The organism is Marinospirillum insulare DSM 21763, from assembly GCF_000686905.1.
Classification (GTDB): domain Bacteria; phylum Pseudomonadota; class Gammaproteobacteria; order Pseudomonadales; family Halomonadaceae; genus Marinospirillum; species Marinospirillum insulare.
The window spans coordinates 90,606-191,234 of the sequence record NZ_KK366037.1 but is presented as its reverse complement, the minus strand read 5'-3'; the positions used below and the strand labels follow the sequence as shown (position 1 = coordinate 191,234).

Below are 100,629 nucleotides of genomic sequence, written 5' to 3'. Positions count from 1 at the left end.
TGAGCATCAAGCCATTGCAAAAGCACTGAATTGTGACTTTTACTTTGCAGACCCTTATGCTTCTTGGCAACGTGGATTGAATGAAAATACAAATGGCTTAATACGTCAATACTGCCCCAAAGGTTCATGCTTTAAGCACTTAGATGATGAGCATTTTGAATTCATTATGCATCGTTTAAATAACCGACCTAGGAAAACACTTGGAATGAAAACACCAAATGAAGTATTGTTTGAAGAATTACAGGCTGTTGCACTAGCAAGTTGAATCCAAGTAATTATATTCTCTTTCAGATAAATCATGTTTAATAATGTCTATTTCATCGCCAGTGTTGGTGAAATCAAATTTTTTATTTAGTAGGCTGGGTTGCTCTTTTGCTACTTCTGCTAAAATACGTTGAGTTTCAGAGACCATGTCTGCAGCAGAGGTTTCTTGTTTTTTATGAAAATCATGCCTGTCTTGAAGATCTTTTTCTAAGGCTAGCTGTTCATCAGCAGACAGTTGATTTGTTACTACTTTAATAGTTGCCGTGTTCTGCTGTGATGATGTCGCTACCATATTTTGGGGTGTAGAGGTGTTGCCGTGTGCTTTTGGTATGCTTGTATGCATATTATTAATATAACTCGCCCGTGCTGACGAGTTTGCTGTAATGGGTGTAGGCATGAATGTTGAAGCCATCATTTTCATATTTAACTCCTTGTAAAATTTATCTGATATTGCATATAAAGATTTTTAAGTCTGACGCTTACAGTCTATACTGTAAATATGTAAATAGTAGTAAAGAACAGTAAGCGGGATCAGAGCCAATTTAAAAAGCCTAAACTTGGATCTGCCCCCTAGCTAATCCTTAAAATCGGTAACTTCTGTTCAACAAAAAGATTTTCAGCTAACTGCTTGGGTGAATTTAGGTTAAATTCTTTACCTGCAATTGCATAGGCTTCTTCTTCTAATTCCATAATGCGCCGCGCCATTTCTTGGGAATGCAGCTGCAGAACATCAATTTTTACACCTTGGCGCTCAATGCTTTCAGCAGCAGGAGGGCACGCTTGCCGGTAAAGTCGCATCATTGAAACTGGTTTAGATCAACGAAAAATATTTACCCAAAAACTTGACGCAGGATATGTAGTCAACTACATTGCAGCTATCAGTCTTTTATAGTGGTGTAACAAATCATGTTTGAGCTTAAAGATTTACCCAGTTATGAGACCCTAGTGAGGCTCGGGGAAGAATACCAAAACCCTGATGTGGATGGATTGCACAGCTGGCTTATCTGGGCGTCTGCTACCAGTGAAATGTTGGCAGCATTTGAAGCTAACCTTGCACAAACATGCGGGCTATCACAAACCCAATTCTTTGTTATGATCCTACTTAAGCGTAACCCTCAGGGTTTAAGCATTGGTGCATTGGCTGATGGTGTGTCGGTAACTTCACAAACAATGACCCGTGCAATTGACCGTATGGAAGCTAGCGATTTTTGCCATCGTAAGCCTGATCCAGAAGATCGCCGTTCATGGCTGGTGTACCTGACTGCTAATGGCAACGAAACATTAGGTGAAGCCTTGCCTGCTCATTACGCTTGGGTGGCTAAACTTATGTATAACTTTGATAGTGATGAGCGAGCCATGCTTAACCGCTTAATGTTGAAGCTGAATCAAGCAGGTATGCTTTCCTAAGAGATAGTTTATTGAGGTATAAGAGGCTTAAAAGTCTAGGTTCTCTTGTTTATATATGTAGCTTTCTACATATCAGTTAAGAACATAGGTCTGTAAGGAATATTGTATGTCTTCATTTAACACTGCTCCACCCTCGTTGGCCTTGCGAATGTTAGTCGTGCTCTGTGCGTTGGCCGTGGTTTCTTTGCTCTACTTACCTATACCTGTACTGCACTTACTAGAAGAAAGTTATGGAGTGGGGGCGACAGGCATGATTAGTGCTTTTGGCTTTACCTATGCCACTGGTTTTTTAGTTTTTGGACCGTTATCAGATTGGCTTGGCAGGCGAAAAGTAATGGTCAGTGGATTGATTGCACTCACAGTTATTACAATTCTACTGGCGATAGCGGACACACAGTATCAATTAGTTATTGGACGTATTTTACAAGGACTAATAGCAGCATCTTTTCCCCCAGTGGCGATTGCCTTCTTGGCGGAACGAGGGACGGTACGTCAGCGAGCTTGGAGTATTGCTTGGATGAGTACTGCTTTCTTGTCAGCTGGTTTGTTAGGGCAAATTTATGGCGGCTTAATTACTCTTCGCTGGGGAATGGGAGCTGCATTTTTGCCTTTAAGTGGTATTTATGCACTGACTGCTTGGCAACTTTGGCGTACAGCTAAAGATAAGCCAGCACCAATGAAGTTACGAAGCTTTTTAGGAAGTTATCTATCATTAGGTCGCTTATTAATTGATTCAAGGTTACGTCGAGTATATGTACCTGCTTTCTTTCTATTGATGTGTTTTGTTGCTTTTTATATGGGGCTAGATATGCGCTTTTCTGCCGAGCTGGCTCATCATGGTATTTCACCTCTGATGTTTCGAACCTTGGCTGCTCCAGCTTTTATTATACCTTTGGCCGTTGCTGCAATTATTCCTCGTTTAGGTGCAGAACGTGTTGTTAGTGTCGGCTTGGTCTGTGCAGCTTCAGGGTTAGCACTGAGTGCTTTAGCGGGTAGTAGTCATATTTGGGGGTTGTTAGTGGCAAGCTTTTTGTTCGTTGCTGGTATTGGTATTAGTGTGCCTGGGCTAATTATTCGGGTAACCAGTGTTAGTGATGCCTCAGTACGTGGGATGGCAGTAGCACTTTACACTTTTGTGCTTTGGGTAGGCGCTAGTCTCGGTCCTTGGCTGGCACAGCAACTCGCAGGTATGAGCCTCGAAGGTATGTTGTTTTTATTGTCGAGTTTACTAGGTGGGTGTGCTCTTTATGTCATTACAGGTTTGAGGCGTAACAATGAAGCTATCACTCACTCATCTAGTTTGTAACGCCACATTCATTACTGGAGATCTAGGATGAAAAAACGATTTTCCCAAACCTTATTGCTGACGATGTTTAGCGTTTCAGCAACTATTTTATTACCAGCCTACACTCAGGCTGCCACTCATAAGATTAAGGAGTATTCGATGGAAAATTCAGTTATATCACAGCTTGTGCCCACAACTCATAAAGTAGCTTGGAGTCGAGAGGTGAGTGTCGATGGTGAAGCTGCTATCTTGTCGCGTTATGTACGCAGGGATGATCGTAACAGTAATATAGAAGGAGAGCATTTCAGCTCAGTGGTCGCCACTGACGGTACTATAAAAGGATTTGCCAATCTCTCTCTTGATCTGGTTGACGCTCCTCTACCAAGTCCTGAACGTAGTAAAGAAATAGCACACAATTTCTTAAAAGAATATGCGCCAGAGCTATTGCCTCGAATGAAGATAAGCTGGGTCAAACCGCACGACGAACCTATTATGATTGAACGTAATGGTCGTAATGAAACCGTAATACTCACAGGCATGAAGGTCAAAGCCCGTAACCTAGCTGACGGCTTATGGTTTTGGGTTATTGTTGGTGCAGATGAGCAGCCGTTGATCTTTGAGCGTGATATTACTTGGATTTCTTTCCCTGGTCATCGTAAAACCGAAAAATGGCTGCATGATAGCTGGCTCAAGGAACGGCTATAAACAATAATTAATTAAATTTTGTTCTAATAATATTAAAAAATAAAATATATGGAGATATTTGAAATGCGTCTTGTAGTAGGGAATCGTTTAAAGGTAAGTATTTCGGATTTGATTTAAGTGTAACGAAATCCATAGTCATAGGGGGCAGAGCCAATTTAAAAAGCCTAAATTTGGATCTGACCCCAGCTAATCCTTAATGCGCTTCATCCCAGTTTTTACCGCTAGCGGCTTCAACTAATAAAGGTACATCTAGCTTGGCTGCATTTTCCATGCAGGGTGTTATGCCTGCAATTAATGCTTCCACCTGATCTTCTTTCACCTCAAAAACCAGCTCATCGTGTACCTGCATAATAATGCGTGCATCTAGCTTAGACGCTTCAAGCCATTTATCAACGGCTAACATGGCGGCTTTCATAATATCGGCTGCTGTACCCTGCATAGGCGCGTTAATGGCGGTGCGTTCGGCACCTTGGCGCTGGTTAAAGTTACGTGAATTAATTTCTGGTAAATAAAGCCTACGCCCAAACAGGGTTTCTACATAACCTAATTCGGCTGCACTGCTGCGGGTTTCGTCCATATAACGACGTACACCTGGGTAGCGTTCAAAATATTTTTCGATATAAAGCTTAGCTTGGCCCGGATCAATGTGTAGTTGGCGTGATAAGCCATAAGCGCTCATGCCATAAATTAAACCGAAGTTAATTGCTTTTGCGCTGCGGCGCTGGTCATTGGTGACTTTATCTAGCTGTAAGCCAAATACTTCAGCTGCTGTAGCACGGTGAATATCTTTTCCTTCAGCAAAGGCAGTTAGTAAGCCCTTATCACCCGATAGGTGTGCCATGATTCTTAATTCAATTTGTGAATAGTCCGCAGCCACCAACAAATAGCCGGACTCAGCAATAAAAGCTTGGCGAATACGGCGGCCTTCTTCGTTACGAATGGGAATATTTTGTAAGTTAGGGTCGGAGCTAGATAAACGCCCTGTAGCAGTGACTGCTTGGTGGTAGCTAGTGTGTACCCGCCCAGTTCTTTGTTCAACTAGCTGGGGTAGTTTGTCGGTATAGGTGTTGCGTAATTTAGATAAGCCACGGTACTCCATAATTAATTTTGGTAGCGGGAAATCTAAGGCTAGTTCTTCTAAAATGGCTTCTGCTGTTGAAGGTGCGCCTTTGGGAGTTTTTTTAAGGATGGGCAGTTTTTGTTCTGTGAAGAGTATTTCTGCTAGTTGCTTGGGAGAGCTTAAATTAAAAGGCTTACCAGCAATTTCATGGGCTTCTTCTTCTAATTCTAAAATACGTCTTGCCATTTCTTGGGAGTGTAACTGTAGAAGAGGCACATCAATTTTTACCCCTTGACGCTCAATTTTTGAAAGCAGGCTAACAAGGGGAGTTTCCAGTTCATCCAAGACTTCCTGCAAACGACCGATAGCTTTTACTTGTGGGCTAAGGGCTTGGTGCAGCTGCAAGGTAATATCGGCATCTTCAGCGGCATAAAATCCTGCTGAGTCTATTTCTAGTTGATCGAAAGTTAATTGTTTAGCACCTTTACCGGCTAGTTCTTCAAAGCTAACTGTTGAACGACCTAGGTATTTAAGGGCTAAAGAATCCATATCGTGACGGGTGGCAGTGGAATTTAAAACATAAGATTCCAGCATAGTGTCGGCTGTAATACCTTTTAGGTGAATACCGTGATTCGCCAAAACACTCATATCGTACTTTAAGTTTTGGCCAATTTTGCCTAGCTTGGGATCTTCCAATAAAGGTTTTAGTTGGGCTAAGACTGCTTCACGGTTAAGCTGTTTGGGTGCATCTAAATAGTTATGGCTAAAAGGCACATAAGCGGCTTCACCAGCGGTTACTGCAAAAGAAATCCCCACAATTTCAGCCTGCATATAATTAAGGCTGGTGGTTTCAGTGTCTAAGGCAAAGCACTTGGCATCTTGAAGCTTTTTAACCCACTTATCTAAATCGTCCTGTTTAAAGATTATTTCATAATGAGTAGCAACGGTTTCTGGTACTGCTGCTTCTTTTGCTTCTTTTGCTTCTGGTTGTTTTTCTGTTGTAGATTGCTCTGATGAATCGCTGGTGTTTTTATCAAGCAGGTCACGCAGCCAAGCTTTAAATTCGAGTTCGTTATAAAGCTCGATTAAAGCGGCAGTATCAGGTTCGTTTAAGTGAAGTTCATGCCACTTTAAAGGCAGCTCGCAATCCAGCTTAATGGTGGCTAGCTGGTAAGACAGGTAAGCCTGATCACGGTTTTCTTCGAGCTTTTTAGCGGTTGTTTTAGAACCTCTAAATTTAAGATCAGCAATTTTTTCTAGGTTGGCATAAAGGTCATCCATACTGCCAATGCCTTGCAGTAAAGCTAAAGCCGTTTTTTCACCTACCCCAGGTACGCCTGGAATATTATCTGACTTATCACCCATTAAGGCTAGAAAGTCGATAATCAGCTCTGGGCCAATACCGTACTTTTCTTTAACCCCAGCAACATCCATAAAGGTGTTGGTCATGGTGTTGACTAACGAAACCTTATCGCAAACCAACTGCGCCATGTCTTTATCGCCAGTGGAAATAATCACCTTTTGACCTTGGGCGGCGGCTTGTCTGGCTAGCGTGCCAATCACATCATCCGCTTCAACCCCTTCAATGCACAATAAAGGTAAACCCAGAGCTTTAACGCTGGCGTGTAAGGGTTCAATTTGGCTACGTAAATCATCGGGCATGGGTGGGCGCTGTGCTTTGTATTCAGCATAAAGCTCATCACGAAAGGTGCCGCCCTTAGCATCAAACACCACTGCAATCGGGCTATTGGGGTAAGTTTTAATAAGGCTTCTAAGCATATTTAGAACACCTTTTATTGCCCCAGTTGGTTGCCCTTTACTGGTTTCTAAAGGAGGTAAAGCATGAAAAGCACGGTAAAGGTAAGATGAACCATCAACCAAAATAAGTGGCAGTTGTGCAGAGGCAGATTGCATGAGGCTGTTCCAAATGTAGGGTAAAAAGTTAGTTTGCGTTAGAATGTTAATATTAGCAGTGGTAGAAAGCATACTGAACTCTGCCAGACAACGCATCCCTTGGAGGGATTCTTATGAAAAAAATACGCTTGACCGCTTTGCTGGTATTTTTAATGGCTGTGCCTTTTACAAGCCTTGCCTTAGCAAATTCACCAGAACCCGAAATCACCATTCGCCAAGAAGCTGACCGAACCATTGAAGAGTATCGGGTGAATGGTCAGTTATATGCTATTAAAATTATTCCTAAAGTAGGCGAACCCTACTATCTAGTTGATTCTGAAGGCGATGGACAGTTAGATAAACGCCAAGAACGTGGTCGTTTATTAATTCCTAGCTGGATCTTGTTTAAGTGGTAAAAGTGAAACTTCGGTAAAAAGTAAATTAAAACGTGAAAAAAAGTAAACTCTCTAACCGTTTAAAAGCGGGTGTTATTACCAAAGGCTGGTGGTTGTTATCACTGCTACCCCTAGCATGGCTGCAAGCTTTAGCAGTACCTATTGGCAGCCTAGTGTGGCGCTTTGTTAAACGTGAAAGAAACATAGCTAAAGTTAATTTAAGCCTGTGCTTTCCTGAGTTATCACAAGAAGAACGTGATGTGTTAGGTAAACAGTCCATTATAGAAATTACCCGTACAATGCTAGAAATGGGGCGTATGTGGATGGCACCTAAAGAAAAAGTGCTAGCAGATTTTGTTTCTTTGCAGGGCATTGAAGCCGTTGAAGAAGCTAATAAAAACAAACAGCCGATTATTTTATTAGGCCCGCATATTGGCCAGTGGGAACTCATTGCCCAGCTGATGTCACATAAAACCAACTTCACCTTTATGTATTCTGAACCCAAGCTTGCGGAGTTAGATGCCACCATTCGTAAAGGGCGTTGCCGCATGGGTGGCAACCTAGTGCCTGCCAATATAAAAGGCGTGGCTGGGCTTTTAAAAGCGTTAAAGCGTGGCGAAATGATCGGCATTTTACCCGACCAAGTACCCGATAAAGGGCAAGGTGGCGAAATCGTTCCTTTTTATGGTCAGCCCGCTTTAACCGCAACCTTGTTACCCAAACTAGTACAAAAAACGGGTGCGAAAGTTTTTACCGCCCTTGCTAAACGCCTGCCCAAAGGAAGGGGTTTTGAGCTAATTCTAATACCCGCCGATGAACAGGTTTATTCAGACGATGAAGTAACCGCTGTAGCAGGTGTAAATGCCAGCGTAGAACAAATCATTGCCTATGCGCCTGAACAATACCAATGGGCGTATAAGCGCTTTAAAAGTGTGCCAGGGAAAAATGTGTATAAGAAATAAGCTGGCTTGCTAATAAAGGTTATTAGCCAAAAAGTATTGGTGAGAAATTGCATCTATTTACTCATGTAGCTACAATGTATCTACTTTGGTTCTGTGGAGGTGCTTATGTCTGTTTCAATTTCTAAGTGGGGCAATAGTGCTGCGCTTAGGTTACCCAAAAACATTTTAGATGCTTTGTCGCTGCAAGTTGGCGATCAAGTAAACCTTACTTTAAAAGAAGATACACTGGTAATAGAAGCAGCTAAACCTTCTTTAGAGGAATTGCTAGGCAAGATAACCACTGAGAATAGCCATATTGAACTAATGACTAGTTCAGTAGGGAATGAGCTGCTATGAGTTCTGTACCTGATGTGGGTGACATTGTTTTACTAGACTTTAATCCACAAGCAGGACACGAACAGGCAGGCAAACGCCCAGCATTAGTTTTAACTAATCAGTTATTTAATCAAAAAACTGGGTTTGCATGGCTTTGCCCTATTACAAATCAGGCTAAAGGCTATCCTTTTGAAGTGGCTGTGGAAGGCAGCAAAAAAACAACCGGCGTGATTTTGGTTGACCAATTAAAATCGTTAGATTGGAAAGCAAGAAATTTACGCACTGTGGATTCAGTCAATGCTTGTTGTTTAAAAAATGTTAAAGACTTAGCAGCAACTATTTTAAGTATTTAGCTGGAAATTAATGGTAGAACTTATGGCTATTTATATTACAGACACTCAATACTTGCAGCAGCCGGGCACACTTGCAGGTAAAACCGCACTTGTGGATAAATCTAATAGCGCTGATGCTTTTTCTAAAACCTTGCAGCAGGCACAAGCTAAAGCAGCAACAAAAACTGTAAGTGCTACGACTGCTGATATGAATACTGATGCATTTAAACAACCTGATGAAAGCAACACCAACGCTATTGATGAGTTTTTAGCTTGGATGCAAATGACTGACGCTGAAAAAGTGCGCGATCGTATTCTGAAAAGTATGGGGCTAACGGAAGAAGACCTAGAAAGTATGGAACACGATGAACGTGAGAAAATTGAAGCTATTATTGCACAGAAGATAAAAGAAGAAACTGAAGTGAAAATTGAAAAGCAGTTAGCGGGTGATACGGTAAAACAGGGTTAGAATTAAATTAGGAAGAGAGCAGAGTCAATTAAAAAAGCTAAATTGCGTCTGACCCTGCCCTGCTGCGTGGAAATAAATGCCTTATTAGGTGCTGCTATCATAGTTAGATATTTTAAGGTGAGGGTTTATGCTAGTATTTTGGTGTGCAAAAACTCAAGGTTGGCTTGGGGAGAAGAGGTAAACATGATTAATTTACTAGCAGCTGCAGGATTCTCTATGTGTGTTGCTGAGATAAAGCAAGATGCACACCAATTAATTAAAGCTGGTAATAGTGCCGTTGGGCTAAGTAGTAATGAACAAGCTAAAGTAGTTGAAACGCAACTAGCAAACAAGGTTTTGAATGAGAGTGAGGCGCTTAGAAACAAGCTATCTCAGTTTTCAACTAGAGTTATTGACCTTGTTGATATAGAGGCTGAGGAGCTTAATAAAGCATTGGGCTTTGTGGCAAGTACAATCTTGCAGTTTTCTGGGCAAGTTGAATTCATTCGTGCTGAAATAGATTTTAATGGTTTTTCAACTCATCATTCTTTAGATGAAAAAGTGCTTAATTCCATTATTAAAGTACGCAATGATTTTGAAAAACTATATTTAGTGCTAAAGCAGTTTGAAGAAGATGAGGTCTTAGAAACGGGTGCATTCTTTAAGAGCAAAAAAGAAGCCGTAGATGCTTCTACTAAAAGCTTAGTAGCATTAGGGTTTACTCCTAGTGAAGCCGTTGCATTGGTGCAATAGTTTTGGTCTACACTGCCAACCTCGCCCCCAGGATAGAGTTACATTCCTCTTTAATAGAGGCGTTGGGTGAAGAAAAATCTAAAGATCTTCAAGTAAGGTTTTTAGCTTATAAGGCAGGACGCAGACCTGAAGACTTTGGTAGAGATGTTCCTTTTGATTGGCCAGTGCAAGTTGCTCAGTCTGAACTTTGGCATATTCACCTGCTTTCAGACGAGCAAATAAAGCTCTATAAGCAACGTGGGATACGCCAGCAAATTAAGCAAACCAGCGATCAGTTTTTGGTATACGTACAACACTTTTCAGAACGCTATCGCTATTTATTAATAGCTCTTATTCCAGAGCCTGCCCATAAAATTTGCCGCAAACAGCAGACTAAACTACCTGGCTATGCAGATATTGCAGAAGAGTTTCATTCTTCCTGAGTTTAAACTAGTAATATTAGGCTATAGTCAATTTTAAAAGCTTAATTTGTATCTGATCGCTAGCGTTTTAATGGGGCTGGAGGCTTGCCTATAATTAGAGATCGCTAGTTTTAAATTCACTATAGCCTTCGTAGAAGTAGCTAACGTCTATCCCTTTCATGAAAAGTTCGCGGTTGTGTGTTTGGTTGGTTAAGGCGTTTTTGAGTAGCTTTTTAATATCGGTATCATCAACTGGGCTGCGCTGCATGGCATTAAGGTAGGTTTCTTTATTAACCAAGTTCCAGTCAATAACCTGTTGCAGTTCTTTTTTTAAGATAAGGTCTAGCCAAATGCGGGTAGCGCGACCATTACCTTCACGAAAAGGGTGGGCAACATTCATTTCAACGTATTTTTCAATGATTTGATTAAAGTTGCTTTGCGGCATTTTATCAATTTGCTTTAAAGCTGGCGCAAGGTAAATAACCGGTGCAAAACGAAAGTTACCTTTGGCAATATTGACTTCACGTAGTTTGCCTGCAAATTCATAAATTTCGTCAAACAAATAAGCATGAATATAAGATAAGCCAGCATAAGTGCCGATTTCAGCTTGTTCAATATCACCAGTATCAAAAAGCTGTTTGGCTTTTTGTTTGCTAATTTTTTCTTCGGCTTTTGCCAGTTCAATTTGGTGAGTGATATTGAGTTTGTTGTCTAAAATCATGATTCCGTCTTTTCTATCAAACAATAAAAAAATCCATCGTGCCCTTGGGCTTGTGGAAATAGCTGCCTACCTAGGCGTTGTTTTGTACCCCAGTCTGCTTGAATAACCACTTCTTTGGCATTGGGAGTTTGGTATAAAAAGTTGGCCAGTGGATGTTGGTTTTCTTCGGGCAGAATAGAGCAGGTGGCATAAAGTAATTTGCCGCCTACTTTAAGTAATGGCCATAACTTGCTTAACAATTCTTGTTGTAATTTTGCCAGTTCTGCAATGTCGGTTTCGCGCCTTAATAGTTTGATATCTGGGTGGCGGCGTATTACGCCTGTGGCGGAACAGGGTGCATCTAATAAAATGCGGTCGTATTGTTCACCATCCCACCAGTTTTGCACATCGCCAGCATCGGCACATTTTACTTCGGCTGTAACTTGTAGGCGGGCTAGGTTTTCATCAACACGTTTAAGGCGCTGGGCATCTATATCTAAAGCGGTTAGTTGTATAGCTGCTGTTTCGGCTAGGTGGGCTGTTTTGCCACCGGGTGCGCAGCAGGCATCTAATACCTTGTGTCCGTTTTGAATGGCTAACACTAAAGGTGCTAGCTGGGCGGCTTCGTCTTGTACGCTAAAAAAACCTTCGGCAAAGTTAGGTAAATTAGCAGGGTGTGTGGGCTGGGCGAGGGTAATGCCCCAAGGGCTAAAGGGTGTAGCGGTTGCTTCAATACCTTGTTCTTCTAACTGTTGCAGGTAGGCAGTACGGCTGGTTTGGCGTTGGTTCACCCTAAGCGTCATGGGTGGTTGTAAATTGTTCGCTGCACAAATAGCTTGCCAATCTTGGCGGTAAGCTTTTTTGATTTTTTTCAACAGCCATTGTGGGTGGGCTGTGGCAGCAATTTCTTTGCCTTCCATTAGTGTGGTTAAGTCGGTTTTTTCTCTTTGAAAGCGTCTAAGGCAGGCATTAATTAAGTTGCTTGCCCAAGGTTTTTTTAAGTGTTTGCTGGCTTCTACGCAGGTGTCTATGGCGGCATAGTCGGCAACTCGCTCTTCTTGTAATTGGTAAAGCCCAATTAGCAGTAATAAATGCACGTCTAAATCTTTACTTTTAAAGGGGCGTTCTAATAATTGTTCTGCTAAAAAATTAAGACGGGTATAAAAGCGGCAGACACCAAAAGCTAGAGCCTGGGTAAGTGAAGCATCTTCGCTGCTTAGCCTTTGTTGCGCTTTGGGTAGGCTGCTGGTTAAAGAGGCTTTTTGTTGCACCACTGGCATTAAGGCTTGAATGGCTTTTAAGCGTGCGTCTACACCTTCGCTCATTGGAATACCTGTTGCTGGTCTGTATTGGCAGTGAAGCGGTCTGGGTTGCCGTTGAGTAAATCGCTGACCTGCATTTGTGGTTTTCCGGGCAGTTGTAAGCGGGTGATTTTTAACCAGCCTTTACCACAAGCCACAATTAAACCGTCTTTAACCACAGCAGCTAAAGTGCCTGCTACTGCGTTTCTTGGTGTCTCTGTTTCAATGAGTGCTTCTGTTTCATGCACGACTTCAGCCTGCCAAACTCTTATTACTTCTTCGCCGTCTTTAAACCAAGCCACTGGCCAAGGATTAAAACCACGAACGGCACGGTCAATTGCTGTTGCAGGCAGCTGCCAGTTAATTTGCGCTTCTTCTTTACTTAATTTGGCGGCATAGGTGGCTTCGGCTTCGTTTTGTGGTTCAGCGGTAATTTCACCTTTTGCTAGCCGTGGCAGTAATTCCAATAAAGCGTCACCGCCTTGTTCGGCTAGCTTGTTGTGTAGGCTGGCGCTGGTGTCTGTGCTGGTAATCGGGCAATGGGTTTTTAACAGCATTGCGCCTGTGTCTAGGCCAACATCCATTTGCATAAGCGTAACGCCAGTGGCTTGGTCACCAGCTAACAAGGCACGTTGAATAGGCGCAGCACCACGCCAGCGAGGTAATAGAGAGGCGTGAACATTAATGCAGCCTAAACGCGGCATATCTAAAACCACTTGCGGCAGCAGCAAGCCATAGGCTACTACGATCATTAAATCGGCTTCTAGTGCATTTAATTCTTGTTGGGCAGCTGGGTCTTTAAGCGTTAAAGGCTGAAAGACGGGTAGGTTGTGCTCAAGCGCCAAGGCTTTAACTGGGCTGGGTTTTAGTTTGCGGCCTCGTCCAGCTGGGCGGTCTGGCTGGGTGTAAACAGCAATAATGTCATGCCCAGCATTCAGTAAGGCTTGTAAATTGGTTGCCGCAAATTCAGGTGTTCCAGCAAAAATAATACGCATCTAACATTAAGCCTTTTGAAGTTTTAAGTATTTTTTACGCAAACGGTCTTGTTTAAGGCGTGAAAGGTAATCGACAAAGACAATACCTTTTAGGTGGTCGCACTCATGCTGTACGCAATGGGCAAGCAAACCATCGCATTCAAATTCTTGCGGGTTGCCGTGACGGTCTAAGGAAGTTACCTTTATACGCAGGTAACGCTCAATTTCAGCTGTATATTCGGGTACTGAAAGGCAGCCTTCTTCCATGAGTTCGCAAGTGGCTTCTATTGGAGTAAATTTTGGGTTAATAAGTACCCAGGGCTGATTTTTTTCTTCAGATACATCAATAACAATCAGCTGTTTATGGAAATCTACCTGTGTCGCAGCTAAGCCGATACCTGGGGCTGCATACATGGTTTCAAACATATCATCAATTTGCTGCTGTAAAGCAGGGGTGAAGTCAGCGGCTTCTAGGGGTTTGGCTTGGGTGCGTAAACGCGAATCTGGGTATTCAAGAATGGTTAGCAGGCTCATGTCTCATCTCTATCTATTTTATACTTGCTGCCTTTCTAGCTTTAAGGCAAAGTGTAACTTAAAGTAAGTAAGCAAGGCTTAGACAGCTTTGCTTTCTAAGAGTTTTAGTTTCTATACGGATATAATTATGTTGCTTGCATTACTTCGTACTGGTTTTATTACTTTATTAACAGCAGCACTACTTTCTACACTGGCTGTTGCACAAACGGTTAGTTTAAAGGCTGATGCGCCGAAACGCTATGAAGTTCAGCGTGGCGATTCGCTTTGGACGATTGCATCTGAGTTTTTAGACGATCCTTGGATGTGGCCACAATTGTGGCAGGCTAACCCTCAAGTTGCTAATCCCCACCTACTTTACCCTGGCGATGTTATTGAGCTATTAGATGGCCGAGCGGGTATTCGCTTACAGCCTAGGTTAAGAATTTTAACCCTGCAAAAGCCAATTCCTTTTATGCCTTTAGATAAAGTCAGTATTTTTCTAAACCGAGATGTCATGATTGATCGCCCTGAGTTTGAAGATGCGCTTTATACAGTACATATTACTGGTGATCGTACCCTAGCTTCTAAGGGTGATAAGGTTGAGGTTCTAGGAGACTTAACTGAAGGGGTTACTCGTTACGGTATTTATCGTGAGCTAGATGCTATTCGTGACCCTTTAACACGAAAGCATTTGGGCTTTCGTGCCCGAGCTTTGGGTAGTGCGCGACTGGTCAATAAAGAAGGTCGCCTGCCTCAGCTAGAAATAACAGACAGCTTTGAAGAAATAAAGGTGGGTGATCGCTTATTGCCTTTTATAGACAATCCTTTTGGTGAAGGTTTTCAGCCAAGCGTACCCGACCTACCCTTACATGGCACTTTGCTGCAAGGCTTAGCAGGCCAAAAACTTATATCTCGTTATCAAGCGGTTATGTTAAATGTAGGAGAAGACCAAGTTCAGCCAGGTGCCTTGCTTGAAATTATAGCGCCAGGTCGCCGCTTACGTAACCACAATACAGGTGAAGTGGTGTTTGCTGCAGAAAATCGTAAAGGTACGGTCATGGTCTACCGAGTATTTGAAAATACCAGTTTTGCCTTAGTAATGAATTCTAAAGAGCCCATGCAATCGGGTGATATTTTCCGTCGTGCGGAGATGAACTAGTCTGGTAGGGAGGAGTTATGCCATTGCACAAGGAGAGTGAACAGCTTACACAAGAGCTGGCACTCTGGCTTATTCCCGGACACAATCAAAGAAGACTGGTTAAATACTACTTAGCCACTGCTGCTTCTCCAGACTTATCCAAGGTGACAGCAGTTGAGTTATTAGAGGTATTAGCTAAAAGCCCAGCTTTTAAAGACAAAACTCGCCAGCTTGCACGTTTAGCCTTACACAATCCTTGGCAGCTCCCCTTTGCTAACCTTATTAAAGCTCACCTGGTTTGGGCAGAAGAAGATAACCATTGGCTTCTTTCTTTAGCTGCCCTGCCCAGCTTGCTGCAAGAACTGGTTGACCCTCCTTTGCTATTAACTCTAGTAGGGCAGCCAGAGCAGTTAGAAGCACCCTCACTTGCCGTCGTTGGTAGTAGAAAATTAAGCCCCGAAGGTGAACATCATGCCGTGAACTGGTCACATCAACTTACTTGGCAAGGTTTAAATATAGTCAGTGGACTGGCCAGAGGAGTTGATGGTTTTGCTCACCAAGGTGCTTTACGAGCTATTAGCGAAGGTGCCTCTGGTTCTACTTGTGCAGTTTTAGCTCACGGGCTAGACAGTATTTATCCACCTGAGCATAAAATGATGGCTGCTAATATAAGTGAGGCAGGCGCATTAATTAGCGAATACCCTTTAGGAACACGACCTTTACCCCGTTATTTTCCTGCAAGAAATCGAATTGTTACTGGTTTGTCTTTAGGTGTTTTAGTCGTTGAAGCAACTCAGCGTAGTGGTTCTTTAGTCAGTGCTCGCCATGCTATGGAGCAGGGGCGTGAGGTAATGGCTATACCTGGCTCAGTTAGGCGGCGACAAAGCGAAGGCTGCCACCAGCTTATTCGACAAGGCGCTGCATTAGTTACCTGTCCAGAAGAAGTATTAATTGAAATAAGCACCCCGCTGAAAACCTTTTTGCCCACAGAAACCAACCAAGAAGTTAACCCAGAAGTACCAGAGCATTTGCAGCCCCTCTATTGTTTAATGCATGATGCGCCCCAATCTGTAGATGAGTTGCTAGGCAAATTAGGACTAGATGCTGAAGAAGGTTTAGTGCTTCTGCAGGAGCTAGAGCTTGAAGGGCTTATAGTGCAACAACCAGGTGGCTGGTGTAGAAGCGCCTAAGTTAATTGTCTTTTTATTTTGTTGAGTGAGAAAATGCCCAAAGAAACCTCAGTTACTTTCAATAGCTCATTAGAGCAAATTGATTCCAAAGCAGTGCAAGAAGCTGCTGCACTACTGAGACAGGGAGGTGTGTTAGCCTACCCAACCGAAGCAGTATGGGGGTTGGGTTGTGATCCTTTTAATAGCCGTGCTTTGCAGCGCTTACTACTGTTGAAAGAGCGAGATCCAAGTAAAGGGGTTATTCTTATTGCAGCTAGTATCGACCAATTTAAGCCTTGGCTAACCGATATAACCTCAGCAGAGCAAAAGGTTTTAGATAGCAGCTGGCCTGGGCCACAAACCTGGTTAGTTAAAGATAATGGTTATACCCCTGAGTTAATTCGTGGCAAGCACACCCGAGTAGCACTTAGAGTCAGCAACCACCCTTGTGTAGTTGCACTGTGTGAAGCCTTTGATAGTCCAATAGTTTCTACCTCAGCCAATACAGCAGGACACCCACCTTTGCTTAGTTATGAAGAAATAGAGCAACAGTTTGGTGGTGATGTGGATATGATTTTAAAAGGCAGTTTAGGTGGTTTAGATCGCCCCACAAGAATAACCGACTTAGCTACAGGCGAAGTGCTGCGCACTTAAAGATTCAATCTAGGAGAATACCTTGTCACAAGTAGACATAACAGCCGTTAAAAAATACTTATTAAATTTACAAGATTCTATTTGTAGCCAGTTAGAAGCCTTAGATGGTCACAGCTTTGTAGAAGATGAATGGGAGCGTGCAGGTGGTGGCGGTGGGCGAACCCGTGTCATGCAAGAAGGCAAGCTAATAGAAAAAGGTGGTGTGAATTTCTCGCATGTGTTTGGTAACCAATTACCGCCTTCAGCCACAGCAGCAAGACCAGAGCTAGCTGGTCGTAGTTTTCAAGCCATGGGTGTGTCTTTAGTTATTCATCCACGTAACCCCTATGTACCAACTTCCCATGCTAATGTGCGTTTTTTTGTAGCAGAAAAGCCAGGTGAAGAGCCAGTTTGGTGGTTTGGTGGTGGCTATGATTTAACACCCTACTATGGTTTTGAAGAAGATGTCATTGAGTGGCATCAGGTGGCTAAAGATGCCTGTGAACCCTTTGGTCCGCAAGTTTATCCACAGTATAAAAAATGGTGCGATGAATACTTCTACCTAAAGCATCGTGATGAAGCGCGGGGCGTAGGTGGGTTGTTTTTTGATGATTTAAACGAGGCAGGCTTTGAGCAAAGCTTTGCCTTTATGCGCTCAGTGGGTGATAGCTATATGCAAGCTTATGCACCTCTGGTAGAGCGTCGTAAAGACATGCCCTATGGTGAACGAGAGCGAGAGTTTCAAGCTTATCGCCGTGGGCGTTATGTAGAGTTTAACTTGGTTTGGGATAGAGGTACTTTGTTCGGCTTACAAAGTGGTGGACGCACAGAATCCATACTTATGTCTTTACCGCCACAAGTACGCTGGGGTTATGACTGGAAACCAGAAGCCGGCTCAGTGGAAGAAAAGTTTTGTACTGACTTTTTGAAGCCTAAAGACTGGTTAGCGAGCAAAAGCTAGGTGGATAAACTTGATGCAGTAGTCATAGGTGCAGGAGTGGTTGGCCTTGCTGTAGCTAGAGCCTTGGCTTTAGCAGGGCGTGAAGTGCTGGTATTAGAGAAAAACTCCCGCTTTGGTGAAGAAACCAGCGCCCGTAACTCAGAAGTGATTCATGCGGGGTTTTATTACCCCCAGAACTCTTTAAAAGCTCAAACCTGTGTGCGGGGCAATCAGCTTTTATATGACTATGCCAAGCAGCATCAAATAGCGCATCAAGCTTGCGGTAAATTAATTGTTGCTAGTTCAACAGAGCAGCTAGCAGCTTTAAAAAAACTACAGCAGCAAGCCTTAGATAATCATTGCCAACCCCTGCAGTGGCTAGATGAAAGCCAAGTAAAAGCCTTAGAGCCTGAACTCCAAGCTAAAGCTGCCTTGTTTTCGCCAGCGACAGGCATTATTGATAGTCACGGTTTAATGCAGGCTTTGCTAACAGATTTAGAAGCCGCTGGTGGGCAGTTGGTAACGGCTAATCAAGTAACTGGGGGCTGCTTAACCTCTAACAAAAAAAACTTAGAGATTGATGGCTACTCTTTAACCGCTAATTTAATTGTTAATGCTGCAGGGCTTCATGCACCTGCTTTAGCGAGCAAGCTTCACCCTCCTGCTAGTTGGATTCCAAAACCCTATTTTGCCCGTGGTCAGTATTTTTCTTTAACAGGCAAGCAGCCTTTTAAGCATTTAATTTATCCACTGCCAGAAAAAGCCGGATTAGGTATTCACCTAACCTTAGACTTACAAGGCAGAGCACGTTTTGGCCCTGATGTAGAATGGTTAGCAACAGACAATGCAGAAGAGCTAGATTACGGGGCAGACCCATCGCGTCTAGATGCTTTTGCAGAAGCCGTCAGTCGTTACTGGCCTAAACTAGACAAATCTAAGTTAACCGCTGACTACACAGGTATTCGCCCCAAAATAGCGCCACCCACCAGTGATGCAGCCGACTTTTATTTGGCGGGTGAAGAACACCATGCTTGCCCAGGTGTCATGCATTTATTTGGAATTGAGTCGCCCGGTTTAACAGCTGCCTTAGCTTTGGCCGAGGTGGTTGTAGAACGTCTATTAAAAACAGGAAACTAAAAAATGCTGGATCAATACGCTGTTTTTGGTAACCCTATAGCACACAGTAAATCACCCCAAATTCATACTTGGTTTGCGCAGCAAACAAATCAACAATTAGAATATAGCGCAATTTTAGCGCCAGAAGATGACTTTGAAGCCAGTGCTAAAAGCTTTTTTGCTAGCGGTGGTTTAGGTGCTAATGTCACCGTGCCTTTTAAGTTAGATGCCCTAGTGTTTGCTGATACACTTTCGCCCCGTGCTCGCCGAGCTGGCGCGGTTAATACCCTACAAAAAGGCAAAAACAACCAAATTTATGGTGATAATACCGATGGTGTAGGCTTGGTTAGAGATTTAACTAATAACCTAGGTTTTAGCCTTGCTGACAAAAAAGTTTTATTGGTGGGTGCCGGTGGTGCTGCCCGTGGGGTAATAGAACCTTTATTAAATGCTGGCGTAGCTCAGTTAAAAATTGCTAATCGAACGCCTGAGAAAGCTCAACAGCTAGTCAAAATATTCCATGGTTTACAGCCTGAGACGCAACTCACCTCGGGTAACTGGGCATCATTAGAAGCTAACCAGTTTGATCTAATCATCAATGCTACTTCATCTAGCTTGGCGGGTGATTTGCCGCCCTTGCCAGATCATTTGTTTACCCAGCAATCACTTGCCTACGACCTAATGTATAGCCAGCAAGCGACTCCTTTTATGCTTTGGGCTAAGCAGCAGGGAGCAACACAGGTTGCCGATGGCTTAGGTATGCTGGTTGAGCAGGCCGCAGAAGCTTTCTTTTTATGGCGACAGGTTAGACCCAAAACCAAGCTAGTATTAGAGCGATTACGACCTAAGCAGGACTAAGTAATAGGAAAGCAAAAGCCATGCAAAGAATTCTAAAGCGCTATAGTGCATTACGACCTTATTCAAAAGGGGAGGGAGTTGATTCTGCCAACCTCAAGCTAACCCAGCTAGAAGTAAGCGCTTTAGAAAACAAACTAGAAAGTGACCGTGGACGAATTATTAACTCAGCAGCGGTTAGACGCTTACAGCAAAAGACCCAAGTTTTCCCCTTAGAGCGTAACGCAGCGGTTAGAAGTCGCTTAACCCATTCGTTAGAAGTTCAGCAAGCAGGCCGCTTTATAACCCGTACGGTTTTTCAATTATTGCGTAAACAGCAGCAAGCAGACCAAGAAGTTTTAGATTTAGAGCGTGCAACAGAAACCCTAGTAGAAATGGCCTGTCTAATGCACGATATAGGCAACCCGCCCTTTGGCCATTTTGGCGAAGAAATTATCTCCCGCTGGTTTGCAGAAAAACTACCTAAGCTTGAAGTTTTTAAGCAGTCTTTGCCCGATGCAGCACAAAGCCAATTACGTGAAGAACTACTTTTAGAGCTACAGCAATTTGAAGGTAATGCCCAAGCCATTCGTCTGCTGTTTAGCCTGCAAAAACTTAATCTCACCTATTTACAATCTGCTTGCGTACTTAAATATACTCGCTGTGCCACCCAGCCCAAGCCTGAAGCGAGCCATCCTTTAAGCTATTTGCAGAAAAAGCCAGGCTTTTATTTTTCAGAGAAAAAGTTTATCGAAGACCTTTGGCAGCAGTTAGATTTACAGCCAGGGCATAGGTTTGCGCTTAGCTATTTAATGGAAGCCGCCGATGATATTTCTTATTGCCTAGCCGATATAGAAGACAGTGTTGATAAAGACATACTTACCTATACTGAGTTGGCTAGACTATTAAAAGAAGAGTTTGCCCAGCAGTACCCACAAAGCCCCGAGGGTGCGCACTTTAAAGGCAAGTCATTTAATCAGCTAGTTGATGAAGCCTTAGATGCTGCTAAGCAAGAAAACTACAATAAAGACCATGCATTCTTTGTAAAACTTAGGGTTAAGCTTATTCATCCCTTGGTTGAACATGCCGCCCAAGCATTTGTAGATCAGCTGGCTCAAGTAGCAGAAGGCAGCTTAAACAAAGCTTTGCTAGAAGATGATTCACCTTGCCATGCGTTAATTAGCACACTAAAAAAAGTGGCGTTCAAGCATGTTTTTAATGTTAGTGAAGTAACCACCCTAATGCTGCAAGGCCACCGTATTATTACTGGCTTATTAGACTTTTATTTACCTTTACTGCAACTACCCAAAGAAGACTTTAGTCTTTTAGCTAAGGGTAGGCGTGTTCCAGGTAAGCAGTTGCTGTTTGAAGTTTTATTGGTTGATCGTATGCCCAGAAAGCATTTAAAAGCTTATCAGCTGCTGTGTGCTTCGGCGGCAGACTTGGGTGCTGGTGAGTTAGATGCAGCAACTTGGGAGCTTTATTGCCGTTGTCGTTTATTGCAAGACATGATTAGCGGCATGACAGATCAATACGCTTTAGATGAATATCAAATCTTGGCAGCGACGCATTAACTTAATTACGTATCAAACAGTTGTTTGACTTTATATTAACCTTTGCCTAATCTCAGTTTACTAAAACCTGCAAGGCTTACTTAAAATGACAAAAAATATCGCAGAACAACATGAAGAACCCTGTGTAAAACTCTCGCTTCACGACGGCATTGCCCGAGTAGTGCTTAATCGTCCTGCCCAGCTAAATAGCTTAAATATCGATCTAATTACTTCTTTGCTAGAAGTGCTTAATACCCTTAATTCTAGCCGTGATTTACGTGTGGTTATTCTTTCTGGTAGCCAGCAAAACTTTTGTAGTGGCTTAGATGTAGCGGGTGTAATGGCTGATCCTAAAAATATTCAGTGGCTGCTCAGTAGTTGCGATGGCTATCCACACAATAAAGTTCAGCACCTGGCATTAGGCTGGCGCTCCTTGCAAGTGCCAGTTATCGCGGCAATAGAAGGTTATTGCTATGGCGGTGGGTTACAAATTGCGATGGGTGCAGATATGCGTATTGCTCACCCAGATGCACGCCTGTCAGTAATGGAAGGCCGCTGGGGTATCATTCCTGATATGGGCATTAGCGTCACAGCCAGAGGCTGCGTTAAAGAAGATGTGTTGCTACGCATGACGGTTACCGCTGAAGTGGTGAAGGGTGAAGCGGCACTCGGTTCGGGCATGGTGACCGAAGTTGCGGATAATCCACTAGAGCGTGCAGAAGAACTGGCCGCACTTATTTGCAAGCGCTCACCCGATATGGTGGAAGCAGCAAAACGCTTATTACGTGATTCTTATACGCAAACCGATGATGAGCGTCTAGCTTTTGAAGAAAAGCTGCAAAGGCGTTTGTTAGGTTCACCTAACCAAATGGAAGCTGTTATGGCCAACATTGAAAAGCGTGATCCTGTTTTCACTAGTGAATAGTCTGCATGGCTAATTCAGCCCATCAGCCCCCAGCATTTCAACTAAGACCTTATCAGCAAGAAGCAGTAGAGCGAGTGCTGGAATGGTTTCGGGCTAGCAGTGATCCGGCAGTTTTATGTTTGCCCACCGGAGCAGGCAAAAGCCTGGTGATTGCTGAGCTAGCAAGCTTGGCAAGAGGCCGAGTGCTGGTACTGGCTCACGTTAGCGAATTGGTCGAGCAAAACCAAGCTAAATACGCTAGTTATGGTTTAGAGGCCGATATTTTTAGTGCGGGTTTAGGCTCTAAACAAGCAGCTAGCCAAGTCGTGTTTGGTTCAGTGCAATCGGTGGTACGCAATCTTGAGCAGTTCAACGATGCTGCTTTTACCCTGTTGGTGATTGATGAATGCCACCGAGTCAGCTTAGATAAAAAGACCTCTTATCAGCTAGTGATTCAACACCTTTTAAAGCTTAACCCTAATTTAAAAATTCTTGGCTTAACTGCTACGCCTTTTCGTTTAGGACAAGGCTTTATTTATCATCGTCACCTACAACAGCAAGCGGTAAGGGGTGAAGAAGAGAGTTTTTTTAAAGCCTGTATTTATGAATTACCCTTACGTTGGATGGTTAAAAATAACTTTTTAGTTAAGCCAGAACGCTTGGATATGGCAGTTTTGGCTTATGACTTTTCTAGCCTAGTGCCTGCTAATACAGGTTATTTTCCAGAAGCTGAATTAGATAAGGTGGTAAAAGATAATCGTGTTACGCCTAGCATTGTTGCAGATATTCAACAGCGAGCAGCCCAGCGCCAAGGGGTGATGGTTTTTTGTGCTAGCGTGCGCCATGCCGAAGAGGTTGCTGGGTTATTGCCCAGTGAGCAAACCGCTTTAATAACGGGCGCTTTAGCCACTAAAGAACGCCAACAAATCATTCAAGCCTTTAAAGCCCAGCAAATTAAATACCTAGTGAATGTGTCGGTTTTAACCACCGGCTTTGATGCACCGCATGTCGATTTAATCGCTATTTTACGACCCACTGAATCAGTTAGCTTGTACCAGCAAATTATTGGTCGAGGTTTACGTCTTTCGCCAGCCACAGATAAAACCGACTGCTTAGTTTTAGATTATGCCGGTAACCCTTGGGATATTTGGGCACCCGAAGTGAACACTCCACGCCCCAACGCTAATACAGAATTAGTGCAGGTGCTTTGCCCTGGCTGCGGCTTTGCCAATAGCTTTTGGGGTGTAAAAACAGCTGAAGGCGAAGTGTTAGAACACTTTGGTAGGCGTTGCCAAGGTTGGTTGGAAGCAGCAGGTGAAGCAACTGATAATAAAGGCCAGCAGTGCGATTTTCGCTTTCGTTTTCGAGTGTGTGATGCCTGTGGTGGTGAAGCCGATATAGCCGCCAGGGTTTGCCCGCATTGCGATGCAACGCTTGTGGATGCCGATAAAAAACTCAAAGAAGCCTTACAGCTAAAAGATGCCAAGGTATTAAGAGTTAGCGGCATGACGTTAGAGGTTGCCTTAAATGGTAAAGGCTTAGAGCGCTTAAAAGTAACCTACTATGATGAAGATGCTAGCGAATTAAGCGATTGGTATGCACTAGAAACGCCAGCGCAACGTAAAGCTTTTGAGTTGGCTTTTTTACGCGAACACTTAAAAGCCCCGGGCTGTGGTTGGCTACCTAAAAATGCTGAAGAAGCAGCCGTTGGCGCAGAGCACTTACGCTACCCAGACTTTGTGATTGCCCGTAAAATAAATAAAAAATACTGGCGCATTCAGCAGCGTTTATTTGATTACCAAGGCAGCTACCGTAAAGCTGTAGCAGCGGGTTAAACCTGCTAAACTTTCAATCATACTTCAGCAGTCTTTCAGTCATTGAATTCTTAAACTGGGTTTTCACCAGTCAGCAAGAGGCATAAACATGATAGTAGTCACCGGCGGTGCAGGTTTTATTGGTAGCAATATCGTTAAACAATTAAATGAACGAGGCCGCACGGATATTCTTGTGGTTGATGATTTAACCGACGGCACCAAGTTTGTAAACCTTGTCGACCTAACGCTTGCTGACTATATGGACAAAGATGAATTTCGTCAGCGGGTTCTTGCTGGTGATGAGTTTGAAGACTTAGGCGGTATTGAGGTTATTTTCCATGAAGGTGCTTGTTCGGCAACCACTGAGTGGGATGGTAAGTACATGATGGACAATAACTATCAGTATTCCAAAGACCTGCTGCACTATTGTTTAGATTTAAAAATCCCCTTTATTTATGCTTCCTCTGCGGCCACTTATGGCGGTCGTAACGATAACTTTATTGAAGAGCCCCAGTACGAACAGCCGTTAAATGTGTATGGCTATTCTAAGCAATTGTTTGACCAGTATGTACGCCAGTTATTGCCAACTCTTAAATCACAAGTGGTCGGCTTAAAATACTTTAATGTGTATGGTCCGCGTGAACAGCATAAAGGCGGTATGTCGAGCGTGGCTTTTCACCTAAATACCCAGCTAAATAATGGCGAAAACCCTAAGCTGTTTGAAGGTAGTGATGGCTTCCCCAATGGTGGTCAAAAACGTGACTTTATTTACGTTGAAGATGTTTGCAAGGTGAACCTGTGGTTTTGGGAAAACCCCCAAGCCAGTGGTATTTTTAACTGTGGCACCGGCCGTGCTGAACCTTTTCAAGCCGTGGCTGAAGCGGTGATTAAACACCATCAACAGGGTGAAATTGTTTACATTCCCTTCCCAGAACAACTTAAAGGCCGTTACCAAAGCTTTACCCAAGCTGATTTAACCAAGTTACGCGAAGCGGGCTATCCGCACGAGTTTAAAACCGTAGCCGAAGGTGTCGGTGAATATATGGCCTGGTTGAATCGTTAGACGTTAGTGTCTTAGCTGGGTAGAGTGATTTCTCCACCAAAAATGTAAACCGGCTCCTTATTTGATTAAGGTCAAAGGTATCTAAGCGTTACTAGTTAGTTTCTAATTTTTAACCAGTTATACTCCTAGTCGACCCTAGTGAATTTATTGATAAGTCATTGATAAATTTAAACTAATAGAACGATAGCTAAAGCCAATGGGTCGAAGTAAAGGCATAAATCATGAGGAGAGAACTCCATGAGAATAACGACTAACTTTCGAAAAATAAGCAGTGTTCTAGGAGTAGCAGGACTGGTAGCTTTAAGTGGCAACCTATTAGCTGATGATGGTTTTCATAGTAAATATGCAAATCGCTTTGAGCCACTACCAGCTATTTCACCCATTCCTGCAAACAATAGCTTAACGGAAGCTAAAGTTGAGCTAGGTAAAATGCTGTTTTTTGAACCACGTATTTCTGCCAGTGGTGTTATTAGCTGTGCTACCTGTCATAACCCAGCCTTAGGATGGACCGACCGTATTCCACGTGCAACGGGTCATGCTGCTCAAGTAGGTGAACGCAATACACCCACTGTACTTAACTCAGGCTTCTTTACTGCACAGTTTTGGGATGGTCGAGCAGCAGACTTAGAAGAGCAAGCGTTAGGGCCGATAGAAGCCGATATAGAAATGAATATGTCGCTTGACGATGCTATAAAACGGCTAAAAGGCTTTGATGCTTATAAAGAAGCTTTTGCTCGTGCTTATGGTGGTAATGGAGAAAAGCAAATTACCCCTAATAATGTTGCTCATGCAATGGCTAGTTTTCAACGTACCTTGAATACCCCTAACTCGCCTTTTGACCGTTATTTGCGAGGTGACTTAGAAGCATTAACTGATCAACAAAAGCGCGGCATGGCTTTGTTTTCTGATAGTGGTTGTGGCGCTTGTCACACTGGCCCTGCTTTAACTGATAGTTATTTTCACGTTATTAAAGTGCCAGGGTCAACAGACTTAGGTCGCTACCTAGTGACTAACAATGAAGCTGATAAGCATGCGTTTAAAACCCCTACCCTGCGTAATGTAGCGGTTACCTACCCCTACTTCAATAATGGTGGTACAGCAACCTTAGAAGAAGCTGTTCAAGTGATGGGTAGAGAAATGTTAGGTCGTGAATACAAGAAAAAACAGGTCGATGATATCGTAGCCTTCTTGCATTCTTTAACTGGCGAAATGCCACACATAGAAATACCAGCACTGCCTTAGTTTTACACTAGAGAGAAAGAGGTCGAATCGGCCTCTTTTTTTTAGCTAAAACTCTAGTAGAGCCACTAATTAGCTAGGAATAACTATGGTTTTCCTTGATAATCTTGCTTCTTCGTTTTTAAGAGATAGGTTACATGAAACGGCAAGCAGTGTATTTGCGAAAGCAGCTAGAAAAAATAAGAAAGAATAAGCTTTTTGAACTGACAGTTATTAGCATTATTATTATTTCTGCTTTGCTTATTGGAGCAAAAACCTATGAGGAAGCTAGCCGATTTGACCGAGTTATTTACTGGCTAGACTGGGGTGTTACTGCATTCTTCCTGGTTGAAATTATTATTCGGTTACTATCAGAAAGAAGGTTTATCAACTTCTTTAAAAAAGGCTGGAATATTTTTGACTTCATCATAGTCACCGCCAGCCTTATTCCCATGGACTACTCAGAGATGGTGCTTTTAGCCCGCTTATTAAGGGTATTTAGGGTGCTGCGTTTAGTGTCGATGGTGCCAGAGTTAAGAATTCTTTTATCTGCCTTGGTTAAGTCTTTGCCACGCATGGGTTATGTTGCACTGTTGATGTTTATTATTTTTTATATCTACGGCGCAATAGGCAGCTTTTTATTCCATGAGGTGAACGAAAAGCTTTGGGGCAATATATCCCTAGCCATGCTAACGCTCTTTCAGGTAGCTACCTTTGAAAGCTGGGCAACCGCAGTGCTTTATCCAACCATGGAGCACTTCCCTTATAGTTGGATTTATTTTTTAACCTTTATCTTTCTGAATGCCTTTGTTTTTTTGAATATGATGATAGGTATTGTTCTAGATGTAATGCAAAAAGAAAGTGCCTTGTATGAAATTGAAACAGGCGAAGGCGAAGCTGCAGAAATTCACTGGATGCGTGAGAATATGGAAACTTTACGCGAACAGATGGATCGAATAGAAGCTAAGCTAGATAAATAAAACAAATAAGGCGGAGGTGGTGTGATGTCTGCAATACTAACTAACCTAACCCGTCAAATGCAGGGTTATAAGCCCCAGTTACTTACAGCCAGTATGCCAGAGGCAGCGGTGCTTCTAGCGGTGACTAAAGGTAAAAATCCAGAGGTTATCTTAACTAGGCGCTCGCAACACCTTAACAGCCACCCGGGGCAGGTAGCTTTCCCTGGCGGTAAGCGTGACAGGCAAGACCCTAACCTTTATGCCACTGCCTTGCGCGAAGCAGAAGAAGAAATTGGGCTTAATCCACAAAAAGTACAGCATTTAGGCCGTTTAAGTGATGTGATTTCATTACACGGTATGAAGGTAACACCCTACGTTGCGCTGGTACCTGAGCAATTAGAATTTAAGCTTTGTGAAGAAGAGTTAGATGCTATTTTTACTGTGCCCATAGAATGGTTATTGGAAGACCCACGCAGCCATACTGATGTTATTCAACTCACTGATACTAGCAAGCTTTATGTGCCCAGCTACTCTTTTTCTGAATTTACTATTTGGGGTTTGTCATCAATGATGTTAGTTGAGTTTTTACGCGTTGGCTTTAATATGCCTATCGATATTTATCAGCAACCTAAGGGCAAGCTATTGCATCGACCTTTACGCCCCTTACCAGTTAATTAAAGATAAAGAATTTCTAAAGCACTAACATAAAAAGAGTTCACATGACTAAAACAAGAGTTTTAACGGGTATTACTACAACAGGTACACCCCATTTAGGTAACTATGTAGGCGCTATACGCCCAGCAATAGAAGCCAGCCGCGACCCCCAAGTAGAGTCTTACTATTTTTTAGCTGACTTCCACTCGCTAATCAAATGCCATGAGCCAGACCGCATTGCAGAGTCTCGCCGCGAAATTGCATCCACTTGGCTGGCGCTAGGTTTAGATACCGACAATGCTGTTTTTTATCGCCAAAGTGATATTCCAGAAATTCCAGAGCTCACCTGGCTGTTAACCTGTGTGGCGGCCAAAGGTTTAATGAATCGTGCTCATGCTTATAAAGCTTCAGTGCAAGAAAATTTAGATGCAGGTAATAAAGATACTGATGCAGGCATTAATATGGGTTTGTATAGCTACCCTATTTTAATGGCAGCCGATATTTTAATGTTTAATGCCAAAAAAGTACCCGTAGGACGAGATCAAACTCAGCATATAGAAATGGCTAGAGATATAGGCCAACGTTTTAACCATATTTTTGGTGAAGAGTTTTTTGTTATGCCAGAAGCGGTGGTGGATGAAAGAGTGAGTGTTTTAGCTGGTCTAGATGGCCGTAAAATGAGTAAAAGCTATAACAACACCATTCCTTTGTTTGAGCCTGAAAAGAAGTTCAAGAAACTTATAAACAAAATTAAAACTAACTCCTTAGAGCCAGGCGAACCAAAAGAAACTGAAGACTGTACACTCTTTCAAATATACAGTGCCTTCTCTACTGACTCAGATGTTGCCAAGATGCGCGAGCGTTATGCGGCGGGTATAGGTTGGGGTGAAATGAAGGGTGAGCTGTTTGAGTTACTGAATGAACAGCTTAAAGGTCCACGAGAAGAGTATCAGCGTTTGCTTGCAGACCCTGCTTACGTTGAAGGAGTGCTACAAAAAGGTGCAGAAAAAGCACGCGCTCTAGCAACACCAACCTTAGATCGTTTAAGGGCAGCTGTAGGTCTAGGGCGCTTTATCTAACTTGCACAAAAAAACCTGCTTTAAAAGCAGGTTTATAAATAGCTTTTAGCAAAGTGGCTGGGTTAGTGTTTATTGCGGAGAAGTTTCTTACGCTTCTTGCTAGTATCTTCCCAGCCTCTAACGGCTTTAATTAGGTTTTCCTTTACTTCCAAGGTTTCAAAGCGATAGTTACCAAAAACTACGCAGGCATTACCATCAGGGATAGATTCTAAATACTCCAAGATGACACCGTTTAGTGTTTTAGGGCCCTGTGTAGACAACTCCCAGCCCAGTTGTTTATTAATTTCACGAATATTGGCGCTGGCATCAATTAACCAAGAGCCATCTTGCTGTAGTTGAATATCATCTTGGTGGTGAAGGGTGTCAGTAGTAAACTCACCAACAATTTCTTCTAGTATATCCTCTAGTGTTACCAAGCCTTGTACGTCACCATACTCATCAACCACCATGCCTATACGGCGCTTTTCTTTTTGAAAGTTAAGTAATTGAGTTTGTAGGGGAGTGGATTCAGGAATGAAGTAGGGCTCGCGGCTTTCCTGAATAAGCATACCTTTAGTGGGATTATCTGCAGCAATAAGCCTAAGTGCGCCACGCAAGTGAAGTATGCCAATCACATCATTAATATCACCCTTATAAACAGGGATGCGGGTATGTTGTGCTAGGCGTAAAAGCTCAAGTATTTGTTCTATGTCTTGTTCTAGGTCTATTCCAGTTACTTCTTGGCGTGGAATCATAATGTCATCAACGGTGATTTTTTCTAAATCTAAAATTGATAACAGCATAGCTTGGTGGCGACTAGGAATTAGGTTGCCAGCCTCATTTACAACAGTGCGAAGTTCTTCGGATGTTAGGTTGTCTTGTTTATTTTGATCAGGGCGAGCACCAAGCAGCCTTAAGAAGAAGTTACCAATAATGTTAACTATCCACACAAGAGGATAAAGCAGTTTAAGCAGTGGGATAAGTGCGAAAGAGGCAGGTTTTGCGAATTTCTCAGGGTGCAAAGCAGCTAAAGTTTTTGGGGTAACTTCTGCAAAAATAAGCACCACAATAGTTAGAGCAAAGGTGGCTACAACTGGCCCAAGGCTTTCACCTAAATAGCTAATAGCTATTACTGTTGCGATAGCTGCGGCAAAGTTGTTAATGAAATTGTTGCCAATAAGAATAACGCCCAATAAACGGTCTGGGCGCTCTAAAAGTTTGGTGATTCTAATAGCTGCTTTATCGCCCTGTTTTGCTTTATGGCTAAGGCGATAGCGATTGATAGACATCATGCCCGTTTCTGAGCCTGAAAAAAAAGCAGAGCAAGCAATGAGCAGTACTAAGAGTCCAAGTAAAAAACCTAAGGGTAGTTCAGCGTCCAAACGGTTCAGACCTCACGCTAAGATAAATTGAAGTACAAACTTACTACCAAAGTAAGCCAAGAGTAACAATAAACTGCCGCCTAGAGTCCAGCGAACAGCCGTTAAGCCACGCCATCCAAAACGCCAGCGCCCTACTAATAATAAGCCAAAAGTGACCCAGGCTGCTAAAGACAGAAGGGTTTTATGCGCCATGCCAGTAGCAAACATATTATCTAAGAAAACAAAGCCACTTAAAATCCCTAGACTGAGTAATAGTTGCCCAGCAAGAAGCAGTTCAAAAAGTAAGCGCTCCATAGTTTGCAAGGGCGGTAAAACAGAAATAAGCCCACTCATTTGTCGTTGCTTTAGCTGATGGTTTTGTGCTGCTATTAAAAGTGCTTGAACACTGGCCAAAGCAAATAAGCTATAAGCTGAAAGTGAAGCAATGATATGGAAGAATAGACCGCTTCGGCCATCTATAGGAAAGCTCTGACTAATGCTAAACTGATTGACTAACAAAATGATGGCAGCCAAAGGAAAAAGTATTACAGCTAAATTCAGGGTAGAATGACGCAAGCTAGCTATTAAAATAAACGCACAAATTAACCAGTTAGCCAAGGAAGCTGCTTCTAATACGCCTAAGCTGAGATTGTTCGGTATGCCTAAGTGGCTAGAGAGAGCGATTCCATGAGCTAATAAGGCGCCCAAGCCTAGCAGGCGAACCAACACCAGCTTAGCGGGTGCTTTGCGCGCTAAATGCAGTAAAACCCAAGTGCCAGCTGCAATATAAAAGATAGCGGCAAGTAAGGTTGATGGCAGGGAAACGGTCATACTAGGGATGTGTAACTCCATAAATAAATATCTTACCATCCTAGCGGATTCCTTTAACTTTAGCATCCATTCCTAAAGCTTATTAGTCTATAATCCACACAAATGCTTAGTACTGAGGGCAAGACATGTTTGAAAATTTAAGTGATCGCCTGTCGCACACGTTACGCAGTATAACAGGTAACGCTAAACTGACAGAAGACAATATAAAAGAAACGCTAAGAGAAGTGCGTATGGCACTACTTGAAGCAGACGTTGCACTCCCTGTTGTTAAAGACTTTATTGATCAGGTTAGAGAGCGTGCAGTAGGACAAGAAGTTTCTAAAGCTTTAAAACCAGGTGAGCAATTTTTAAAGATTGTTAATGAAACGCTCACCGATATCATGGGTTCATCTCATGCAGGTTTAGAGTTAAAAGGCGAGCCAGCTACCATTCTAATGGCTGGTCTGCAAGGTGCGGGTAAAACCACCACCGTTGCAAAGTTAGCTCGTTTCTTACGAGAAAGAGAAAAGAAAAAAGTATTGGTTGTTTCGGTAGACGTTTACCGCCCTGCGGCAATGGAGCAATTAAAAACCCTAGCCAATGAGGTAGGTGTGGATTGTTTTCCTGCCACGCCCGATCAAAAGCCTGCCAGTATTATTGAGGCAGCACAGCGCGAAGCTAAAATTCAGTTCTACGATGTACTGCTAGTGGATACAGCAGGTCGCTTACACGTAGATGAAGCTTTGATGAGCGAAATAACGGCTATTCATACTCAGCTTAATCCATCTGAAACCTTGTTTGTTGTTGATGCCATGACAGGTCAAGATGCTGCCAACACCGCTAAAGCTTTTAATGAAGCTCTGCCGCTAACAGGTGTTGTGCTGACTAAAGCAGACGGTGATGCCCGTGGTGGTGCAGCCTTGTCAGTTAGGCAGATTACCGGCAAGCCCATTAAGTTTATGGGTATGGGTGAAAAAACCGATGCGCTAGAAGCCTTCCACCCAGATCGTATTGCTTCACGTATTCTAGGTATGGGTGACCTGCTTTCATTGATAGAAGAAGCAGAGCGAACCCTAGATAAAGACAAGGCCGCCAAATTAGCTAAAAAAGTTAAAAAAGGTAAAGGCTTTGATCTAGAAGATTTTCGCGAGCAATTGCAGCAGATGAAAAAAATGGGCGGTATGTCTAGCATGCTAGAAAAACTCCCGGGTATGGGTGGCATGGCTAAAATGGCTGAGCAGCAAGGGCCCATGAAAGAGTTTGGTAAAATGGAGGCACTCATTAACTCCATGACACCTTGGGAAAGACAAAAGCCAGAGTTGTTGAATGGTTCGCGTAAGCGCCGTATTTGCCAAGGTTCAGGCACTCAATTACAAGACTTGAATCGGTTGATTAAGCAGCACAAGCAAATGCAAAAAATGATGAAGAAGATGACCAACAAAGGTGCGGTTGCCAATATGATGCGCGGCATGCAAGGTCAGATGCCTCCAGGTATGGGTGGCATGGGTGGCGGCGGCTTTCCACCACGCTTTTAATTAAGCCTAATTTCTGGCTTGCGTTTGTCGATTAGCAGACTACAATAGCCCAACTCTTAAGGTCAGTGTTTAATAAATAGGTTAAATCTACGTCAAAGCTTCCCAAGGCTGAAGTAATCCATTAGAATACTTCGCCTTTCAGGTGGCTTGCCTTTTGAACAGATTCTTAAGTGCTGGGTTGGCTACCCGAATTAGGGTGACATCCTAGTCACAAATTTTATTACAGTGGCAGATATGACTTCTGCACTGTTTTCCGGATACTTTAAAGGAAAGACTCGTAATGGTAACCATTCGTTTAGCTCGTGGTGGCGCAAAGAAGCGTCCTTTTTATCACCTACACGTAACTGATTCACGCAATGCACGCGATGGCCGTTATATTGAGCGTCTAGGTTTTTTTAACCCTGTAGCTCAAGGTAACGCAGAGCGTTTACGCATCGATACAGATCGTCTTCAGCATTGGGTTGCACAAGGCGCACAGTTGTCTGAGCGTGTTGCAAGCCTAGTTAAAGAAGCCGCTAAGCAGCAGTAATAACTGCTTTAGCGCTAGTTGATATTTCGCACATGAGCGAGGTGCACATGAGCGGAACAAAAAATCAGCTGACAGCACAAGAAAATAAAGCTGAACTAATAGTGCTGGGTAAAATAACCAGTGTTTTTGGTATTAAAGGTTGGGTGAAAGTTTATTCTTACACTGACCCAATGGAAAACTTACTTAAATACTCCGAATGGCAGCTTAAGCATAACGGGCAAAGTAAGCGAGTACGTCAGCTAGATGGTCGTAAGCACGGTAAAGGACTCATTGCTAAGATAGAAGGTGTTAATACGCCAGAAGAAGCACGCCTATTATCAGGCGCAGAAATTCTTCTTAGCAAAGCTAAACTACCCGAGCTACCTGAGGGTGACTACTATTGGAATCAACTCATTGGTTTGCAGGTAGTTAATCTAGCAGGTCAGCTTTACGGTAAGGTTAGTAGCTTACTAGAAACAGGTGCCAACGATGTGCTAGTGGTTAAAGCCTGCTCAGGCAGCCTTGACCAACAGGAACGACTTATACCTTGGTTGTTACCTGAAGTAGTGCAAGAGGTAAACCTAGAAACTGCCCAAATTAAAGTGGATTGGGATGCAGACTTCTGAATTAGAAACACAGCCAGCTAATAAGTGGTTTGGTGTAGTTTCTTTATTTCCACAGATGTTCGATGCCATCACACAACAAGGCGTTATTTCTAGGGCAGTAAAGCAGGGTTTGCTTAACTTTGAGTTTTGGAACCCGCGAGATTTCACTACTGATAAGCATCACACGGTTGATGATCGGCCTTACGGCGGTGGTCCCGGAATGCTTATGAAAGTAGAACCTTTGCAAGCAGCTATTAAAGCAGCAAGAGCAGCAGCAGGCTCTAATGCTAAGGTGATTTACCTATCGCCTCAGGGCAGAAAGTTAGATCAAGCTGGTGTAGAAGAATTAGCAGCCTGCAACAAAAACTTGATTCTTGTTGCAGGTCGTTATGAAGGTATTGATGAGCGCCTTGTGGCCTCAGAGATCGATGAGGAATGGTCCATTGGTGACTATGTTCTCAGCGGCGGTGAACTAGCAGCTATGACATTGATTGATGCAGTGTCTCGCCTTGTTCCTGGAGTACTCGGGCATGAGGCATCAGCAGAAGAAGATTCTTTTGTTGATGGTTTGCTGGACTGCCCGCATTATACGCGGCCTGAAGAGATAAATGGTGTAAAGGTACCTGAGGTATTACTCAGTGGTAACCATGAAGCCATACGTCGTTGGCGTCTGAAGCAGGCGCTCGGTCGAACCTGGTTGCGGCGCCCCGATCTACTGAAAGGACGTCAGTTGAATCAGGAGCAGCAGGTATTATTGACAGAATTTATCCGTGAATACGAAGCCCCGCTTGCCAGGGTGCAAGTCGAGCGGCCTTAGTCCAGGAGTGAGCAGCAATGAGCAGCAGAAACCTTATTATTCAGGCTATTGAAGCCGAACAAATGAACAAAGAAGTTCCTAACTTTGCACCTGGTGACACAGTTGTTGTTCAGGTTAAAGTTAAAGAAGGCACACGTGAGCGTCTACAGGCTTATGAAGGTGTAGTGCTAGGTAAGCGTAACCGTGGCTTGAACTCAGCTTTCACCGTTCGTAAAATTTCTAGTGGTGTAGGTGTAGAACGTACTTTCCAAGTTTACAGCCCTTTAGTTGAATCTATTCAAGTGAAGCGCCGTGGTGATGTACGTCAGGCTAAAATCTACTACCTACGTGAGCGTTCAGGTAAGTCTGCACGTATCAAAGAAAAACTGGCTTAATTTATTGTTGCTTGTTGTTTATAGCAAAAATAAGCGAGTTAAAACGGGCGCCCTAGGGTGCCCGTTTTTGTATTTAAATAGAGTAGGATTAGCCATTTTAAATGCTGGCAGGCATACTGTTTTGCTAATATTTTATAGGGGATAAAAATGCTTAAGCAATGGTTTACTGGTTTATTGCTGCTAGTTTTTGCTGGCTCAGTTGCAGCTAGTGCTAAAGATGAGATGCAGGCACGCTTACAAAAGATTGACCCAAGAATTGAGGTTGTTAAAGTAAACCCTGCACCTGTAAAAGATTTCTACCAAGTGCAATTAAATTCTGGCGATTTACTCTATGTTCATAAGCAAGACAGTTATATTTTTGCAGGCAGCTTATTAGAAGTAACGGACGCTGGCTTAGTAGACTTAACAGAAAATGCCCGTTCAGCTATACGTACCGAAGTTATTCAATCAGTGGCAGCAGAAGACCAGGTTATTTTTTCCGCTAAGGGTGAAACTAAAGCAATAGTGCAAGTTTTTACCGACTCCACCTGCCCTTACTGCTCACGCCTACATGAGCAAGTGCCAGAATTAAATCAGCGGGGAGTTGAAGTGCGCTACTTGGCTTTTCCCCGTCAGGGACCGCAAGGTAACGGCTTTAATGATTTAGTGAATGTTTGGTGTGCAGACGATAAACAACAAGCCATGACTGATGCTAAAGCAGGTAAGACACTAGCGCAAAAACAGTGCGATAACCCTGTTGCAGAACAGTATGAATTAGGTCGCCAGCTAGGTGTTCAAGGCACACCGGCAATATTTTTGCCCAGTGGTAAAGTAATTCCTGGTTTTGTACCTGCTGATAGACTGATCAGTGAGCTAGGCCTGTAAACTAGGTTACAATTAAAAAATAGAGATACCTTTGAAACTAGGAGACTAATTTGAAACCTGTAAAAGTAGCTATATGTGGACTAGGTACCGTTGGTGGCGGCGTATTTAATGTTTTATTCCGCAATGCCAGCGAAATTTCCCGTAGAGCAGGTCGGCCGATTGTTATCGAACAGGTAGCTACCCGAACTCCTAACCCAGATTGCGAAACGTCCAGCGTTTATATGTCGCAAGATGTGTTTGATGTTATTGAAAATCCAGAAATCGACATAGTTGTAGAGCTGATAGGTGGTTACGACATAGCTTATGATTTAGTTATGAAAGCCATAGAAGCTGGCAAGCATGTAGTGACTGCTAACAAAGCCTTAATTGCCGTACACGGTAATGAAATTTTTCAAGCAGCTCGTGAAGCAGGCGTAGTAGTTGCTTTTGAAGCGGCTGTTGCTGGTGGCATACCCATTATTAAGTCCATTCGTGAAGGCTTAACTGCCAATAAAATTCAATGGGTGGCGGGTATTATTAATGGCACGGGTAACTACATACTTACCAGCATGCAAGAAGAAGGCAAAACCTTCGAAGAAGCCTTAGCTGAAGCACAAGAGCTAGGCTATGCAGAAGCCGACCCAACTTTCGATGTGGAAGGTATCGACGCAGCGCACAAGCTAACCATTCTTTCTGCTATTGCTTTTGGTGTACCACTCAGCTTCGAGAATGTTTATACCGAAGGTATTAGCCGCATTACTATTGATGATATTCAGCAAGCCGATTCACTAGGCTATGTTATTAAGCACCTAGGTATCACTCGCCGTACAGAAGAAGGTTTGGAGTTGCGTGTTCACCCTACGCTAATACCTAAAGAGCGTTTGCTAGCCAACGTAAATGGCGTTAAAAATGCAGTTATGGTGTCTGGTGATGCCGTAGGCCCAACACTTTATTACGGTGCAGGTGCTGGTGCAGAACCCACAGCTTCATCAGTTATAGCTGATTTAGTCGATGTGGCACGTGCTATGGGTGTAGATCAAGCCTCACGCGTACCCTACCTTGCTTTTGCAGACCAGTCTTATGATTTGCCTGTACTTCCTATGGAAGAAATAGAGACGGCTTATTACTTACGCTTGCTAGCGGTAGACCGTCCAGGCGTTCTAGCTCGCGTTGCTACTATTTTAAGTGAACAGGGTATAAGTATTGAAGCCATCGTACAAAGAGATTCAATCGAAGGTGAGCTAGTCCCCATTATTTTACTAACACACGTCACCAAAGAAGCAGCCATGAACGAGGTTATTCGCCAAATAGAATCTTTGGCAGATATTGCTGGCGGCGTAATGCGTATTCGTGTTGAAAGCTTAAACGATCAATAATTTATAGTGAGATAAAGCCGTGCGATATATCAGCACTCGTGGGCAAGCGCCTGCACTCAGTTTTGAAGAAGTGGTATTAACAGGTTTGGCTCCAGACGGTGGCCTTTATGTGCCAGAAACCTACCCACAAATGAGCAAAGAAGAAATTGCTGATTTGGCTGGTTTGCCTTACCACGAAGTCGCTTTTCGTGTTATGCGCCCTTATGTGGGTGATTGCATAGACGAAACAACTTTGCGTGATATTTTAAAGAAAACCTATGCTAGCTTTAATCACGATGCAGTAGCGCCTTTAAAACAGCTAGATAACAACCACTTTTTGTTAGAGCTGTTTCATGGCCCTACCCTGGCGTTTAAAGACGTTGCTTTACAGCTATTAGGTCGTTTATTAGATCACTTCCTAATAAAACGTGGCGAGCGTGGCGTTATTATGGGGGCCACTTCGGGTGACACAGGTTCAGCAGCTATCGAAGGCTGCAAACCTTGCGAGCAGGTCGATATTTATATTCTGCACCCACATAACCGTGTTTCAGAAGTACAACGCCGCCAAATGACCTGTGTGCTAGCGCCTAATGTACACAACCTAGCAATTGAAGGTGATTTTGATGATTGCCAAGCCATGGTTAAAGCTAGCTTTGGAGATCAAAGCTTTCTAAACGGTCAGCGCTTAATTGCCGTTAACTCGATTAACTGGGCGCGGATTATGGCGCAAATTGTTTACTACTTTACCAGCGCTGTTGCCCTTGGTTCACCACACCGTGAAGTTTCTTTTAGTGTGCCATCGGCTAACTTTGGTGATGTGTTTGCTGGCTATGTAGCGAGAAAAATGGGCTTACCCATTAAACAGCTAATTGTTGCAACCAATGCCAACGATATATTGCACCGTACCTTGCATAGCAATGACTTCAGCAAAAAGAAGTTAGAGCCAACCTTAGCACCCTCAATGGATATCGTCGTTTCTTCTAACTTTGAGCGCCTCTTGTTTGATCTTTATCAGCAAGACGGTAAAGCAGTCGCGGCATTATTAGAAGACTTCCAAAACCAAGCCACTCAGCTAGACCCTAAAGCTTGGTCTAAAGCACAAGAAGTGTTTGCTAGCTTAGCAGTCGATGACGCAACCATTTTGAAAGTAATAACCGATGCCTTTAAACGCACAGGTGAGTTGTTAGATCCACACACAGCCACAGGCTATTTAGCTGCTGAAAAATGTGCAACAGACTCATCAACACCCGTTATCACTTTGGCAACAGCTCACCCAGCTAAGTTTGAAGAAGCAATCATTAAAGCTGGCTTTCCAGAAGGTGCTAGCCTGCCAGAACACATGAGTGATTTGCTAGAGCGTGAAGAGCGCTACACTCTACTGCCAGCAGACTTAAAAGCTGTACAAAGTCACTTAGCTGAAGTACAAAGTAAATAATATAAATTTGTGGTAATTAAATAGCTTAATGGTGGCTTAATTTAAGCCGGGTAGATTACAAGGAGAAACAACACAATGTTCAACAAGCTAAGTATAGGGTTAAGAATACAATTAGGCTTTGCACTGGTGTTGGTATTGGGTATTGGCATATTACTACCGCTTCAGTTAAACAACATGGATAAACTGATGTTAAGAACAGAGCAGGATGCTCTAAATCGACTACATCAGGCAGCGTTAGATGAAATTAACAATCAGCAATCCCAAGCCTTGCATCTAGCCGCAGCCATTGCTAGCCAGCCAGACGTTCAAAGAAACTTTGCTGCGCAAAACCGTGCTGTTTTAGAAGATGAACTTTTGCCAGTGTTTGAAAACCTGCAGCAAATGGCAGGCATAGAACAAATGCAATTCCATTTACCCCCAGCAACTTCTTTTTTGCGTCTACATAAGCCAGCTAAATATGGTGATGATCTTTCCTCTTTTAGACATACAGTTGTTGAAACTAACCGCAATAAAAACAGTGTCTCAGGTATAGAAAGTGGCGTAGCGGGCATAGGTATTCGTGGCGTTGTACCAGTCACTTGGCAAGGCCGCCACTATGGTAGCTTAGAGTTTGGTTTATCTTTGCGCCAAGCTTATGCCGATGCTTTTAAAGCTAGTCAAAAAGCAGATATGGTTATTTATCAGGCAACTGACAAAGGCTTTGAGCAGCTAGTCAGCACCTGGCAAGGTCAAGAGCTGATTCCAGTAAAAGACTTTAATCAAGTTATGCAGGGCAAGACCTTATCTACCCGAACAGCACAAGATGGTCATGATATTGCAGTGCTAGCTGCACCTTTAAAAGACTACAGCGGTAATACTATAGGTGTAATGGCTATTTATGCTGACCGTTCGGCTAGTGTTGCTGCATTCAAAAGCGCTATCGCGACAACATCAACAGTTTCACTCTTGATTCTTTTAGCTGGCTTACTGGTTTCTTGGCTCTTGGCAAGAAGAGGTATTATCTCACCAATCAAACGCTTAAATCTTGCTCTACAAAACATTTCAGAAGGTGATCAAGACCTGCGTCAGCGCTTACCCATAGAGGGTAAGAATGAGCTTTCCGAGGTGGCTAAATCCTTCAACCGTTTTGTCGCTAAGGTTGAAGCAACAGTGCTTTCTGTTTTAGATCACGTGGGCGAGCTAGGTGAAAAAGCTGAATACACCTTCCGTGTCACCGGTGAAACAGCAGATTCAATGAAGCGTCAGCAAATGAGTACTGAAGAAGTGTCCACAGCCATGAACGAAATGTCGGTCACTGCAGTAGAAATTGCTAGTCATGCGGCAGAAACAGCGAATGCTACCGAGCAAGCAGATCAAAGCTCAGCGCATGGTAATGAAGTTGTTCACCAAACCAGCGAAGGTATTTCACGCTTAGCAGCCGAAGTTGACCAGGCTGCGCAAGTTATTCGTAAGCTAAATGAATACAGCGAAAACATTGGCAGCATTCTAGATGTGATTAGTGGTATTTCTGAACAAACCAACCTTTTAGCACTTAATGCTGCCATTGAAGCAGCGCGTGCTGGTGAGCATGGTCGTGGCTTTGCAGTTGTAGCAGATGAAGTACGTCAGCTGGCACAACGCTCGCAAGAAGCCACTGGACAAATTCATGGCATGATAGAGCAGCTTCAACAGGGTGTAGAAGAGTCTGTTAATGTTATTGAACGCAGCCATAAAGAAGCTGAAAAAACCGTTGAACAAACCGAAGCAGCACGCCTTGCCCTGCAAGAAATTACTGAAGCCATGCGCAGAATTAGTGATATGAGCGCTCAAATTGCTTCTGCTGCTGAAGAACAAACCGCTGTATCCGATGACATTAACCGTCACATCGTTATTATCAGTGAAGGTGCGGTAGAGACAGTCGGGCAAACCAGCAATATCATTGCAGCAACAAGCGGCATAGGCAGTGAAATTTCCGAATTAATGAAGCAAATGCGTGGCTTTAAAGTCAATATAGAGCCGCATGTAGAGCTAGCTTTAGCTAAAAGTGCTCACCGAGCATGGAAAGTAAGAGTGCGTAGTTTCCTAGATGGCCAATCTAGCCTTAGCCTAGACCAAGCTGTCAGCCATACCCAGTGTGACTTAGGTGTATGGTACCTAGGCGAAGGAATGAAAAGCTTTGGTCACTTCCCTGAGATGAAAGCCTTAGATGAACCTCATGCGGAACTACATAAGCTTATTCAAGAGATTATTAAAGCTAAGCAGCAAGGAAATGATACTCATGCTGAAGACCTTTACCTTAAAGTTGACGACTACTCAGACCAGATAGTGGCTCTACTGAATGAGGTTTTAGCGAAGATAGGACGTGCTTAAAACCACTAAAAAAATTGAATTACGCCCTCGGTCGGTTGATAGAAGTATTTACCAGCAAGCCCTGACCGAAGGCGTACATCCGCTTTTAGCAAAAGTTCTGGCTGGGCGACTCAATCAATCTTCGCCCTCCATGGCCGCTTTAATAGAGCCAGGTTTAAATCACTTAGCAGCACCCGACTCCCTTGCAGATATACAGCCTGCAGTAGAAAGGTTAAAGCTTGCTTTGCAGCAAGGTGAAACCTTAGGGCTACTAACCGACTACGATGTTGATGGCATCACCTCTCACGTTGTTATTTACCGTACACTCACTGAAATTTTAGGCGTTCCAGCCAATAGAATACTCAGCTTAATTGGTCACCGTATAGATGATGGTTATGGTGTAAGCGACTCTCTAACTGACCGTATTCTTGCTGCAGATAAGCTTCCCAGCGTCATCATTACCGCAGACTGTGGTTCTTCTGATGAACCACGCATTGCTAGGCTAAAAGCTGCAGGAATTGACCTCTTAGTCACAGACCACCATACCCTTCCTAAAAACGGTCCACCCGCTTCTGCTTATGCCGTTATTAACCCAACACGTGAAGATTGCTATTACCCAGATAAAACCTTAGCTGGTGTTGGAGTGGCTTGGCTTTTAATGTCTGCGTTACGTAATTCCATGGTTCAAGAAGGTTTGTTGCCAAGTAGCACACCCAAGCTCAGTTTCCTTTTACCTTTTGTTGCACTAGGCACAGTTGCAGATTGTGTTTCTTTAGGAGCCAGTGCTATTAATCGAGCTTTAGTTAGGGCAGGGTTACAAATCATGAATGCTTCTGATGAAGCCTGTTGGCTAGCCTTTCGTCAGCTAATGGGGCAAAGGTTTGAAGCCTTTACCGCATCAACCTTAGGCTTTCAGTTAGGACCAAGAATTAACGCTAGCTCACGCATGGCAGACCCTTACGAAGCGCTAGAATACCTTTTAGCAAAACAGCCCTCTTTAGCAGCAGAACACCTAGAATTGCTTGATAGCGATAATCAGCAAAGGCGTAGTATTGAAAAAGAAATGGTTAGTGCCGCTTTAAAAGGTGCAGAAGAACAAGTAGCTGCAGGTATGCAAAGTTTAGTTGCCTACCTAGAAGAAGGCCATTCAGGTGTGCAAGGTATAGTGGCTTCAAGGTTGGTAGAAAAGCATGGTCGCCCTACCATTGTTCTAACGCCTTCTAGTGATCCAAGGCAGCTGGTTGCTTCGGCAAGAAGTGTCCCAGAACTAAGTATTCATGCCGCCTTACAAAGGGTGGATGATTTAAACCCAGGTATGCTGGTTAAATTTGGTGGCCACCAAGCTGCAGCAGGGTTAACGCTTTGGCGAGAGCGCCTAGTAGACTTTCAGCAAGCTTTTGAGCGAGCCATCGTTTATCAGCTGGGTGATCGTAAACTAGCGCCCTACCTGCTGACCGATGGTGAGCTTGCCCCCAACTTAATAAATTTAGAAGCTTTTAACTTACTTAAAAAGCTAGAACCCTACGGTAGAGAGTTTGAAGCACCTTTGTTTGAAGGCGTGTTTCAAGTAGCTGGAATTAGAGCGGTAGGCGCAGACCCTATTCATTTGCAATTAGACCTAGCTTTAGCGAATGAAACTAACTTGATAAAAGCTATATGGTTTCGTGCTTTGCCACAGGCAGGAGCTAACTTTCCATTTCAGCAGGGTGACCAAGTCCGTTTGGCTTACCGTTTAGAAGAAAATGTATTTAGAGGTAAAACAAGTTTGCAGCTTATGGTTAGCTACGCAGAGCTAGCCAACTAGCATTACTTTAAGCAGTCCTTATAGTAAATGCCGCGGTAGTCTCGCCAGCCTTCTCTGCCATTGGTATCCATATAAAGCTTAACCATTCGGCAATAATCAGCATCCCTGTGGCCTTCTCTTAATTCAGTGGAATGTGGCTGAATCATAAACTTAGTAAAAAAAATGTAAATTAGCACTGCAAAAGCGATAATAAATAATAAAGATGCAACCAATGCAATGGATTGGTTTTTTTCTTCGGGTGCACTGTCCATCTTACTACTCCAAAATTTAGCCTGCTTCATCAACCAGCTTATCGGCTAGGTTTTATTTAATTCTAGTTTTGATTTAATTATAGCTTGGTAGGCTTGCCAACGTTTACAGGCATGATTTGCGCTACGGGCAAAGCTAATCGTTTTGCTTTTACGAATACCAGCCCTGCGCAATTTCAAAATCAAACGCGGGTGAAGCCCAATAAAAACAATGTTTTTACCCAGTAATTCTAGCTGACGAATTGAGGTGTCGAGAGAATCGATAGCTGTAATGTCTAAGCTAGAAACCCCATGCATATCAACAAATACAGCATCGATATTAGATGAAACTTGCGATAAACGCCCGAGTGCTTTTTCAGCTGCTCCAAAAAATAGTGGCCCAGCAATGCGGATATAAGCTACCCCTTCAGGTAGCTGCATACCTTGATGCTCACGTTCATTAAGCGTATAGCTTTGGGTTGCTTGTGCCATGCGCCCCATAAAGAGCAAAGATGCCAAAACAATACCCACCCCAACAGCTAGCACCATATCAAACATAACGGTTAAGCTAAAACAGGTCACCAATACTAGCAGATCACTCGGTGGAGCTACCTTCAACATGCGTAAAACATGATGTGCTTCACTCATATTCCAAGCAACAATCAGTAATAAGCCAGCTAAAGCCGCCATAGGCAGGTAAGCCAACCAGTCAGAAAAAATAAGCACACTAGCCAACACCATGCCCGCATGAAAAAGAGCCGCAAAAGGTGAGCGTCCCCCAGCACGAATATTCGCTGCTGTTCTAGCCAAAGCACCCGTAGCCGTAATACCGCCAAAAAAAGGTGCAACTAAGTTACCCACACCCTGACCCACCAGTTCAGCGTTAGGGTCATGTTTAGTACCGGTTAAAGAATCACCCACCACCGCACAAAGTAACGACTCAATAGCACCCAGCATGGCAATAGTAAAAGCTGCCGGTAGTAAGGCGCTGAATAGCTCCCAACTAAAACCTATTGCTTCACCTTCAGCATTAGGCATTAACCAAGGTAATAAAAAAGAAGGTGCAACAGGTGGAATGCCACGCCCAGATTCCTCGCCTAAGCTCCAGCTAAACTGATCGCCTAATAAAATCACTTCAAAATCAGCTAGCCAATATCCACCCAATAAAGCTAAGGCCGTTGCTAACAATAAAGCAGGCAGATGACCAGGAATGGGTGTTTTTAAGCGCGGCCAAATAATTAGTATGGCTAGGGTAACTGCACCCACTAAAAAATCGCCCCAACTAATTTGGCCAAGCAAACTAAAAAAGTCGGTTAGTTTTACAAAAAAGTGGGCCGTGTTATCCATACCACTCAGCCCAAAAAAATCTTTAAGCTGCAAGCTAGCAATCACTAAAGCAATACCCGCAGTAAAACCCAAGGTAACCGGTGCAGGAATAAATTGAATCAGTCGCCCTAACCTGAGTGCACCCATCGAAAGCTGAATTGCCCCAGCCATTAAAGTAGCTAAGAGCAAACCACCTAAGCCGTATTGGCTAGTAACAGGTAATAAAATAACCACAAAAGCAGCCGTTGGGCCACTAACAGAAAAGCGTGAGCCACCCGTTAAAGCAATAACAGCACCAGCCACTATAGCGGTATATAAGCCATACTGAGGTGGTACACCACTAGCAATAGCTAAAGCCATGGCTAGGGGTACAGCAATAATGCCTAGCGTAATACCAGCCAATAAGTCGGCGCGTAAATCTTGGAAGGTATAACCTTGTTTAAGGGTTTCTTTAACAGCAGAGGCGATAGGAAAGGACATAACTCTCCTTGAGGTATGTTAATAGTTAATAAAAAAGACAGCCTCTTTTATAAGCTAGAATAAATAGCTCGTTTAGAGTGCTGGGTCTATCCGTCCATTTAAAGAAGTATTGCAGCGAAACCAGCCAGCAATGCGATTAATCAGACGTGTAAAATAAGGTTGAGCTAGACTGAATCAGTCACTAAGCTGGCTGGGTTACTTTAAACTTTTTTACTGATGATAGGGTTATAGCTGTGCCACAAGTTGATTTGTCATTTCTGCCGTCTAAGCTACACCCTGTCACCCTGCAAGCACTCAGCCGTTTAACAAGCGAGTTAACTACTAGCCAACCTCAAGGCTTAGCAGGGTTACTAGCAACAAGCGATTACGCAACGGAGTTACTAACAGCTGATGCCAGCCTACTAGCGCATTTAGCTAAAGAAAACCGACTAACCCCCCGCTTAAATCTTGCCGACTATACACTTTGGTGCCAGCAGGCATTAAGTAATGAAAATGGGCAGTTGCCAACCGACGAAGCCAGTTTGCAAGCTAGGTTAAGGCAGTTTCGACGTGCCGTTATGTTACGCCTATTGTGGCGAGATTCCCAATTTACTGACCAACCCCAACAAGTTTGGCAAACCGCAGCAGAAATTACCGCGCTGGCAGAAGTCACCACCGAAGCAGCCTTAGCCTGGTTAGAAGATTTTTATGCACCGGCTTGGGGCAAGCCCTACCCAAGGGGCACCAGCCTTACCCAAGCTGAATCGCAAGAAGTGCAGCCGCTGCGCCTAGTCGTGTTAGGCATGGGTAAACTGGGTGCAGGTGAACTTAACCTTTCCTCAGACATTGACCTTATTTTTGGCTTTGAATCCCAAGGTGAAACACTGGGCGGAAAACGCAGCTTCGACAACCAAGAATACTTTACACGCATTGGTCAAAAACTAATCGCACTCTTAGATAAAGTCACCGCTGATGGTTTTGTGTTTCGTGTTGATATGCGCTTACGCCCTTACGGAGATGCTGGCGCTTTAGCACTCAGTTTTAATGCTCTGCTAGATTATTACCAGCAACAAGGCCGCGATTGGGAACGCTATGCCATGATCAAAGCACGCGTGATTGCTGGCAACAAACAAGCGGGAGAAACCCTCTTAGATGAACTGCGCCCTTTTGTTTACCGCAAGTATTTAGACTTTAGCGCCATCGAAGCCTTGCGTGCTATGAAAGCCATGATTAACCGAGAAGTTCGTCGCAAAAGCCTAGAAAACAATATCAAGCTAGGTTTAGGCGGTATTCGTGAAGTTGAATTTATTGCCCAGGTTTTCCAATTAATTCGAGGTGGACGAGATACAGAACTGCAAGAGCGCTCGGTTAGAAAAGTGCTACCCATTATTTCCAGCCTAGGTTTAATGCCAGAAGAAGCCAGCCAAGAGCTACTCACCGCCTACGAGTTTTTGCGTAATTTAGAACATGCCCTACAAGGTTTAGCCGACAAACAAACCCAAACTCTACCCGAGGATGACGAATCCCAGGCAAGAATCGCCTGGCGCTGTGGTTTTACCGACTGGCAAGCCTTATACGAACATTTACAGCAAACAAAGCAACAAGTTCGCCAGCATTTTGATGCCGTTATTGCTGACCCAGATGAAGAACAGCCAGAACCCACCCAAATAGATGAAGCCCTTGCTTGTTTATGGAGCGAACAAGCCGACCCAGCATTAACCCTAGAGGCATTTCAGCAAGCAGGTTTTAAACAAGCCCAAGCCAGTATGCAAGTGCTGCAAACCCTCTACTCCAGTAGAGCCGTAGCCAATATGCAGCAGATAGGCCGCGAAAGGCTTAATCAACTTATGCCACAAGTGCTAATGGCCGTTGCAACCACCCAAAATCCCGATGCAGCCCTAGAGCGAACCCTTTGGTTAGTTGAAGCCGTATTGCGCCGTACCGCTTACCTAGTGCTGTTAACAGAAAATCCCGAAGCGTTAAAACAGCTGGTGACTATTTGTGCTGCCAGCCCTTGGCTAGCCGAGCAGCTGGCTAAAATGCCGATTCTTTTAGATGAACTGCTAAGCCCAGAAACCCTCTATTCACCCGCCAATAAAAGCAGTCTACAAGATGAATTGCGTCAGCATTTAAGCCGCATTCCAGAAGAAGATATAGAAGCCTTAATGGAAGCACTACGCTACTTCCGCCATGCCAACGTGCTCCGTGTAGCCGCATCAGATTTAGTTGCCCAACGCCACTTAATGAAAGTGAGTGATTACCTAACCTACATTGCTGAAGTCTTGCTAGAGCAAGTTTTAAACCAAACCCTGCGCGATTTAACTCAGCGTTATGGTCGGCCCAGATTAAGTAATGGTGAGTTAAGCAAAGGAGTGCCAGCAGATAACGGCTTTATTATTGTGGGCTACGGCAAACTAGGTGGTATAGAACTAGGCTATGGCTCAGATTTAGACTTGGTTTTTATTCACGATGGTCATCCCACCCTAGCCAGTGACGGTGAAAAAAACCTAGACAGCGTGACTTGGTTTAGCCGTTTAGGACAGCGCATTATTCACTTTTTAGCCACAGCAACACCCTCTGGCCAACTCTATGAAGTGGATATGCGTTTACGGCCTTCAGGCAATGCTGGTTTGCTCGTTAGCAGCCTAAAAGCCTTTGCCGATTACCAAACTAATCAAGCTTGGACTTGGGAACACCAAGCCCTAGTAAGAGCCAGAGTTGTAGCAGGCGATACTTTATTAACCGAAGCATTTAATCAGCTGCGAGCAAGTATTTTAAGCCAGCCAAGAGACTTAAAAAAACTGCGTGAAGATGTAATCACCATGCGCGAAAAAATGCGCGCTAACTTAGGTTCAAAACCTGGAGAGCAAGAGCTGTTTCACGTTAAGCAAGATGCAGGCGGTTTGGTAGATATAGAATTTATGGTGCAATACCTAGTGCTAGCCTATAGCCATAAGCACCCAGAACTTTATGAGCATACCGACAATATGCGTATTTTAGATGCTCTAGCTGCCACAGGCGTATTACCCCAAGCAAAGGTAGAGTGTTTACAAGAAGCCTATTTGATTTACCGAAAAACCACCCACCACGCAGCCCTAGAAAAAGCCGGCACTTTTTTACCCGCCGAACCTTGGGTGGCATACCGTCAGCAAGTTACGCAATTATGGCAAGAACTTTTGCTTAATGACTAAAAATTGTATTAGGTGAAAACTACATTTGATTCAAACCATTTGCTTAGCTTTTCTTCTCCAATTTCACCAGAAGCTAAAGCTTCAAAGGTAATCGCAGCTTCGGCTTCTGGTGCTGTAAATTCATAGCCATTCAACTCTAAAAATAAAACACCAATGGTAAAAGCGACTCTCTTATTGCCATCAATAAAAGCGTGATTTTTTACAAGTCCAAAGCTGTAGGCAGCAGCCAAATCGAAAGGTGTGGTGAGTGGCTCATAAGCAAACTTTTGCTGTGCTCTAGCTAGTGCAGACTTAAGTAATGCTTCATCTCGAACACCCGATGCTCCACCGTGTTCTGACAGCAGCATAGAGTGAACAGCAAGAACAACATTTTCTAGCACCCATTTAGGCTCTATCATTTAGCTAGTTCACGAAGCGTATTGCGGTAGCGAGCCATAATATTTTCGGCAGCTGAAACCTGCTCCTCAAAATCTTGTTGGTAGGGTGTTAATGTATAACCCTCAGGTGATTCAACTAAATACAAGAAATCCCCTTTATTCGCTTTCATTTTACCAAGCGCTTCTTTGGGTAGGAGTATTCCCATTGAGTTGCCGACGTTTGTAACTTTTACCTTAAGCATAAGCTTACCTCAATAAAGTTATAACAAATGTTATTACAGAGGTTATCACCATCAAATCTGCTTAACAAGGATGAGTCTCACCTTCTGTTGCTAAAAATTGTACTAACTCTGCACTCCTAGTAATATCGAGTCATTCAAATTAAAGACTTCTTTCTATCTATAAAGCTTCAAGGATGCGGTGTAAGGAAAAATGGATAAAAGCAAACTAACCGAAACCGACATAATTACTAAGTACATTCTGCCTGCGCTAGCCAAAGCAGGTTGGGATAACATGACGCAAATTCGCCAAGAAGTTAAACTGCGTGATGGTAAAGTGATTGTTCGTGGCCAAATGGGTATGCGCCAAACAGTTAAATCAGCAGACATCGTTTTATATTACAAAATGGGTATGCCGCTGGCGGTTATAGAAGCAAAAGCCAACAAGCACGACCTAGGCAAAGGAATGCAACAAGGCTTAGATTATGCTGGCTTGTTAGATGTGCCCTTTGCTTTTTCAACTAACGGTGATGCTTTTATATTTCACGACAAAACCGTGGCAGAAGGCGAGCCGATAGAAAGTGAAATAACCCTCGATGAATTTCCCAGCCCAAGCCAACTATGGCAAAAGTTTGCAGCATGGCGCGGTTACACCTCAGCGCAAATTCCTTTAGTTACTCAAGATTATCACGACGATGGTAGCGACAAAACACCACGTTATTACCAACTACAAGCCATCAATAAAACCATAGAAGCCATAGCGCGTGAGCAAAACCGCATCCTCTTGGTAATGGCAACTGGCACAGGTAAAACCTACACCGCCTTTCAAATTATTTGGCGTTTATGGAAAGCCAGAAAGAAAAAACGCATTCTATTTTTAGCCGACCGTAATATTTTAGTCGATCAAACCCGCACCAACGATTTTCAGCCTTTTGGTCAGGCGATGACAAAAATAACTGGGCGAAGCGTAGACCCAGCCTATGAAATTCACCTTGCTCTCTACCAAGCTTTAACAGGGCCAGAAGAATACCAAAAAGCTTTTAAACAAGTAGACCCCAACTTTTTTGATTTAATAGTTATAGATGAGTGCCATCGAGGTAGTGCCGCAGAGGATAGCGCTTGGCGAGAAATTTTAGACTACTTCAGCTCAGCCACCCAAATTGGCTTAACAGCAACGCCTAAAGAAACCGACGAAGTGTCTAATACCGACTATTTTGGCGAACCGGTTTACACCTACTCCTTAAAAGAAGGCATAGAAGACGGTTTTTTAGCACCCTATAAAGTAGTACGTGTTGATTTAGACATAGACGCTTTAGGTTGGCGACCCACCGAAGGGCAAGTCGACAAATACGGCGAGCTAATAGAAGACCGCGTTTACAACATTAAAGACTTTGATAGAACCCTAGTCATAGACGAGCGTACCGAGCTGGTTGCTAAAACTATTAGCTCTTACCTACAACGTACCGACCCCATGGCAAAAACCATCGTTTTTTGTAACGATATTAACCATGCCGAGCGAATGCGTAGAGCCTTAATTAACCTTAATCCTGAACAGGTTAAAAAGAACGAAAAGTACGTTATGAAAATTACTGGTGATGATGATGCAGGCAAAGCCCAGCTAGATAACTTCATTAATCCCAAGCAACCCTACCCAGTAATAGCTACAACCTCTGAACTGATGACAACAGGGGTGGATGCCAAAACCTGCAAGCTAATTGTGCTAGACCAAAACATTCAATCCATGACCAAATTCAAGCAAATTATAGGCCGTGGCACGCGTATAGATGATCGCTACAATAAGCTTTGGTTTACCATTTTAGACTTTAAAAAAGCCACCGAACTATTTGCAGACCCTAAATTTGATGGCATTCCAGAAAAAGTCATCGTCAAAACACCCGAAGAAATTAACGACCTAGAAAACACCCAGCTAGATGATGAACTCAGTGAAGATGCAAATACCGAACATGACTTAAGCGAAAGCACCGCAGCAAACTACCAAGCCGAGCAAGATAACGCCAAAGACTTTGCCGCCGATGAAGGCTTTAACGATGAAAACAAATTCGTTAAATACCATATAGCGGGTGTCGAAGTTAAAAAAATTGCCGAGCGAGTGCAATACTACGGCGCTAACGGCAAGCTGGTTACCGAGTCTTTTAAGGACTACACCAAAAAAGCCATACTAGAGCAGTACGCCTCTTTAGATATTTTTGTAAACAGTTGGCAAGAAGCCGACCGCAAGCAAACCATCATAGATGAACTAGAAAGGCAGGGCGTTATCTGGAAAGCCCTAGAGCAAGACGTTAGCAAAGACATGGGCGCATTTGATCTTATCTGCCATATCGCTTTTGACCAGCCAGCCCTAACGCGTAAAGAACGCGCAAATAATGTAAAAAAACGCAATTACTTCAGCAAATACAACGAAACAGCCCAGCAAGTATTAAATGCACTGCTAGATAAATACGCCGATCTGGGCATTAGCGAAATAGAATCCAAAGATGCGCTTAAAGTAACGCCTTTTAGAGAAATGGGCCGCCCCCTAGAAATAGTTAAAAATGCTTTTGGCAGCAAAGCCGAATACGACCAAGCCATAAAAGAGCTAGAAAACGCCCTTTATGATGATACGCACCTCCGCGCCTAACACCTTTTAAAAAACCTTAGAGAACTCATGTCAATTTCATCTGTTATTAAATCCATTCAAGACATCATGCGTAAAGACGCGGGTGTAGATGGCGATGCACAACGCCTAGGCCAGCTTTCATGGTTACTCTTTTTAAAAATATTCGATGCCCAAGAAGAAGAGCTAGAATTTGAACTAGATAACTACCAAACACCCCTTCCAACCCAGTATTTATGGCGCAATTGGGCAGCCGACAAACAAGGCATAACGGGCGAAGAGCTTTTAGATTTTGTAAACAACCAACTAATCAACGACTTAAAAAACCTAGCTGCACCCTTAGAAACCAACCCAAGAGGTTTTGTAGTTAAAGAAGCGTTTAGCGATGCCTTTAATTACATGAAAAACGGTACGCTACTGCGCCAAGTGGTAAACAAACTAAACGAAATAGACTTTACCAGTTCAGAAGAACGCCACCTGTTTGGTGATTTATACGAACAAATACTTAAAGACTTACAAAGCGCAGGTAACGCAGGCGAGTTTTATACCCCACGCGCAGTGACACGCTTTATAGTGCAAATGATTAACCCCCAGCTAGGCGAAGCAATACTGGACCCAGCCTGCGGTACGGGCGGCTTCCTTGCCTGCTCCTTAGATATTCTGCAAAAACAAGTGCAAGACACCCAAGGCGAAAAACTATTTCAAAACTCAGTGCAGGGCGTAGAAAAAAAGCAGCTACCCCACCTGTTATGCACCACCAATATGATGCTGCACGGCATAGAAGTACCCAAACAAATACGCCACGGCAACACCCTAAACAAACCTCTATCCAGCTTAGATATTGAAGACATGGTAGAAGTGGTGGTGTCTAATCCACCCTTTGGTGGCACAGAAGAAGACGGCATAGAAAAGAACTTCCCCTCAGAATACCAAACCCGAGAAACCGCCGATTTATTCTTGCAATACATAATAGAAGTGCTAAAAGAAAATGGCCGTGCCGCAGTGGTATTGCCCGATGGCACTTTATTTGGTGAAGGCGTTAAAACCAAAATTAAAAAACTGCTGTTAGATGAATGTAACCTGCACACAGTGGTACGCCTGCCTAACTCTGTATTTGCGCCCTACACCTCCATAAAAACCAATATTCTGTTTTTTGAAAAAAGCAGTGCCGACAGCGAAGAAAAAGGAACTAAAAACATTTGGTATTACGAGGTGCCATTGCCAACAGGCGTAAAAGCTTTTAACAAAACCAAACCCATGCAGCTAAAAGACTTTGATGCTTGTTACAACTGGTGGGGCACAGGCAAAACCATTGATGAAAAAGTTAAGCGCCAAGGGCGGGTAGAAAACCAACAGGCTTGGCAAGTTAGCATTGAAGAAATTATTCAACGCAACTACAACCTAGACATTAAAAACCCACACGTTGAAGAAGCCATTAACCACGACCCAGAAGAATTATTAGCCAATTACCAAACCCAACAGGCAGAAATACACAGCTTGCAAAACCAGCTTAAAAATATTCTTGCCGAAGCGTTAGCATCCAAGGGTGAGAAATAATGGCAGCTATAGAAAACCTAATTACTGAAAATATGGATGTTTGGACAAGTGCTATTAAGCAAAGAGCTACACAAGGTAGAGGTAGCAGTAAAAAGCAGGAGCTTTATGGAATCCAAAAACTAAGGGAGTTGATTTTAGAATTAGCCGTGCGTGGGCTGTTAGTACCCCAAGACCCAAATGACGAGCCAGCTTCGGTATTGTTAGAGAAGATAGCAGCAGAAAGAGAGCAGTTGGTTAAAGAAAAAAAGATACGAAAGCCAAAAAAAATACCATCAATTTCAATTGATGAAAAATATGGGTTTTTACCACATGGGTGGGAATATGTTCGTTTAAACGATATTGGAGATTGGGGTGCAGGTGCAACACCAAAACGAAGTAATTCAGAGTTTTATGGTGGGAATATACCCTGGTTTAAATCAGGTGAATTGGTAGCAGACTATATATCTAATTCAGAAGAAACAATTACGGAAGATGCCTTAAAGAAAACCTCACTACGTTATAACAAGGCTGGTGATGTTTTGCTGGCTATGTATGGCGCAACAATTGGAAAAGCAGCTATTTTGTCGGTGCCAGCAACTACAAATCAAGCTGTTTGTGCGTGTACGACCTTTACAGGGTTTAGTAATGTTTTCTTGTTGACCTTATTAAAAGCTTATAAGCCACGCTTTATAGGTATGGGTGCTGGTGGCGCTCAACCGAATATCTCTAGAGAAAAAATAATAGCCACTGTAATTGCTTTACCACCAGCAAACGAACAAAAACGCATCGTCGCCAAAGTCGATGAGTTAATGGCGCTCTGCGATCAACTAGAAGAACAACAAGAAAACAGCCTTGCAGCCCACCAACAGTTAGTAGAAGTTCTATTAACTGCTTTAACCCAAGCCGCCGATGCAGAAGCTTTTCAGCAAGCTTGGACACGCCTAGCCGCCAACTTTGAAACGCTTTTTACCACAGAAAATAGCATCGACCAGCTAAAACAAACCCTTTTGCAGTTAGCAGTAATGGGCAAGCTAGTGCCACAAGATCCCAACGACGAACCAGTTTGTTTGCTATTGGATAAAATAACTATAAAAAAAGAAGCGTTCATTAAAGAACGAAAAATCAGAAAAACTAAACCCATGCCTAAAATTTCAAATAAAGACATTCCATTTCAAGCACCTCATGGCTGGGTGTGGGCACGTTTAGGAGATTTAGGTATTGGAGCGACAGGAAAGACTCCTAGCACTAAAACCGCAGAGAACTTTGATGGTGAAATACCCTTTATTGGGCCTGGTCAGATAACGCCATCAGGTAAATTGTTAGAGTCAGATAAGACGCTGACTAAAGAAGGTTTAAAGCATAGCTCAGAAGCGGTTTACGGTGATATTTTGATGGTTTGCATTGGCGGATCTGTTGGTAAAAGTGTAATCGCAGATAGACGAGTTGCATTTAATCAGCAAATAAATTCTATCCATCCTTTTGAAGTGATGTCTGAGTTTTTGTTTTTAACTGTAAATACAAAAACTTTTTATCAGTTAGTTGTTGAAAAATCTTCTGGTTCAGCAACACCAATAATTAATAGATCAAAATGGGAAGAACTACCTGTTCCTATTGCCCCACTAAACGAACAAAAACGCATCGTTGCCAAAGTTGATCAACTTTTTGCCATCTGCGACCAGCTTAAAGCCAAAATCCGCACTGCCCAAACAACCCAGCTTCAACTGGCCGATGCGCTAACCAGCCAAGCGGTTCAATAGGAATTTTATGCCCCGTTTCAAACGCTCTAAAACAGGTCGTAATTTGGTACTACTACCTGGCAGCGCAGAAAAAGTTTTGCTGGCGCAGCCGCTATTAAACGACCTACGCACCCGTTACCCCAAGCAACCCCTAGATGCCATGACACCCATGGGGCTTACTAACCTAGTTAAGCGTTTTCCACAGGTTAATGAGCTATGGAATATGCCCGAACCTAATATGGGCGTAAAAGTATTTTGGAATGCTGGCATTGCCTTGCAAGGTAAAGATTACGATAGGGCCTGGGTTTTACCCGAGCGTTTTAAGCCTGCACTTATCCCCGCTTTAGCCAATATTCCTGAACGAACCGGCTACCGTGGTTTATATCGCTATGCTTTGTTAATGGACATTCGCTTAGCGCGTAAAGATTTACACCCGCAACTAGCCGACCGTTATCGCGCCCTTGCTTGGGATATAGAAGATGCTCTGCCTACTAGCTATCAAACCTCCAAACTTAAAGTAGATGCCAACCAACAAACCTCACTGCTGCAACAGCATCAGCTTAGTTTAGAAAAGCCTATACTAGCTTGGAGTCCAGGCACCCGAAATGTAGCTAAAGCCAGCCTAGCTTCTGTAGCTAACCTACAAGCCATAGAAGCAGAGTTATTAAAAGCCGTAGAAGAAGGCTGGCAAATTTGGTTGTTTGCTTCACGCCATGAGCAGCTAGAAGTAGCCGACCTGCTATCTAAGCTAGATAGCAAACTGCTGGCAGCCATTAAAAACCTAGCTGGTTTATTAAGTTGGGATGAAGTAGTCGACCTAATGGCTTTAGCCAAAGTGCAGTTAGCGCAAGATAATGTACTGGCTTTGTTAGGCTTAAGTTGTGGCTTGCCGACTTATTTAGCCGTTGTAGAGCCAGCAGAAAAGCCAAAAAACTTAAGTCAGGCAACTGCCTTGGGTGCTCAGTTAATAGCCGCTGAGCAGCTTAATGAAAGTCTAATCCCTTGGTATTAAGTTCTGCTGGTATAAAAATTGGCAAATTTTCTGTAAAATGAATGTTGTAAAATTACTAGCCAAATTCAAAACCTGTTTTTAAGCGTATAACTCTGGCGACAAGTGTGGCCAAAAGCTACACCAGCAGAGAGTTGTCGATCATGCAACTAAGGAATCGGGGAATTAAATGACAGCACCTAAAATTGTTTATACATTAACAGATGAAGCACCAGCCCTAGCAACCTACTCACTTCTACCTGTGGTTAGCGCCTTTGCAAAAGCCGCTGGCATTGAAGTAGAAACCAGCGATATTTCCGTAGCGGCACGTATTCTAGCCGGTTTTTCTGACCGTCTAAAAGAAGATCAGCGTGTAGCAGACACCCTAGAAGAGTTAGGTGAGCTAGCTAAACAACCAGAAGCAAACATTATTAAACTGCCTAACATCAGTGCTTCTATTCCTCAGCTAAAAGCAGCCATTAAAGAACTACAAAGCCAAGGTTTTGATCTGCCAGACTATGTAGATGAACCAGAAACAGAAGAAGAAAAAGACACTCACGCACGTTACGCTAAAGTTTTAGGTAGTGCGGTTAACCCAGTTTTACGTCAGGGTAACTCTGACCGTCGTGCGCCACCTGCTGTAAAAGCGTTTGCGCGTAAATACCCTCATTCTATGGGTGAGTGGAGCAAAGCTTCACGCTCACACGCAGACTATATGCGTGGCGGTGACTTCTTCTCTAGCGAACAAGCCATCACCATGGAAAAAGCCGGTGATGTGCGTTTAGAGTTTGTAGGTAAAGATGGCAAGGTAGAAGTTAAAAAAACCTTGGCACTAGAAGAAGGCGAAGTGTTAGACGGCATGTACATGAGCGCACGTCAGCTAAGCAACTTCTTTGAGCGTACTCTCCAAGAGTGTAAAAAAGACGGTGTAATGTGGTCGCTGCACGTTAAAGCCACCATGATGAAAGTATCTCACCCCATCGTTTTTGGTCACGCTGTTAAAACTTTCTTTAAAGACGTATTCGATAAGTACGGTGACCTGTTCGACAAACTAGGCGTTAACCCTAACAATGGTATGGCCAGCGTTTACGACAATATCAAAGGCCTGCCGCAATCACAGCAAGAAGAAATTGAAGAAGCCATTCATGCTTGTTATGAAGAACGTCCAGAAATGGCGATGGTGGATTCAGTTAAAGGCATTACCAACCTGCACATTCCAAGCGACGTAATCGTTGATGCTTCTATGCCTGCCATGATTCGTAGCTCGGGTAAAATGTGGGGTCGTGATGGCAAGCTGAAAGATGCTAAAGCGGTTATGCCAGAGTCTACCTACGCACGTATTTATCAAGAAATGATTAACTTCTGCCGCACTAACGGTGCTTTCGATCCTACTACTATGGGTTCAGTGCCTAACGTTGGTTTAATGGCAATGAAGGCAGAAGAATACGGTTCACACGATAAAACCTTTGAAATTGAAGCTGACGGTACCATGCGTGTTGTTAAAGCAGATGGTACGGTTCTTATGCAGCATGAAGTAGAAAAAGGTGATATTTGGCGCGCCTGTCAAACCAAAGATGCAGCCATTCGTGACTGGGTAAAACTAGCTGTAACCCGTGCACGTAACTCAGAAACGACTGCAATTTTCTGGTTAGATGCTGAACGTGCCCACGACCGTGAGCTACGCAAAAAAGTAGAGCTTTACCTAAAAGAGCACGACACTTCTGGTTTAGATATTCGTGTAATGGGTTATAACCGCGCTATTCGTACCACTATGGAGCGCTTGGTGCGTGGTAAAGATACCATTTCTGTAACAGGTAACGTATTGCGTGACTACCTAACCGACTTGTTCCCCATTATGGAATTAGGTACTTCAGCTAAAATGCTGTCAATTGTTCCTATGTTGGCAGGCGGCGGTATGTACGAAACAGGTGCAGGCGGTTCTGCACCTAAGCACGTACAGCAAGTGCTAGAAGAAAACCACCTACGTTGGGATTCTCTAGGTGAGTTCCTAGCTCTAGCCGTTTCTTTAGAAGAACTAGGCATGAAGAACGACAATAAAACCGCTAAGGTTTTAGGTCAGGCACTAGATAAAGCTACCGGTACCTTGTTAGAAAATAACAAGTCGCCTTCACGTAAAGTGGGTGAGCTAGATAACCGTGGTAGCCACTTCTACCTAACCCTTTACTGGGCACAAGAGCTAGCAGCACAGAAAGACGATGCAGATTTAGCCGCTAAATTTGCGCCTTTAGCTAAAACCTTGGAAGAAAAAGAAGCACAGATTCTTGAAGAGCTAGCTAAGGTTCAAGGTCAGCCAGTTGATCTAGGCGGCTACTACCGTTTAGACCAAGAGAAAGTAAACTCAGTGATGCGTCCTAGCGCTACCTTCAATCAGGCGATTGAAAGCGTTAAGTAAGTAAACTAGCTGGTTAATCTAGCTTGCAACCCGGAGTCCTTTTTAGGGCTTCGGGTTTTTTTTTGAGTAGTTGACTACTTTACTGGGAATTGAAAAGGTACTAGAATGGTCTCCTATTAGAAGGAAGCCGAGAACCTATTGTTAGTGACAAAGGAAAGCAAGTGCTAAAACTGAGTAAACTCACTGATTACGCTGTGGTTATTATGGCGCAGCTAGCAAGAGAACCGCAGCGACTTTATACCACTAAAGCACTGGCGGATGAACTCGGCTTGCCTCGCCCAACCGTTAGCAAGCTGCTTAAAATGTTGATTAAAGCAGAATTACTTGTTTCACAAAGGGGCGTGCAGGGTGGTTATCAGCTAGCTAAAGAAGCGCACCGAATTACAGTGAATGACTTGATAGCGGCAATAGAGGGGCCGGTAGCGATGACAGAGTGCAGTTTAGAAGATTCTCAGTGTGACCTAATTAGCCAGTGTGGCGTTGCCAACAACTGGCAGCGAGTAACCCTAGCGGTGCACCAGCTACTCGCTTCAGTCACCTTGACTCAGTTGGCGCAAACTCAGCCAATAAAACTGCCTTGGATACAGATACAAACACAAACTTTGCATGAGGTAGGGTAAATATTAATACCAAAAGGCTGGCGGTAGGGTGTTGCTTCTTCAGGCTGTCCACAACAGGACGTTGTGGCCAGAGCTTACAGGGATGTATTTACGCGTCCTGAAGAAGTATAGCCTACAAAAGCCAGCCAGTAAGAAACCAAGATTATAAATAAGACTTGATGATGTCCGGAGACCAGCATGGCAAATGAAGAAATGGAGCAACTTGTTAGCAGTGAATACAAGCAAGGCTTCGTAACCGATATAGAAAGTTATACTCTACCGCCTGGGCTGGACGAAGATGTTATTCGTTACATTTCCAGCAAAAAAGAAGAGCCGCAATGGCTGCTAGACTGGCGTTTAGAAGCTTTTGCACTATGGAAAGAAATGCACGACCCGCAAGCTTGGGCGAATATTGAATACCCCAAAATAGATTATCAAGCGGTTTCCTACTATTCAGCGCCCGGTGCTAAAGACAAAAACGCTCCTAAAAGCCTCGATGAAGTAGACCCTAAGCTATTAGAAACCTTTGAAAAACTAGGTATTCCACTGCATGAACGTGCGGCACTTGCCGGTGTTCGAGGCGTGGCGGTTGATGCGGTTTTTGATTCGGTTTCTGTAGGTACTACCTTTAAAAAAGAACTTGCCGAAGCAGGAGTGATTTTCTGTTCTATTTCTGAAGCAGTACAGAACCACCCAGAGCTAGTTAAAAAATACCTAGGCACAGTGGTCTCTAAAACTGATAACTTCTACGCCGCACTCAATGCTGCGGTTTTCACTGATGGTTCGTTTGTATTTGTGCCTAAGGGCGTTACTTGTCCTATGGAACTTTCAACCTACTTCCGTATTAACGCAGCCAATACTGGGCAGTTTGAGCGCACGTTAATTATTTGTGAAGAAGGCGCACAAGTAAGCTACCTAGAAGGTTGTACAGCACCCATGCGTGATGAAAACCAACTGCACGCAGCGGTGGTTGAGTTGGTTGCTTTAGACGATGCCTACATTAAATATTCAACAGTACAAAACTGGTACCCAGGTGATGAAGAAGGCTTGGGCGGTATTTACAACTTTGTTACCAAACGTGGCGATTGTCGTGGTGATCGTTCCAAAATTAGCTGGACTCAAGTAGAAACAGGTTCGGCAATTACTTGGAAATACCCTAGCTGTATTTTGCGTGGTAAAGATTCAGTGGGTGAGTTTTATTCAGTAGCGGTCACCAATAATTTCCAGCAGGCAGACACTGGCACCAAAATGATTCATTTAGGTGAAGGCAGTCGCTCGACCATTATTTCTAAAGGCATTTCAGCAGGTCGGTCTAACCAGTCTTACCGTGGCCTAGTAAAAATACTGCCCAGTGCCAAAAATGCCCGCAACTTTACTCAGTGTGACTCTTTATTACTAGGTGATAAATGTGGCGCACACACCTTCCCTTATCAAGAAATAGGTAATGCTTCTGCACAGGTTGAACACGAAGCAACTACATCAAAAATTGGTGAAGACCAGCTTTTTTATTGTATGCAACGTGGAATTTCAGAAGAAGATTCGGTCAACATGATAGTGAACGGCTTCTGTAAAGATGTTTTCCAAGAGCTGCCTATGGAATTTGCTGTAGAAGCCGAAGCCCTATTGAACGTGAGCCTAGAAGGCGCAGTTGGTTAAGTGATTAACCACTGATTTAAACCTATACAAATAGCTAGTTTATAAAGAGATGACCAAGATGATCGAGATTAAAGACTTACACGCCAAGGTAGAAGGCAAACCCATTCTTAAAGGCCTTAGCCTAAGCATTAAACCTGGGGAAGTTCACGCCATTATGGGTCCCAATGGTTCGGGTAAATCTACCCTCTCTGCGGTATTGGCAGGGCGTAGTGATTACGAAGTGACCAGTGGCTCAGTTACCTTTTTTGGTAAAGACCTGTTTGAAATGAGTGTTGAAGAAAGGGCTTGTGCAGGCCTTATGCTGGCTTTCCAATACCCTGTAGAAATTCCAGGTGTGAAAAATGTTTATCTACTCAAAGCAGCCTTAAATGCCCAGCGTAAAGCACGGGGTGAACCTGAAATTGAAGCGCCTACCTTTATGAAGCTAGTGCGTGAAAAGCTTAAGTTTATGAAAATCGACAATAGCTTTTTACACCGTGCTGTCAACGAAGGCTTTTCTGGCGGTGAAAAAAAGCGTAATGAAATTCTACAAATGCTGATTTTAGAGCCTAAGTTAGTGCTGCTCGATGAAATAGACTCAGGCCTAGATATTGATGCCTTAAAAGTGGTTTCTGAAGGGGTTAACTCTTTGCGTGATGCAGGTCGTAGCTTTTTAATGATTACCCACTATCAGCGTTTATTAGATTATATTGAGCCAGACTTTGTTCACGTTTTAAGCGATGGTCAAATTATTAAAACGGGCGATAAGTCTTTGGCATTAGAGCTAGAAGATAGGGGTTATGACTGGGTAGTGGAGGAAACGGCATGAAACACTATGCCCAAGTCTTTGAAGCCTTTAACCAAGGTGCAGACGATGGCTGGTTAAAAAGTCAGCGTATTGCGGCTTTTGCACGCTTTGAGCACTTAGGTTTTCCTACGCCTGCTATTGAGTATTGGAAATACACCGATACCAAAGCCTTAGCCAAGCGTGACTTTAAACTCGCTACGGATTATGACCAGCAAGCAGCCCAACAGCTTATGGCTGACAAAGGTTTGCAGCTAGATGCTTACCAGCTGGTGTTTGTTGATGGCTTGTTATGCAAAGAGCTTTCTAACCTAGAAGGCATTCAAGATGCAGTGGTTATAGAGCCCTTATCCCAAGCCTTAGCAACCGAGCTTGAACTGACCAGCGGTATGATGGGGCGTTTAGCCGGAATAGATGTGGATGTATTTACCGCGCTTAACTTTGCTTTTGTAAGTGAAGGTGTGGTGGTGCGTGTGGGAAACAACCAAAAGGTAGATAAGCCTTTGTTAGTGACCTACCTTTCTACTGCGACTGAAGAAGCAGTTATGTCGCATCCACGTATTTTAATTGCCGCTGGCGCAAGCAGTGAGCTGCAATTAATTGAGCATTTTATTGGTGCAGAAGAAGCCAAAAACTTCACCAACCGTGTGGTTGAGGGAGTGATGGAGCGTAACGCAAAAATTCACCATACCTTGTTGCAGCAGCCTAGCGATAAAGAGTGGTGGGTGGGTCGCATTCAAATTGAACAAAAGCGTGACAGCCGTTACACCAGTCATCAAATGAACCTAGGCGGCAAGCTGGTGCGTGATGATTTAGTTTGCGACCTAAACGGTACAGGTGCCGAGTGTGATTTTGCTGGCTTGCTGTTTGGTCGCAACCGTCAGCACATGGATATTCATACGTTGGTTAACCACAACGCGCCGCTGACCAATAGCTTTGAAACCTATAAAACCATTATGAATGATCGGGCTAGTGGTGTGTTTAATAGCATGGTTATTGTTAAGAAAGACAGCCAAAAAATACAGGCAGTACAAAATAACGCTAACCTGTTATTAAGTGACCAAGCTCTAATAAATGCTAAGCCAGAGCTAGAAATTTATGCCGACGATGTTAAGTGTGCGCATGGTGCAACTACAGGCCAGCTAGATATGGACGCGCTGTTTTTTCTTAGATCACGCGGTATCGGTGAAGAAGAAGCCAGAGGTTTGTTAACCCTAGCTTTTGCGAACGAAGTGATCGACAAACTAGAGCTTCCAGCAATTTATAACCTAGTAGAAACCGCCGTTGCTGGGCAGTTGCCGCATAAAATTGAGTTGGATTTAATTCAATGAATCTAGCCAAAACTAACCTCACTCAGCCAAGCTATGATTTGCAAGCTTTAAGGGCTTGCTTCCCCATTTTAGCGCGTGAAGTCAATGGCAAGCCCTTGGTGTATTTAGATAACGCAGCGACTAGTCAAAAGCCAGCCGCAGTTATTCAAGCCATGGATGATTATTACCGTAAAACCAACGCTAATATTCACCGAGGTTTGCATACCCTTTCTCAAGAAGCGACCGATGCTCATGAGCTGGCGCGTGAAAAAGTGCAGGGCTTTATTAATGCGGCTTCTAGTAAAGAAATTATTTTTACCCGTGGCACGACTGAAAGCATTAATTTAGTGGCGCAAAGTTGGGGCAGAGCGAACTTAAAAGCGGGTGACCAGGTAATGTTGTCGATGATGGAGCACCACGCCAACATAGTGCCTTGGCAAATGCTGCGCGAGCAACTGGGTATTGAGTTGGTAATTATTCCTGTTTTGGCTGATGGCAGCTTAAATATGGAAGCTTTTTTTGAGCTGTTAACGCCTAAGGTTAAGTTTTTAGCCATAACCCAAGTCTCTAACGCTTTGGGAACAGTTACGCCGCTGGATGAAATTATTCCTGTTGCTAGGGCTTTAAATATTCCTGTATTGGTGGATGGCGCTCAGGGTGTGCCGCATCAAAGTGTAGACGTGCAAGCCTTAGATGCCGATTTCTATGTTTTTTCTGGGCATAAAATGTACGGCCCAACGGGTATAGGCGTGCTCTATGGTAAAGAAGCTTTGCTAGAAGCCATGCCGCCTTGGCAGGGTGGTGGCGATATGATTGAGCAGGTCTCTTTTGAAAAAACCACCTACGCCCAACTGCCGCATAAATTTGAAGCGGGTACACCGGCGATTGCTGCTGCCATAGGTTTAGGTGCAGCGGTGGATTGGATGCAAAAAATTGGTGCAGATGCTATTGGCGCTTGGGAAAATCAGCTCTTAGCCTATGCTACCCAGCAGATGAAAGCTGAGTTACCAGGTTTGCGTATTTTGGGTGAAGCCAGTGGCAAGGTAGGGGTTATTTCTTTTGTGTTAGAAGGCGCTCATGCCCAAGACATTGGCTTGCTCACCGACCAGCTAGGCGTTGCCCTGCGTACCGGCCACCACTGTGCTATGCCAGTGTTAGAGCACCTAGGCGTAACCGCCACTGCGCGTGTTTCTTTTGCAGCTTACAACACCCTAGAAGAAGTGGATGTATTTGTTGCTGCACTTAAGCGGGTTAGAGAAATGCTGGTTTAGCCCACTGGAGATGTTATGAGCCGAGTTAATTATGAGTAGTGTTAAAAAAGGCGATAAGCTAAACCTCTTGCGAGAAACCGAGGTTATTTCAGTTCCTTTTGGCTTAACCATTAGTTTGCCAGAAGGTGAAGAAGTAGAAATTATGCAGGCCAAAGGCAGCACGGTGAGTGTGGGTCATCAGGGCCGCATGTATATGATTGAAGGCATTAATCTAGATGCTTTAGGTTTGCCTAGCCTTAAACAGCCTAAATTGGCTAAGGGTGCTAGCAATGAGCAGATAATGGACTTTGCTTGGGACCAGCTACGCACCTGTTTTGACCCAGAAATCCCAGTCAATATCGTCGATTTAGGTTTAGTTTATGATATGAAAATTGTCGACCTAATTGATGGCCGTAAAATGCTCAATATTAAAATGACCCTAACTGCACCGGGTTGCGGTATGGGTGAAGTAATAGCAGCTGATGCAAGGCGCAAGCTGCTAGGTGCTGAAGATTTAAGTTCGGTGAATACTGAAATCGTATTTAACCCCCCTTGGTCACGCCAGATGATGTCGGAAGATGCGCAATTAGAGCTGGGTATGTTCTAATAAAAAAAGCCTCAGATTGAGGCTTTTTTTAGCTTTCGCTTTTTAGATTGCGCTTTAAGATTTATAGCTGACTCTAAATTTTAAAGTGACTGGCTTCTTTTCTTAACGTCTGTGCCAGCTTGGTTAGCTGAGTCGATGCCGCAGCTGTATCCCTAGCATTGTTAGTGACATTACGAATCCCATCATTTAACTGGTTTAGAGTTAAGTTAAGTTCTGAAACAACAGCACTTTGTTCTTCAGTGGCAGTAGCTATTTGCTGGTTTAAACCAAGAATTTCTCGGGTTGAGTCAGCGGTAACATTAAAACGCTCGGTAGAGAGTCGAGAGCTTTCTGTACCTTCGGCGGCAAAGCTGCTGCACTGCTGCATCTTGGTTAAGGCTTGTTGTGCAGCATGGCGGAAGCTTTCAATTTTTTCACGAATATTACCCGCCGCTTGTTGTGAATTACCGGCCAAAGACCTTACTTCATCAGCAACCACCGCAAAACCACGACCATGCTCACCCGCTCTGGCTGCCTCTATTGCGGCATTTAGTGCTAACAAGTTGGTTTGTTCTGCAATGCTGCTAATAATACTAAGTACCTGGTCTATTTCTTCTGTTTGGTTATTCAACTCAGAAACAATAGAAGCTGCATCAACTACTTCTTCTTCTAGCTGATCAATGGTTCTTTGGCTGGTTTCAACCTGCTCTCGTCCTTCGTCGGTTTGTTCTACTGCAGCTTCAGCTCGTTCAGAAGCCCAAACAGTATTTTGTGCTACTTCATGGATAGCACTGTTCATTTCATCTAACGCAGCAACTAGCTGGGTTGTCATAGATTCTTGTTGGTTAGAATCGTTCAATAATGTTTTGCTGTTTTTATCTAACTGTTCAGAAGCAGCAAACAACTCCTCAGTAGAGCTGGTCATTCGGGTAACTAGCTCTTGGAAGGAGTTCATCATTGCATTAAAGGCTTGACCAGTCACAGCCATTTCATCCTGGCCTTTAAGTTTTACTCTAAGCTGTAAATTGCCAGTTTGCTGCACTTGTTGTACTACATCTTTAATGTGCTGAAGTGGTTTAATAACAATGCGCTGACTAAAGGCCCAAGCTAAAAACATACCCACGGCAATTGCAGCTATCGACATTAAACCTAGTAGCCACTGTAGTAAGCCTAGTCTTTGAAAAACCTCAGTGTTTTTAGCAGAGACACCTAATACCCAGCCAGTGTTGGCAATGGGCGCAAAGCCGACTAGGTAGTCTTGACCATCTGCTTCTAGCAATAAGTCAGTTGTGCCACTACGCTGATTTACAATTTTTGAAAAGGTTTGAATGCTCGTTGCGTCACCAGTTTCTAGGGTGTTGTATTGGTTTAGAACTTTTTCACGATCACGGTTGGCAATAACGATGCCTTTTTCATTTAACACAAAAGCAAAACCACTGTCGCCAAAGCCTAGGTCATCGGTAATTTCACTGAGTAGGGAAGCATCCATACGGGCAATGAGAACGGCTTTAACCTTTTGTGTTGCCTTGTCTCTGATAGGCGTGGCTAGCATGATTACCGGCTTATTAACCACGCGGCTGATAATCACGTTAGACATATTAGTCTGGTTTTCAAAGGCTTTAATAATGTAGCTACGGTTGCCTAAGTCTGCAGTGTTGCCTTTGGTGTAATGAGCAATACCAGCAGTATTGACCCAACCTAAACCTAGGTAACCGAGTCTATCGGCTGCTGTACCTAAATAGCTCAAAGATTCTGGGTTAAGGTTTTGCAAAATGGGCTGTTCTGCTAGCTCAGTCAGGGTGGCTAGCTGCGTGTCTATACGGCTACGAACAGTATCACTGGCACTGGTTGCAATATTGTTAAGAGCCAGTTCTACCTGTTCATTAACAGCGAGTGTTGATTGGTAAAGTGCGGTTAACCCAAGGCTTCCTGATGCTAAAAGTAAAACAACAAAGAATACTAGCATTAGGCGCTGGCTAATATTTTTAAAGGGGATAGCGATTGCCAAGTTGAAGTCCTCTCAAATTTAAGTCCGTTAGAAAAAGTGTGTCTAGAGTTGTTATTTGTTTGCTAGCTCTTCTTGCAGTTGATCTATAAAGGTTACTACCTGATGACCAGCATCTTCCATGGCTTCAAGTGCTGCGACTAGGGTTTCCATATCGCCTCTTGCTCCAGCTTCTAGGGCTTGATTACCATACTCATGCACTGCTTTGTGAGGGCTGTTAAGGTCACGAAAGCTAGTTAATTGTTGGTAGTGCTTAGAACCGTAACCTTCAAAATACCACTTACCTAGGCGGCAAGCTGTGTGGTCGCCCGCGCTTTCTTCAAAGCGTCCTTCACTTATTCTTTGGTAAATACCTGCTTTCCATACGGCATGATCAAGCTTAACGGTATTAAGGAAGGCATTGGTTGTTGTGTTATGAATAACTGACTGCATGTGATCTGAGCTATTGATAACTTGATCTACAGTGCTGCTTATTTGTATAGATGAGCTGGAAACATCTTCTGCACTGGCTTGGCTAACATCAACTAAGTGACGAATGCTTTCAATTTGACGAATAATTTCAGCAATCAGCTTTTCGATTTCACCACTGGCAGAGCTAGCTTTGCCAGCTAACTGCCTAACTTCATCAGCGACTACTGCAAAGCCTCGACCGTGTTCACCCGCACGCGCTGCTTCAATGGCTGCGTTTAATGCTAGTAAATTGGTTTGATCAGATATTTCTTGAATGCTGCCAATTAGCTTACCAATACTTTGTGCTGTGACCTCTAGGGTGCGTGCCCCAGTAGAACTTTGTTCAGCTTGTTGACTAATGGCTTTAGCGCGTCTGTCTAACTGCTCAACCGCTGTACGTGTTTGGTTGAAAATTTCATCTAGCAATTGGAGGGATTTGCTTTCAGTACGCAGCGCGTCTGTATCTCTGGCTAAGCCATCACGCACGGCATTTAACATGGTGCTGCCGCGTTGGTTAACCTGCTGAACTTTTTCAATGTGAACGCACTGGGTAGATTTTTCTTGATGCTCGTTACGCAAGCGTTTGATTTCTAGCTCCAGCTTATGTACTTCTTGCTGATGTTGGCTTTGAGTTGCTTCAAGCTGTTGACGCAGTTGCAGGTTTTCATTTTTAAGTGCGTGGCCAAAAAACATGTTTATCTCCTTTAAAGCGCGTTGCACACTACTTTTTTTATAGTTGGTTTTATAGCTGGTCTAACTAGTTAGATGCTAATAACTTATATCTATGCTGTGTACTTTTGTTACTGATTATATACCTGCTGAAGCGGCTTCTACCAGCCTGACTTTTAGCTGTAAGTCTGTTCTAATGCTGCTTTTCTTGATTTCAGCAAGAGACGCTACATGAATACTAGCCAACTAACGATGCAAAACAGTGATGGTCCGCGTAAAACACTCCATAAATATGCTACAGAGTATACCCTTTTAGGCACCGCTCATGTTTCTAAGGCAAGTGCCAATGAGGTGCGTCAATTAATTAGCAGTGATGCATTTGACGCTGTTGCCATAGAGTTATGCCCTGCACGCTTTGCTTCTTTAAAAGACCCCGATGCGCTTGCCAAACTCGACCTATTTCAAGTCATTAAACAAGGCAAAGCGGGGATGGTTGCGGCCAATTTGGCTTTAGGCTCTTTTCAACAGCGTGTAGCAGAAGAATCAGGCATTGCGCCTGGTGAAGAAATGAAAGCTGCTATAGAAGAAGCAGGTAAAAAAAATCTGCCTTTGCTAGTAATAGATAGAGATGTAGGCGTCACTTTAAAACGCGTTTATCGTAGTGTGCCTTGGTGGCAAAGAGCAGGGTTAATCACTGGGCTAGTGGGTAGTTTGTTTTCACGCCAAAAAGTGTCTCCTGAAGACATTGAAAAGCTAAAAGAAGGTGACATGCTTGAGTCAACTTTTAGTGAGTTTGCTGCTGATTCAAAACAGCTCTACCAAGCTTTAATTGCTGAACGTGATCATTATATGGCACTTAGGCTGGCGCAAGAAAATGGTGATAGTCAGTACAAAAAAGTATTGGTTGTGGTGGGTGCAGGCCATCTTAAAGGTTTAGAAGAAAGCCTGAATGGGCATCTACCAGAAGACCCAAGCGAACAACTAGCGGTGTTAAACAGTGTGCCGCCAGGTAATCAATGGATGAAGTATGTCCCTTGGCTGGTGGTAGCATTAATTTTATCTGGGTTTGCGATAGGTTTTAGCCGCGACACAGGTTTAGGGCTTCAAATGGTTCTGGACTGGGTACTAATTAATGGTGGGTTAAGTGCTTTAGGGGTTTTAATAGCAGGTGGGCACCCATTAACCGTTTTAACAGCTTTTGTGGCCGCCCCTTTAACTTCGCTTAACCCAACCATAGGCGCAGGCTTTGTTGCCGCTGCTGCAGAAATATTTTTTCGCAAACCTAAGGTCGCCGATTTTTCACAACTACGCCAAGATACTGCCACACTAAAAGGCTGGTGGAAAAATCGTGTATCTCGTACCTTGTTGGTGTTTATTATGGCAACCCTTGGGTCGGCTATAGGCACTTATGTGGGTGGTTTTGTGGTGTTTGAGCAGTTAATAAACTAGGCTTCTTTATTGACTTCTTTTAGCAGGTGCTTAGCTAAACCCACCCCAGTTTCAGAAAAGGTTTGATGGGTGTAGTTTGCCCCTGCTGCATTAATAGCAGCAGCATCTTCTGCAAAAGAGCTATGGCTAATAATAACGCCGTTAAAACCATATTTTCTTAACTTAAAGGCCGCAATAATTTTGGCTTCTACATCATTGGCAGTGAGTAGCACATACTTAAGGTTGGGTGCTTCTAGTTGCTGCCAAAGTATTTGGTCTTCTGCATCAGCAAACACCGTATTAAAGCCTTCCTGTGATAGCTTCTCAATTTTTATAGGGTCAGAGTCCATGCCTACCATGGAAAGACCTTTGTTCTCTAAGTGTAAATAGGCTGCAGTACCTGTACGCCCCATACCAATAATTAAAACTTCTTCACTTAATTTTAAAGGCAGCTCGTCTGGATGAAACCCTTTGCGCTCAAAGGGGATTAGGTAGCTAGATAGCTTTTCGTAAAGGGGTTGGGCTGCTCTGTATAAAGGTGCAGAAATTAAAAAAGACAGGCTAACAGCAAGCGCAAGAGGTACTAGCCATTCGGGTAAAATGAGGCTGGCTACTATTAAACCAAACTCACTAAAGTTGGTTAGGCTTAAACCAGTTAAAAAAGCACTTCTAGCCCTTAGCTTAAACACTAACAAAATAAAGAAGAATAAAATGCCCTTGATAGGCAAGAGCAAAGTGACTACTAATGCAAAAATTATGGCATCTAGGTTAGGCAGCCCACCTATACCGATTTGTAAGAAAAAACCCACTAAGAAAACTTCTTTAATACTCCACAAGGCTTTAGACAGCTCAGGTGAGCGAGGGTGGTTAGCTAATAATGCTCCAAAAGCTAGTGCGCCTAATTCAGAGCTTAGGCCTACGCTTTCAAAACCAAAACCACCGATCACTAAGGCTAGTAGCAAACCGAGTAAAACCAGTAGTTCATCTTGGCCACTAAAATCTAGTAACTTGTAAAACACTGGCCTTAAGAGTGGGATACCAAATACCACCAAAGCCCACATGGAAGGTGCGCTACCACTGGTAATACTCATCACTAGCAGGGCAATTAAATCTTGAACCACCAAAATACCTATGGCAACACGACCATGAAAAGCTCGTAATTCTCGTTTACCCTCTAAAACTTTGGCGGCTAAGACTGTGCTAGAGAATGACAGAGCAACGGCCAACATTAGCGCTGTATAGGCGCTAACATCCATAAAGTAAAAAATACCTGGTGCAAAAATAATGCAGGAAATAATAAAGTGAATTAAGCCGCCGCCAATTACTTCAGGGCGAGCTAGGCTTTTAATTTTTAGCTTTAAACCAACTGTAAAAAGTAATAATAAAACACCTAAGTGAGCAAGGTGCTGTAGTGCTGCCGTGCTTTCTGCAGGTAGCCCAATAAATTGGCTAGAAGCTGAAATGGCAAAGCCAGCTGCTAGGTAGCCTATTAAAGGTGGAAGGCCCAGTATTTTTACACCTGCGCCTAAGCCAAACGCAAAAATAATCCACACCGCTTCGGTCATGTCTAAATCCGTCAGAAAATCTAAAAAAGTGGGTGAATTAAGTCAGCTTGTTGAAGGTAAATCAAGGTTTAGTTATTAAAAAGCAACACTAGGGTTAAACTTGCAGCTTGTGTAATAATGCTATGACAGCAATAAACCTAAGGGGATTTATATGAAGGCTATAAAAACTACTCTATTCGCATTCGTTGTTGCAGGTTTTTTAGCAGGTTGTGCTACTGTTGGGCAGCCCTATGCTGAACACAAGGTTGCCGACCTAGTGATAGGTGAAACTTCTAAATCAGACATTCAAGCTATGTTTGGTAATCCTTGGCGTACTGGTTCAGAAAGCGGCCAGCAAACCTGGACTTACGGCCACTACCGTTACAGTGCATTTTCAGACGCGCAAACCAGTGATCTAGTTATTCGTTATAACAAAGAAGGCAAGGTAGCCTCTTATACCTATAACCGAACAACGGCAGATCCTAAACAAGAAAACACCAACCAAGCTGGGCCTTAGTAATGACTGTTAATCTTAATGTAACGCCGCCTGTTGATTTGCCTCGGGGTATTTATCGACATTTTAAAGGCGCAGAATATGAGGTGTTACGCTTAGCTCAGCATAGTGAAACTGAAGAATGGCTAGTGGTGTATCGTCAATGTTATTCAGACGGTAGCTGGTGGGTTAGGCCATTAAGCATCTTCGCCGACACGGTAGAAGTTGCTGGTGAAGAAGTTCCACGCTTCGAGTTTCAGGGTGCTAAACCCGATAAAGCCATGGACTAAACCTGCTTTAACAAACTAGCCGAAGGAATCTTCTGTTCAGTTAGTAGTTTATCTATAGCCAGAGTCACTTCCATGACTCTGGCTTTTTCATTATTAGACAGCACCATTTCAACCTGCTCTGTAATGGCGCAGTGGGTAGGTAACTGCTTACCTGCATCAATTAAAGCCTGCATTCTAGGTATGAAAATATAACGCAACCACTGTTCTAAACTCATGGTGTCTACACAAAAAGGTGTTTGGCTATTAAAGGCAGCTGGGTCTGGTTGAGCAACTTGCCAAGCATTTATATGTTTAAGTCGCTTTTCCAATAAGTTAAGAAGTTTATTAAGTAATTTTGCATTAGGCGTCATGGCGTTGGCTTGTAAGCTTTAAGTTGATGGGTTGTAAGCAGCAGTTTAACTAGGTGAGTTTAACAAAAAATAGTAATTAATCACTAGAGCGGCAGAGGCTTGCCGCTTTTAGGTTAACCAAGCAGTGCTAACAAGTTTTTTGAGTCTGTTTGCGAGTGTTTTACAAATAAAAAGCAGTGCACCTAATCTAAGTTATTGAAATATATGAAGAATAAAAACATGGCACTAAAATTGTATGTATAAAGGCAAAGCAGCGGAGATTAACTATGTCGATTAACTTTAAAAATGCCCTAGGCCTTCACCCAGATGCACTAAACGTGCGTAGCAAGCGCTCAGAAATTCTGGCTAACAACCTAGCTAACAGCGATACGCCAGGCTACAAGGCAAGAGACCTTGATTTTAAAGGTATTTTGAAAGGTGAGTATGAAAACCGTCAGCGCATGGAGCTGAATCGTACTAGCCAACGGCATATTCCTGCCGCTGCAATAGTGATGGATCAGTCACTTAAGTTTCGTATGCCACATCAGCCTTCTATCGATGGCAACACCGTTGAAACGAATATTGAACAGGCTGAATTTGCTAAAAACGCTATGGATTTCCAAAGTAGCTTTACTTTCTTAAACAGTAAATTCAGTGGCTTAATGAAAGCCATGAAGAATCAAGGCTAATTAGGAGCGGGTTATGTCTTTAAACAAAATTTTTAATATAGCTGGAAGCGGCATGAACGCACAAACTGTGCGATTAAACACTACCGCTTCAAACATGGCTAACGCCCAAAGTGTCAGTTCCTCGTTAGAAGAAACCTACCGCGCCCGCAAGCCAGTATTTGCGCCTATGTTAGAGCGTTACAAGCAAGGTATTAGTGACGAACATGGCTACCAAAACCCGGTCACAAGTTTTAACCCACGCGATGTAGCCGGCGAAGGTGTACAGGTAATGGGAATAGTTGAAAGCAACCAAGAATTACAAATGCGCCACGAGCCTAACCATCCTATGGCAAATGAAGAGGGTTATGTTTTTTACCCTAACGTCAATGTGGTTGAAGAAATGACCGACATGATGGCAGCTTCACGTTCTTTTCAAACCAACGTAGAAGTAATGAATACCACCAAACAAATGATGCAGCGCGTTCTGACTTTAGGTCAGGGCGGCTAACTTAGAATAGAGATAAGACTATGAGTATTGAAAGTACAAGCTTTTATAGAGAAATGCAGGTCGAAAATAAGCAGCGGGAAGCTGAAAAGGCTGGCAAAAGAAATGAAATGGGTAAAGACGAGTTTATGCGTCTTCTCATTGCTCAGCTAGAACACCAAGACCCGCTAGAGCCGACCGATAATGGTGAGTTTATCGCGCAAATGGCGCAGTTCTCATCACTAGAAGGTATTAGTAACCTAGATGCTACGGTGAGTGGTTTTGCAGACAGCATGCAATCAACCCAGGCATTACAGGCTTCAACCCTAGTCGGTCGCTCTGTTCAGGTATTAAGTAATGTGAGTGAGCTGCGCGAAGGTGAAGTGGTTAACGGTACAGTTGATTTAAAAGAATCTTCACCCGATGTGTTTGTAGCAGTTTATTCAGACTCAGGTGAATATTTAGGTGATATTTCTTTAGGTTCACGCGAGCCAGGCGAAGTGGCTTTTGAGTGGAATGGTTTAGACACAGACGGTGAGCCCTTCCCACCAGGTGCTTACCAATTCCGCGCCTTTGCTAGTAACGGTAATGAGCATGAAGGGGTGGATTTATACCTTGCACAAAACGTCGCTAGTGTGTCGCTTAACTCAGGCAAGCGTGGAGAAATCATGTTGAATATCAGTGGTATGAGTGATGCTATTCCACTGCGCAATGTCAAAGTAATTAACTAATTTAAGGCAGGGGAGTGCTTAACAATGAGCTTTAATACAGGTCTTTCAGGTTTGCGTGCAGCGCAAATGGACTTAAGCGTTACCGGTAACAACATTGCCAACGCTAGTACCAAGGGTTTTAAACAATCCCGTGCAGAGTTTGGTGATGTTTATAGTGCCTCTATTTTAGGTACCGGCCGTAACTCAGTGGGTTCGGGTGTGCTGGTAGAGCGCGTTTCACAACAGCATACGCAAGGCAATATTGACTACACTGACCGTGCCTTAGATATGGCCATTGAAGGTAACGGTTATTTTGTACTTTCAAATAATGGACAAATTGAATACACCCGTGCAGGTTATTTTGACCTAGATAAAGAAGGTTATATTACCAATAATACTGGTAAACGCCTGCAAGGCTATAGTGCAGATTTGCAAGGTAATATTGGTGGAGTTATGGGTGATATTCAGCTAACCCAAACCAACGTAGAGCCTAATGCAACTTCGAGAATTGATGTAGAACTTAATTTGGATTCGCGCAAAGAAAACTTGGATTTTACCTTGTTTGATCCTCGTGATCGCACGACCTATAGTGATGCTAACCAAACGCCTATGTACGATAGTTTAGGTATAGAGCATGTGGTTACTCAATATTTTGTAAAAGTTGCCCCTGTTACACCAGCAGATGGTAATACTTGGGCCGTCGTCAACTCATTTAATGGAAAGTTTTATGGTGAAGCTGGCCAAGCCTTGTACAGCAACGTCCCTGACCCTGACAACCCTGGCGACTTCCTGCCTCTAACTGCTGAAACATGGGATTTGGGTGATCCTGTTCATGCTGATGCAGGTGGTGTTACAGTGCTTAATGCCACTCTAGGTGGTTACTTAGCTACACCTTCACCTGGTGGTATGGCGCAAGCAACTTTGGCTTTTAATCCTCAAGGCAGCTTGAGGGGTTATAACGATGGGTTTGATAATACAAATACAGAGCCGTTTGCAGGTAGTCTTGAAGATAACTTTGATATTGAAGTTCCCGAAGAGTATTTAGAAGGTGCTTGGGTGGGGGCAACTTCAGGGGCAAATAATGAAATTAACTATAATTTACGAGGTACGACTCAATACGGTGCTTCCTACTCAGCCCAGTCTCAGTTTCAAGATGGTTATACCACTGGGCGTTTAGCAGGCATAGAAGTAAGCCCTGATGGTACTATATTTGGTCGTTATACCAATGGTCAAAACCGCCCTGTGGGCCAGGTTCCTTTAGTAACCTTTAGAAACCCAGAAGGATTAAAGCCTAACGGTTCAACAGCTTGGTTAGAAACCTCAGAGTCGGGTATTCCAACCACTAACAAGGCTGGTACAGGTATTACCGGTACGATTGCCGGTGGTGCATTGGAGGAATCTAACGTGGACTTGGCTGAAGAGTTGGTCAAAATGATCATTGGTCAGCGTAACTACCAAGCCAACGCTAAAACCATTCAAACCCAAGACACCATTACCCAGACCATAATTAACCTGCGTTAATTAAATTTGTAAGCTCTAAAGCCCTCCAAGTGAGGGTTTTTTTGTGCATGTCGCCCTAAAATCGACCTGCTGCCCTGTACGCTCTGGGTGCCGTGAGCTTATGTTTGGTATTTGTTTGGTGGCAGCACAAGCTCAGTTGTAGTTCGTCAGGACGTTGCAAGTACGTCCCTGTAAACTCAGCTGCTGCTCCTGCAGCAGATGCCTGACTCATCTACAAGCTGAGCTTTTATTTTAGAGTTAGCTAAAAGCCAGCTGGGCGTGCAGGTTATTGGTTTTCAGGCTTTGTGCCGCAGGGAAGCGGCACCTAGAGCGTACAGGGAGGTATTTACAGCGACCTGAAAAGCAATACCTGCAAACAGCCCTAGCGTATTTATGGTATCGCTTGTATTGTCGCCAAGCTTCTTTAAGTAGTTGGCACAGAGATTGCAGTGTACTAAGTAATTAAGAATTCGGAGTTACTCATGGACAAAGCACTCTTTATCGCTATGACCGGCGCCAAGCACAATATGATGGCGCAAACGGCACGCTCAAATAACCTAGCCAACGTAAACACCACCGGCTTTCGCGCAGATTTTGAACAAGCCCGTGCCATGCCTGTATTTGGTGAGCACCACCCAAGCCGTGTTTACTCGCTTACAGAGCGTCCAGCGACTGATATTCAATCGGGCAGTTATGATTACACAGGCAACCCACTAGATATAGCCTTACAAGGCGAAGGCTGGATAGCCGTACAAGCACCCAATGGCGAAGAAGCTTATACCCGTAGAGGTGATCTGAATATTGACCCAACTGGCATGTTGCGTACCGGCAATGGTTTGCCGGTTATCGGCAATGGTGGCCCGATTGTTCTTCCCCCTGGGCAGCGTTTTCATATCAATGGTGATGGTGGTATCAGTTTAAACGATGCAGGCCAAGCTGCTTTAGTTGATCAAGTTAAGTTGGTTAGTGCCCAAGCTATGGGCGTTACCATGGAGAAAGGCCTCGATGGTCTAATGCGTCCACGTAACTTTGCAGGTGATTTACCTGCTGATGAATTAGTTAGGGTTGAGTCTGGTGCAATAGAAACCAGCAATGTAAATGCAGTTAATGAATTAACCAGTCTATTGGCCTTGTCGCGCCAATATGAAATGAACGTAAAAATGATGAAAACCATCGATGAAAATGGCGCTTCTGCAAGCAGCGTTATGCGCATGGGCTAAAAATTTTAAAAGAGGTTTAAGTTATGCATCCGGCACTTTGGACAGGTAAAACAGGCTTAAATGCCATGGACACAAAAATGTCCACCATTTCTAATAACCTAGCTAACGTAAACACCGTTGGTTATAAGCGTAACCGTGCAATTTTTGAAGACCTGCTTTACCAAGCACAAAAAATGCCTGGTGCGCAAAATGGTGGTGATACCCAGTTACCTACAGGTTTGCAGCTAGGTACGGGTGTTCGAGTTACAGCTACTCAACGTCAGTTTACTGAAGGCAGCTTAGAAACCACTAACCAGCCGCTAGATATCGCCATTAATGGTCGTGGTTTTTTCCGTTTATTAATGCCCGATGGTGAGATCTCTTACACGCGTAACGGGCAATTTCACCTGGATGCTGATGGCCGTATTGTTAACTCGAATGGTTTTCCTTTAGAGCCAGAAATTGTTGTTCCTGAAAATACTAACTCAGTAACCATAGGTCGTGACGGTACAGTAACTGTTACTGAAGCAGGTGCGAACAATGACCCACAAGAAATTGGTCAAGTAGAAGTTGTCGACTTTATTAACCCTGCTGGCTTATTAGCAATGGGTAATAACGTTTTTGCAGAAACAGCCGGTTCAGGTGCGCCTTTAGATGGTATTGGTGGTGAGAATGGTTTTGGCGCTGTTCAGCAAAGCATGCTGGAACTTTCAAACGTAAGCGCAGTTGAAGAGCTAGTTGATATGATCACTACTCAGCGTGCTTATGAAATGAACACCAAGGTAGTTTCTGCGGCAGACGATATGCTGCGCAACTTAACACAAACGCTATAAACCAGGTTTCTTTTGTGGGGACAGTCGAATGAAGCGTATCTTCTCTATATTACTTGTATTGGCCTTAGCAGTGCAGCTTGCTGCCTGTGCAGCCAATCCAGGTGAAAAGCAGGTCAAGCCAGATGATCCTGTTTATGCACCTGTACAACCTAGTCGTATGGAGCCACCACCCCCAACACGTGGATCTTTGTATCAGTCTGCCCACAGTAAAGCCTTATTTAACGACCGAAAAGCCTACCGAGTGGGCGATGTTATTACTGTCGATTTAGAAGAACGAACTCGCTCTACTAAATCTGCTACTTCCGATATTAAAAGTAATTCGAGTATAGATATCGCTAACCCAACAATTGCAGGGCGTGAGTCCCCAGTAAACTTGGGTTTAGGTATGGGTACAGACAGAAACTTTAAAGGTGATGCCAGTGCTGACCAAAGCAATAGTTTGCTAGGTAAAATTACGGTCACAGTTCACGATGTTTACCCCAATGGTAACCTGTTAATTCGTGGTGAAAAATGGTTAACCCTTAACCAGGGTGATGAATACGTAAGGGTTTCAGGCATAGTCAGGCCAGAAGATATTCTTCCAGATAACTCGGTTAGCTCTAGCCAGTTGGCTGATGCAAGGCTTACTTATAGCGGTACTGGCGACCTAGCTAATTCTAACCGACAAGGCTGGTTAGCTCGATTCTTTAACAGTGGCTGGTGGCCGCTGTAATATGAGGGTTCACTGAATGAAGCTTGCTAATCTAGTACGCTTAACAGCAATTACATTTGTTTTATTTAGCTTGTCTTTTGTTCTGCAGGCCAGCACCAGTCGTTTAAAAGATATTACCACTGTTGAAGGCGTGCGAAGCAACCAGCTCATTGGCTATGGTTTGGTTGTGGGGCTAGATGGCACAGGTGACAACGCTCCTTTTACTAACCAAACTTTTGCCAACATGATGAATCAGTTTGGTATTACCTTGCCACCGGGTGTTAACCCTAAGTCAAAAAACGTGGCTGCTGTTACGGTGAGTGCTGAATTACCTCCCTTTGCAAAACCAGGGCAAAGTATCGATATAACCGTTTCTTCTATAGGAAATGCTGATAGTTTGCGTGGCGGTACTTTGTTAATGACGCCTCTGCGTGGTGCAGACAGTAATGTTTATGCAGTAGCGCAGGGAAGTTTAGTAGTGGGTGGTTTTGGTGCTGCGGGTGCAGATGGCTCTAGGGTAACAGTAAATGTGCCCAGTGTTGGACGTATTCCCAATGGTGCAACGGTAGAGCGGGAAGTGGCTAACTTTTTTGGTGATAACGATAGCTTAACTTTCAACTTGCACTACCCAGACTTCACCACAGCCAGGCGCATTGAGGAAACCATTAATAGTTTAATGGGGCCAACTACTGCTCAAGCTTTAGACCCTGTTTCTGTCAGAGTACGTGCGCCTAGAGACACCAGTCAGCGAGTGGCATTTTTATCGGTATTAGAAAACTTAGAAGTCACCACTGCCGATGCTGCCGCAAAAGTTATTATTAACTCACGTACAGGCACCATTGTTATAGGTCAGAATGTTCGAGTAGCTCCAGCGGCAGTCACGCATGGCAGCCTAACGGTGACCATTGCAGAAAACCCGGAAATCGTCCAGCCAGATGCTTTTACAGATGGTGAAACAGCGGAACAGCAAAATACACAAATAGACATTCAAGAAGAAAATAACCCTATGTTTAAGTTTGATGCTGGGGTTACTTTAGATGAAATAGTAAGAGCGGTTAACCAAGTCGGTGCAGCACCCGGTGATTTAATGGCTATTTTGGAAGCCTTAAAACACGCCGGCGCTTTAAATGCTCAGCTAATCGTAATTTAAGGGTAAGAAGATGATTGGGGATAAGCCAGCCAACGGTAACTATGCCAAAGCTCAAAATGCTTACCATGATTTTCAAGGTTTGCGGGAGCTAAAAAAAGGTGCGGTTGAGGAAGATCCAGAAGCCCTTAAAGAAGTTGCCCGTCAGTTTGAAGCCTTATTTATTCAAATGATTTTGAAAAGTGCCCGTGATGCCGATGAGCTGATTGGTGGTGAAGAAAGCTTAATGCGTTCTAAAGAAATGTCTTTTTTTCAGGGCATGATGGATGAACAGTTTTCTATTGCCATGACCCAATCGAATGGCGGAGAAGGCCTGGGTATAGCCGATGTGTTGGTTAAGCAGTTAGCAAAAGCACCTAAAGAAGCCGTAGGTGATATTCCAGAAGATGTACGTCGTGGTGCGCAATTGCTAACGGAAGACGCAATGCAGCAAATTAACAATCGTCGTCTAAGGTTCACACAACCCCCCTTGGCCGCTGCTGCTAATACACCCAGTCAAGATCAAGATCGCCAAGCTGCTGCCCAGGCTCTTCAAGCTGCTCAACGTCCACCCATGACAGCAGCAACCGATAAGGCAGGACGCAAACCACTAGAAATTGAAGGTTTGCCAGTAAGTGCAGATAAACGCGCTTACTTTGCTTCACCAGAAGATTTTGTTAGGCATGTTTACCCACTGGCACAAAAAGCTGCTGCGCGCATTGGTGTTGACCCTAAATTAATGGTTGCCCAAACAGCCTTAGAAACCGGTTGGGGTAAATTTATGATTCCTCGTAAAGACGGTACTAGCAGCTTTAATTTATTTAACATTAAAGCAGATCAGCGCTGGGATGGCGAAGCAGCCGAAGTGCAAACCTTAGAGTTTCGTAATGGTCAGCCACAACAAGAGCGCTGGCCATTTAGAGCTTATGATTCCTTAGATGAATCGATCGATGATTACATTGATTTTTTAACAGCTAACCCACGTTATCAACAAGCACTTGAAAAGGCCGCAGACTCTCAAGCCTTTGCTAAAGGTTTGCAACAGGCTGGCTATGCCACTGATCCACGTTATGCACGAAAAATTATTAATATTATGGATGGCAGCACCTTAAATCAGGCGTTAGAAAATATAGATTCGCAAGAGGCACAGCAGGCACCTAAAGCTGTTGCTAGTAAAGCCGCTAAATAAAGCATTAAGTAAAGATTTAGTACTAAGACAAGTACAAAAGATGGGAAGGATAAAATTATGTCCGATTTACTAGGTATCGGTTTAACAGGTTTACGTACTAGCCGTAACAATATTTCTGTTACTGGACACAATATTAGCAACATCGATACGCCTGGCTATTCTCGCCAACGAGCCGTGCAAATTACCAACCCTGCTTTTGGTACGGGTCATGGTTATATGGGTACAGGTTCTCGTACTCAAACCATAGAGCGTATTGTTGATCAATACACCATTCACCAAGTGCGTGTTGATACTAGCCGTTTAAAAGACCATGAAGCTTACCTGCGTAATGCCAGTGAGCTGGATGGGCTTTTAGCAAATGAAAACTCGGCTTTAGGTAATGCCTTAAATGGTTTTTTTGAAGGCATGCAATCGGCTGCTAATGACCCCCTTTCAAAACCTGGTCGTCAGCTAGTGTTTAGCCAGGCAGACAGTGTTAGCCAGCGTTTTAAAACCGCCCAATCGCGCTTAACAGACCAAAATAATAACCTGAATACCCAGTTAAGAACCTACGCTAGCAAAATTAATGAACTCAGCATGGGTATTGGCGAAATAAATAAAGAAATTGTTGTTTACCAAGGCGCGCGTAACCAGCCACCCAATGATTTATTTGATAAGCGTGATGAACTGCTGCGTGAGTTAAGCGAAATTGTTGATGTGAATGTGCAAGAACAAGATGGTCTGAACATTAACGTTTCCATAGGTAATGGCATTCCACTTATTACGGGTGAAAATGTAAACAAGCTAGAAGCCGTACCTGGGCAAAATGATAAGAGCCGTTATCAAGTTAATATGATTGATAGCCGTGGTACTAAAATGCACATCACCAATGAAATTGCCGGTGGTGAAATGGGGGGTATTCTTCGTTACCGTTCAGACACCCTAGACCCAGCCCTCAATGAAATGGGTCGTATTGCCATGGTTTTTGCTGGTGAAATGAATAACCAACACCGTGCTGGTACTGACTTAAATGGTGATCAAGGTGGTGATTTATTTAAAGACATCAATACGGAAAACTTCCAGCTAGACCGAATTACTGGCATACAGCGTACAGCGCCTGCAGGTGTTTGGTTAGATCCAGAGGGTTTAAATAAACTGCCTGCTAATGAGTTCCACCTTAAAGAAAGAAGTGGGCAATTAGAAGTGCATGACTCAGTAACTGGGCGAAATTTATTCGGTGAAGGGGTTAGTTTTGCTAATGTGGCTGCATTAAATACTGATTTAGAAGCTACCTATGGTTTTAGGCTAACCAATGGTACTGCTGTTAATCCGCCTACTGATATGGATTTAACTACTTCAGGAATACCTGAGTATATCCAAGGTAGTGGCTTATTAATTTCACCTACCCGTATTGGTGCTTCTCAGTTAGAGCGCTCACCCGAGTTAACTGACACCAATAAAATTGCTTTAGCAGGTATTAGTGGAGCTGAAAATAATGCGGGTACAGCTAAGATAGGTTATGTAGATCTTGATGGACAGAATTTAAGTAGCTTTGGTACAGGGCCAGCTAATTTAACTGGTGCGGAAGTGACCTATGATGGTACTGATTTTATTTTGACTGATACAGCAGGCACATCAACAACCGGTACTGATAATGGTGATGGTACTTACGATTTTACTATTGGTGGTTCAGATTTAGTGTTGAGTATAGCTGATGCCACGCAAGCTGAAACAGGTGACACTTGGACTTTAGAAGGCACTGCCGGTGGTCAAAACGGCTCTGGCTTGGCTAATTTGCAGCAAGCTAAATTAATTGAAAGTAAAGACGATGGTACGGGTGGTGCTTCTTTGGGTGAAACCTATTCCATGCTGGTTGAGCAGGTAGGTATTAAAACCTCTGAATCGCGTACCGCTGCGCAGGTAAGCCAAGCTACACTTAACCAAAGTGTGTCTATGCGTGAGTCAGCTTCAGGCGTTAATATGGACGAAGAAGCCGGTAATCTTATTCGTTTTCAACAGGCCTACATGGCCTCTACTCAAGTGATATCAACAGCGCAAAAGCTGTTCGATACTTTAATTGCTAGTGTTGGGAGATAAGCCATGATTCGTTTGTCCACTTCGCAAATGTACAACAACAGCATGAATAGCATGCTGAACAGCTATAGTAATTTACATAAGGTTAACGGCCAGATGTCGAGTGGTAAGCGAGTGCTTACCCCTGCTGATGATCCAGTAGCCGCAGCTCAAACACTCAACACCAAAACCCGCATGGCGGTGGTGCAACAGTACAATCGCAATATAGATTTTGCTGATAAAAACCTTAGCCTAACCGAGTCAACCCTTGATCAAACTGAATCTTCTCTAATTAAATTAAAGGAGCTAGCTATTAAGCTAGGTAGTGATCAGTGGAGCGATGAACAGGTAAAAGCTTCGGGTATAGAAGTAAAAGAAATGCTTAGCCATTTACAAGGCCTGGTAAACACTCGTAATGAAAGTGGCGAGTACATTTATGCAGGCAGCCAAGCAGAAGAAAAAGCTTATAACGGTAATACTTTTGTAGGTGATGCTATAGAGCGTGAAGCTCAAGCAGCCGATGATACTTTTATTAAAATGCTGACATCAGGTGCAAGAGCCTTTGAGAAATTAGATACAGCCAAGCTTGCCACTCATGATTCAGCAGAAGCTATATTTACTAATGATGGTAGCCAAGACCTAACAGCCACACCTAAAGAGTATTCCAATAATATGCTGGGTGTTATTCAGTATTTTGTAGATGCTACGGGTAATGGTGCTGCCGGCGATCCTGTCAATAAAGAAGCCATTCGTAGTGCGATTCAAAATATAGATGTGGCTTTTGAACAGGTAGCCCAAACTCGCTCACAAATTGGTGCTAGGCAAAACACTTTAGAAGCTGTGAAAAATAACAATCTAGACTTTGAGGCCTTTGCTGAAAAAAGTATTTCTGAGCTAGAAGACTTAGATTATGCCGATGCTGCTGTGCGTTTAGAGCAGTCTATGTTGTCTTACCAAGCAGGTATGCAGGTGACTGGTAAAATTTCTGGTTTAAGTCTGTTTAACTATATTTAATTAGCTGCGTCCACGATAAAGTCCAACTATAGTAAACACCAGCCCAGCACAAGATGCCCAGAGGCTGGTGCTTACTAATGAAGGGTGACGCTCTGCAAAGGTTACAAATATTCCTTGTTGGTCCATTAAGCATTCACCTAATAAATAGTCATAACTGCCGCCCTCATAAATACAGCTGCTTACATCGGCGTATTCAAAACCCCAAATTCCCATTAAAACCATTAAAGGCAAAATCAGTAAACCTAAGCCTAATTTGAGTAGCATTAGCCTTCCTTAAAAGAAAAAATAACCAAGAAAAATGAACCTGACTAGATTAACACTTTTCTCTTAGTCAGTTTATAGGGTATGCTTTCTGGCTTTCATTTTAACTGCTACTGATTAGTTCAGGGCTGGGAGCAAACATAGATGCAACCACAAGTTGGTGTAATCATGGGGTCTAAGTCTGACTGGCCGACCATGGAACGGGCAGCTGCACTGCTAGAAGAGCTAGGTGTTAGTTATGAGGTAGAGGTGGTTTCTGCTCACCGCACGCCTGATAAATTGTTTACCTACGCTAAAGGCGCACAAGCACGCGGCTTAAAAGTAATTATTGCTGGCGCAGGTGGTGCCGCACATTTACCTGGTATGGCAGCTTCGCAAACCAGCCTGCCAGTGTTAGGTGTACCCATAGAAACTCAAGCACTTAAAGGCATGGACTCTTTATTATCCATACTGCAAATGCCAGCGGGTGTACCTGTTGCTACCTTGGCGATAGGTAAGGCGGGTGCTGCTAATGCTGCTATTCTAGCTGCACAAATACTGGCATTAGGTGATTCAGAAATTGCTAAGAAGTTAGCCGAGTTTCGCAACAAACAAACTCAAACCGTTTTAGATAATCCTGATCCACGAGCTAACTAAAAAAGTATTAAAGAACTGAGGTTTAAACCATGCGTGTAGGTATTTTGGGTGCTGGACAATTAGGGCAGATGTTAGCTTTAGCAGGTTATCCTTTGGGGCAGCGTTTTACTTTTTTAGATACCACAGGAAATCCCAGTGCTGATATAGGGCATACCTTGGTTGATAAAAACAACACCCGCTTAGCAGAGTTTTTAAGCCAGGTAGATGTGGTTAGCTATGAGTTTGAACACCTACCTGTTGAACTAGTGCGTGAAATCGAACAGCACAAGCCGGTTTATCCTTCTAGCCGTGCCTTGCAGGTGTGCCAAAACCGAGGGTTAGAAAAAGCCCTATTTACCCAGCTAGCCATACCCACACCTGAATACCACTTGGTTAATTCCTTAGAAAGTTTACAACAAGCAGTCACCGATTTAACCAGTAAACACCAAAAGCCTGTGGTGATTAAAACCGTAACCGAAGGTTATGACGGCAAAGGCCAAGCAGTATTAAAAAATGACTCTAGCCAAGAAGTTGCGGCTGTTTGGCAGCGTATTGGTGGGCGTGAATTAATTGTTGAAGCCTTTATAGATTTTGTACGTGAAGTATCTATTATTGCCGTGCGCAGCCAAACGGGTGAAGTGCGTTTTTACCCTATGGCTGAAAACCACCATGTTGAAGGCATCTTGCGTTATTCTTTTGCGCCTCTGCCAAACTTAAATAATGACCTACAAAGTCAGGCAGAAGGCTACATTAATGCGCTCTTAGAAGAGTTAGATTATGTGGGTGTGTTAACCCTAGAATTATTCCAACAAACCGATGGTCAGCTAATGGCCAATGAAATGGCCCCTAGGGTTCACAATTCGGGGCACTGGACACAAAATGGTGCAGCTACTAGCCAGTTTGAAAACCACTTGCGTGCGGTTACAGGTTTACCGCTAGGTTCTACAGCGGCCCGCTCGCCCACCTGTATGATTAACATTATTGCTCAAAATGGCGACAAGCAGCAGCTGTTACAAGAAGATGGTTTACACCTACACTTATACGGTAAAGAAGAGCGTGAAGGACGTAAATTAGGGCACTTAAACCTAGTGGCCGAAACAACAGCTGAGCTTATAACTAAGGTTAACCGTGTGGCTCTGCTATTGCCTGAAGCGCCTTTACCTAAATTGAGTTTTGTATCTGAATCTTAAGCTTGATAGCTTTAGTCTATGGAAGGAATTTATAAAAAATCTTAGCCCTAGCCAGCTTGCTAGGTTAAGATTAAAACCATAGCAAAGTTAGCAACCAAGCTAGCTTAGACTTTAAATCTGCAAGGAGGTTTATATGAGCACTAACCGTATTGGTTTAGACATTTCAAAAGCACAAACTTTATCTGAAAAGTTGAATAAGCTGCTGGCCAACTACCAGATTTTTTACATGAATGTTCGTGGTTATCACTGGAATATTCAGGGTCGTCAGTTTTTCGAGCTACACGTTAAGTTTGAAGAAGAATACAACTCACTACTCTTAAAAGTGGATGAAATTGCCGAGCGTATTCTGACTTTAGGTCACCGTCCATTGCATGCTTTTAGTGATTACATTGCTCAAAGCAGCATTCAAGAACACAAGCAAGCGACCGATGGCAAAGTGTGTGTTGAAGGCTTGTTAGCAGGCTATAAGCAGCTTATACAAATGCAAAGAGATTTAATGGACGTTGCAGCAGATGCCGGTGATGAAGGTACTGCCGCATTAATGAGTGACTATATTGGTCAACAAGAAAAAACAGTTTGGATGCTTAGCGCTTACCTAGCTAGCTAATATCTAGTCGTATTTTGGTAATTTAACTAGTAGTTAAACTAAAACAGCGGGCCAGTTAGCTCGCTGTTTTTTATTGTGATGAGAAAAGTTTATGTTTCAGAGAGTTGCCTTAAAACCTACGCCAGAGGAGCGTATTTTTATTGCTGATGAACTTGGCAAAGAGCCCTTAGGAATGGAGTTGATTACGGCTATAGATAGCCAGGGTCGTCCTTTAGCTTTACAGGTGGCAGCCTTAGTAAAAGGTAAACCTTTTCCTACTTTTTATTGGTTAAGTAGCCGCTTTTTAGTTAAAGAACTGTCGCATTTAGAGGCAGCAGGTTTAATAAAAGAATTAGAAGAGCGTTTAAAAGATGACCCGGTTTTAATGGCAGAATACCAAAAAAGCCATGAAGATTATGTTGCAAGGCGTTGGGCCGCGATGAGTGATGCAACCCGCGCTGAAGTAGAAAATTTAGGCTTTACCGAAGTTTTTTCTAAGCGGGGTGTAGGGGGTATAGAGAACTGGCAACAGATTCGTTGTTTGCATACCCAATATGCTCACCATTTAAGTAGTGGTAATGCTATAGGTCGTTTACTTGATGAGGAGTACGGTATAGCAAATTTATTACCTTAAACAATGAATTAGTGACTTGGGTTAAGGTTCAGACTATTTCTTCTACTAGAATATGAGTTAAACTAACTGAGTGGAACTTAAAAAAGTTTATTGTGCTTGAGTGGAGAAAGCCTTATGTACTTAGATGTATACGTGGTTTCCAGTATTGTGCTTGTAGCAGTTATGGTTGTAGCAAGCTTCTGGTCAGTAAAAAAAGTAAAAGAATTAATTGCTAAAGACGCAGCAACTGAAGCTAAGAAGTAATAAAAATCCCCGAATCTGAGTCGGGGATTTTTTTGCTTCGGTTTTTTTAAAGCCTAGTGTTTTTGGCTTGGGCTTTATTTAATTGACGAGAAGTAATAGATATTTTCTCACCCAGCACTAGCATACAAGGCGTTAGAATAAGCGTTAGCAGGGTAGCAAAAGCTAACCCGCCAGCAATAGCACTAGATAACTGTCCCCACCATTGTGTTGAAGGCGCTTGCCAACCCAGGCTGGGTTCCATTAAGTTAACATTCATACCCACCACCATAGGCAGTAGGCCTAAAATGGTTGTTATTGCTGTTAATAAAACGGGTCGTAAGCGAAGGCTGCCTGTTTCCAATGCTGCTTCTACTGCGCCTAAACCTTGTTGACGAATGCGGTTGTAAGTATCAATGAGTACAATATTGTTATTCACCACTATGCCTGCCAAAGCAATAATTGCCATACCCACCATAACAATCCCAAAAGCTTTGCCTGCTAGCATTAACCCGAGTAGTACACCTGCAGTTGAGAAAACAATAGCAGATAGTACTAACAGGGTTTGGTAGAGGCTATTAAACTGCATTACTAAAATAATGAGCATTAAAAAGATAGCGACTAAAAAAGCACCAATTAAAAAAACCATGGCTTCTTGCATATCGGCATTTTCACCCGCTATTTTTACGCTTACCCCTTCAGGTAACTGGGTAAGCAAGGGTTTTAATACGGTAAGCCGTTCATCTAGTTGGTAGCCAGGTTCTAAATCTGCTTTAAGGGTTAGGGTGCGCTGACCATTTAAACGCTTCAAGGTGCTAGTTTTAGGTGCTGGTTCTAGGCGTACAAAGTTGCTCAGTGGAACTTGGCCACTGCTTGTGCGTAATGTCATACGGTTTAGTTGGTCTAACGACCGAGAGGCCAAGGGTAGGCGTACACGAATATCGACTTCATCATTGGCATCTTCGGGTCGGTAGGTAGCCAGCATTAAACCATTAGTGACTAGTTGTACTGCACTACCTACAGCGGCCACATCGGCACCAAAACGGGCGGCTGCTTCTCTATCAACAATAAAGCGCCATTCTATACCGGGTAAGCTACGGTCATCTTGAAAATCCGTAAAACCACCAAGTTTTTGCATTTCTTCAATCACTTGCTCTAGGGCGGCGGCGGCTTTTAACGTGTCGGGCGAGCTAACTTGCAACTCGAAGGGCTTACCACCACCTGGGCCTTGTTGCTGTTCTCTAAATTCTAAAAATATTCCTGGAATGTCAGCAGTTCTTTCACGCATTTCATCAATAATGGCACGCGCACGGCGGCGTTCATGCCAATCTTTAAACTGGAATTGAATTGCCCCTATAGTATCTTCGGGCGTGTTGCCACCAAAGCCTCTGCCTGCTTGGTTAGCAAAAGAGCGTGCATAAAAAGCTTTCACTTCACTCATGCCCATTAAGCGTTCTTCTACACGTTTTACTAAAGCATCACTTTCATAAACAGACAGGTCACCCCTAGCGCGTATTTGTACTTGTGCTGAGTCAGGTTCAATGGAGGGGAAAAAGTCTACGCCATGATTAAATCGTGCATAAGCAAGGTAAATAACCACAATTAAACCCAGCATGGCGATAAGCGTGTAACCTGGGTAATGCAGTAGTTTACTTAGTAGCTGGCGGTAAATAGTGGCTATGCGAGTTGGTGAGGCGGCACCAACTCTAAAGTCTGCTGCTTCACCTAAGTCTTTTATTTGTTCTTGAGTTAAATGAATATTTTTACCGCCTCCAGAAATACTGCCTAAAGAGGGTAAGAAAATGAGCGCCATAGCTAAGGAAGCTAAGAGACAAAGAATAACCGTAATAGGCAAGAACTTCATAAACTCACCGACCATGCCTGGCCAAAATAATAGCGGCATAAAAACCGAGACGGTGGTAGCGGTTGAGGCAATAATGGGCCAAGCCATGCGGCTAGCAGCTTGTTGCCAAGCTTGTGAGGGTTTTAGGCCTTCTTCTAAGTACCTATTCGCTAATTCTGCAACCACGAGCGAGCCATCAACTAACATGCCTGCCACTAGAATGAGTGAGAAAAGCACCATGGTATTCATGGTGTAGCCTAATGACCAAATAAGCAGAATACCTACCAAAAAGGCACCGGGTATAGTGATACCCACTAAGATAGATGAACGAAAACCCATAGCGGCTATTACGATCAGCATCACCAAGACGACTGCTGTTGCCACGTTATTGAGCAGGTCGTCTAGGGTGTTTTCGACATCGATGGATTGGTCCATGATGTAGTCAATACTGAGGTCTTTAGGCAATAAAGGCTTAGCTAGGTTTAATAAAGCTTTAACCTCTGCGACTGCTTCAATAATGTTAGCACCGCTACGTTTAGTAATTTCCAATACTAGGGCAGGCTGACCATTAATTCTTGCAAAACCCATAGGGTCTTTAAAAGTACGGTGAATGGTTGCTAGATCTCCAAAGGTTACAACGGTTGAAGCATTCACTTTAATTGGCATACTCATTAGGTCTTCGAGGTTTTCTATAACCCCTGGCACCTTCATTGCCATTCGCCCGGAACCAGTATCTAGGCTACCTGCGGCGACTAAACGGTTATTACGCGAAACCAGGTTAAAGAGCTGGGTTGCATCTAAGCCATAGCTTTCCATGATTTGCGGGTCAATAAGAATTTCTAATAAGTCCTCCTTGTCGCCGCCTATATCAACTTCTAATACTTGAGGTAAGGCTTCTAACTCAAGCTGAAGACTGCGAGCCGTTGCAACCAGCGCTGCTTCATCTACAGGCCCAGAAAGCCCGATTGACATAATAGGAAAAAGCGCAGTATTGATTTCATGTACTTGAGGGTCATCTGCCTCAGAAGGCAGTTTAGTTCTAGCGGTGTCTACCTGTTCACGTACATCTTGCAAAGCACGCTTTGAGTCAAAGCCTGCATCAAACTCTAAAAGTACCGAGGCATGACCTTCAGATGCTAAGCCGGTTATTTTCTTTATGCCTTCTAGGGAGCGTAGTTCTTGTTCCATAGGGCGAACCAACAAGCGCTCGGCATCTTCTGGGCTTATGCCTTCTAAACGCATGGAAACATACATGATAGGAATAGTGATATCTGGGAAGGCTTCCTTAGGAATGGCTGTATAAGCAGCCCAGCCGCCGACTAAAAGCATAAATAAGGCTAAGAGCGTGGCGCGGCTACGTTGAATAGCAACACGAATAATGGCCAGCATTAGTTGCTCTCCTGTAGAACAGGTATAACACTTGTTCCTGCATCTACAAAGCCACCACCTAGGGTGATAAGCTGAATTTTTTCGGGCAGACCACCAAGCCAAGCACCGTTTGTGTCACTGCTAAGTAACTCTACAGGCGTAAAGACGACTTCTTGCTGTTGGTTAACATGCTTAACACCTAAGCGCCCTTGTTTATCTAAACTTAAACTGGCTAAAGATAGGTGGTGCGCATAAATGCTAGCGCGGTGAATATTTAAGGTAACGCTGGCTCCAGCTAAACGCAGTTGTTTAGGGTTATCTACCAGTGCTTCAAGCTGAAAAGTGCGTGTAGAGTGATCTGCCAAACTGCCAATTAAAGAAATCTCACCCAGGAGTTTGCGCCCATCTAAAAGCTCTAAACTAACCTGCTGACCTTCTTGAATGCGGGCAACCTTTTGTTGAGGGAGTTGTGCTACGGCTTTTAATTGGTTGATATTAAGCAGAGTAAATAAAGCTTTACCGGTTTGCACCCATTCACCTAGTTCGACATGGCGTTTTTCTAGCAAGCCGCTAAAGGGTGCTTGAGGAAGGGTATTGGCTAAATCTAATTCGGCTGCTTTTAAGTCAGCTTCTATTTGTAGCAGGTTACTTTTAAGGCGCAGTAATTCATTTTCTGAAACCAGGTTAGAACCTTTTAAACGCTTTGCTGCATTTAATTCAGCTGCACGACTGGCTTGTTCTGCTTTAAGTCTGGCTAACTTAGCCGGGCGACTATCTTCAGCTAATTGTAAAAGCTGCGTACCCTGTTTAACTCGCTGGCCTTCTTTGGCTAGTAATTGAACCACTCGGCCAGAAGTTTCAGCGAGTAGGTCAACCTGTTGTAAGGGTAGTAGCTGACCTTGGAGAGTTTCTATAGGAGTAAACTCCTTAGCTTGCAACCACTGAGTCTCAACTTGCATTAACTCGGTTTTTTTACTTGCAGGGTTGGTTTCTGGTGCATTAGATTTGCTGGCTAAAAAATCTCCGCTAGCTAACCAAATAATCAGCAACAAAAATAATGCTAGGGCAAGTAGAGAAGATAGAGCTTTTTTAGCAGGCATTAGAGAGGCTTTCCTGTTGGGTGTAATTTAGTATTGCCTTATGTTACGAGTTAGTGAGTAAAAATACGACTTATTTTGAGGAGGCTGTGAGTTCAACTGGCTTGATGCCCGTTAATACTTGCGCCGATGTTTTACGAGCAGTGGTAATAAAGTCAGTAATAAATGCCATAGACTGTTGGTTTTCTCTATGTGCAGCATAAAGGGTTCCCCAGGTGCCATCTGCACCTAACCTGCGGGCTGCCACATAATCCCTTTCTAAATACTCAGTCATTGCCCAGTTGGGTAGGGCGCAAACTCCACGATGACTAGCCACTAATTGCATCATTAAAATGGTTAGTTCTGCTGTTCTTATACCTGCTGGCTCAATGGCTGCTGGGTCTAAAAAATGCGTAAATATATCTAGCAGGTTACGTTCAACTGGGTAGGTAATTAAGGTTTCAGCGAGTAGGTCGCTGGGTTCTATAAATGCTTTGTCTATAAAGGCGTGATCTTTGGGTATGGCTAGTAGGCTTTCATAGCGAAATAAAGGGGAATAGACGACTCCTTCAATGGGTCTGGGGTCGGCAGTAATAACCAAGTCTAGCTCTTGGCGCTTTAATGCGGGTAAGGGTGCAAAGTGGTGACCACCAGGAACGTCTACTTCAACGTCTGGCCAGTTTTTACGGAAGGCATCGAGTGTTGGCATTAGCCACTGATAGCAACTATGGCACTCAATGGCTAAATGTAAGCGCCCAGCTTGGCCTTTAGCTAAGCGCTGTAAATCCCTTTGTGCCGCTTCAAACCTAGGTAGTACATCATCTGCTAGTTTTAATAATCGCTGTCCGCTAGGAGTAAATTGCAGTGGCTTACTTTTACGAATAAATAGTTCGGTATCTAGCAGGTGTTCTAGTGCTTTTAATTGATGAGATAAAGCAGACTGGGTTAAGTGTAATCGTTCTGCAGCATCTACTAAGCTGCCAGTAGCTTGTAACGCAAGCAGTGTTTTTAGGTGGCGCAGTTCAACCATTGGCTTCTCTCTAAAAAATAAACCGAGTTAAGAACTCAACTGAGCTGTTAAAAGTGGTAGTAAAATAATACCCCAAACCAGAGCGCACATAATTAAAGCAAGAGCTACCGCAGTTGATCCTATATCTTTAGCCTTGCCGCTCAATGGATGCTGTTCAGGGCCTATTCTGTCAACAACTGCCTCTAGAGCAGAGTTAATTAATTCAACGAGTAGAACTAATAGACCACTGAATGCCAATAAAGCTTTTTCTATGGGGCTAAGGGGCATTAAAAAAGCTAAGGGTAGCAAAATAATGAGGGCAACTATTTCTTGGCGCAGAGCTGCTTCACTTTTCCATGCAGCTTTTAAACCAAGCCAGGAATAGTAACTTGCATTAATTATGCGGCGAATGCCGGTTGCACCAGGTTTCATTTTAGCTCCTAAAAAATTTTATCTATTCTAACTGATAACGGGTTTAAGATGACTATGTTAGACTGCACTTTTTATTTTGGAGCTGTTTAGGTGCTGAAAGTTTTTATGGGTGTCGCAAGGATTAACTTCCTTACATTAACCTTGGTGTGCGTTGCTTTAGCGGCGGCATTAAGCTGGTATGAGCAACAACAACTATCTTTTATCAGTGTGGTTTTGGTCGCAACCTTAGCCTTGGCTGCTCATGTTAGTGTGAATGCCTTTAATGAATACTTTGACTTTAAATCAGGTTTAGATTTTCTCACTGAAAAAACACCTTTCAGCGGTGGAAGTGGCACACTTGTTCACAAACCAGAAAAAGCAGGCTATACCTTGGCTATAGCTTTATTGAGTTTGTTAATAGTTATAGCAATAGGCTTAAGCTTGGTTGTGCAACAGGGTTGGCAGCTGCTTTTAATTGGTGTGCCGGGTGTTATTATTATTTATACCTATACCCAATACCTTAACCGGTCACCACTCTTTTGTTTGTTGGCTCCAGGTGTTGGTTTTGGCTTATTAATGACGCTGGGGTCTAGCTGGGTATTCACTGGTTTTTTAACACCAGCAGCTTGGGTTTTAGCTGGCATTGTTACTTTGCTAGTGAGTAATCTTTTACTTTTAAACCAGTTTCCGGATGTTGAGGCAGACAAGAAGGTAGGTCGTCGTCATTATCCTATAGTGATTGGAAGGGCAGCGAGTGCACGAATTTTTGTGGCCTTTGTTACTCTTAGCTACCTTCTATTGGTATTAGCTTACTTATTGAATTGGTTGCCCTTGCAGGCTTTGCTTGGGTTGTTCTCTTTATTATTAGCTGTTCCATTAATGAAGAAAGTAGTTAAGGAGGCCGACGATATTACTGAACTAATTCCAGCTTTAGGGATGAACATAGCGCTGTGTCACCTTTACCCCTTAGCCATAATGGCCGGCTTATTCTGGACGGTTTAAATTTAAGGTTTAAAAAAGGGTAGCTTGAGTATAAAAAGTAAATAGCCCAGAGCAGTTGCTACTAGGCTAAAAGTGTTTAGGGTAAGGTAGTTTGTGTAACTAGTGAGTTGCGTCTGCTTCAAGTAGGTTAAGGTTAGCCATACGAACTTTAAGCGAGTTAAGGTCAGAGTTAAGTTTAAGGTTGTCTTCAAAAGACTCTTCTATTAAAGAGCTTAGGTCTGCTTCAAGAAAGCGTTGACAAGCCTTGCTGTAATCTTCTTCTGAAAAGGCAGCAATAATTCCGTTTAAAGAACTGATCTGGTTAGAATAAAGGCTGCCCATAGCTTCTAGCCCTTTCTTAATGTCTGCAAAGAGTTCCACATATTTATCATTAAAGGTGCGGAAGTTTTCTTCGATGCGCTGGTTATTTGTTAAGCTACTCATGTCGCGTCACCTCTGATTATATTTGTTGTTGATCTTTGATGGTAACAGCCTAGTAAAAGTAAACAATATAAGCAGCTTAAGACTTTCGTCTTAGTTTTGCAGGGGTTCTAAAGGTAAAGTGAAGTAGAAGCAACTGCCTTCATTTAAGCGGCTACGTAGATGAATCGCTCCCCCCATTTGTTCAATAATACGTTTAGAAATGGCTAAGCCTGTGCCACCGTAACGTCGTGAAATACTAGCGTCGGCCTGAGTAAAGGTTTCAAACATTCTTTGCTGCACTGCTTCATCTATACCTACGCCTGTATCCTCCACTTCAAAAAGCAGCCCTTCAGGTGTTGGTTTTATTCTCAATGTCACCCTGCCCTGATCAGTAAACTTAAATGCATTGCCTAGCAGGTTAAGCAGCACCTGCCGTAAACGACCTGGGTCGGTGTTATAAAAAGCATCTGCTTCGGGTGCTAGCTCTAAATTAAAAGTAACCGGCTTTTGGTTGAGCTCGGCAGCAAAAAAATCTATTACTTCATTTAGTAAGGGGGCGAGTGCAGTTTTACGGTAATCAAGTACCAGCCTGCCTGCCTCCAGTTTAGAAATATCCATTAGCTCATTAAGAAGCCTCATAAGTGCAGTGGCACTATTGTTAATGGCATGGGTATATTTCTTTTGTTCGCTACTTAGGCTTGTTTCAAATAAAAGTTCGCTCATGCCAAGTACGCCATTCATGGGGGTGCGTATTTCATGGCTCATGGTGGCTAAAAAGTCTGTTTTAGCTTGGCTACCTGCCTCTGCTTTTTGAACGGCTGTTTCTAATTCAGTAGCCATTAACTGCGCCTGATATTGAGCTTGACGTGCTTCAGACATTTTTTTTATGAGTAAGTAAATAATTAAACTCATCGTTAAAATTAATAATACGATGATGATGAGTAGGTAGTGGTAAAGCTGGCGCAACTCTTGTCTTTTTTGGGTGTTAAGTTGGCTGCTAACGCTTTTTAAAGTGGTCACTAACTCTTCAGTAACTCGGTGGAGTTGTAGAGATAGCTGGAGTAGTTTAGTTAGGTTTTCAGGTGACGAGGCGTTGTGTGTAAAAAAGCGCTCATCCATTAAATCAATTATTTGAAAAGACTGTAAGCTCAAGTCGCGGGTTCTTTCTTTTACTTCAATTAGGTTGTTGTACTGGCCATGACGCAGCACTGTGACGCGACTGTAAAGAATTTCAAAGCGTGTTCTGGCGTCTTTCCACACTTTAGCATTTTGCTTATATTGGTATCGATTAAGCAGGCTATTGAGCTTAAGGTTTTCACGGTCGAGTTGGTAGGCAGCCCAAAGAACATCATCACGTTCAGCGGTTTGAATTTCTTGCTCTCTACTTTGTAGAATATAAAGCAGTGTGAGTGCGGCTAATAAAAAAGCACCAGCAAGCGTTGGCAAGGACCAAACTCTAGCTTGATGTAATAGTTTATTTTTAACCATTGGTTAGGCTTCTAGTAAAATTCAATCTTTTCAACCTGCCAAACAGAGCGGTTATAGTGCTTTTCTGTATTTAGCTTAGGGTGTTGGTCAAAGGGGTAGATAGTAAAAATAGGGCCACGATCACGAATTCTTTGATACTTGCCATTTTTTTTAAGTGCAAGAATCACGTCATATTTTACAAAATCACTGACAGGGATTTCTGTTATAAATCCATTAAGTGAAGTCACTCGCATGTTGCTGTTAAAGTCTGCGCCTACGGCTTTAACCAAGGAGCGCCCTAATGGCCCATAGTAGCGGTTACTACCTGAAAACCAAGGGTTGTGGGTAATTATTTCTTGTTGCTCTAAAGATTCTAAAAGTGACAGGTCAAATACAGCAGTATCTTGCTGGTTAGTGTGGGTGATTTTTCCGGTTACGGTTAATAAAACCTCACCTTCTGCCTTAGGTAAGTCAGCAAAAGCTGGGCTGATTAGTAAGCAAGTTATTAGGGGTAAAAAGACTGAACGTAACATAGTTACCTCATAATATATAAAGATAAGCGACCAAGGGTTGCTTCTAAGACCACTAAATAAGTATGCCTAAATTTAAAGTTGTTTGTCAGAGTAGAAATGTAAACACTGCCAAGAATTGGCAGTGTTTAAGCATGCGTATTGGCATTTATTAAGCTTTAAAAGTGGTAGTTACCACTAACCCAAAAACTGCGCCCAGGTTCTGTAAGTGTGTCTTTCCATGCGCTGGTGCCCATGTTGAGTGGGTCAGAACCTGCGGCATTACGGTTTAAGAAGTTGGCGTAATTTTTATCTAATAGATTATTAATGCCTGTAGATACTGTGAACTCTTCAATTGGCTTCCACGCCAGGCTTAGATCTAGTAAACCATAACCAGCTGTAGCTTGTTCTTTGGCATCTGAGTTTAATCGATCGGACTCGTCAGCAAAGCGGAAGGTAGCAGCTGCTTCCCATTGGTCATTAATCCAGTGCTGTGAAACCTGCCCAGAGTAGGGTGCTATTTGTGACAAAGTGCCACTATCACTGCGGTTATCGCCGCGCAATAAGTTCAGCTGACCACGGGTCTCCCAGTTCACGGCATAGCGTAAAGTGCTCTCCAGCTCTAAACCATATAGTGCTGCTTTGATATTGCGGTAGGTGGACTTGCCTGAATTAACGTCACGGTAGATATAGTCAGTAACTTGATTGCTAAAAACCACAGCGGAGTAATCGATACTTTTACTCTTGCCCATTAAGCCTAAATCGACCTGATGGCTGGTTTCGGGTTTTAAATCAGGGTTGCCCACCCAGTTATCCCTTGCCATATACATTTCTGTTGCATCACCCATGCGTTGGCTGCGGCTTACACTAACAAAGGCGCGTTGCCATTTACCCAAGTCTTGTTCAAAACGCATAAATGCGCCGGTTAGCCATTTGTCTCTATCAAGGTCTCCGGTAATACCATAAGTAGTGTTATAAATAGCAGCTGGTATCATGCCGTCAGCGGGTTTGCTATTGGCTAAATCGGCTTTAGATTCAAAATAGTCGGCACGAATACCCGTAGAAACACGGCGATTAGCCCCTAAATGGTGTTCTACTTCTGCAAAAGCGCCTATCTGCCTTTGGGTGACATCCGGCCACATAAATTCTAGGTATTTAGGGCTGGTTTTGGGTGAGCGTATTTGTGTGGCTGAACGCTGGTTTTCTAACAGGTTAATACCACCGGCAAACTGGTTAGGCCCTAGTTCATACTCGGCCATTAAGCGTCCTGTCAGAGTGTCTGAAGTAGTCGGTACAACCATTTGCATCATGGCTTTAGGGCGTAATGAATAATTATCCATCAGGTGTTCCACTTGGCTATAGTTTAGGTTGCCAGTTAGGGTTAGCAGCGGTGATAAATCATAGCGGCCTCGTAAGCCATAGGTTTTGTTATCGCTTGTTGGTGAGTCCATACCAGCACCGGCAAACTTAACATCTCTTTCGCGGGTTTCTTCATAGCTAATTTCAAACCAGCTAGCAGCGTTGGGTGTCCAGCCTAAAGCACCGCCACCTTGGGTTGATTCATATCCACTCCAGATTTTGCGACCACCACCATCTTTGTAGTCTCTGGCTTCACTATATTCACCAAAAGCACGTACATAGCCCTGCTCGCCACCTGCCAAAACACTACCCCAGCCTTTAGCTGCATTACCGTTGGATGCATAGCTACCGCCTAGTTGTCCACTAATGGCTGAATTGCCGGCCGAAAAATCGGGCTGTAGGCGTTCAAAAACTACCGTGCCACCACTGCCACCTGCACCATGACGCAAGGTTGTTACACCCTTAGAAATAGTAACAAGGTCATAAGAGGTTAACGGTGCATAGGCAGTGGGTGGGTCCATACGATTTGGACAGCCACCAAATACATAAGCACCATCGAGCAGTATATTCAGGCGATTTTGTCCTAGGCCACGAATAACTGGGTCTAGACCATGACCGCCCATGCGGTTGGTTGAAATACCATTTTGTTGTGACAGCCATTCACCGGTATCGGCAGTTAAGCGCTGGGAGCTAGTAGGATTGAGTTCGGTGGTTAGGCTAGTGGTTGGCTGGCCTGTGACTAGAAGTGGTGGTAAGTCTTGGGCTTTGGCAGGTGTGCTAATAAAAGTGCTGCTGCAAGACAAAAGCGCAGCAACAGCCGGCGCCAGAGGGCGGGCTTTAAAAAAAGGGGTATTCATAAGTTTACCTAAAAGCTGAATTAATTATATTGATTACGATCTTTATTAGGATTCAGTTTTGGGGTTTGCTGCTAAACAAAGGTTAATTAGGGATTAGCGGCTGACATGAGCAATGGGAACTCCCGCTTTAACCTAAGCAACTAAAAGCTAGCAGCAAACCCGAGTCTTGTGGGCTTAGCAATAACAGCCAAACAGCAGGATGTGAGCGCATACAGCTAATTTAGCTATGATTAGTAGTAACTAAGACCTGACTCAGGCAAAAGGTGGTGCACGCGAAGGCGGTGGGCGACTAACAAAAACTGCTTGTTTGGCTGTTGTATTAAAGGGTAAAGCGTTGAGTCTGGCTGGAGTGATGGCAGGAGTTACAAAGGTTAATTCTGGCAGAGTAACCGCAGAAGCGGCAACGCATTGAGGGCAGTGAGAGGTAGGCTGTTGAGATTCAACCTGTTCGCCATTGGCATTGAGTAGAATACGTTCAGTTACACCTTGCCAAGAGCAAACTTCGATATAACCATCGGCATGAACAACCAGTGGCGGCACTGAAAAAGGCGTAAGCACTCGATTGACCATAACAGCCAAGGCGAGTAACAATAACCAAGAATTTAGATTACGCCCAAGGTTCACGGTTTAACAGCTTCCTTTAAATAGCCTTATTTTTCCGTTAGTTAATTTACCATCTTTTGCTCTATAAGCAACTGCTAGGGTATATACTGATTACCTAAACTGTTAATTATATTTCAAGGGCAAAAATTTGGTTGGTCAACATTTATCCGACAGTTATCTGTTTCGTTTTGGTGGTATTGCTCGCTTATATGGGCAAGAGGCTTTGGTAAAATTAGCCTCTTCCAAAGTAGCTGTAATAGGCATTGGTGGTGTCGGCAGCTGGACTGCAGAAGCGTTAGTAAGAACAGGCGTAGGTGAAGTGACTCTCTATGACTTAGATGATGTTTGCACTAGCAATATTAATCGCCAGCTTCATGCTTTAGATACTACAGTGGGTCAATCTAAGGTTGAAGTTATGGCAGAAAGGTTATTGCAAATTAACCCTGAAGCTAAAATTAATGCCCTTAGCCGCTTTGTCACCCTTAACAATTTGGCAGAAGAGTTAGACCAAGGCTTTGATGCAGTAATTGATGCTACGGACACTGTTCCTGTAAAGGCAGGCATTATAAATTGGTGTCGTCGCAATAAGGTTAGGCTGGTCGTTGTTGGTGGTGCTGGTGGTCAAGTTGATCCGCGTTTAATAAAAACCGACGACCTAGTGCGTACTACGCAAGACCCTTTGTTAGCAAAAGTGCGTAATCTTTTGCGTCGAGATTATGGCTTTACTCGAGATACAAAAAAGCGTTTTAATGTTGAATGTGTTTATTCAACTGAGCAGTTAGTTTATCCACAAGCAGATGGAAGTGTTGCTTGTAAAAAGCCCGACCTAGGTGAAGCATTAAAGCTGGATTGTGCAAGTGGCTTTGGATCAGTCACTTTTGTTACTGGTACTTTTGGGTTTATTGCTGCACAAAGGGTTATCGATCGATTAATAAAAAAATAATTTTTTTATTGCTGTTGTATCAAAAGCAGCTAATATATACCAAGGTTGTAAGGACGAACCGCTTAAGATAAAGCTAAATTAAGCCTAGCTGATAATATAAAATTTAAAAAGCAGGAGCACATTTCATGCCCAAAAAATACCTTCCTTTTGAAAGCGTTAGTCGACGCGATCTTCTAAAATTTAGTGTAGGTGCAGGGGTGGTTGGCCCTTTAGCACTAACAGCAGGTAGCGTTAAAGCTGTTAATACAAAAGCTCATATTGTTATTGTAGGTGCAGGGGCTGGTGGTATCTCTATTGCAAACCGCCTAACCAACAGCCTACAGGGTGCAAAAATTACCATTATTGATACCCGTGAAAAACACTACTACCAGCCAGGTTGGACGCTAGTGGCTTCAGGTGTTTGGAATCAAGCAAAAACCGAAACTCAAGTTTCAGATTGGCTACCCAAAAGTGTGAACTGGGTAAAAGGCATGGTTGCTGAATACGACCCAGACAATAACCAGGTTATTCTTGAAACAGGTCAAAGTGTTGCTTATGACCAGCTTATTATTGCTTCTGGTTTACAACTACGTTACGACCTAATTGAAGGTATGGACGTTGGGTTAATTGGGCAGGGCAAGGGTATAGGTAGTGTTTACGCTAGCCTAGATGCAGCAGCAGCAACTAATACTGAAATTAAGCGCTGGATTAGCAAAGGCAGTGGTACAGGCTTGTTTAACTTGCCACCCACAGCGCTTAAATGTGCTGGCGCACCATTAAAAATGACCTTTACCACCTTGCACCGCTTAGAAGATACGGGTCGTCGTGACGACTTTAATGTTGAGTTTATGACACCTTCTGGCAAGCTGTTTGGTGTTCCCTTCTATAATGACTTTGTAAAGCAGCGTTTCTCAGACCAGGGTGTTACCCGCAATGATTTCTGGACGTTAAAAGCTGTTGATGCCGATGCTAAAAAAGCAACTTACAGCGTTAAAGGCGGTGAAGACCAAGTTAAAGATTATGACTTCCTTCACGTAGTACCACCTATGACGGCTGGTGCAGCTTTAGAAAATAGCCCTCTAGCGTTTCAGCCTGGCGAAAGCTTTACTGGCTGGATGAAAGTTGATCGCGAAACATTACAAAACCCAGATTACCCTAACGTTTGGGGTATAGGCGATGTAATGGGTATGCCTAGCAACAAAACTGCAGCTAGTGTAAAAATGCATGCCAAGGTTTTAGAAGAGAACTTTCTAGCTAGCTTACAAGGCAAGCCGTTAACAGCTAAACACAACGGTTATACCTCCTGCCCTCTAATTACAGGCATAGGTAAAGCAATGCTGGTTGAGTTTGGATGGGACAGTAAGCTACTGCCTTCTTTCTCCTTTATCGATCCTAAGAAAGAATCTTGGACCGTATGGGTAATGAAAGAACGTATGCTGCGTCCTGCTTACTACGCCATGCTTGAAGGCAAAATTTAAGGAGAAAGTTACATGACATTTTTCGGAACATTAACCGTTGTTTGGTATTCCGCTTTGCCTTGGTTATGGCTAATAGCATTAATGGTCATTATTTTTCTTGCTCCACAAGTTATCGCTCGTATGAAAGGCTATAGCTTTGGAAGCCAAGGCGGAATGGGTTCTAAATACCTTCCACCCCTAGTATTTGTTTTGGCTTTGTTTTTAGTGCCTATGCAAACACAATCAAGTATCGCTTATGTGAATACTTGGGTTGATTGGATGAACCTAATTGGTGCATCCATTGGTTTAGGTATTTATGCTTGGTTCGTTTTCCACCCTATCTGTTATCTTCGTAACAG

Annotated in this window: 97 protein-coding genes and 1 pseudogene (1 of these 98 cut by a window edge); 70 read left to right on the top strand and 28 right to left on the bottom strand. The window is 43.4% G+C overall.

Translation table 11 applies throughout. The annotated features are described in order from the left end of the window. A partial coding sequence (locus BP27_RS0114615) for an IS30 family transposase (RefSeq protein ID WP_027852168.1) occupies positions 1–265 on the top strand: 265 nt, incomplete at its 5' end. Here the strand turns inward: BP27_RS0114615 and BP27_RS0114610 are convergent. Both BP27_RS0114610 and BP27_RS0114605 read right to left on the bottom strand, forming a co-directional pair. Then, complete coding sequence (locus tag BP27_RS0114610; RefSeq protein ID WP_027852167.1) at positions 254–685, bottom strand: hypothetical protein; 432 nt, start codon at positions 683–685, stop codon at positions 254–256. The genes BP27_RS0114615 and BP27_RS0114610 overlap by 12 nt on opposite strands. Before the next feature lie 149 nt (positions 686–834). Continuing rightward, positions 835–1,065, bottom strand: coding sequence for a DNA polymerase (locus BP27_RS0114605; RefSeq protein ID WP_027852166.1), 231 nt, complete (start codon positions 1,063–1,065; stop codon positions 835–837). A 105-nt stretch (positions 1,066–1,170) separates the two neighbouring features. Here BP27_RS0114605 and BP27_RS0114600 point away from each other — a divergent pair, with 105 nt between their 5' ends. From BP27_RS0114600 to BP27_RS0114590, 3 genes are all read left to right on the top strand, one after another. Next, a complete protein-coding gene (locus tag BP27_RS0114600) occupies positions 1,171–1,671 on the top strand; it encodes a MarR family winged helix-turn-helix transcriptional regulator (RefSeq protein WP_027852165.1) in 501 nt (166 codons plus the stop codon). 106 nt (positions 1,672–1,777) lie between these two features. After that, positions 1,778–2,977 (top strand): MFS transporter, encoded by a 1,200-nt coding sequence (locus BP27_RS0114595; protein ID WP_027852164.1) that lies wholly within the window; start codon positions 1,778–1,780, stop codon positions 2,975–2,977. 27 nt (positions 2,978–3,004) lie between these two features. Further along, positions 3,005–3,661: a hypothetical protein gene (locus BP27_RS0114590; RefSeq protein WP_051610613.1), complete on the top strand. Its 657-nt coding sequence runs from the start codon at positions 3,005–3,007 to the stop codon at positions 3,659–3,661. Positions 3,662–3,854: 193 nt separating this feature from the next. Here BP27_RS0114590 and polA read toward each other — a convergent pair whose 3' ends face one another. Then, positions 3,855–6,635, bottom strand: a complete 2,781-nt coding sequence (gene polA, locus BP27_RS0114585) for a DNA polymerase I (protein WP_027852162.1) — start codon at positions 6,633–6,635, stop codon at positions 3,855–3,857. Positions 6,636–6,748: 113 nt separating this feature from the next. Here polA and BP27_RS0114580 point away from each other — a divergent pair, with 113 nt between their 5' ends. The 7 genes from BP27_RS0114580 (at position 6,749) to BP27_RS16555 (ending at position 10,241) form a co-directional block, all read left to right on the top strand. Further along, complete coding sequence (locus BP27_RS0114580; RefSeq protein ID WP_027852161.1) at positions 6,749–7,030, top strand: DUF2782 domain-containing protein; 282 nt, start codon at positions 6,749–6,751, stop codon at positions 7,028–7,030. Between the two features lie 32 nt (positions 7,031–7,062). After that, positions 7,063–7,971, top strand: coding sequence for a lysophospholipid acyltransferase family protein (locus BP27_RS0114575; protein ID WP_027852160.1), 909 nt, complete (start codon positions 7,063–7,065; stop codon positions 7,969–7,971). A gap of 105 nt (positions 7,972–8,076) precedes the next feature. Continuing rightward, the gene (locus BP27_RS0114570; RefSeq protein WP_027852159.1) at positions 8,077–8,307 is read left to right on the top strand and encodes an AbrB/MazE/SpoVT family DNA-binding domain-containing protein; all 231 of its coding nucleotides are present in this window, start codon (positions 8,077–8,079) and stop codon (positions 8,305–8,307) included. Further along, positions 8,304–8,639, top strand: coding sequence for a type II toxin-antitoxin system PemK/MazF family toxin (locus BP27_RS0114565; RefSeq protein WP_027852158.1), 336 nt, complete (start codon positions 8,304–8,306; stop codon positions 8,637–8,639). The genes BP27_RS0114570 and BP27_RS0114565 overlap by 4 nt, the downstream gene beginning before the upstream one ends. 22 nt (positions 8,640–8,661) lie before the next feature. Further along, positions 8,662–9,087: a hypothetical protein gene (locus tag BP27_RS16895; RefSeq protein WP_150112085.1), complete on the top strand. Its 426-nt coding sequence runs from the start codon at positions 8,662–8,664 to the stop codon at positions 9,085–9,087. 183 nt (positions 9,088–9,270) lie between these two features. Continuing rightward, entirely contained in the window at positions 9,271–9,819 is a 549-nt protein-coding gene (locus BP27_RS0114555; protein WP_027852157.1) for a hypothetical protein, read from the top strand. Positions 9,820–9,821: 2 nt separating this feature from the next. Further along, positions 9,822–10,241 (top strand): type II toxin-antitoxin system YafO family toxin, encoded by a 420-nt coding sequence (locus tag BP27_RS16555; protein WP_051610611.1) that lies wholly within the window; start codon positions 9,822–9,824, stop codon positions 10,239–10,241. Positions 10,242–10,335: 94 nt separating this feature from the next. Here BP27_RS16555 and fic read toward each other — a convergent pair whose 3' ends face one another. From fic to def, 4 genes are read right to left on the bottom strand one after another with little or no spacing between them, the layout of a single operon-like run. Further along, a complete protein-coding gene (fic, locus tag BP27_RS0114545) occupies positions 10,336–10,941 on the bottom strand; it encodes a protein adenylyltransferase Fic (RefSeq protein WP_036240553.1) in 606 nt (201 codons plus the stop codon). After that, a complete protein-coding gene (gene rsmB / locus BP27_RS0114540; protein WP_027852155.1) occupies positions 10,938–12,245 on the bottom strand; it encodes a 16S rRNA (cytosine(967)-C(5))-methyltransferase RsmB in 1,308 nt (435 codons plus the stop codon). The genes fic and rsmB overlap by 4 nt, the downstream gene beginning before the upstream one ends. Beyond that, on the bottom strand, positions 12,242–13,216 hold the full coding sequence (fmt, locus tag BP27_RS0114535) for a methionyl-tRNA formyltransferase (RefSeq protein WP_027852154.1): 975 nt from the start codon (positions 13,214–13,216) through the stop codon (positions 12,242–12,244). The genes rsmB and fmt overlap by 4 nt, the downstream gene beginning before the upstream one ends. 6 nt (positions 13,217–13,222) lie before the next feature. Beyond that, on the bottom strand, positions 13,223–13,729 hold the full coding sequence (gene def, locus BP27_RS0114530) for a peptide deformylase (RefSeq protein WP_027852153.1): 507 nt from the start codon (positions 13,727–13,729) through the stop codon (positions 13,223–13,225). A gap of 127 nt (positions 13,730–13,856) precedes the next feature. Between def and BP27_RS0114525 the strand changes: the two genes are divergently transcribed. From BP27_RS0114525 to BP27_RS0114460, 14 genes are all read left to right on the top strand, one after another. After that, entirely contained in the window at positions 13,857–14,867 is a 1,011-nt protein-coding gene (locus BP27_RS0114525) for a LysM peptidoglycan-binding domain-containing protein (RefSeq protein ID WP_027852152.1), read from the top strand. A 17-nt stretch (positions 14,868–14,884) separates the two neighbouring features. Beyond that, positions 14,885–16,036 carry a DNA-processing protein DprA gene (gene dprA / locus BP27_RS16550; RefSeq protein ID WP_051610610.1) on the top strand — a complete coding sequence of 384 codons (1,152 nt, stop codon included), beginning with the start codon at positions 14,885–14,887 and terminating at the stop codon, positions 16,034–16,036. 33 nt (positions 16,037–16,069) lie between these two features. After that, the gene (gene tsaC / locus BP27_RS0114515; RefSeq protein WP_051610609.1) at positions 16,070–16,669 is read left to right on the top strand and encodes an L-threonylcarbamoyladenylate synthase type 1 TsaC; all 600 of its coding nucleotides are present in this window, start codon (positions 16,070–16,072) and stop codon (positions 16,667–16,669) included. A 22-nt stretch (positions 16,670–16,691) separates the two neighbouring features. Further along, positions 16,692–17,609, top strand: coding sequence for an oxygen-dependent coproporphyrinogen oxidase (gene hemF, locus BP27_RS0114510; RefSeq protein WP_027852150.1), 918 nt, complete (start codon positions 16,692–16,694; stop codon positions 17,607–17,609). Beyond that, on the top strand, positions 17,610–18,725 hold the full coding sequence (locus BP27_RS0114505) for an NAD(P)/FAD-dependent oxidoreductase (RefSeq protein WP_027852149.1): 1,116 nt from the start codon (positions 17,610–17,612) through the stop codon (positions 18,723–18,725). A 3-nt stretch (positions 18,726–18,728) separates the two neighbouring features. Further along, positions 18,729–19,562: a shikimate dehydrogenase gene (gene aroE / locus BP27_RS0114500; RefSeq protein WP_027852148.1), complete on the top strand. Its 834-nt coding sequence runs from the start codon at positions 18,729–18,731 to the stop codon at positions 19,560–19,562. A 20-nt stretch (positions 19,563–19,582) separates the two neighbouring features. Continuing rightward, entirely contained in the window at positions 19,583–21,112 is a 1,530-nt protein-coding gene (gene dgt / locus BP27_RS0114495) for a dGTPase (protein WP_027852147.1), read from the top strand. Positions 21,113–21,197: 85 nt separating this feature from the next. After that, on the top strand, positions 21,198–22,016 hold the full coding sequence (locus BP27_RS0114490) for a crotonase/enoyl-CoA hydratase family protein (protein ID WP_036240549.1): 819 nt from the start codon (positions 21,198–21,200) through the stop codon (positions 22,014–22,016). A gap of 5 nt (positions 22,017–22,021) precedes the next feature. Then, positions 22,022–23,830: a DNA repair helicase RadD gene (gene radD, locus BP27_RS0114485; RefSeq protein WP_027852145.1), complete on the top strand. Its 1,809-nt coding sequence runs from the start codon at positions 22,022–22,024 to the stop codon at positions 23,828–23,830. A gap of 88 nt (positions 23,831–23,918) precedes the next feature. After that, positions 23,919–24,872 (top strand): ADP-glyceromanno-heptose 6-epimerase, encoded by a 954-nt coding sequence (rfaD, locus tag BP27_RS0114480; RefSeq protein ID WP_027852144.1) that lies wholly within the window; start codon positions 23,919–23,921, stop codon positions 24,870–24,872. A 237-nt stretch (positions 24,873–25,109) separates the two neighbouring features. Next, on the top strand, positions 25,110–26,114 hold the full coding sequence (locus tag BP27_RS0114475; protein WP_027852143.1) for a cytochrome-c peroxidase: 1,005 nt from the start codon (positions 25,110–25,112) through the stop codon (positions 26,112–26,114). A gap of 134 nt (positions 26,115–26,248) precedes the next feature. Continuing rightward, positions 26,249–27,070, top strand: coding sequence for an ion transporter (locus BP27_RS0114470; protein ID WP_027852142.1), 822 nt, complete (start codon positions 26,249–26,251; stop codon positions 27,068–27,070). Between the two features lie 24 nt (positions 27,071–27,094). Continuing rightward, positions 27,095–27,727 (top strand): CoA pyrophosphatase, encoded by a 633-nt coding sequence (locus BP27_RS16545; RefSeq protein ID WP_150112084.1) that lies wholly within the window; start codon positions 27,095–27,097, stop codon positions 27,725–27,727. Between the two features lie 41 nt (positions 27,728–27,768). Further along, a complete protein-coding gene (locus BP27_RS0114460; RefSeq protein WP_027852141.1) occupies positions 27,769–28,782 on the top strand; it encodes a tryptophan--tRNA ligase in 1,014 nt (337 codons plus the stop codon). Between the two features lie 62 nt (positions 28,783–28,844). Here BP27_RS0114460 and BP27_RS16540 read toward each other — a convergent pair whose 3' ends face one another. Together BP27_RS16540 and BP27_RS0114450 are read right to left on the bottom strand one after the other, a co-directional pair. After that, on the bottom strand, positions 28,845–30,143 hold the full coding sequence (locus BP27_RS16540; protein WP_036240547.1) for an HlyC/CorC family transporter: 1,299 nt from the start codon (positions 30,141–30,143) through the stop codon (positions 28,845–28,847). Between the two features lie 12 nt (positions 30,144–30,155). Then, positions 30,156–30,953, bottom strand: a complete 798-nt coding sequence (locus BP27_RS0114450) for a cytochrome C assembly family protein (RefSeq protein ID WP_027852140.1) — start codon at positions 30,951–30,953, stop codon at positions 30,156–30,158. Between the two features lie 125 nt (positions 30,954–31,078). On the opposite strand from BP27_RS0114450, the gene ffh reads away from it, so the two are divergent. From ffh to recJ, 10 genes are all read left to right on the top strand, one after another. After that, positions 31,079–32,467 (top strand): signal recognition particle protein, encoded by a 1,389-nt coding sequence (ffh, locus tag BP27_RS0114445; RefSeq protein WP_027852139.1) that lies wholly within the window; start codon positions 31,079–31,081, stop codon positions 32,465–32,467. Positions 32,468–32,747: 280 nt separating this feature from the next. Beyond that, on the top strand, positions 32,748–32,996 hold the full coding sequence (gene rpsP, locus BP27_RS0114440; protein ID WP_027852138.1) for a 30S ribosomal protein S16: 249 nt from the start codon (positions 32,748–32,750) through the stop codon (positions 32,994–32,996). Positions 32,997–33,043: 47 nt separating this feature from the next. Next, complete coding sequence (gene rimM / locus BP27_RS0114435) at positions 33,044–33,601, top strand: ribosome maturation factor RimM (protein WP_051610608.1); 558 nt, start codon at positions 33,044–33,046, stop codon at positions 33,599–33,601. After that, the gene (gene trmD, locus BP27_RS0114430) at positions 33,588–34,397 is read left to right on the top strand and encodes a tRNA (guanosine(37)-N1)-methyltransferase TrmD (RefSeq protein ID WP_051610607.1); all 810 of its coding nucleotides are present in this window, start codon (positions 33,588–33,590) and stop codon (positions 34,395–34,397) included. The genes rimM and trmD overlap by 14 nt, the downstream gene beginning before the upstream one ends. A 17-nt stretch (positions 34,398–34,414) precedes the next feature. Beyond that, a complete protein-coding gene (gene rplS / locus BP27_RS0114425; protein ID WP_027852135.1) occupies positions 34,415–34,771 on the top strand; it encodes a 50S ribosomal protein L19 in 357 nt (118 codons plus the stop codon). A 147-nt stretch (positions 34,772–34,918) separates the two neighbouring features. Beyond that, the gene (locus BP27_RS0114420) at positions 34,919–35,635 is read left to right on the top strand and encodes a DsbC family protein (protein WP_027852134.1); all 717 of its coding nucleotides are present in this window, start codon (positions 34,919–34,921) and stop codon (positions 35,633–35,635) included. A gap of 50 nt (positions 35,636–35,685) precedes the next feature. Beyond that, positions 35,686–36,990, top strand: a complete 1,305-nt coding sequence (locus BP27_RS0114415; protein ID WP_027852133.1) for a homoserine dehydrogenase — start codon at positions 35,686–35,688, stop codon at positions 36,988–36,990. Positions 36,991–37,009: 19 nt separating this feature from the next. Then, positions 37,010–38,404 (top strand): threonine synthase, encoded by a 1,395-nt coding sequence (gene thrC / locus BP27_RS0114410; RefSeq protein WP_027852132.1) that lies wholly within the window; start codon positions 37,010–37,012, stop codon positions 38,402–38,404. A 75-nt stretch (positions 38,405–38,479) separates the two neighbouring features. Beyond that, positions 38,480–40,753, top strand: a complete 2,274-nt coding sequence (locus BP27_RS16535; protein ID WP_051610606.1) for a methyl-accepting chemotaxis protein — start codon at positions 38,480–38,482, stop codon at positions 40,751–40,753. After that, positions 40,746–42,536 (top strand): single-stranded-DNA-specific exonuclease RecJ, encoded by a 1,791-nt coding sequence (gene recJ / locus BP27_RS0114400; RefSeq protein WP_027852131.1) that lies wholly within the window; start codon positions 40,746–40,748, stop codon positions 42,534–42,536. The genes BP27_RS16535 and recJ overlap by 8 nt, the downstream gene beginning before the upstream one ends. Before the next feature lie 2 nt (positions 42,537–42,538). Here recJ and BP27_RS0114395 read toward each other — a convergent pair whose 3' ends face one another. Both BP27_RS0114395 and dauA read right to left on the bottom strand, forming a co-directional pair. Continuing rightward, positions 42,539–42,787, bottom strand: a complete 249-nt coding sequence (locus BP27_RS0114395; protein WP_027852130.1) for a hypothetical protein — start codon at positions 42,785–42,787, stop codon at positions 42,539–42,541. A gap of 45 nt (positions 42,788–42,832) precedes the next feature. Continuing rightward, complete coding sequence (gene dauA, locus BP27_RS16530) at positions 42,833–44,569, bottom strand: C4-dicarboxylic acid transporter DauA (protein WP_036240544.1); 1,737 nt, start codon at positions 44,567–44,569, stop codon at positions 42,833–42,835. Between the two features lie 233 nt (positions 44,570–44,802). Between dauA and glnE the strand changes: the two genes are divergently transcribed. Then, the gene (glnE, locus tag BP27_RS16525) at positions 44,803–47,739 is read left to right on the top strand and encodes a bifunctional [glutamate--ammonia ligase]-adenylyl-L-tyrosine phosphorylase/[glutamate--ammonia-ligase] adenylyltransferase (protein ID WP_036240543.1); all 2,937 of its coding nucleotides are present in this window, start codon (positions 44,803–44,805) and stop codon (positions 47,737–47,739) included. Between the two features lie 8 nt (positions 47,740–47,747). Here the strand turns inward: glnE and BP27_RS0114380 are convergent, their stop codons facing one another. Together BP27_RS0114380 and BP27_RS0114375 are read right to left on the bottom strand one after the other, a co-directional pair. Next, on the bottom strand, positions 47,748–48,137 hold the full coding sequence (locus tag BP27_RS0114380) for a type II toxin-antitoxin system death-on-curing family toxin (RefSeq protein WP_027852129.1): 390 nt from the start codon (positions 48,135–48,137) through the stop codon (positions 47,748–47,750). Beyond that, a complete protein-coding gene (locus BP27_RS0114375; RefSeq protein WP_027852128.1) occupies positions 48,134–48,358 on the bottom strand; it encodes an AbrB/MazE/SpoVT family DNA-binding domain-containing protein in 225 nt (74 codons plus the stop codon). Before BP27_RS0114375 ends, BP27_RS0114380 begins: the two co-directional genes overlap by 4 nt. Positions 48,359–48,548: 190 nt before the next feature. On the opposite strand from BP27_RS0114375, the gene hsdR reads away from it, so the two are divergent. The 11 genes from hsdR (at position 48,549) to sufT (ending at position 63,827) form a co-directional block, all read left to right on the top strand. Next, positions 48,549–50,972 (top strand): EcoAI/FtnUII family type I restriction enzme subunit R, encoded by a 2,424-nt coding sequence (gene hsdR / locus BP27_RS0114370; protein ID WP_027852127.1) that lies wholly within the window; start codon positions 48,549–48,551, stop codon positions 50,970–50,972. A gap of 27 nt (positions 50,973–50,999) precedes the next feature. Continuing rightward, positions 51,000–52,505 carry an N-6 DNA methylase gene (locus BP27_RS0114365; RefSeq protein ID WP_027852126.1) on the top strand — a complete coding sequence of 502 codons (1,506 nt, stop codon included), beginning with the start codon at positions 51,000–51,002 and terminating at the stop codon, positions 52,503–52,505. Continuing rightward, positions 52,505–54,241: a restriction endonuclease subunit S gene (locus BP27_RS0114360; RefSeq protein ID WP_036240542.1), complete on the top strand. Its 1,737-nt coding sequence runs from the start codon at positions 52,505–52,507 to the stop codon at positions 54,239–54,241. Before BP27_RS0114365 ends, BP27_RS0114360 begins: the two co-directional genes overlap by 1 nt. Positions 54,242–54,248: 7 nt before the next feature. Further along, complete coding sequence (gene waaF, locus BP27_RS0114355; protein ID WP_027852124.1) at positions 54,249–55,232, top strand: lipopolysaccharide heptosyltransferase II; 984 nt, start codon at positions 54,249–54,251, stop codon at positions 55,230–55,232. A gap of 166 nt (positions 55,233–55,398) precedes the next feature. Continuing rightward, complete coding sequence (locus BP27_RS0114350; protein WP_027852123.1) at positions 55,399–57,621, top strand: NADP-dependent isocitrate dehydrogenase; 2,223 nt, start codon at positions 55,399–55,401, stop codon at positions 57,619–57,621. A 161-nt stretch (positions 57,622–57,782) separates the two neighbouring features. Continuing rightward, positions 57,783–58,241: an SUF system Fe-S cluster assembly regulator gene (locus tag BP27_RS0114345; RefSeq protein ID WP_027852122.1), complete on the top strand. Its 459-nt coding sequence runs from the start codon at positions 57,783–57,785 to the stop codon at positions 58,239–58,241. Positions 58,242–58,418: 177 nt separating this feature from the next. Beyond that, complete coding sequence (sufB, locus tag BP27_RS0114340) at positions 58,419–59,876, top strand: Fe-S cluster assembly protein SufB (protein WP_027852121.1); 1,458 nt, start codon at positions 58,419–58,421, stop codon at positions 59,874–59,876. Positions 59,877–59,934: 58 nt separating this feature from the next. Then, positions 59,935–60,684: a Fe-S cluster assembly ATPase SufC gene (sufC, locus tag BP27_RS0114335; RefSeq protein ID WP_027852120.1), complete on the top strand. Its 750-nt coding sequence runs from the start codon at positions 59,935–59,937 to the stop codon at positions 60,682–60,684. Next, positions 60,681–61,991, top strand: coding sequence for a Fe-S cluster assembly protein SufD (sufD, locus tag BP27_RS0114330; RefSeq protein ID WP_027852119.1), 1,311 nt, complete (start codon positions 60,681–60,683; stop codon positions 61,989–61,991). The genes sufC and sufD overlap by 4 nt, the downstream gene beginning before the upstream one ends. After that, a complete protein-coding gene (locus BP27_RS0114325; protein ID WP_027852118.1) occupies positions 61,988–63,241 on the top strand; it encodes a cysteine desulfurase in 1,254 nt (417 codons plus the stop codon). The genes sufD and BP27_RS0114325 overlap by 4 nt, the downstream gene beginning before the upstream one ends. 31 nt (positions 63,242–63,272) lie before the next feature. Next, positions 63,273–63,827 (top strand): putative Fe-S cluster assembly protein SufT, encoded by a 555-nt coding sequence (gene sufT, locus BP27_RS0114320; protein WP_027852117.1) that lies wholly within the window; start codon positions 63,273–63,275, stop codon positions 63,825–63,827. Positions 63,828–63,900: 73 nt separating this feature from the next. On the opposite strand, the gene BP27_RS0114315 is transcribed toward sufT, so the two are convergent. The 3 genes and pseudogenes from BP27_RS0114315 to BP27_RS17635 form a co-directional block, all read right to left on the bottom strand. After that, positions 63,901–65,814, bottom strand: a complete 1,914-nt coding sequence (locus tag BP27_RS0114315; protein WP_027852116.1) for a methyl-accepting chemotaxis protein — start codon at positions 65,812–65,814, stop codon at positions 63,901–63,903. A gap of 51 nt (positions 65,815–65,865) precedes the next feature. Further along, positions 65,866–66,243, bottom strand: a complete 378-nt coding sequence (locus tag BP27_RS17640; protein ID WP_425411894.1) for a CZB domain-containing protein — start codon at positions 66,241–66,243, stop codon at positions 65,866–65,868. A 45-nt stretch (positions 66,244–66,288) separates the two neighbouring features. Beyond that, a pseudogene (locus BP27_RS17635) lies at positions 66,289–66,759 on the bottom strand (methyl-accepting chemotaxis protein); the annotation flags it as partial. Between the two features lie 402 nt (positions 66,760–67,161). On the opposite strand from BP27_RS17635, the gene BP27_RS0114305 reads away from it, so the two are divergent. Continuing rightward, positions 67,162–68,379 (top strand): TraB/GumN family protein, encoded by a 1,218-nt coding sequence (locus BP27_RS0114305; protein WP_027852114.1) that lies wholly within the window; start codon positions 67,162–67,164, stop codon positions 68,377–68,379. Here the strand turns inward: BP27_RS0114305 and BP27_RS0114300 are convergent. Continuing rightward, on the bottom strand, positions 68,376–69,923 hold the full coding sequence (locus BP27_RS0114300; protein ID WP_027852113.1) for a cation:proton antiporter domain-containing protein: 1,548 nt from the start codon (positions 69,921–69,923) through the stop codon (positions 68,376–68,378). The two genes, BP27_RS0114305 and BP27_RS0114300, sit on opposite strands and share 4 nt — an antisense overlap. Positions 69,924–70,074: 151 nt before the next feature. Between BP27_RS0114300 and bamE the strand changes: the two genes are divergently transcribed. Beyond that, positions 70,075–70,419 carry an outer membrane protein assembly factor BamE domain-containing protein gene (gene bamE / locus BP27_RS0114295; RefSeq protein ID WP_027852112.1) on the top strand — a complete coding sequence of 115 codons (345 nt, stop codon included), beginning with the start codon at positions 70,075–70,077 and terminating at the stop codon, positions 70,417–70,419. A 2-nt stretch (positions 70,420–70,421) separates the two neighbouring features. Then, positions 70,422–70,685, top strand: a complete 264-nt coding sequence (locus tag BP27_RS0114290) for a DUF1653 domain-containing protein (protein WP_036240540.1) — start codon at positions 70,422–70,424, stop codon at positions 70,683–70,685. On the opposite strand, the gene BP27_RS16520 is transcribed toward BP27_RS0114290, so the two are convergent. After that, a complete protein-coding gene (locus BP27_RS16520; RefSeq protein WP_036240538.1) occupies positions 70,682–71,035 on the bottom strand; it encodes a YqcC family protein in 354 nt (117 codons plus the stop codon). The genes BP27_RS0114290 and BP27_RS16520 overlap by 4 nt on opposite strands. Positions 71,036–71,301: 266 nt before the next feature. Between BP27_RS16520 and flgB the strand changes: the two genes are divergently transcribed. The 11 genes from flgB (at position 71,302) to flgL (ending at position 82,480) form a co-directional block, all read left to right on the top strand. Beyond that, a complete protein-coding gene (gene flgB, locus BP27_RS0114280; protein ID WP_027852110.1) occupies positions 71,302–71,703 on the top strand; it encodes a flagellar basal body rod protein FlgB in 402 nt (133 codons plus the stop codon). 13 nt (positions 71,704–71,716) lie between these two features. Next, positions 71,717–72,190, top strand: a complete 474-nt coding sequence (flgC, locus tag BP27_RS0114275) for a flagellar basal body rod protein FlgC (protein ID WP_027852109.1) — start codon at positions 71,717–71,719, stop codon at positions 72,188–72,190. Between the two features lie 20 nt (positions 72,191–72,210). Then, positions 72,211–72,897, top strand: a complete 687-nt coding sequence (locus tag BP27_RS0114270) for a flagellar hook assembly protein FlgD (protein WP_027852108.1) — start codon at positions 72,211–72,213, stop codon at positions 72,895–72,897. 24 nt (positions 72,898–72,921) lie between these two features. Beyond that, complete coding sequence (locus BP27_RS0114265) at positions 72,922–74,397, top strand: flagellar hook protein FlgE (RefSeq protein WP_027852107.1); 1,476 nt, start codon at positions 72,922–72,924, stop codon at positions 74,395–74,397. 461 nt (positions 74,398–74,858) lie between these two features. Then, a complete protein-coding gene (locus BP27_RS0114260) occupies positions 74,859–75,596 on the top strand; it encodes a flagellar basal body rod protein FlgF (protein WP_027852106.1) in 738 nt (245 codons plus the stop codon). Between the two features lie 23 nt (positions 75,597–75,619). Then, positions 75,620–76,408, top strand: coding sequence for a flagellar basal-body rod protein FlgG (gene flgG / locus BP27_RS0114255; protein WP_027852105.1), 789 nt, complete (start codon positions 75,620–75,622; stop codon positions 76,406–76,408). A 28-nt stretch (positions 76,409–76,436) separates the two neighbouring features. Next, positions 76,437–77,120, top strand: coding sequence for a flagellar basal body L-ring protein FlgH (gene flgH / locus BP27_RS0114250; RefSeq protein WP_027852104.1), 684 nt, complete (start codon positions 76,437–76,439; stop codon positions 77,118–77,120). 16 nt (positions 77,121–77,136) lie between these two features. Continuing rightward, positions 77,137–78,249, top strand: coding sequence for a flagellar basal body P-ring protein FlgI (locus BP27_RS0114245; protein WP_027852103.1), 1,113 nt, complete (start codon positions 77,137–77,139; stop codon positions 78,247–78,249). Positions 78,250–78,259: 10 nt separating this feature from the next. After that, a complete protein-coding gene (gene flgJ, locus BP27_RS16515) occupies positions 78,260–79,414 on the top strand; it encodes a flagellar assembly peptidoglycan hydrolase FlgJ (RefSeq protein ID WP_051610605.1) in 1,155 nt (384 codons plus the stop codon). 57 nt (positions 79,415–79,471) lie between these two features. After that, positions 79,472–81,490 (top strand): flagellar hook-associated protein FlgK, encoded by a 2,019-nt coding sequence (gene flgK, locus BP27_RS0114235; protein ID WP_027852102.1) that lies wholly within the window; start codon positions 79,472–79,474, stop codon positions 81,488–81,490. A gap of 3 nt (positions 81,491–81,493) precedes the next feature. Beyond that, positions 81,494–82,480, top strand: a complete 987-nt coding sequence (flgL, locus tag BP27_RS0114230) for a flagellar hook-associated protein FlgL (RefSeq protein WP_027852101.1) — start codon at positions 81,494–81,496, stop codon at positions 82,478–82,480. Here the strand turns inward: flgL and BP27_RS0114225 are convergent, their stop codons facing one another. Then, the gene (locus BP27_RS0114225) at positions 82,481–82,744 is read right to left on the bottom strand and encodes a hypothetical protein (RefSeq protein WP_027852100.1); all 264 of its coding nucleotides are present in this window, start codon (positions 82,742–82,744) and stop codon (positions 82,481–82,483) included. Between the two features lie 141 nt (positions 82,745–82,885). On the opposite strand from BP27_RS0114225, the gene purE reads away from it, so the two are divergent. The 5 genes from purE (at position 82,886) to BP27_RS17550 (ending at position 86,009) form a co-directional block, all read left to right on the top strand. Continuing rightward, a complete protein-coding gene (gene purE, locus BP27_RS0114220) occupies positions 82,886–83,377 on the top strand; it encodes a 5-(carboxyamino)imidazole ribonucleotide mutase (protein WP_027852099.1) in 492 nt (163 codons plus the stop codon). 29 nt (positions 83,378–83,406) lie between these two features. Further along, positions 83,407–84,546 carry a 5-(carboxyamino)imidazole ribonucleotide synthase gene (locus BP27_RS0114215; protein WP_027852098.1) on the top strand — a complete coding sequence of 380 codons (1,140 nt, stop codon included), beginning with the start codon at positions 83,407–83,409 and terminating at the stop codon, positions 84,544–84,546. A gap of 133 nt (positions 84,547–84,679) precedes the next feature. Beyond that, positions 84,680–85,153: a Dps family protein gene (locus tag BP27_RS0114210; RefSeq protein WP_027852097.1), complete on the top strand. Its 474-nt coding sequence runs from the start codon at positions 84,680–84,682 to the stop codon at positions 85,151–85,153. 91 nt (positions 85,154–85,244) lie between these two features. Then, positions 85,245–85,766 carry a DUF501 domain-containing protein gene (locus tag BP27_RS0114205; RefSeq protein WP_027852096.1) on the top strand — a complete coding sequence of 174 codons (522 nt, stop codon included), beginning with the start codon at positions 85,245–85,247 and terminating at the stop codon, positions 85,764–85,766. A gap of 114 nt (positions 85,767–85,880) precedes the next feature. Beyond that, positions 85,881–86,009: a hypothetical protein gene (locus BP27_RS17550; RefSeq protein ID WP_281172159.1), complete on the top strand. Its 129-nt coding sequence runs from the start codon at positions 85,881–85,883 to the stop codon at positions 86,007–86,009. Between the two features lie 46 nt (positions 86,010–86,055). Here the strand turns inward: BP27_RS17550 and BP27_RS0114195 are convergent, their stop codons facing one another. The 4 genes from BP27_RS0114195 to BP27_RS0114180 form a co-directional block, all read right to left on the bottom strand. Next, entirely contained in the window at positions 86,056–89,217 is a 3,162-nt protein-coding gene (locus BP27_RS0114195) for an efflux RND transporter permease subunit (RefSeq protein ID WP_027852095.1), read from the bottom strand. Further along, the gene (locus BP27_RS0114190; protein WP_027852094.1) at positions 89,217–90,296 is read right to left on the bottom strand and encodes an efflux RND transporter periplasmic adaptor subunit; all 1,080 of its coding nucleotides are present in this window, start codon (positions 90,294–90,296) and stop codon (positions 89,217–89,219) included. Before BP27_RS0114190 ends, BP27_RS0114195 begins: the two co-directional genes overlap by 1 nt. Before the next feature lie 70 nt (positions 90,297–90,366). After that, a complete protein-coding gene (locus BP27_RS0114185; protein WP_027852093.1) occupies positions 90,367–91,302 on the bottom strand; it encodes a LysR family transcriptional regulator in 936 nt (311 codons plus the stop codon). Positions 91,303–91,329: 27 nt separating this feature from the next. Continuing rightward, the gene (locus BP27_RS0114180) at positions 91,330–91,713 is read right to left on the bottom strand and encodes a diacylglycerol kinase (RefSeq protein WP_027852092.1); all 384 of its coding nucleotides are present in this window, start codon (positions 91,711–91,713) and stop codon (positions 91,330–91,332) included. Positions 91,714–91,803: 90 nt separating this feature from the next. On the opposite strand from BP27_RS0114180, the gene BP27_RS0114175 reads away from it, so the two are divergent. Next, positions 91,804–92,694, top strand: coding sequence for a prenyltransferase (locus tag BP27_RS0114175; protein ID WP_027852091.1), 891 nt, complete (start codon positions 91,804–91,806; stop codon positions 92,692–92,694). 99 nt (positions 92,695–92,793) lie between these two features. Here BP27_RS0114175 and BP27_RS0114170 read toward each other — a convergent pair whose 3' ends face one another. From BP27_RS0114170 to BP27_RS0114145, 5 genes are all read right to left on the bottom strand, one after another. After that, entirely contained in the window at positions 92,794–93,117 is a 324-nt protein-coding gene (locus BP27_RS0114170) for a hypothetical protein (RefSeq protein ID WP_027852090.1), read from the bottom strand. Between the two features lie 90 nt (positions 93,118–93,207). Then, the gene (locus tag BP27_RS0114165) at positions 93,208–94,584 is read right to left on the bottom strand and encodes a sensor histidine kinase (protein ID WP_027852089.1); all 1,377 of its coding nucleotides are present in this window, start codon (positions 94,582–94,584) and stop codon (positions 93,208–93,210) included. An 11-nt stretch (positions 94,585–94,595) separates the two neighbouring features. Further along, positions 94,596–95,096: a putative pterin-binding protein gene (locus tag BP27_RS0114160; RefSeq protein WP_027852088.1), complete on the bottom strand. Its 501-nt coding sequence runs from the start codon at positions 95,094–95,096 to the stop codon at positions 94,596–94,598. A gap of 155 nt (positions 95,097–95,251) precedes the next feature. Next, the gene (locus BP27_RS0114155) at positions 95,252–97,288 is read right to left on the bottom strand and encodes a TonB-dependent receptor domain-containing protein (RefSeq protein WP_027852087.1); all 2,037 of its coding nucleotides are present in this window, start codon (positions 97,286–97,288) and stop codon (positions 95,252–95,254) included. Positions 97,289–97,540: 252 nt separating this feature from the next. Further along, positions 97,541–97,912 (bottom strand): hypothetical protein, encoded by a 372-nt coding sequence (locus tag BP27_RS0114145; RefSeq protein ID WP_027852086.1) that lies wholly within the window; start codon positions 97,910–97,912, stop codon positions 97,541–97,543. A 127-nt stretch (positions 97,913–98,039) separates the two neighbouring features. Here BP27_RS0114145 and tcdA point away from each other — a divergent pair, with 127 nt between their 5' ends. The 3 genes from tcdA to BP27_RS0114130 form a co-directional block, all read left to right on the top strand. Then, positions 98,040–98,834, top strand: a complete 795-nt coding sequence (tcdA, locus tag BP27_RS0114140; RefSeq protein ID WP_036240536.1) for a tRNA cyclic N6-threonylcarbamoyladenosine(37) synthase TcdA — start codon at positions 98,040–98,042, stop codon at positions 98,832–98,834. Positions 98,835–98,959: 125 nt separating this feature from the next. Then, positions 98,960–100,291: an NAD(P)/FAD-dependent oxidoreductase gene (locus tag BP27_RS0114135; protein WP_027852084.1), complete on the top strand. Its 1,332-nt coding sequence runs from the start codon at positions 98,960–98,962 to the stop codon at positions 100,289–100,291. A 12-nt stretch (positions 100,292–100,303) separates the two neighbouring features. Beyond that, positions 100,304–100,629, top strand: the 5' portion of a protein-coding gene (locus tag BP27_RS0114130; RefSeq protein WP_027852083.1) for a hypothetical protein. 10 nt of this gene lie beyond the right edge of the window; only the first 326 of its 336 coding nucleotides appear in the window; its start codon is at positions 100,304–100,306; its stop codon lies beyond the right edge, outside the window.

Excerpts from the sequence above, each read along its gene's own strand:
- bamE (WP_027852112.1), top strand. The coding sequence starts at position 70,075 with ATGAAGGCTATAAAAACTACTCTATTCGCATTCGTTGTTGCAGGTTTT.
- BP27_RS17640 (WP_425411894.1), bottom strand. The coding sequence starts at position 66,243 with ATGCAGTCAGTTATTCATAACACAACAACCAATGCCTTCCTTAATACC.
- BP27_RS0114600 (WP_027852165.1), top strand. The coding sequence starts at position 1,171 with ATGTTTGAGCTTAAAGATTTACCCAGTTATGAGACCCTAGTGAGGCTC.
- BP27_RS16895 (WP_150112085.1), top strand. The coding sequence starts at position 8,662 with ATGGCTATTTATATTACAGACACTCAATACTTGCAGCAGCCGGGCACA.
- BP27_RS0114375 (WP_027852128.1), bottom strand. The coding sequence starts at position 48,358 with ATGCTTAAGGTAAAAGTTACAAACGTCGGCAACTCAATGGGAATACTC.
- BP27_RS0114595 (WP_027852164.1), top strand. The coding sequence starts at position 1,778 with ATGTCTTCATTTAACACTGCTCCACCCTCGTTGGCCTTGCGAATGTTA.
- BP27_RS0114165 (WP_027852089.1), bottom strand. The coding sequence starts at position 94,584 with ATGGTTAAAAATAAACTATTACATCAAGCTAGAGTTTGGTCCTTGCCA.
- BP27_RS0114365 (WP_027852126.1), top strand. The coding sequence starts at position 51,000 with ATGTCAATTTCATCTGTTATTAAATCCATTCAAGACATCATGCGTAAA.
- BP27_RS16545 (WP_150112084.1), top strand. The coding sequence starts at position 27,095 with ATGTCTGCAATACTAACTAACCTAACCCGTCAAATGCAGGGTTATAAG.
- BP27_RS0114470 (WP_027852142.1), top strand. The coding sequence starts at position 26,249 with ATGAAACGGCAAGCAGTGTATTTGCGAAAGCAGCTAGAAAAAATAAGA.
- BP27_RS0114190 (WP_027852094.1), bottom strand. The coding sequence starts at position 90,296 with ATGCCTGCTAAAAAAGCTCTATCTTCTCTACTTGCCCTAGCATTATTT.
- BP27_RS16520 (WP_036240538.1), bottom strand. The coding sequence starts at position 71,035 with ATGACGCCTAATGCAAAATTACTTAATAAACTTCTTAACTTATTGGAA.
- BP27_RS0114210 (WP_027852097.1), top strand. The coding sequence starts at position 84,680 with ATGAGCACTAACCGTATTGGTTTAGACATTTCAAAAGCACAAACTTTA.
- BP27_RS0114300 (WP_027852113.1), bottom strand. The coding sequence starts at position 69,923 with ATGACCGAAGCGGTGTGGATTATTTTTGCGTTTGGCTTAGGCGCAGGT.
- BP27_RS0114135 (WP_027852084.1), top strand. The coding sequence starts at position 98,960 with ATGCCCAAAAAATACCTTCCTTTTGAAAGCGTTAGTCGACGCGATCTT.
- rfaD (WP_027852144.1), top strand. The coding sequence starts at position 23,919 with ATGATAGTAGTCACCGGCGGTGCAGGTTTTATTGGTAGCAATATCGTT.
- flgC (WP_027852109.1), top strand. The coding sequence starts at position 71,717 with ATGTCTTTAAACAAAATTTTTAATATAGCTGGAAGCGGCATGAACGCA.
- trmD (WP_051610607.1), top strand. The coding sequence starts at position 33,588 with ATGCAGACTTCTGAATTAGAAACACAGCCAGCTAATAAGTGGTTTGGT.
- BP27_RS0114325 (WP_027852118.1), top strand. The coding sequence starts at position 61,988 with ATGAATCTAGCCAAAACTAACCTCACTCAGCCAAGCTATGATTTGCAA.
- flgB (WP_027852110.1), top strand. The coding sequence starts at position 71,302 with ATGTCGATTAACTTTAAAAATGCCCTAGGCCTTCACCCAGATGCACTA.
- BP27_RS0114290 (WP_036240540.1), top strand. The coding sequence starts at position 70,422 with ATGACTGTTAATCTTAATGTAACGCCGCCTGTTGATTTGCCTCGGGGT.
- def (WP_027852153.1), bottom strand. The coding sequence starts at position 13,729 with ATGAGCCTGCTAACCATTCTTGAATACCCAGATTCGCGTTTACGCACC.
- fmt (WP_027852154.1), bottom strand. The coding sequence starts at position 13,216 with ATGCGTATTATTTTTGCTGGAACACCTGAATTTGCGGCAACCAATTTA.
- BP27_RS0114610 (WP_027852167.1), bottom strand. The coding sequence starts at position 685 with ATGAAAATGATGGCTTCAACATTCATGCCTACACCCATTACAGCAAAC.
- rsmB (WP_027852155.1), bottom strand. The coding sequence starts at position 12,245 with ATGAGCGAAGGTGTAGACGCACGCTTAAAAGCCATTCAAGCCTTAATG.
- BP27_RS0114195 (WP_027852095.1), bottom strand. The coding sequence starts at position 89,217 with ATGCTGGCCATTATTCGTGTTGCTATTCAACGTAGCCGCGCCACGCTC.
- BP27_RS0114270 (WP_027852108.1), top strand. The coding sequence starts at position 72,211 with ATGAGTATTGAAAGTACAAGCTTTTATAGAGAAATGCAGGTCGAAAAT.
- aroE (WP_027852148.1), top strand. The coding sequence starts at position 18,729 with ATGCTGGATCAATACGCTGTTTTTGGTAACCCTATAGCACACAGTAAA.
- BP27_RS0114350 (WP_027852123.1), top strand. The coding sequence starts at position 55,399 with ATGACAGCACCTAAAATTGTTTATACATTAACAGATGAAGCACCAGCC.
- BP27_RS0114590 (WP_051610613.1), top strand. The coding sequence starts at position 3,005 with ATGAAAAAACGATTTTCCCAAACCTTATTGCTGACGATGTTTAGCGTT.
- BP27_RS0114565 (WP_027852158.1), top strand. The coding sequence starts at position 8,304 with ATGAGTTCTGTACCTGATGTGGGTGACATTGTTTTACTAGACTTTAAT.
- BP27_RS0114475 (WP_027852143.1), top strand. The coding sequence starts at position 25,110 with ATGAGAATAACGACTAACTTTCGAAAAATAAGCAGTGTTCTAGGAGTA.
- rpsP (WP_027852138.1), top strand. The coding sequence starts at position 32,748 with ATGGTAACCATTCGTTTAGCTCGTGGTGGCGCAAAGAAGCGTCCTTTT.
- BP27_RS0114155 (WP_027852087.1), bottom strand. The coding sequence starts at position 97,288 with ATGAATACCCCTTTTTTTAAAGCCCGCCCTCTGGCGCCGGCTGTTGCT.
- ffh (WP_027852139.1), top strand. The coding sequence starts at position 31,079 with ATGTTTGAAAATTTAAGTGATCGCCTGTCGCACACGTTACGCAGTATA.
- radD (WP_027852145.1), top strand. The coding sequence starts at position 22,022 with ATGGCTAATTCAGCCCATCAGCCCCCAGCATTTCAACTAAGACCTTAT.
- sufD (WP_027852119.1), top strand. The coding sequence starts at position 60,681 with ATGAAACACTATGCCCAAGTCTTTGAAGCCTTTAACCAAGGTGCAGAC.
- sufB (WP_027852121.1), top strand. The coding sequence starts at position 58,419 with ATGGCAAATGAAGAAATGGAGCAACTTGTTAGCAGTGAATACAAGCAA.
- BP27_RS0114215 (WP_027852098.1), top strand. The coding sequence starts at position 83,407 with ATGCGTGTAGGTATTTTGGGTGCTGGACAATTAGGGCAGATGTTAGCT.
- BP27_RS0114170 (WP_027852090.1), bottom strand. The coding sequence starts at position 93,117 with ATGAGTAGCTTAACAAATAACCAGCGCATCGAAGAAAACTTCCGCACC.
- flgL (WP_027852101.1), top strand. The coding sequence starts at position 81,494 with ATGATTCGTTTGTCCACTTCGCAAATGTACAACAACAGCATGAATAGC.
- BP27_RS0114570 (WP_027852159.1), top strand. The coding sequence starts at position 8,077 with ATGTCTGTTTCAATTTCTAAGTGGGGCAATAGTGCTGCGCTTAGGTTA.
- BP27_RS0114395 (WP_027852130.1), bottom strand. The coding sequence starts at position 42,787 with ATGGACAGTGCACCCGAAGAAAAAAACCAATCCATTGCATTGGTTGCA.
- BP27_RS0114460 (WP_027852141.1), top strand. The coding sequence starts at position 27,769 with ATGACTAAAACAAGAGTTTTAACGGGTATTACTACAACAGGTACACCC.
- BP27_RS0114265 (WP_027852107.1), top strand. The coding sequence starts at position 72,922 with ATGAGCTTTAATACAGGTCTTTCAGGTTTGCGTGCAGCGCAAATGGAC.
- BP27_RS0114525 (WP_027852152.1), top strand. The coding sequence starts at position 13,857 with ATGTTGCTTGCATTACTTCGTACTGGTTTTATTACTTTATTAACAGCA.
- BP27_RS0114580 (WP_027852161.1), top strand. The coding sequence starts at position 6,749 with ATGAAAAAAATACGCTTGACCGCTTTGCTGGTATTTTTAATGGCTGTG.
- BP27_RS0114305 (WP_027852114.1), top strand. The coding sequence starts at position 67,162 with ATGAATACTAGCCAACTAACGATGCAAAACAGTGATGGTCCGCGTAAA.
- polA (WP_027852162.1), bottom strand. The coding sequence starts at position 6,635 with ATGCAATCTGCCTCTGCACAACTGCCACTTATTTTGGTTGATGGTTCA.
- BP27_RS0114245 (WP_027852103.1), top strand. The coding sequence starts at position 77,137 with ATGAAGCTTGCTAATCTAGTACGCTTAACAGCAATTACATTTGTTTTA.
- sufT (WP_027852117.1), top strand. The coding sequence starts at position 63,273 with ATGAGTAGTGTTAAAAAAGGCGATAAGCTAAACCTCTTGCGAGAAACC.
- BP27_RS0114260 (WP_027852106.1), top strand. The coding sequence starts at position 74,859 with ATGGACAAAGCACTCTTTATCGCTATGACCGGCGCCAAGCACAATATG.
- hsdR (WP_027852127.1), top strand. The coding sequence starts at position 48,549 with ATGGATAAAAGCAAACTAACCGAAACCGACATAATTACTAAGTACATT.
- BP27_RS16535 (WP_051610606.1), top strand. The coding sequence starts at position 38,480 with ATGTTCAACAAGCTAAGTATAGGGTTAAGAATACAATTAGGCTTTGCA.
- waaF (WP_027852124.1), top strand. The coding sequence starts at position 54,249 with ATGCCCCGTTTCAAACGCTCTAAAACAGGTCGTAATTTGGTACTACTA.
- flgK (WP_027852102.1), top strand. The coding sequence starts at position 79,472 with ATGTCCGATTTACTAGGTATCGGTTTAACAGGTTTACGTACTAGCCGT.
- BP27_RS0114160 (WP_027852088.1), bottom strand. The coding sequence starts at position 95,096 with ATGTTACGTTCAGTCTTTTTACCCCTAATAACTTGCTTACTAATCAGC.
- BP27_RS0114205 (WP_027852096.1), top strand. The coding sequence starts at position 85,245 with ATGTTTCAGAGAGTTGCCTTAAAACCTACGCCAGAGGAGCGTATTTTT.
- BP27_RS0114380 (WP_027852129.1), bottom strand. The coding sequence starts at position 48,137 with ATGATAGAGCCTAAATGGGTGCTAGAAAATGTTGTTCTTGCTGTTCAC.
- flgG (WP_027852105.1), top strand. The coding sequence starts at position 75,620 with ATGCATCCGGCACTTTGGACAGGTAAAACAGGCTTAAATGCCATGGAC.
- BP27_RS0114225 (WP_027852100.1), bottom strand. The coding sequence starts at position 82,744 with ATGCTACTCAAATTAGGCTTAGGTTTACTGATTTTGCCTTTAATGGTT.
- purE (WP_027852099.1), top strand. The coding sequence starts at position 82,886 with ATGCAACCACAAGTTGGTGTAATCATGGGGTCTAAGTCTGACTGGCCG.
- BP27_RS0114360 (WP_036240542.1), top strand. The coding sequence starts at position 52,505 with ATGGCAGCTATAGAAAACCTAATTACTGAAAATATGGATGTTTGGACA.
- sufC (WP_027852120.1), top strand. The coding sequence starts at position 59,935 with ATGATCGAGATTAAAGACTTACACGCCAAGGTAGAAGGCAAACCCATT.
- fic (WP_036240553.1), bottom strand. The coding sequence starts at position 10,941 with ATGATTTTAGACAACAAACTCAATATCACTCACCAAATTGAACTGGCA.
- BP27_RS0114555 (WP_027852157.1), top strand. The coding sequence starts at position 9,271 with ATGATTAATTTACTAGCAGCTGCAGGATTCTCTATGTGTGTTGCTGAG.
- rplS (WP_027852135.1), top strand. The coding sequence starts at position 34,415 with ATGAGCAGCAGAAACCTTATTATTCAGGCTATTGAAGCCGAACAAATG.
- BP27_RS0114450 (WP_027852140.1), bottom strand. The coding sequence starts at position 30,953 with ATGACCGTTTCCCTGCCATCAACCTTACTTGCCGCTATCTTTTATATT.
- dauA (WP_036240544.1), bottom strand. The coding sequence starts at position 44,569 with ATGTCCTTTCCTATCGCCTCTGCTGTTAAAGAAACCCTTAAACAAGGT.
- flgH (WP_027852104.1), top strand. The coding sequence starts at position 76,437 with ATGAAGCGTATCTTCTCTATATTACTTGTATTGGCCTTAGCAGTGCAG.
- BP27_RS0114180 (WP_027852092.1), bottom strand. The coding sequence starts at position 91,713 with ATGAAACCTGGTGCAACCGGCATTCGCCGCATAATTAATGCAAGTTAC.
- BP27_RS0114605 (WP_027852166.1), bottom strand. The coding sequence starts at position 1,065 with ATGATGCGACTTTACCGGCAAGCGTGCCCTCCTGCTGCTGAAAGCATT.
- flgJ (WP_051610605.1), top strand. The coding sequence starts at position 78,260 with ATGATTGGGGATAAGCCAGCCAACGGTAACTATGCCAAAGCTCAAAAT.
- BP27_RS0114185 (WP_027852093.1), bottom strand. The coding sequence starts at position 91,302 with ATGGTTGAACTGCGCCACCTAAAAACACTGCTTGCGTTACAAGCTACT.
- BP27_RS0114420 (WP_027852134.1), top strand. The coding sequence starts at position 34,919 with ATGCTTAAGCAATGGTTTACTGGTTTATTGCTGCTAGTTTTTGCTGGC.
- tsaC (WP_051610609.1), top strand. The coding sequence starts at position 16,070 with ATGCCCAAAGAAACCTCAGTTACTTTCAATAGCTCATTAGAGCAAATT.
- dgt (WP_027852147.1), top strand. The coding sequence starts at position 19,583 with ATGCAAAGAATTCTAAAGCGCTATAGTGCATTACGACCTTATTCAAAA.
- dprA (WP_051610610.1), top strand. The coding sequence starts at position 14,885 with ATGCCATTGCACAAGGAGAGTGAACAGCTTACACAAGAGCTGGCACTC.
- BP27_RS0114490 (WP_036240549.1), top strand. The coding sequence starts at position 21,198 with ATGACAAAAAATATCGCAGAACAACATGAAGAACCCTGTGTAAAACTC.
- rimM (WP_051610608.1), top strand. The coding sequence starts at position 33,044 with ATGAGCGGAACAAAAAATCAGCTGACAGCACAAGAAAATAAAGCTGAA.
- BP27_RS17550 (WP_281172159.1), top strand. The coding sequence starts at position 85,881 with ATGTACTTAGATGTATACGTGGTTTCCAGTATTGTGCTTGTAGCAGTT.